Below are 85842 nucleotides of genomic sequence, written 5' to 3'. Positions count from 1 at the left end.
ACATGCCGTCTCCAAACACCCCGGGCGGATGGTGCGACGCTCCTGTTTTCCCATCGCACCAATGGCAGATTTCCCCATGTAGTTGCAGGGTCACCTCCGCCAGTTTGCTGTAACGAGGCCGAAGCGAGTTCACTTGCGTTAAGGCCTGCACTCTGTCTCGGCCTTTCGGCCTTCTTCCGGCTCGCTTGGCGTCTCGGGTCACCCCTGCTCGCCGAGCCTGGACTTCGTGGTGAACAGGCAATTACCACGGTGGGAACTTTGCATCCCACTGGAATCGCCAGGACTTCGCCTGGCGCACAACTACTCAGCTTGAGAGGGAAAAAGGTGGCTTTTCAAAAACTTGTGGCAAGCATGACCTGGATTCTCGCCTTCGCGGGACTGACTTGTTTTTCCAATGCCCTCTCCGAGTCAGTCATACCCGCGAAGGCGGGTATCCAGTCCGTTTTTACTCGGGTGAGCTGAATAGTTACTGCAAATTTTCCATTTGCCATTGGATGCAACTTCCTCACATGCATTTTGCTTCGTGCTGTGTTGCCTGCAAGTTCCTCAATAATGTAAATGCTCGGCAGTCATACGTGAGGATTTTGAACGTTTGGCAACAACTCCGGCCGTCGTGAATTTCAACGACCCGTCAGCACCACTTCCACCGCATGTTCTTGGCCGTCGTCCACAAGCGCCAAGATCATTTCCGGTTGCACCACCCCGTCCACCGTAACGGTCGCCGCTGCGTCCTCGTCTCCCTGTTGCTGCCTGATCCTGATGCGGTACATGGTTTCCCGAAAGCGGTAGCGGATCGTGAAGGCGTCCCACTGGGGGGACAGGCATGGTTTGAAAGACAATTTGTTGGTTTCCAACCTCAAACCCAGCAGGGATTCCATGATCAGGCGGTACATCCAGGAGGCCGATCCCGTGTACCACGTCCATCCTCCCCGGCCTGTGTGCGGCTCGACGCCGTACACGTCCGCCGCGACCACGTAGGGCTCGACCTTGTATTTTTTCATCTGTTGCGTGGTGTTTCCGTGGTTGACGGGGTTGATCATGGCGAACAGTTCCCAGGCGCGGCGTTTGTCGCCCAGTTCGGCAAAAGCCATGGTCGTCCAGATCGCGGCGTGGGTGTACTGTCCGCCGTTTTCTCGCACGCCGGGCACATAGCCCTTGATATACCCCGGATTCAATGCGGACTTATCGAACGGCGGATCCAAAAGCTGGATCAGGTCGGCATCCCGGCGCACCAGATATTTGTCCACGGCTTTCATGGCTGCCCGCGAACGCTTTTCGTCGCCAACGCCGGACAGAACCGACCAGCTTTGGGCTATCGAGTCGATCCGGCATTCCGGACTTTCAGCGGAGCCGATGGGGGTGCCGTCGTCGAAATACGCCCGGAGGTACCAGGCGCCGTCCCAGCCATGCTCCTCGATGCTTCGGCCAAGCCGCGCGACCTCGTTGCGGCATTTCCTGCTGAAGTCCAGGTCGCCGCGCAGCCGGGCGATCTCGGCGAACCGGTTCAGAACCTCGCACAGGAAAAACGCCAGCCATACGCTTTCGCCCTTGCCTTCGTGGCCGACCATATTCATGCCGTCGTTCCAGTCGCCGGATCCGATCAGGGGCAGGCCGTGCTCGCCGAACCTGAGTCCTCTCTGGATCGCGCGCACGCAATGCTCGTACAGGCTGGCCGTTTCCTCGGACCTGACCGGAAGATCGTAGTAGGATTCCTCGGCGTGCCCCAACTGGCGGCCATTGATGAAGTGGATCGTTTCGTCCAGGATCCCGGTATCGCCGGTGCTTTGGACATAGCGGCACGCGGCCAGGGGCAGCCAGAGAAAGTCGTCGGAACATTTGGTCCGCACCCCTCTGCCGGTTGGCGGGTGCCACCAGTGCTGAACGTCGCCTTCGGGAAACTGGCGTCCGGCACAGCGCAGCAGATGCGCACGCACCAGGCCCGGCTCGGCATGGATCAGGGCCATGGAGTCCTGCAACTGGTCACGGAAGCCGAAGGCGCCTCCGGACTGGTAGTAGCCGCTGCGGCCCCACAGCCGACAGGCGATGGTCTGGTACAGAAGCCAGCCATTGGCCAGGAGATCCACGGACTTGTCGGGGGTTTCCACCTGGACCGCGCCCAGGGTGTGATTCCAGTATCGCCATACGCCTTCCAGCGCTTTTCGGGCCGCGGTGGAATCACGATAGCGTTTGGCGAGACGTGCGGCGTGGCCGTCATCTTGCCCGGCGCCGAGGGTGAACACGATCTCCCGGTCTTCACCGTCGTCCAGATCAAAAACGACATGCATGGCCGCGCAGGGATCTAGCGCGGCTCCGACCCGGCCGGAGAGACGGGACCGGGTCATGGCCGCGGGGCGGGCCAGGGTTCCATTGCGACCGATAAACTCGGTACGGTCCGCGCTGACCGTCCTGGTGGCATGGTCCACGTTAAAAAAGGCCACCCGCCTGCTGAATTCGGAGTTGTACGGGTTGTTCGCCAGAATCGCGCCGCTTTCAGGGTCGATCTCGGTGCTCACGTGCATCCCGGTCTTGGGACGCACATCGCCCAGCACCCACTCGATGAATCCGCTTATCGAGAGCCGTCGCGGACGGCCGCACCGGTTGCGCACCTTGAGCACCGTGAACTTGACCGGCGCGTCCATGGCCACGAACACCCAGACCTCTGAAATGATGCCGCGCTCCGCGTGTTCGAACACCGTGTATCCGAAGCCGTGCCGGGTAACGTAGGGCGAAGCGCCTTTGGCGGGATGCGGCATGGGAGACCAGAAATGGCCGCGATCCTCGTCGCGCAGGTAAAAGGCTTCTCCGCTGGCATCCGTCACCGGATCATTGTGCCACGGGGTCAGTCGGAATTCGTGGGCGTTCTCGCTCCAGGTGTAGGTTGGGCCGTTTTCCGAGACAATGGCCCCGAAATCCGGATTGGCCAGCACGTTGACCCACGGCGCCGGCGTGATCTGCTCGCGACTGGTTGAAATGACGTATTCATGACCATCCGGGGTAAATCCTCCGATTCCATTGAAAAACAGGAGGTCTTCGCGGGGCTGGGCCGGGATGGTGGGCGGCAGGGGGCGAAAAAGACGGGTCGGCGCCAGGGCTGGAATATTCGGGAGATCACGACCGACGCGGTTGAGTTGATCTTCGAGCGTTCCCTGGCTGTCGCGAATGACGACCCGGGCCAGGGCCTGGAAGATGATCCGGTCTTCCTCCGAAATCTGATCAGCATTGCGAACGAACACCTCGCCCGGGCGATCAGCCCGCCTGCCATGCACTCCGGCGGCGATAAACCCCATGATCTGGTCGTGCAGAACCTGCCGATAACCGGCATGGTCTTCATTGATGATCACCATGTCCACGGCCAGCCCTTTGAGACGCCAATAGGCATGGGCCTGAACCAACTGGCGGGCCAGCTCGATGTTTTCCCGACCTTCGATCCACAGCAGGACAATGGGCAGATCGCCGGAAATGGAGTAGCCCCAGAGGCTGGATTGTCCCCGCAGATTTTTCATGATCAGGCCGGGATCGGCACGCAGCCCGGAATTGGCGTAAAGAACCGAGGCCGCGAGCCGCCCGTAGAGCTGCGCATCGGCTTCCGTGGCGTTGATCTGTTGCAAAAGGACCTGACTATGGGTCCAGGCCAGCTCAAAAACCCGGTCCACCAGATACCGGTCCCGGTATTTGCCCACCAGACCCGCGCAGACATCGCGGGTCTTCGCCGCGCCGGTGATGATGTTCACGGTTGCCGATGCTTCCGGCTCCAGGGTGATTTGGCAGCGAATGGCCACGATGGGATCCAGGACCGGACCTTCGCCGCCGGAAAGGGGCGACCGGCTTTGCATGGCTTCGGGAGCGGCCGGAGTGTTCCCGCGACCGACAAACCGCAAGCGGTCGGTCTCATAGGATATCTCGCCCATGTCCGCGTCGTGGACGGCCATGGTGTGAAACATCCACGGCGGCTGCTCGTCGGCAAAGCGGGGCCGCCGGGTCGCCATGATCGCACGCTGGGGCCTGATGATCTCGGTCTGGACGAAGAGATTGCTGAAGGCCGGATGCGCCGCGTCGGACGCCGGCGATGCCAGGACGACTTCCGCGTAGCTGGTCACCTCGATGGACCTGCGGGTCTTGGATCGATTGGTAATGGTGATCCGGCGCAGCTCGGCATCATCCTCGGGGGAAACGGCGATCTCCGTATGGGTGTCGATATCCTCGTCCCGGCGGCGGAACTCGACCCGGCCTTCGGAGAAGATGGCTTCGTAGCGATCGGACGTCTTGAGCGTCGGCTGGTGCGCCGTGGACCAGAAGACGCCGCTGGAAATGTCCCGGATATAGCAGAAGGCCCCCCAATTGTCGCAGGTGCCGTCTTCACGCCACCGGGTCACGGCCAGATCTTTCCAGCGGCTGTACCCGCCGCCGGCATTGGTGACCATGACATGATACGTGCCGTTGGACAGGAGCTGTACCTCGGGGATGGGCGTATTCGGAGTCGTGGAGATGCGCAGCGGCTTCTCCTTCAAGGCGGTGGACGTCTTCCGGGACTCGGAAAGGGCCGAGATCTGCGAGTGGTATGCCGTGGCCTTGGGCAGCCGCTCCTGAAGCAGCAGCACGGTGGCCTGGAACATGGGATTCGCCTCGAACCGTTGCTGCATGGGTTGGTCCAGCAGCAGATGCGTCAGGGCGAGCAGGCTCATGCCCTGATGGTGGGCCATGTAGGACTGAACCACGACCTTCGCCCGCCCGCGAGGCAGATGACTTGGAGTGTAGTCAATGGCCTCGTAGAAGCCGTACCTGCCTTGAAAACCACGAGACGACAACTCCTCGAGATTGCGGCAGGCTGCCTCGGGCGCCACCATGAGCGCCAGGGCCGAAGCATAGGGAGCGATGACCAGATCTTCGGCCAGACCGCGTTGCAGACCGAGACCGGGCACTCCGAAGGCTTTGTACTGGTAGTTGAGCTGACTGTCGGTCATGTTGTAGCCGGATTCCGAAATTCCCCAGGGCACTCCATGTTGCTTGCCGTAGTCGATCTGCCTGGCCACGGCCGCCTTGCAGCTTTGATCAAGGATTGTCTGATCATAGGTGGGCATCAGCAGCAGCGGCATCAGATATTCAAACATGGAGCCGCTCCAGGACAGAAGAACCGACTCCCCGCCGGCAATGGTCAGCAATCGCCCCAGGGCGAACCAGCTTTCCTGGGGAAGCTGACCCTGGGCAATGGCGACGAAACTGCTCAGCCGCGCTTCCGAAGCCAGCAGGTCGTAGAAGCTGCCATCCCTGCGCCCTTCGCTGACGTTGTAGCCGATGGCCAGGAGACGGCGCGTGCTGTTGTACAGGAAGGCGAATTCCATGTTCCGGGCAAGTTCTCGGCAATGGTGCGCAAGATCTTCCAAGCGGACGATTCTTTTTCTTGCGCTGAGGCTGGATTCGATGATCAGCCATTTGAGTTTGTCGAGCTGCTGTCTTTGCTCCGTTGTCTTGCTGCCTTGGCGCAACTCCTCGATCAGGGGCAGCATGTCGTTGTCGAGGCAGGCCAGCCGGCGCAGCGTTGGGATATCCTGGAATGAGGGGATTTGACCGATATTTTCCCCGGAAAGCGACGGCTCGGCCCAGGGCGTCAGCGCGTTCAGTTCATCGAACGCATCCCGACACTGTTGCTCAAGGGAACGCGCCCACCACGCGGCGTCGCTTTCAGGGTCGGCTTCGAAGCTCTGGACTATTGCCTTGGCGGATGTGGCCAGTCGATCGAGGGATTCCTTCAGGGTCCAAAGGTCTGCGTCCGTCGGGCTCTTGTCCGGCGGGGAAGGGCGGATGGACTCCAGGTCTTTCATGAACCGCGTCAGCTCCGCGGGCATGCTTTCACTCGAGACGTCCATGAGAACCATGGCCGTATCGGCAATTCCGTCGAACAGTCGTTCTCCCGTGAGTTTTTCGTCTGGAAGCGCGAGCAACCCTTCGCGCAAGGTCAGCAGGCTTGCTGCCAGGTTTCCGCTGTCCACCGACGAAACGTACATGGGCAGGAGCGGCTTGCGGGTTCGGGTGTCGTACCAGTTGTAGAAATGGCCGCGGTGCCGTGCCAGCCCATCCATTGAATCCAGGGCGTTCTCCGTGCGGTCCATGAAGCGCCCGATGGTGATGTAGCCGAAGTCGCGGGCCGCCAGATTCGAAAGCAGCGCAAACCCCATGTTGGTGGGCGACGTGCGGTGGGCCACCACCTCGCGGGGTGCTTCCTGAAAATTGTCCGGGGGCAGCCAGTTGTCTTCAGGGCCGACGAATTGTTCGAAAAAGGCCCACGTCTTACGGGAAAGTTTGCGCAGGAAGACCAACTGATCATCGGACAGCCGGGCTCTCCGGGGCCGGATGGGCAGACTGATCCACCAGGCGATCAGGGGCGAGGCAAACCAGAGGATCAACACCGGCAAGGCTGCCGGCAGGACCATTGACCGGGCTTGAACCAGATATCCGGTCACGATCATGGCCGTGACCGGAGCGATCCACATCTCGCGAAACGACGCGCCAAGCGCCGACAGCCCTGAAGTTGTTCCTGGCGCTGTTCCTGGCGCGGGTCGTCCCGCGCCCCGGGAGAGGCCCGGCGGGTTCCATTCCAGAAGCCCCCGGCCGGTCACGTTCATCCGCCACAGGGTTCGCAGGATGGCGGCGGTGTTGGTCGCGGCCTCGTACGGCAGGCAGAGCAGCGTGAACGTGGACTGGGCAAGGCATCTCCCGATGGCCTGTGCCGCGCTTGAAAGGTGATGGCTGATCAGGGCGTGTCCGGTGGTATTGAAGAAACCCATCAGGCAGTTGATCAGGGCCGGAACCAGCACGATGCCGATGACCACCGCGGTCCAGAACCAGGGCGAGGACAAGACGGTCCAGCCGAGCAGGAGCAGCAGGGTCAGCACCATGGGCACGAGGCTGCGCCGGAGATTGTCGAAGATCTTCCAGCGGGACAAGAGCGAGAGCGCATTCTTCGTGAATTTGGTCTTCGGGCCGGGGACGCCTGGAAAAAGCCAGCGCAGAATCTGCCAGTCCCCGCGAATCCAGCGTACGCGGCGGCTCACGTCCTCGGCGTAGCGCCCCGGATACTCTTCGAAGAGCTGCACGTCGCTGATCAGCCCGGACCGGGCATGGCACCCTTCGATAAGATCGTGGCTGAGGATCAGATTTTCGGGAAAACGATCCTTGAGCACCTGTTCGAAGGCGTCGACGTCGTAAATGCCCTTGCCGATGTACGAACCTTCGCCGAAGAGGTCTTGGTAGAGGTCCGAAACGACCCCGGTGTAGGGATCGATGCCGGCGTCATTCCCGTGCATGCGGGCATAGCGCGACCTGTTGGTTCCCGGCAGGCTGACCGCCACCCGGGGCTGCAGGATGCCGTACCCGGACACGATGCGCCCCTTGTTCGCGTCGTATCGGGCACGGTTCAAGGGATGGGCCATCGCGCCCACGAGCTGCCATGCGGTATCCCGCGGCAGTTCCGTGTCCGTGTCCAGGGTGATGACGTACTTCACGTCCCGCAACATTTCGAGATTGCCGACGATCAGCGCGAAACCGCCCCCGGAATCGGCACTAATACCAGCATCGACGCCACTATCAGGACTGCCCCCAAGACCACGATTGAGACTGCCTCCAAGACTGCCGCGGAGCAGGGCATTCAGCGCCGCGAGCTTGCCCCGCTTCCGTTCATGGCCCATCCAGAGCCGCTCCCGTGGATTCCACTGTCGGGGACGATGAAAAAGAAAGAATGCGTCAGCACTTTCTTTGTACTTCTCGTTCAACCCTTCGATTCCCTGCCGGGCCAGCAGCACCAGCGGAGCATCCCCGGCGACGTTCTCCTCGTCCGCGTCCGGGAGGTCGGTCAGCAGGCCAAAGCGCAGGTTTTCCTCCCGTCCGGCCAGAAATCGGACTTCCAGGGCACGTATCAGCTCCGTGACATGCTCCGGACTGGAAAGCATTGCCGGGACAACGACCAATGTGGAAAAATCGGGAGGAATCCCTCTGGAAAAATCCATGCGGGGCAGTGCATGCGGTTTGGCAAGACGGGTTGCGACAAGGTTGACCAAAGCCATGGCCGGCTGGCTGACCGCCAGCAGGAAGATGGCGGCCGCGAACAAAAACAGCACGCCGTCCAACCCGTCCGCATGTGTCTTTGCCAGCAAACCCGCGGTAAAGATCCCCGTGAGGAGAAGAATCGAGCCGAGATACAAGAGCAGGGGAAAACGGCGCGCAATTCCGCGCAGCTTGTCCAGGGCCGTTGATCCGGCACGGACCCGGGCTTCAAGTTGGGCCCGCCCGGCATCGATGAGGTAGAAGCCGACATGACCCATCCGACTGTCGCCATCCGCATCGGCGGCGCCTTGCCTTGCCAGTTCGATGGCTGTTCGGGCCACGTCCACTTCGGTGAGTGCGCTTTTCCGGGCGATCTTCTCCACGACGTGCCGGTATTGATCACGGGTGTTGAAATGCATTTGGCTGTGAATTCCGGCCGGATCTTCTTGCAGGATGTGCTCAACGGCGCTCAGGGTTTCCACGAATCGGCGCCAGTCGATGACGCTCAGAACGCGCAGACCCGCGATGCTGCTGCTGATGGAAAGCTGATCAGCGGCCTGTTGTTGATTCTCGGACTGGACCATCTGATCGATGGTCAGGCGGGATTCCGAGAGTTGCTGCTCAAGCCAGGCCAGGGGCAGTGCGAGTGCTGCTCCCTGCCCCTGAAGACGCCGAACCAGTTCCGCGACAAAGGAACTGGTCATGGGCGGTGTTGCCCTGGCCATGTCGGCAACCGCGAGGATCAGGTGTTTCCGGTTATTTTGCGCTGTCTCGATAATCGTATCGGCCCATTGCCCGGCCAGTTCACGGTGGACCCGGTTCACGGCGATTCGAGCTGCAATCCGTCGCAGATTCTCGATCAGGGCCAGGCGCAACATGATCGGAATGGCCCACAATTCTCCCAATTGCAAGGGCGTCACCGTCTGGTAGGCGGAAACGAAACCGCTCAGGCTCTCCAGTTCCACACGGCCGTCGCCGTGAGCGATGGTCTCCAGGGCAATGTCGTACACCCGGGGAAGCCCCCTGGACGGACCGTTCTTCAGGCGGGGAAGCTTTTTGGCGTAGCCCTTGGGCAACAGCTTCCTCGCCACAAGAATCTGTTCTTCGATCAGATAGAAGTTGTCCAGCAGCCATTCCCCTGCCGGAATAATCACGCGGTTGGCCTGCACGACCTCGGTCAACAGATCGCGAACCTCGAAAAGGACTTTCTCGTTCTTGGCAAGCCTGGCCAGCAGTCGTTCCGGGGCATGCCCTCGGTCCAGGGCATGCAACCCCGCGAGGATTTTGCCGTGCTCCTCCATCTGAGAGGTGCTGAACAGCTCGGCACGCAACGGCGCTTCGTCGCCTTCGTTCTTTTGGAAACGGGCATCCCCGCGCAAACGCCCCCAGAGTTGCGCTGATTTATCAATAATTGTCGCCGCGGAGAGTGCCATGGCAAAAGCATCCTTTGAGTAGAAACCATCAAAACCGAACAGGGGCGGTTCGCGAACCGCCCCTGTGAAAGCAGGCTGTGCTCCTTGTAACAAAGGTTGCTCGCCGGACTTCGGATCGTCGATACAAGAATATCCGTCTTGTTGGCGCTGCGTCTGTAGGGGAAGGGCTTGCTGTTTACGAGAAGAAGTCCCGGGAGTCGGGAATATCTCCCGGGGTTGATATTGAGGAGGGTGTTTGATGGATTTGAATTGAAGGGAGAGCTGGGGGAGGATGTTCTCTTATGGCGTAAAGTCCTGTGGTAGTCGAGAAATAACGGGGCTCAATCCTTCCACTGGTCCACATCGATCAGCCCGATCCTGACCGCGTAGCGAATCAGGTCCATGGGACGCCGGAGTTCGAGCTTGCGCATGATGTTGGTACGGTGGTTCTCCACTGTTTTCGGGCTGATGCAAAGCCGGTTCGCAATTTCCTTGGCCGTTTGACCTTCCGCCAGCAGTCGCAAGATCTTCTGCTCGCGTGGCGTCAGGCTCGCGTAGTCGTCGTCGACCGACCGTACACCAGGGGTATTTACAATTCCCAGGACCACTTCCCGGGAAACCGAACTGTCCAGAAAAAACGTGCCGGTGGCCACGGCTTCGAGCGCTTTCAGCAATCCGTCGCCAGCGGATTCCTTGACCATGTATCCCAGGGCTCCGGCCTGGAAGGCTTCGGTGATGTAGTCCATGCCGGAATGCATGCTGACCACCAGGACCCGCGTGTCGGGCAGGGTGCTTTTCAGGCCCCGGACCAGATCGATGCCGTTCTGCCCACCGGACAGGGATATGTCCACCAGGGCAAGATCAGGCCGCAACGCCTTGGCCCGCCAAAGCCCCTCCTCCGCGTCCCCGGCCTCCCCCGCCACCTCGAATGCCGGGCTTCGAGCGATTATCGCCTTCAGACCTTCCCTGTAGAGCGGGTGGTCATCGACGATCAACACTGTTTTTTTCTGTGTCATGCCGGTTCCTGATTCTACGTTTGCTTTCAAAATGACATTATGGCCTTTTGTCGCAAATCCGCGGCGTCTCTGGAGCGGCTATTCCGGTGTCATAAGTTGCCTCCGTCTTATCAGGCGGCAATGCTTCCTTTGCACCGGGATCCGTTTCTTCCCGGGTATGTTGCCCGGTGACGTCCACAGAGGCGCAGGTGATCCCGACCATTGAGCCACTGGAATCGCGCAGTGGTTCAATGGTCAGGTCTTGCTCAAAGGTTTTGCCGGCAATGGTGCTCCGGATTGTTTGCCGCAGGCCTTTTCCGCTGTTCATGACTCGTTGCTTGAGGGTCGTCAGTTCGGCGGCCTCCTGTTCGGGCAGAAGGTCGACATCGGTTTTGCCGATGATCTGTTCAGAGGAATACCCGAGAGCAAGGGGGTACATCCAGGTATACCGCAGGTCCATGTCCTGGTTGGAGAGCGTCATGGAAGAAGCGCTGAGCGCGACCCGCAGCCGCTCCTCGTTCACCAGCATCGTCTCGCGGAGCTGTCGCGTGGCCGTGATGTCCACAAAGGTCAGCACCGCGCCTTCGATGGCGTTGTTCAAGGTCCGGTAGGGCTGAATGCGCAGGGCATACCATCGATCTTCTTTTGTCCGCACCTCCACCTCTTTCGGGGCCAGAGTGTCCAGCACGGCCTGGGTGTCGTATATCAGCGCGTCGTAACCGGACAAGTTGGAGAGGATGTGGGCCAAGGGCCGGCCGACGTCGCTCAGAATCAGATTTATGATCCTGGTGGCGGTGGGGGTGAAGCGCAGGATGCGCAACTGGAGGTCCACAAAGATGGTGGCGATGCCCGTGCCGGCCAGCAGATTGTTCATGTCGTTGTTGGCCCGGGACAATTCGGCCATCTTGGACTGCAGTTCGGCGTTGATCGTGGTCAGCTCCTCGTTGATCGACTGCAGCTCCTCCTTGGAGGTTTCCATCTCTTCGTTGGTGGATTGCAGCTCCTCGTTCACGGACTGCATTTCCTCGCTGAAGGACTTCAGCTCTTCATTGGATGTCTCCAGTTCCTCGTTGGCGGCCTGAAGATATTCCTCCTTGGCCCGCAAATCCTCCTTCAGCGCCGCGATGCGGGCGTCGGCATCCATACTGTCCGACTTTGATCTCGGTTTGCCGTCCTGCCCGGTGGGTACTGTTGCCGGATCACAGTGCTCCGGTTCCTGGACATTCTCCAGGATGACCAGGCACAGGGGGGGCTCGGACCAGGCGGCAGGGGCGGCGGCCATGGGACGGACGATCAGGTTGACGGTGATGAAGTCGCCGTTGGTTTTGATCCGCAGTCCCGGACGACGCACGCTTGCCCTGGTCTGTAAAACTTTGTGCAGGGTGATCGTCAGGTCGTGGCGCAGCCCCTCCCGGGCCATCTGCAAGATGTTGGGATGCTTGACCTCCCCGGGGGGCTGTTCCAGGTACATGCCCATGCGTCCATGCAGGTAGAGAATGTCCCCCTGGGCATTGATCAGTGCCCCCGCCTGGACAACCTCTCGCAGCAAGGCCTGTTCGGTCATCTCGCGCACCGACGGTTTTTTGGCGGCGCTCGTTCTTTCGGCAACCTGTGGAAGTGCGACGTGATTGGCCATCATGGACGACGGGAACCGCCCAAAGTCCGCATGCTGGGCCCCTGAAGGGTCGATCTTGCGCTGGTAGAGCTTTTGCTTGCGCTCCAGCACGGCAAAGAAATCCAATAAACCTGCGTTCTCGGAAGTCCCCTGGAAGAGGAAGCCTCCCGGATTCAAGGCGAAGTGAAAGAGCTGGATGATTTTGCTTTGCAGCTCGGCGTTCATGTAGATCAGCAGGTTGCGGCAACTGATCAGGTCGAGCTTGGAAAAAGGCGGGTCCTTGATCACGTTATGCTCGGAAAAAACCACCATGTCGCGAATCGTCTTTTTGATGCGAAAGATGCCGTTGTCCGGCTCGAACGTGAAAAAACGCTCCAGCCGTTCCGGCGAAACATCCGTGGCGATGGAGGCCGGATAGATGCCGGCCCGGGCCGTGGCAATAGCCTGGCTGTCAATGTCCGTGGCAAAGATCTGCAACTGAAAGTTCTGGGGGACGACCGCCTGGTGCTCAGCGAGAAGGATGGCCAGGGAATAGGCCTCCTCGCCGGAGGAGCAGCCCACGGACCAGACCCGGATCACGGCGTTGGCCGGCTTGTCGGCAAAGAGCTTGGGCACGACCTGCTTCTCCAGGGCCTTGAATGCCTCAGGATCACGGAAGAAACTGGTCACCCCGATGAGCAGGTCGCGGAACAGGCTTTTTACCTCTTCCGGCGTTTGCTGCATGAATCGGACGTATCCACTTATGGTTTCGATCTGATGAACGGCCATGCGCCGCTCGATGCGCCGCAATACAGTGGATGGCTTGTACTGGGAAAAGTCGTGCCCGGTCTGGTTGCGCAGCAGGACAAAGATTTTTTTCAACTCATTCTCGGACTTGGTCGAGGGAGCGGCCCGGCGCTTGGGTGGCCTGCCGAAGGCATGGGTCACGTAGGCGATAAGCTGGGCCGGCATCTCCGCCGGAGGCAGCTCGAAATCCACCAACCCCGTGGCCAAGGCGCTGCGCGGCATGCCGTCGTATTCGGTGGAGGCCGGGTTCTGGGCCATGGCCATGCCACCCTCGCCCTTGATATCCCGCACGCCAAGGGTACCGTCGCTGCCCGTGCCGGAAAGCACGATGCCGATGGCCCGTTCGCGCTGGTCCTGGGCCAGGGAGCGGAAGAAGAAGTCGATGGGCAGGCGATGGCCGCGCGGGGCGTTGGGTTCCAGCAACTGGAGGGTGCTGTTCAGGAAGGCCATGTCCCGGTTCGGGGGGATGATGTAGATGCAGTTGGGACGGACCTGCATTCCGTCCTCAACCTCGAAGACCTTCATCCTGGTGTAGCGCCGGATCAGTTCCGTGAGCATGCTCTTGTGGTCCGGGGCCAGATGCTGGACCAGGACAAAAGCCATGTTGGGGTCGGTATCCTCAGGCATGCCGGAGAAGAAGGCCTCGAAGGCGGCCAGGCCTCCAGCCGAAGCCCCGATGCCTACGATGGGGAAGCCCGCGGCCGGGTCTGCAGCGGGTTGCGGCGCTTCAGCAGAACTTGAAGCCGCCAACTCTTGGCTGGCGGACTTGATCGGCTTGGCCTTGTTTTTTTTGCTCGGAGACATCGTGTTCCTTGGCTGAGAGTTCATTAAGAGTTATTAATGTTCTATCGCTCTCAGAATCCGGCAGTCAAGGGATAAGATGGAAGATTGAAGAGCTGATCCGCCAGCACGGGTTTCAGCTCTCCGGAAGCCATGTCCTTTTGAGCATCCCTGTCCTGTGGGGGGATCGCATATGAAATTTGTGGTACGATTAAATTGGAGCCACTCCCAGGGATATTTCGAAGAACAAAACACCTGGAATAGAAACAATCCTGAAGGTCACAAAGTGCTGGGCTTGTAGCTGCATACGAAAACGTGCATACTTCATCATGCCCAACAAAGCGCTCCAACCACGCTTATATTAGGTGCGGTTGAGCTCAGGCATTCGCTCCCCCCCACATCCAGAGGAGAATATCATGGAACTATCAGCCGTACTGACCCCCGCTCCCGAAGGTGGTTATGTGGCCGTGAACCCGGAAACCGGCACGACAACGCAAGGTGAAACCGTTGAGGAAGCACTGAATAATCTTCGAGAGGCAACAGAGCTTTACCTCGAAGAGTTTCCACTTTCCGTGAGCGGACGTTCCCTGTTGACGACATTCCAGGTATCAGCTCATGCCTAAACTGCCTAATGATAGCAAGAGGAACTCCATGTCGAAATCATCAGTATTTGCAGAAATTCCAGATTTTTATCGGATCATACCCTTGAAACAGCTTCGTCGCACGCCCGGAGTTTTTTTCGACAACGTGCCCATGGAGTTTCTGCCGCGCATCGATGCCATTGACCGGGTCATCCATGCCCAAAGCGCGGTTTCTCCGGGACCGGTGGGCGATGTGGCCCGCCCCTGGTACATGCATCCTTCCCAGGACGACAACTTGATCGTGCTTCATGGTACCCGCCATGTGGACATCTATCTGCGGGATCACGGCATGCACAGCTTTACCGTCACCTCCAGCCGGATTCTTCACCAGGATGGCAGTGTTCTTTTTGACGGTCCGGCCATGCTTGTCTGGCCGCGGTTAGTCTTTCATCGGATTACCAGCGGAGATGAAGGCTCGGCCTCCCTGAACTTTGCCGTCCACTACGAGGGGCTGGACATGCGCACCAACTTCAACATCTATGATCTGGACCTGCAAACCGGACAGTCGCGAATTGTCCGCGAAGGCTTCCAAGACCAGAAAGCGGGATCGTGAAGTATTGAGCCGCTTGGCGCGAACAAGAAGAGCCAAGCGCAAAGCTGACAGCCGCGGAAAACTCTGGGTGATGGTGGGGAGTGGCTTTGCGCTGAGACGCCATTTCTGCTGATGACCACGAGTAAAACCACTTCCTTTTCCACGATCCGAACTCTCTTCCCGGTGCCAAGAGCCAATCGTGGCACTCTTCCAGGACGTATTCTGATTATCCGCGAAGCGGGCTTGGTTTTGCCTGTTGCTCCATATCCCGCCGTGATTTAACCTCAATTCCATGACTCTTCTGACCTGGATCGGGATTCTTGCCTGTCTGACGCAATCCGCCATGCTTTCCGGCCTGAATTTGGCCTTTTTTTCGGTGAGCAAGCTGCACCTGGAGATGGAGGCTTTCCGGAACAACCCCCATGCCCGACGGATTCTGGCTCTGCGCCGGGATTCCAACCTCCTGCTGGTGACCATCCTGTGGGCCAACGTGGGAGTGAACGTGCTTCTGGCTCTGCTCTCCAACTCCGTGCTCGCCGGGGTGGCTGCATTCCTGTTCTCCACGGTGCTGATCACCATCTGCGGAGAAATCATGCCCCAGGCGTATTTTTCGCGAAACGCCCTGAAGATGGGTTCCTTGCTGGCACCGGTGATTCGGCTGTACCAGATCGTCCTGTATCCCGTGGCCAAACCCACGGCATTGATCCTGGACAGGTGGCTGGGGCCGGAGGGCATCGGCTTTTTTCGGGAACAGGACCTGCGGGAACTGATCAAGATGCACATGAACTCCGCTTCCACGGAGATCGACAAGGTTGAAGGCAAGGGCAGTTTGAACTTCCTGGCCCTGGACGATCTGCCCGTGGCCGCCGAAGGGGAGGTGGTGGACCCGCGCAGCATCCTGACCATGAAGTTCGAGGGCGAGATGCCGGTTTTTCCGCGGATCAAGCCTTCCAGGTCCGATCCCTTCCTGAAACTGCTTCAGAGTTCGAAAAAGACCTGGGTCATCCTTGTGGATCTGGAAGGCGAACCCCGGCTGGCTGTGGATGCGAGCGGTTTCCTGCGGGAAGCCTTTTTCAATCCGCGCCAGTTCAATCCCCTGGTCCACTGCCATCGGCCCATCATCGTGCGCGACCCCATGACCAGCCTGGGTTCGGTCATCCCCAGGCTGAAGGTTCATGCCGAACGTCCGGACGACGACGTGGTGGACAGGGACATCATTCTCTATTGGGGGGAGGAAAAGCACGTCATCACCGGTTCGGACATCCTGGGCAGGCTGCTGCGCGGCATCGTCCGCAGGGAGGAAGCGGTGGTTTCGGACCGGACGACGTCAGCCAAGGAGGAAAGCCGATGAACGCCACACCTGAGATTCCCGAAACAAAGCCCCGAGTCCAGATCAATCCGCCGGTCTTTTTCGGTGCGGCAGGGTTGATCCTGTTCTTTGTCGTCTTCGCCATGATTGCTCCGGAACGGGCCGGGACGGTGTTCGGCAGCGTGCAAGGGTGGATCGTTCATGCCGCGGGCTGGTTCTACGTGCTCTCCGTTGCCGTCTTTCTGATCTTCGTGGTCCTTCTGGCCCTGTCCGGCTACGGACGGATCAAGCTCGGCCCGGATCACAGCGAACCGGGGTACAGCTATCTTTCATGGTTCGCCATGCTTTTTTCAGCGGGCATGGGCATCGGCCTGATGTTTTTCGGCGTTGCCGAGCCGGTGATGCATTACATGACGCCTCCAGTGGGGGAGCCGGCAACCGTGGCGGCGGCCCGGGAGGCCATGAAGATCACCTTCTTCCACTGGGGCGTTCATGCCTGGGCCATCTATGCGGTGATCGCCATTTCCCTGGCCTATTTCTCCTATCGCCACGACCTGCCCCTGACCATCCGTTCCGCGTTCTATCCTTTGATCGGCGAGCGCATCCATGGTCCCATCGGTCATGCCGTGGACATCTTCGCCATCCTGGGCACCATGTTCGGCGTGGCCACGTCCCTGGGATTCGGCGCCATGCAGGTCAATTCCGGCCTGGAATACCTGTTCGGCGTTCCCAATACCATCGGCGTGCAGATCGCCCTGATCACGGGAATAACCATTATCGCCACCGTATCCGTGGTCCTTGGACTGGACGGCGGCATTCGCCGGATTTCGGAATTGAACATGATTCTGGCCGTGGGCCTGCTGGCGTTCGTCCTGATCACCGGCCCCACGGTCTATCTGCTTCAGGCCCTGACCCAGAACATCGGGGCCTATGCCTCGGACATCGTCTCCAAGACGTTCAACATGTACGCCTACGAACCCACGGGCTGGATCGGCGGCTGGACCCTGTTCTACTGGGGATGGTGGATCGCCTGGGCGCCGTTCGTGGGCATGTTCATCGCCCGGGTCTCCCGGGGCCGGACCATCCGGGAATTCGTGCTGGGCGTACTGCTGGTGCCGGTGGGGTTCACTTTCATGTGGATGACGTTTTTCGGAAACACGGCCCTGCACATGATCATGGTCCAGGGCATCACCGAACTGGGCACAGCCGTGGCCGCAGACACGACCATGGCCCTGTTCGAGTTTTTCGAGCACCTGCCGCTGTCCACCCTGATGTCCCTGATCGCAACGATCCTGGTGGTCACGTTCTTCGTGACCTCGTCGGACTCCGGTTCCCTGGTCATCGACATGCTCGCCTCGGGCGGGGAAGAGGACGCTCCGGTCTGGCAGCGCATCTTCTGGGCACTGAGCGAAGGCCTTGTGGCCGCGGCCTTGCTGCTGGCAGGCGGACTGGGCGCGTTGCAGACCGCTTCCATTGCCGGCGCCCTGCCGTTCACGGCGATCATGCTCTTGATGTGCTGGGGATTGTTGCGGGCCTTGCGTCTTGAGGGAGCCAAACGGACCAGCCTGCGCAGCGCCGTGCTGATGCCCCAGGTCGGCGGCAAGCCCATATCCTGGCAGAAGCGTCTGGCCGCGTTGCTGCACAATCCCACCAAGAACGAGGTTCTGGAATTCATTCATAATACGGCCAAGCCGGCGCTTCTGGAGGTTGCGGACGAATTTCTGCGACGCAATATCACGGTCCGGGCGGAGGAGGGCGAGGACGGCCGAGTCTGGCTGGAGGTGCTCCATGGAGCCGAGATCGATTTCTTCTACTCCGTTCGGCCTCGAATCTACAGCCCGCCGGCGTTCGCCATGCGCGACACCAGGAAACGCCGCGACGAGCAGCTGCGATTCTATCGGGCGGAAGTGCACCTCAGCGAGGGCGGGCAGGACTACGACCTGATGGGCTGGACCAAGGACCAGATCATCACGGATGTGGTGGACCAGTACGAGAAGCACCTGCATTTTCTGCATACGGTGCGGTAGGGAAAGGGTTCGATCAGTTGGGAGACGGATTTTGCCTCGCCTTATCCACCAGGGCCCGGAACAGGCGCTGGTGGCGGCGGTGGTGGGGCAGGTATTCCGGATGCCACTGGACCCCGATCACAAAGTCCTTGTCGGTCAGTTCAACGGCCTGAACCACGCCGTTGGCTTCCGAAGCGACCACGCGCACGGCGGCGCCAAGTCGGTCGATGGCCTGGTCGTGCAGGGCGTTGACGCGGCAAACGGCGCATTTCAGGATCAGGGCCAGACGGGAGCCGTCTGCCACCTGAACGGTTTTGCGCGGCAGCAGGCTGCGGATGTTCGGCGTTTCCTGGTAGAATCCCGCCAGATGCTGATGCAGGCTCCCGCCCGCTGTCACGTTGATCAGTTGCGCTCCCCGACAGATGCCCAGCACCGGCAGGTTCCGGTCCAGGGCCTTTCGGAGCAGGTTCTGCTCCAGTTCATCACGCTCCGTGTTCAAACCAGGATTGCGGGTGGTTAGGAGCCGGCGGGCCAGGAACATGAGCGGGAAGGCCAATACGGCCAGAGCGCGGCGAAACCAGCCCCGTTCGCCCACGGCCATTTCCTCCGTGGGCGGCAGGAGTTCCTCGCCATACAGATCCGGGGCCACGTCAGCGCCTCCACCGATAATCAGACCGTCCAGCCGGTCGATGGACGCGGGCCGTTGCGGCGTGATCCGCACGCTGTGCCCGCCGGCTCGAAACACTGCCAAGCGGGTGAACCACCAGGCGGCCAGGCCGCCATGATCCGGGCCGGTAATGCCGATCAGGGGGCGGGTTTTGTTCATTTTTTTATCCATTTCCTCACTTTGTCCGCCCAGTCATCGATCCTTGCCGCAACCACCTCCAGGGGATTTTCAAGATATGCCCGGCTGTGTTCGCGCAGTCGCTCCTTGTCCGCGGCCAGATGCTCCACCAGAACCCAGTCGTTCCAGGGCTGGGCCAGGGACCAGTCCGGCTCGTCGATCCGGCAGTTGGGCAGGCGATAGTGGAACGTAGGACGGGGTTTGATCAGGTGGGTTTCCACATCCGCGGCCATGACCTGGTCACGGTTGAGGTGGGCGAACAGCGGAAGCATGTCCAGCGGTCGGTTGCGCGTGGCGTTGTGCCGCAGGTAGTCCCGGATCAGTTCCGTCATGTCCGGGTTGTAGTTCTCCGCCAGAATGGCGCGCACGTAGTCTCCGGGGAAAGCGCGAATGAAGGGCAGAATCTTGCGCGAGATGTCGATTCGTTCTTGCGTGGACCCACTTTCATACAGCAGAACAAAGGCCCGCAGAATGTCCAGCAGATAACCGGCCTTCAGTTCGGCCGCCTCCACGTTGAACTGCACGGCAAAGGCATAGACCAATGCCGCGCGCGTGCCCTTGGCTCCGGCCTGATGCAGGCAAAGCCGCAGGTTGTCCATTTCCTCCAGAGCCGCGATGCGAACAGGGGGAGCGATCACTTCGCTGGGAACAACGGTTCCGGCCAGCCTGACGAGGAGATCGTCGATGCGGTGTTGGGTTTGAGGGTCGTCCTGATCGATGCCGATCAGGGCCAGGTAGCGCCGGTACTCGTGGTCCTTGAGCAGGCTGGCGTCGAGCTCCACGCGAAATGACCCGTGCCGTGCATTCTCGATGTCGATCTCGAACGAACTTCTAGAGATCGCCGTACCACCGAAGACGTCCGTTACGGCCCGGGCGATTTCCGAGAGCTGCAGTCCGCCCATCTCCATTTCCACGCCGACGTGGCGGTAGTCGCCATGGAAGGCGTGCATTTGGTGGGGCATGATGAATCGGGACATATACTGTTCGTTCAGCGCGACTAACGTCACTGTTATGTTTGAAGCAATATTGCGCCATCAAACTGTTTGTGGCTCTGTGTGCCAACATGCCATACAAATTGACTTATTTTTGTCGGCAGGTCAAGATGACGGTATTGTGGCATCGGTGATGGACGATGCTGAACAAGATGTTTGGTTCAACTTGGCATATTTGTCAGTACTCGAAATCGCAATCGAAATCGAAATCGGAATCGCATAGTTTCATGATTTATTGTTTTTCGATTGCGATTTCGATTCCGATTACGATTACGATTTCGAGTATGAACTGGATACGTTGTAAATCGAACGCAATTTAGAATTAACTGCTTGAAAGGAGTAATGGCGTGCTGGATAAGCGGGATGAGTATATTCGAATGTTGAAGGCGAAACTCGATGAGTGGAATATCGACATCGACAGGCTGACGGCCAAGGCCAGACTGGTCAAGGAGGAAAAGGAGATCGAATACGCCGATCAGATCAAGATGTTGCGCACCAAGCGCAAGGAGGTGGAGGAAAAGATCGCCGCGCTGCAAAAGGCCGGTGAACCGGCATGGGCGGAATTCAGGAAAGGAATCGATACCTCCTGGGAAGCTTTGAAGAAAGGCTATAGCGAGGCCATGTCCGGGAAGCGCAAAGAGTAGAAGCGAGGATCACGTTTGGGGCATCGAAACCGAATGATGGACTCCATATTTCAGAATGGCAAGACGCTGGTTTAATCAATCAACCCCTTGAATGGGCAAAGGAGTGATAGCTGATGAAGAAACGAATAGTCCCAACCAATGTGGAAGCGGACAGCGGGCCGGAGGGCGACTGGATGGACCTGGAGACAGCGGCGGAGGTGGAAATCAGCTCCGAGGATCCGAATCATCCTATCGAGCACGCCCTTTTGCCGGGAAATCCATCCGGATGGCGCGCGGGCCAACCGGGTGAACAGACCATCCGGATCATGTTTGCCGAACCCCGGACCATACGCCGGATCTGGATCCATTTCGAGGAGGCCCAGGTGGAGCGCACCCACGAATTCGTGCTGCGCTGGTCCCCGGACAACGGGCAAACCTACAAGGACATCGTCCGCCAGCAGTGGAACTTCAGTCCCAGCGGCATGCACTATGAAACCGAGAACATTTATATCGATCTCAACGGCGTGACCACCCTGGAACTGAACATCAAGCCGGACATCAGCGACGGCGATGCAATTGCCTCCCTGGCCCAGATGCGCGTGGGATGACCATGATCGTCCCAGCCTGATCAACGCTCGAACCGCACTTCTTATCGAAATCGCAATCGCAATCGAAACAGAGGTGCTACGGGCAGAAGTGGATGAAACGGCATTATTCGATATAAGTTGTGATATATGTTGACTTGGCAGCAACACCTGAATTGATAATTGATTTCGATTTCGATTTCGATTTCGATTTCGATTTCGATTTCGATTGCGATGTTTGATAGTTTGAACCTTGCAAAGAGGGGTTAATATGGGATTGCGACGAATTTTGTGTGGGACATTGTTTTTATGGGTTGCCTTGGGATTGGCCTTGGTTGCTCCAACCGCCTGGGCCGATGCCGGGCCGGATGAGGCGTCGTTCGAGGATGTGCGCCGAGAGATGCGGGAGTTGGGAGATGTATTGAGAAAATATGGCTCGGAACAGCGGGACAAGGCCGTGCAGCAGGCCCAACCCGCCCTGGAGTCATTGGACCGGCGTATGGAAGCCCTGGAGAATACCATTGAAGAAAACTGGGACGAGATGAGCGAATCGGCCCGGGAGCGCTCCCGGCAGGCCATGCGGGAGTTGCGTCGGCAACGGGTTGTCCTGGCTGAGAAGTACGGAAGCCTGAAGCAATCATCCGAAGGCGCCTGGGAACAGATGCGCAAGGGGTTCATGGATGCCTATCACGTAATGAACGAGACCTGGGTGAATACAGTGCGCGAATTCCGCAAGGAGACCGACGACTGATCCAGGAGGCGGCAGATCCATTACTGGTCAAGCGCGGCTAAATAATTATTTTCATTTTAACGTCGGAACAAGGTTCCGGCAAAGCCGAAAAGGAAGAAGCATGAATGAGAAAAGAGAAGCGTATGTTCAGGGATTGAAAGCCAAAATTGATGTCTGGAATGCCGAGATCGACAAGCTGGAGGCCCAGGCAGACCTGGTCAAGGCTGAAGCAAAACTGGAATATCATCGCCGACTGGAGGAATTGCGCACCAAACGCAATGAAGTTGAAGACAAGATCGCGGCATTGCAGGAAGCGGGAGAATCCTCCTGGGAGGGATTGAAACAGGGACTTGAGCAATCCTGGGAGACCTGGTCCGAGAGTTTTTCAAAGGCCAAGGCCGCATTCTCCCAAGGTTACAAGGAAGGAAAGCAGAAGCCGGAGTAACGGACAAAAATGACGGGAGCGAATAGCTGATGCCGAGTTTTTACCTGGGGGTTGCCTGTTTTCTGCTCGCAACCATGCTTGTCGGACTGGTCCGGGTTTTCCGCGGTCCGGAACAGGAGGACCGGGTGGTGGCGGTGCAACTCTTCGGCACCACGGGCGTGGCCATCCTGCTGCTCCTGGCCGCGGCCTTCGATGTTCCGGCCATTCGCAACGCCGCCCTGGTCTTCGCCTTGCTGGCCGTGCTGGCCGTGGTGGCTTTCGTGCGCGGCGATATCGACAACGGCGACGTCGAAAAGGACGATCGGCGCACTGCACGCGGAGACTAGAACATGGCCTCAACCGTTCTGCAGATACTTTCCGGCGGCCTGTGCGTGGCCGGGGCCTTCTTTTTTCTGGCCGGCACCGTGGGCTTGCTGCGGTTTCCGGATTCCCTGAGCCGGATTCACGCCCTGACCAAGGCGGACAACCTGGGTCTGGGCCTGATTGCCCTGGCCCTGGTGCTCACCGGCGACTCGCTCAGCGAATCCCTGAAAATCATATTGATTTGGCTGTTGGCCCTGGCGGCCAGTTCGAGCATCTGCTTTCTGATCGGACAGAGCATCATGCGCAAGAAAAGGGAAGGGCGGACATGACCTTGATGCTGATTTTCGACGTGCTCCTGGTGGGGGCCCTGCTGATGGTCAGTCGGCGGCTTCTGCTGGCGTCGGATCTGTTTCAGGCCACGGTGCTGTTCGTTTCCTTCGGTCTTTTTCTTTCCCTGGCCTGGATTCGCCTGCAGGCCCCGGACATCGCCCTGGCCGAGGCCGCGGTGGGCGCCGGTTTGGCCGGGGTGCTTCTCTTCGGGACGTTCAAGGGGATCGAGCCGAACCGACATCGCGACAGTCAACGCCATGACAATCACAATCATGGCGATATGGACGATAACCGGAACCAGTTCCGACCGGGAGAACATGATCTGTTCTCTGAACAATCCCAGGCCTTGCCGTGCCGCCTGGATCAGGATGCGTCATGTCCGGGTCGAATGCACTATCTCCTTGCCGCGGGCTTTGTCGGCCTGCTGACCTTGCTGCTGGTCCTGACGGTGGTGCAGTTGCCCGCGGATAAGAGCGGCCTGACCGATTGGGCGGCGCAGGCCATGCAAGACAGCGGGGTGGAGCATCCGGTGACCGCGGTGCTGCTCAATTTTCGGCTGTACGACACCTGGCTGGAACTGGGCGTGCTGATCCTGGCCCTGGTTGCGGTGCTGGCCGTGTACGGCCGCCGGGAGTTGCGCATGCAGGCCCGGGCGACCTCCAATCCCGTGCTGCGCTGGCTGGTCAGCCTGCTGACGCCGATTGTCCTGCTCGTTTCGGTCCAGCTGCTGTGGTTGGGCGAGCATTCGCCGGGAGGAGCATTCCAGGCCGGGGTTGTCCTGGCCGCCGGGCTCGTCCTGCTCCGGCTGACCGGATTGCCTTCCGTGAACACGCTTTCCCGCGGAGCCTTGCTGTCCTTCGTGATTGTCGGATTCAGCGCGGTGCTGCTCCTGGCCGCCGCGACCAGCTTCGCGCCCCGGCTTCAGCCCCTGGAGTTCCCGATACAATGGGCCAAACCGCTCATTCTTGTCCTGGAATCCGCGGCCACGGTTTCCATCGGCGTGACCCTGGCGTCCCTGGTGGTTCACGTCTTGTCCGGGGGCAGGGACAAACGCAACGCAGAAAGCCGTGACGAGGCCGCAATGCAATAGATTTCGGCTGGAGAGCAAATGGCGGCGGACTCGGTCGATGGCGGGAAGCGTACTTGCTCAAGAATTCGTGGCAAGCATGACCTGGATTCCCGCCTTCGCGGGAATGACTTGGGAATGGCACACTGTATCTAGCTTGTCATTCCCGCGAAGGCGGGAATCCAGATGGGAGTTACTGAACCAAACACAGGAATCCGGCATGCAATGACCACGTTTCTCCTTTACTCCGTCGTTGCCGTCCTCCTGGTGGGAATGGGGCTGTACGGATTGATCGTCCGGCGGCATCTGTTGCGCCAGATCATGGCCCTGAACGTCATTGCCGGCGGCGTGTTTCTGCTGTTGATCAGCACGGCCTATCGCAACCAGGGGAAGTTCGCCGACCCCGTGCCGCAGGCCATGGTGCTCACGGGAATCGTCGTGGCCATCAGCGCCACCGGCCTCGCCCTGGCCCTGGTGCGGCGGATCCATCGCCCCGAGGATGACGCACCGTCAGGGCGCTCCGACCGGGACGGGGACGAGCCATGACGCACCTGGTCTGGGCGATCTGGACTCCTTTTCTCGGGGCGATGGTTTGCCTGCTGCTTCGGGGGCGGGCCGTCGCCTGGGCGGGTTTGGCGGCTTCCCTGGCCGTGTTCGGCGTGTGCATCAACCTGGTGATGAGTGTCTGGGAACACGGATTCGTCCGGGTTGAACTGGGAGGATGGGCCGCGCCCCTGGGCATCGGGTTGTATCTGGACGGCATCGGAGCGTTGTTCATGCTCCTCACGGCCATGGTCGGAGTGCTGGTCGGGGTGTATGCAATGAGCTTCTTCGGTCATGACTCTCCGGATCACCCTGACCGACGTCATGGTCAGGGACGGATGCGGCCGTACTTCTGGCCGATATGGCTGCTGCTCTGGGGAGGGCTGAACGGTCTCTATCTCAGTTCCGACATCTTCAACGCCTATGTTCTGCTGGAGATTGTCGGCATCGCGGCCGTGGGGCTGACCGTGCTTTCCGGCACCAGGGCTTCGCTGACGGCCGGATTGCGTTACCTGCTGGCCACCATGTTCGCCTCCCTGATGTACCTGCTGGGCGTGGCTCTGCTGTATGCCCAGATCGGCCGCCTCGATTTCTTTCTCCTCGCCGAGACCATGACACCTTCCTTGCCCGTACTTGCGGCATTCGGGCTGATGACCTTCGGTCTGCTGATCAAGGGGGCGTTGCTGCCCTTTCACTTCTGGCTGCCTCCGGCTCATTCCAGCGCACCGGCACCGGTAAGCGCCATTTTGTCGGCAATGGTGACCAAGGCAGCTTTTTTTTTGCTCCTGCGGATCTGGTTCGTGATTTTTCCGGAGATTCTCGTTCCTGCCACCGGCCAGTTGATCGGCCTGATGGGAGCCGTGGCCGTGCTTTGGGGATCCCTGCAGGCCGTGCGCCAGACGAGCTTGAAAATGCTCATCGCCTATTCCACGGTGGGGCAACTGGGATATCTGTTCTTGCTTTTCGCTCTCATCCCGGGGGGGACCCACGGAAGCGAGGCCTGGGCTTCCATAGCCTGGACCGGCATGATGTTTCACGTCTTTTCCCACGGTCTGGCCAAGGCGGCCCTGTTCCTGGCCGCGGGCTGCCTGGTGCTGGCCATGGGCACGGACGATCTGCGGGCCATGCGTGATATTGCCGGTCGATTGCCGGTGATCACCTTTACCTTGGCCGTGGCCGGGGTCAGTCTGATGGGGTTGCCGCCCAGCGCCGGCTTCGTGGCCAAGTGGATGCTTCTCAAGGCTTCCCTGGCCAGCGGGCAATGGTGGTGGGTCGTGGTCATCGCCCTGGGCGGACTGCTCACCGCGTCCTACGTCTTCAAGATTCTGTCCTTCACCTTCGTTCCCTCCACGAGCCGCCCCATGGATCTCAAGCCCGTGCCCATGGTCATGACCCTGGTCGCCCTGACCCTGGCCGTGCTCTGCGCCTTGTTCGGCTTTCGGGCGGAGGAGGTGATCGCCATGCTGCCTCAGGGTGTTGATATGGCCTTTCCGGATATTCCTGGAGGGCGTCCATGACCATGACCTCCTGGCTGCCGTTGATCGTTCTGTGCAGCTCCCTGTTCACCGGGTTGATCATTTTCCTGCTGCCGGGGGAACGTTCTGGGTGGCGCACGACCCTGAACATGGCCGGCGCCACGGTGAAGGTCGTGGCGGTCTTCGTGATGGCCTGGGGGGTGCTGGTCCATGAAGAAGTGTACGAAGTTCGCTTCACCATGGGATTGGATTTCGATTTTTTGCTTCAGGTGGATCTGCTGTCCCTGGCCTTTGTCTCCCTGTCCAGCAATCTCTGGTTCCTGACCACCCTCTATGCCGTGGGCTATCTGGAAGGCTCGCGCAACCGGAGCCGCTTCTTCGGCTTTTTCAGCCTTTGCGTGACCGCCTCCACCGGGGTGGCCCTGGCCGGCAACCTGATCACTTTTTTCATTTTCTACGAATTCCTGACCCTGGTCACCTATCCCCTGGTGGTCCACCAGGGCACGCCCCAGGCTCTGGCAGCGGGAAGAACCTATCTCTGGTACGCCATGAGCGCCGGTGCCCTGCTGTTCATCGGCGTGGTCTGGTTGCAGCTGCTTGCCGGTCCCCTGGATTTCGTTTCCGGCGGCACATTGTCGGCCATGGAGCATATCGGCCCATGGCACCTGCGGGTCATTTTCGTGCTGCTGATCATCGGCTTGGCGGTGAAAACCGCCTTTGTTCCGCTGCACGGCTGGCTGCCCGAGGCCATGGTCGCGCCCGCGCCGGTGAGCGCGCTGCTCCATGCCGTGGCCGTGGTCAAGGCAGGCGCTTTCGGGGTGCTCCGCGTGGTCCAGGACGTGTACGGCAAGGATTTCGCGGCCCAATTGCAGGTGCTCGACCCCTTGGCCATGGTGGTGGCGGCCACGATTATTTTCGGGTCCGTGCGGGCCCTGATGCAGAACGACCTCAAACGGCGGCTGGCCTATTCCACGGTCAGCCAGGTTTCCTACATCGCCCTGGGAGCGGTGGTGGCGGGGCCGCTGGCCACGGTGGGCGGACTCGCCCATCTCGTGCACCAGGGAATCATGAAGATCACCCTGTTCTTCTGCGCCGGCATCTTTAAAGAATCCCGGGGCATCAGCCGGATCGACCAGATGAACGGTCTGGGCCGGACCATGCCCCTGACCATGGCCATGTTCACCATCGCCAGCCTGGGAATGATCGGCGTGCCGCCCATGGCCGGCTTTGTCAGCAAGTGGTACCTGGCACAGGGCGGGATTCAGGCCGGCCAGGACTGGGTAGTCCTGATTCTGGTGGTCAGCAGCCTGCTCAATGCCGCCTATTTTCTGCCCATCCTGCATCGGGCCTGGTTTGTCGCCCCGGATACGGATGAAGGCACGGACGGTGATGTGAAAACGGTTCGAGATCCTGCCCGGAAACCGTGGGCCGGCATGGAAGCGCCCTGGCTGCTCCTTGTCCCGACCCTGATCACGGCCCTGATGTCTCTTGGAGCTGGGGTTTTTGCCGGTTGGGAATGGAGCCCTCTGGGCGTGGCGCAGCAAATTGTCGTCGGCAGGGGGGACCAGCCGTGATCTGGCTCGTTGCGGTGCTTTTTCCGTTGGTCCTGGCTCTCTTGCTCGGCATTGCACCCATTCGCGGGATGATTGCCCGCCATGGGGTGTGGATCGCTCCTTTGCCCGCGCTGGCATTGGCGTTCTGGGGCGGCGGCATGGACCCCGGCTTTTTACCGGCCTTGTTTCTGGGAACGTCCCTGCATTTTGGTCCGTACGGACAGGTGTTTCTGCTCCTCGCCGCTCTGCTCTGGACGGCGGCCGGAGTCTTTGCCGGATCCTCAGCCGGGAGCGGCTCGCAACAAGTCCGCTTCGCGTTGTTTTTCCTGCTGACTCTGTGCGGCAATCTGGGGTTGACCGTGGCCCAGGACCTGGCTTCCTTTTATGTTTTCTTTGCCTTAATGAGCTTTGCCGCCTATGGACTGATCATTCATGACCGGACTCCCACGGCCCTGTATGCCGGACGGGTCTATCTGACCATGGCCGTAATCGGTGAAGTGATTCTGGCCTCGGGATTATATTATGCCGGAGTTGCCGGACAGAGCCTTCTTTTCGGCGATATTTCCGCGAATCTGGCAGCCCATGATCACGCAGGGCTGATTTTTACCTTGGTCTTCATCGGCTTCGGCATCAAGGCCGGGATCATCGGGCTGCACATCTGGCTGCCCCTGGCCCATCCCGCAGCGCCCACCGCGGCCAGTGCCGTGCTCAGCGGGGTGATGATCAAGGCCGGACTGCTGGGCTGGATGCAGTTCTTTCCCCTTGGCGCGGGGTTGAGTCATTGGGGCATGACCCTGGCATTGCTGGGCCTGATCGCGGCGGTGTACGGCGTGGCGTCCGGATTGACCCGGCATGATCCGAAAACCATTCTGGCCTATTCCAGCGTGAGCCAGATGGGGCTGATGACCATGGCTTTCGGCTTTGCCTTGTTGCCCGGCGCTTCCGAAGCCGAGTCGTTGATTTCCGGGTTGCTGCTCTTTGTCCTGGTCCATGGGCTGGCCAAGGCCTCGCTTTTTCTGGGGGTCGGCGTGGCCAAGTCCACCGCCCGAAGCTCACGGCAGGCGCCCGTGGTCCTGGCGGGCTTGACGCTGGCCGGGCTTATTCTGGCGGGGCTGCCGTTTACCGGCGGGTCCCTGGTCAAGCAGTCCCTGAAGGAGGGCGTGGGCTATCTGCCGCAAGCCTGGAGCGGGTATTTTACGGCCATGCTTTTCGTGACCGCGGTGGGAACGATGCTCCTGCTGGCGGTTCTGGTCTGGCGGGTTCGGGAAACCATGGCCCAAGGCGGAAAATCCGCTGGAATCGGGATGCTGGGTTCATGGGGGGCCGTGGCCGTGTTGCTGTTGATCGCGGCGCCTCTTCTGAACACGGCATTTCCGGAGGGCCCGGCCGCATTCACGGTAAGCTGGTTGAGCATCTGGGATGGTATATGGCCCATCGCGCTGGGCATGACGGCCGCGGCGGCATTCGTGCGCTTGAACAAGGGCGGCGTGGAAAGGCGTGGGCTGGACGATCTGGTCCTGGCCGCGACGGACAGCGCCCTGGTTCGTGTGCTCCGGGCATGGCGGGCCGGTCCGCTGTGCGATCCCTCCTGCGGTTCGATCAACCTGGTGACCTGGTCGGACCGACTGCTGCAGAGCCAGTGGATGCGCACGATCCCGGACATGCTGGAACGACGGCTTCTGTACTGGCATACGGTGGGCCTGCTTTTTGTGGCCTTGCTGCTGGGCTTTACGGTGCTGGCATGGTGGGGGATGATGTGACTTTGCCGCATGGAAGGAATGAGAAACGTTCCCGGTTCATGGACCCTCGGACCTTGCTTTTCAGGGTCGCCGTCTTTGGTCTGCTCTGGTGGGTGCTCACCCAGGGCGGTTCGCCGCTTTCCGGATTGGGGATCATTGCTATTTTGTCGGCTTCGGTTCTGAGTCTGCGCATGATTCCTCCGGGCGCATGGAACTGGCGTTTCAGCGCCCTGATTCGTTTCGGGCCGTATTTTTTACATCAATCCCTTCTGGGCGGCCTGGATGTGGCCTACAGAGCCCTGCGGCCGCGGATGGACCTGAAGCCTGTGGTGATTACTCATATCTTGAGACTGGAATCGGAACCGGCTCGGGTTTTCTTTGTGTGGGTGGTCAGTCTGTTGCCCGGTACGGCTGGCGTTGACCTGCAATACGACACGGTGAGCGTGCATGTTCTGGATGAAAGCATCGCGGATGCGCAGAAGCTGCGAGAGCTTGAGGATCGTATCGACGATCTGTTTGGAAACGGGGATGAATAACCTTGGAAGTAACAATCAGGAGGGTGTTCCATGAAGACGAAAATTGTGGTCACTGTCGGTCCGGCCATCGACAGCGAAGATATGTTGCGCAAGATGGTCGAGCAGGGGGTGCGGATTTTCCGGCTCAATTCCTCCCATGGGGACCGGGCCTATTTTGAAAAGGTGATCGGTCGGCTCAAGGCGCTGGAAGCGGAACTGGATCTCTCGTTAAGCCTGATGCAGGACCTTTCCGGCCCCAAGATCCGGATCGGCGAAATCCCGGAGGCGCCCTGGGATGTCTACAAGGACGACCAATTGATCATGGGGCTTCCCGGAAGGAAAAATGATTATGAGTCCAGTCTGAAAGAAGAAAATGCGCGCTGGATCGATTTGGACCATCCGGAGATGCTGGAGGTGCTCGCGGCCGGAGATACCGTAACCCTCAGCGACGGCGGGTTGCAATTTCACGTGACGGAGAAGATCGATGCCCATGCCGTGCGGCTCAAGGCGCACAATTCCGGTTTGCTTGCGTCGAAGAAAGGCGTGGCCTTTCCCGGCAAGGTCAGCCCGCTGCCCGCTTTCACTCCGAAGGACCGTCAGGACCTGGCCTATGGACTGGAACTGGGCGTAAATGTCGTAGCCCTGTCATTCGTGCAGAATGCCCAGGACGTTGAATCTCTGATCAACGAAATGGAACGCCTCGGACACCGGGTGCCGGTGATCGCCAAGTTGGAGCGCCTGAACGCCGTGGAGAACCTGCAGGAAATCCTCAAGCTGGCGGACGGGATCATGGTCGCCAGGGGCGATTTGGGGCTGGAATGTCCCCTGGCTTCTCTGCCCGGGCTGCAGAAAGAGATCATTAAGGCCTGCAATCAGGCGGGAAAACCGGTGATCGTGGCCACCCAGATGCTGTTGTCCATGGTGGAGAATCCCGTGCCGACCCGGGCCGAGATCACGGACGTGGCCAATGCCATCCTGGATGGAACGGATTGCGTGATGCTGTCCGAAGAATCGGCCATTGGTAATTATCCCTTGGCAACAGTGCAGCAGATGATCCAGATAGGAAACGAAGCGGAGAAATTTGCCGCCCGGCACAATCCGGGGCCGATTGCTCCCAGGGATCAGAGCGATCCGGCCTGGTTTCTGGCCTATGCCGCCTGTCTGTTGGCGGAGAAGGCCAACGTCCGGGCTCTGGTGGCCCACAGCATGTCCGGAGCCACCATCCGCCATCTCAGTGCCTGCCGGCCCGAGCAGCCCTTGTATGCCCTGAGCACAGACCCCCTGGTCCGTCAGTTTCTGAACTTTTCCAAAGGAGTGCTGCCGTACCCGGTCAAGGAACAGCTTTCGGATCACCTGGACAGGACGGAATATTTCGTGGACAGCTGCCGGGAATTCGCCACCGGCGAGGCTGTGGTGATCACCGCGGGACAGCCCAAACCCCGTCAGGAGCGCACGGCCACCAATCTGGTGAAGATTTACGTGAAGTAGGATCGTGAGAAGCGGGCGAAGCATGAATGCTTCGCCCGCGATGGCTTTGATGCGGATGGTGGAAGAATCAGGCCGTTTCCTCCACGTCCTTGACGATGGCCAGTTCCTCGGCGGAAAAGATCTTGTCGATGTTCAGGATGATGATGAATTGCTCCCCGTTCTTACCCATGCCCTCGATGAATTCGGTCTTGATGCGGGTGCCCAGGCGGGGGGCCGGTTCTATCTGATCCGGTTCCAGGTCGAAGACTTCCTGGACCGAGTCGGCCAGAGCGCCCAGGATGGTGTTTTCGCCGTCCACATCCACTTCCACGATGATGATGCAGGTATTCACGGTCTCTTCGGTTCTGGTCATGCCGAACTTGAGCCGCATGTCCACCACGGGCACGGCTCGGCCCCGGACATTAATTACCCCCCGCAGAAAATCCGGCGTGCGCGGGACCCGCGTGATGTCCGTGTATTCCAGAACCTCCCGGACCTTGGCGATGTCCATGGCATAGAGTTCCTTGTCCAGGGTGAAGGTCAGGTACTGGTTCAACGTCGTACTGAATTTTTCATTCATGTTGCCTCTCCGGCTTTAGGGTGCAGCGGTAGCGGTTTTCAACGATCCCGGAATGTGCGGGGGCGGTTCACGCCGTCTCCGACGCGAAGGTTGGCGTGAACCGCCCCCGAATTCCGTTTGTGCGAGAAGGTCCCTGAACTTCTAGAACTTCTCGAATTCGTCGTCTTCCTTGCCCATATCCAAGGCAAATCCCTGGGACTTGGCCGGTTTTGCGGGCTTGGCCGCAATCGCCGCACGTGAGCCGGCGAGCATGTTTCCGGTCCTGCGCGGTTTCTGGATGCGGCGGGAGGCAACCCCGGAATCGCCGCCCATCTTGAAGAAAGCCATGGTGGCCTGGAGTTCCTCGGCCTGGCTGGAAAGTTCCTCGGACGTGGAGGCCATTTCCTCGGCGGCCGAGGCGTTCTGCTGGATGACCTGATCCAGTTGCTGGATGGCCTTGTTGATCTGCTCCACGCCGATGCTCTGCTCCCGGCTGGCGGCGTTGATTTCCTGGATCAGTTCGGCCGTTCGCTGGATGTCCGGCACGATCTTGACCAGCATCTCTCCGGCCTGCTCCGCCACCTCTACGCTGGATGCGGACAGCTCGCTGATTTCCGAGGCCGCGGAACCGCTGCGCTCAGCCAGCTTGCGCACTTCTGCGGCCACCACGGCAAAGCCCTTGCCCGCGTCCCCGGCCCGAGCCGCCTCGATGGCCGCGTTTAGGGCCAGGAGATTGGTCTGGCGGGCGATTTCCTCGATAATGGAAATCTTTTCGGCGATCTGTTTCATGGCCGTCACGGTCTGGGACACGGCCTTGCCGCCTTCCTGAGCATCCTGGGCCGCCTTCAGGGCGATCTTTTCCGTCTGGGCTGCGTTGTCCGCGTTCTGGCGAATGTTGGCTGTCATCTGCTCCATGCTGGAAGAAACTTCCTCCACGGCCGCGGCCTGCTCCGTGGCGCCCTGGGACATCTGTTCCGCGGAGGCGGACAACTCCTCGCTGCCGGAGGCCACATTTTCCGAGGCCGATTTCACCTCGCCGACGATCTGACGCAGTTTTGTCTGCATTTCCTGCATGGCCTTACCCAGAACGCCGATCTCGTCCTTCTGATCAACTTCCAAATGCGCGTCCAGTTCACCCGCGGAAAGGTCTTCGGAGAAGCGTACGCCCCTGGAAACCGGGTTAGTGATGGCCCGGGTCAAGATGATGCCCAGAGCCAGTGCCAGGATGACTCCGATGATAATGCCGGCGATGGCCACGACCTGGGCCTGGGCCGCATCAGTCTGGGCAGCGGATACAGACTCTTCGGTGGAGCGTTCGTTTAACTCCAGGACCTGGGTCAGCAGCCTGAGGGCTTCCGCTTGCCGCTCCCGCACTTCGACCATGGCCGTCTGGGTCATGTTGTCAAAAATGGATTCCGCTTCCTGGGCGATGGCGATCAGCTCGTAGAAGCGGGCAAATGTTTCGTCGGCCATGGGTATGGTCTCATTGGCCAGGATTTGGTTGGCGGTCTCGATGTCGCCTGCGCGGATCGTTTGCTTGATGTTCCCGATGGAGCTGTGAAACGGGTTGTGCGTTGCGGGCATGCGCCGCAGGATTTCCAGCAGACGGGGGTTTTCGGTGCGGAAGTTGGCCAGCCAGCGGCCGAAGTTGCAGGCTGTGGGATCGTCCCCGCCGTCGAACTGCACCCCGCGGGTGATCAGCGCATTCACATTACTTATTAAGGCATAGTGGTCACCGCGAAACTGCTGCAGGTTCGCCCGCAGGTTGGCCGGATTGCTGATGCCGGTGCGTTGCAACTCCCTGGCCATTTCGACGAAGCGGTCGTTGACTGTCCGCCAGGCATCCAGTGCAGTCGTTGTCTGGCGCCACAAGGCCGTTTCCTCGGCCGTGGCTGGGAGCGCTTCGAATTCCTCGCGTAGTTTCGCGATGTCGCCGCGCTGGCGGATCAGGATGTCGAACTGCCGCTGCATATCCGCCGGGGCCAATCCCGGCACCAGCAGTGTGCGCTGGGCCACGCGCAGGGATTCATATTCCTTTTCGATGTTCATTAGGGTCTGGATGCTGGGTAACTGGACCGTGCCCACCTCCTCGATATGACCCGTCAGATTCTTCGCGCCCCACCATCCGAAAGCGCCCACGATAAAAACGATCAATGCCACTATGGCAAATCCGCCGACAAGTTTAACCCCGAGCCGAATGTTCTTCATTGCTTCCTCCCCTCATGCTTACATTGGTTGGCTGTTGTTCGTTCGTTATATCAGTGTCGGGTGCGAAAATGATCCGCACTTGACAGAAGGCAATTGGCAAAAAACGGGAGACCGGAAAACCAGGATCAGTATTTGCACCTCAACGTTGGTTCTTTTTTCCGAATTACTGCATTCGAAATATTCCAGAGAATTCGATAATCAATGCAGATTAATATTACATATCAGTTGAAGTGCATCCTTGGAGCGGCAAGTATGCGTCAATAATGCTGTCAGGTGTTGATATGGTTGACATATACGTAGTCTTCGATTTCGGCAATAGAATGTAAAACGTTCTTGATGCCGTCCGCGGCGAGTGTCGCTTTGCGTTTCCGGGCCATTTGTTCCAGCGTCGCGGCATCTCGAAGCAAGCGGGGCAGATGCAGCATTGCTGCGATTCCTTTAATTTTGTGGGCAACGCAGGACAGCTCCTCAAAATTGATATTATTGAACTCGTTTTGTAACGCGATACGAAAGTTGGGAGCTTCCGTGTGGATGAATCGATGCAGCAGCTCATACCAAAGCGCCGCATCTCCGTCACATTGGCTGATGCCGAGAACCTCGTTCACCATGGGTAGAGCGGATGGATTCGGCGTGGGTTTCGCCGTGGCAGATCCTGGCTCAAGATTGTATTCGAAGTTCGCCTCGGCTTCGGATCTGGTTACGACGTCCTCGAGTATTTGAAAAAAGGAGTCCCGGTTCAGTGGTTTGATCACCACCGCATCCATTCCCGCGTCTATGCAAGTCTGGTGATCTTCGGCCATGGCATGCGCCGTCAGGGCGATTATGGGAATGCGTCTCCGGAAACTGTTTCCCGCTGCCGAACTTTCCAGACGCCGTATGCGCCGGGTTGTCTCCACTCCATCCAGAACCGGCATTCGAACGTCCATCAAAATCACGTCAAAGGGAGTTTGCACCGGTGCTTCAGCCATCAAATCCAACGCTTCCATTCCATTGCTCGCGGTTTGCACGAAATGGCCGGCCTTTTCCAGGATGTAACGCATGAAAATTTGCACGGTTTCCGTGTCTTCCACCAGCAGAATGCGCAGCGGGGGCAGTCCGGCTGCGCCGTTGTCCGTTTTCCTGGGGCCGGACTTCCGCTCCGGGCGTTCCATCTTCGAGGTCGACGCCTTGAGGGAATCTTCAGCAACGGAGAAGGGCAGTTGAATTGTGAAGGTGCATCCGGCTGCGGGATTGTTGGCGACTTGGATTGTTCCGCCCATCATTTCAGCCAGGTTCTTGCTGATGGGCATTCCAAGGCCCGTTCCCTTGTGTCCCTTGGCCCGGGTGGACCCGGCCTGGGCAAAGGCGTCGAAAATGCGCGGCAGGAACTCCGGATCAATTCCTGGTCCGGTATCCGACACCTGAAGGCGCAACATGGGCCGATCGCCGGTTGGTTCGTCAACCTCGACTTCAACACTCAGGGCTCCCTGTTCCGTGAACTTGACCGCATTGCTGACAAGGTTGCGCAGGATCTGGGACAGTCGCAATTCGTCGGCCTGTATCCAAACAGGTACTGTATCGGCAATTCGCGATTCCAGCTTTAGCCCTTTTTTCCGGACCTCCAGTTCGTAGATGTCCAGGCAGGAACGGATGAGCTGTCTGATGTCCACGGGGACGATGCTCAGCTCCAGTTTGCCCGCCTCGACTTTGGAGAGGTCAAGAATGTCGTTGATGATGCCGACCAGGGAATGGGCTGCGTCCATGACCATGCGCATGTGGTCGCGGGAGCGGTCGTCGGCGCTGTCCATGAGCATCTCCAGCGTGCCCATGATCCCGGACAGCGGGGTGCGGATTTCATGGCTCATGTGGGCCAGAAAATCACTCTTGGCCTTGTTGGCCGCTTCCGCGGCCTGCTTGGCGGCGGCGAATTCGGCCTGGGCCAGCTTGACCTCCGTCACATCCCTTGCGGCGGCATGAATCAATCCGTTTGCCAGGCAGGCCCGCCATTCCAGCCATCGAACCCCACCGTCCCTGGTCTGGATTCGGTTCACAAAGTTTGTGAGCTTGATGTCCGCCAGCAGATCCCGCATGGCCAGACTGGTCGCCGTCCGGTCTTCGGGATGGACGAAATCGAGCAATCGCCTTCCGGTGATTTCCTTGAGCGGATAACCAAGAACCAGTTCCCACTCCGGGTTCAGCAACTGGAAATAGCCTTCTGTGGAGACAATACAGAGCAGGTCCATGGCAGTGCTGAAAAACGTATCCAGTTCGGAAATCTTTTCGCGCAGGCCTTGCTCGCGTTGCATGATTTCCGTCATATCTCTGAGGGTGCCGATGAAAACCGTCTTTCCGTGCTCATGGCCGCCTGGGGAGCCCTGGACCAGAACATATCCGCGTTCCTCGTCCTGCCGGACGACTTCAAGCTCCAGCTCAAACGGGGCATGAATGGCCATGCTTTTCCGGATGGTCTCGCGCAGGCGGTCCCATTCCCGTGCGGAAAAGGCCGCCTGAAACCGCAGGACTGGAACGGTTCGGACCCCGAGGGGGGGCGTCGGTGAAACTCGGGGTTCCGGTTCGGATTCCGGAGCCGGGTCCAGATCCAGAATCTGGTGAAACAGGTCGCAGGCCTTGATCTCCGTATTGTAGCCGTCCCATTCCCAGATCCCGAGTCGGGAAACGCGTTGTGCCTCACGAATGACGGCAGCCGAACGGGCGGTGATGCGAAGTTCCTGTTCCACCTTTTTGTGCTGGTCGAGTTCCTTGCGGTATTCCTCGATGGCCAGGGACAGTTCCAGGTTCCTGTCCCGAACATGTTCCTCCAGTTGGAGTTTGTTCTGAAGCAGGGCATTTTCCAGAACGTGCCATTCTGTAATGTCCAGAATGCAGGCGCAGATCTCCCGGTGCGAAGACGTCCGGGGCTGCAGGTCGTCGACACGGAGCAGGGCCTGCCGAATCCCGCCCTGCCGGCGGCGGAACCGGAAGAAAAGATCCTGTGCCGGGAGGCCTTGCAGGATTTCATCGAATCGTTCCATGAAAAGGCCCCGGTCCTCCGGAAGGACATGGCCGCTGAAGCGGCGCAGGGTTGGTTTGACCGAGTAGGGAGTATAGCCCATGAGAATGAAGAGAGAGTTCGACCAGGTGAATTTCTGTTCAGGAAGGTCGATTTTCCAGAAACCCGTCCATGCCAGAAGATTCCTGCGGTTGGGCCGGGATGGCTTGGTGTCCGGATGGGCGGGGTTGAGGAGGTCGTCTCCAGCCGGGAAAAGGAAAAAGTTCACCGGAGCGATTTGCAGGACGTCGCACAAGGTGGAGAGCAGGGAAAACGACGGCGAAACCTGCCCCAGTTCGATCCGGCTGACGTGTTGCGTGGACACGCCGATGCTTCGGGCGAGTTCGGCCTGGCTGAGGTTCGCCATGGAGCGTATAAACCGCAAGCGGGTTCCGAAATTCGGGATGAGTATAAGTCACCTGCCGGTTAAGATCATAAATAATTTCATGTGATCTATTTTGAAGAACATGTAAATCATCTTTAAGGTTGAATTAAATAGTATTCCAAGTTTTTTTAATATGTTATGGTGTATATTTTTTTGCCATGGCGGAAGGATACTTTTTTTTGCTATACTTTCGGGTACGTACGCACTCAGAAAAAAGTTGATCGCAGGTCAGCAACAGTCAGGCCCGATTGAATTTTGGAGACAACATCAACATCAACGCGCTCCGGGCATCGCATGAGAGTGGCATAGGGTGACGTTCGAGGTCTGACAATGTGAGGGATGCAGCCTAAAACCGACGTGAGGAGACGGGAATGCTGATGATGGAGGTGTGCGCGATGGGGCGGATGTCACGGCAGGCTTCATGGCTGTTCGAACAAAGCCGAATCTTATCGGGGCAGGGAGGTTGAGATGTTCCTGGTTGAGTTTTCCCTGTTCCTGAACTTGAGCGGCTGGGTCATCCGGTTGGTCATGATTCCCGTGGTGGCCATGCGACAAAAGAATTCGGCAACCTGCCTGGCATGGCTGGCCGTTATTTTCGTGATGCCCTGGCTGGGCCTCATCACATATCTGCTTCTGGGGGAGCAGAGCATCGGTTTTTTGCGGGTGCGGCGTCGCATGAAGCGGCATAAGGCCTTTGACAACATCCACCGGCTCCATGCCAGTCTGCCGGAATTCGACAACGTCCGGGTTCGCCAGGATTACGAAATTCTGCTCCAACAGGCCGAACACCATGGGGGCATGCCCCTGCTGGGCGGCAACAAGGTCATGCTGTTGGCGGACATCGATGACGTGGTGCGGCGTCTGGTCCAGGACATCGATCAGGCCAAACATCATGTTCACCTGCTTTTCTATATTTTTCGCGACGACGCCATGGGCAGGATTGTCGGCGACGCTCTGGTTCGGGCCGCCGGCCGGGGAGTGCGCTGCCGCGTTCTGGCGGACATGGTCGGATCCCGAGGGATGTTCAGCGGTCTTGGGGCGATACTCCAACTGCACGGCGTGCAGGTGGTGGCCGGCTTGTCCGCCAACCCGCTCAGGATGCGCCTGGCGCGACTGGATATCCGTAATCATCGCAAGCTGGCGGTGATCGACGGAAGCATTGCCTATACCGGTTCCCAAAATATCGTGGAACCGGTTTTCGGGCACCGCAAGGCCGGAGCCTGGCACGACGTGATGGTACGCATCGAGGGACCCAGCGCTCGGCAATTGCAGGCCGTATTTCTGGAGGATTGGTATCTGGAAACCGGGGAAGCCCTGGATTGCATGACGCTCTATCCCGCCGCAACGCAAGAAGGAGAGGTGGCTTTGCAGGTCGTGCCTACGGGACCGGACAAGCCCACCGAAGGATTTCAGGATTTGCTGATCCTGGCTATCAATTTCGCGCAACGCAAGGTGGTGATCACTTCACCGTATTTCATCCCCAACGAAGGCCTGCTCACGGCAATGCGACTGGCGGTGAGCAGAGGGGTCGAGGTGGATCTGATCCTGCCCCAGCGCAGCGACCATCCCCTGGTGGACTTGGCCAGTTATCACTATTGCGGCATCCTGATGGAACACGGCGCAAACGTGTACCTGTTTCATGAGGGCATGCTCCATGCCAAACTGCTGCGCGTGGACGACACCATGGCCATGATCGGTTCGGCAAATTTCGACATTCGTTCCTTCTATCTGAATCTGGAAGTCGTTCTGTTTCTCTTTGATCAGGAATTTCTTTATACCGTGCGCCAACTGCAAAGCGATTACCGCTCCCGTTCGCACAAGGTCGATCCGGCAACCTGGGCCCGCAGGCCGTTTCACCGCAGGCTCCTGGAGGCCATTGCCAAGGTCTTCAGTCCGCTTCTGTAGTTTGGAGTAAACCCTTTTCATCAGTTGTCTTCAACATTAACAGACCGAATGTGATCCGGTTGCATTCGTCCCGGGAGTTGATTTGCCGTGAACATCTTGCGCAGGCTTTATGATTGGGTCTTGAGTTGGGCCGCCACTCCTTATGGAACGGCGGCCCTTTTCGTGCTCGCGTTTTTTGAATCCTCTTTTTTTCCCATACCGCCGGATCCGCTGCTGATAGCCCTCATACTCGGAGCAAGGGAAAATGCCTTCCGTTTTGCCGCGGTCTGTTCCATTGCTTCGGTCTCCGGCGCGCTTCTCGGCTACGGCATCGGCTACTTTTCCTGGTGGACCATCAGTGGCGAGTTTACTGCTCTGGCCCAGTTTTTTTTCGACACAGTGCCGGGCTTCACCGTGGACAAATTCAACATGGTTCAGGGGCTGTTCGAGCAATGGAATTTCTGGATCGTCTTCACGGCCGGTTTCACGCCGTTGCCGTTCAAGGTCTTTACCATTGCCGGGGGGGCTTTCGACATTTCCCTTGTCCCCTTCATTCTGGCCTCTCTGGTCGGCCGTTCAGCCCGCTTCTTTCTCGTGGCTTGGCTGATCTGGAAATTCGGAGCGCAGATCACCTTGTTCATCGACAAGTACTTCAATCTGCTCGCGATCGTCTTCGCCTTGCTGCTGGTGGGCGGATTCGTTTTGTTGAAAATGGTGTAGGTACCGAGCAATGAAAGCCCTCGGCTGCGGGGTGACCCGGAACAACTGTCTGTGAGCGAGATGCACAGTGGAAAAGATTCAAAGTTATATCAATGACAATGATCGGCTGGCACGACATCTCGGGATAGAGATCGTTGCCGTCGGCCTCGGCACGGCCACCGCTCGAATGGAACTGGCCGAGGAGCACACGAACAGTCTGGGCATGGCCCATGGCGCGACCTTGTTTGCCCTTGCGGATCTGGCCTTTGCCGCGGCGTCCAATTCCCACGGCAGCGTGGCGGTGGGCGTGCAGGCCGGGATTCATTTTCACCATTCCGTCTCCTCCGGGACTCTTACGGCCACGGCGAAAGAAGTTTCCCGGAGCCGGAGATTGGCCAGCTATCTTGTCGAGGTGCGCGATGCATCGGACAATCTGGTGGCCACGTTCCAAGCCATGGCCTATCGCAAAAAGGAAGTACTCTCTTGCTGAACCAGGGAAAGGGCGGAATTGCCGCAACGCCTCCCAAGCCGTCGCTCCCCTTCGATCCCAAGGCGTCACCCACCAGGACCATCTGGCTGCTTGCCTGGCCCCAGGTGCTGATGATGCTTTTCCATTTCCTGATCGGCTTCGTGGACGTCTGGGTAGCGGGCAGAATCAGCCGGGACGTGCAGGCCAGCATGGGCATGGTCAGCCAGTCCTTTTTCATCTTCCTCGTGGTGGCCATTGCCGTGGGCAACGGCAGCGTGGCGGCCATCAGTCAGTCCTACGGCGCCGGACTGATGCACCGGGTCCAGCGCTACGTCGGGTTGAGTCTGCAGGCCGCGGCAGTATTCGGGGTCTTGCTGCTGGTTTTCGGATACGGTTTCCAGGGCGCCCTGATCCGGATCCTGCAGACTCCGGAAAGCCTGCTGCCTATAATGACGTACCTGCTCAGCGTCTATCTCCTGGTGCTGCCGGCCTACTACCTGTTCATCATCGGCAACTCGATCCTGCGAGCCCAGCAACTCGTCCTGTATCCGCTGTACGGCATGATGATCGTGGCAGGGTTGAATACCTTCGGGGACTTTGCTCTGGGCCTGGGCATGTTCGGCTTTCCCGATCTGGGGTACAAAGGGCTGGCCTGGAGCACCTTTGGTTCGGTGCTCGCGGGAGGCCTGTTCAACGTCTGGATTCTCCGGCGCAGGGGGCTGCTGGTCCGCCGCAGCTTCGCCCCATGGAAATGGATCCGCTGCGCCTCGCCGTACCTGTTCAAAGTGGCCTGGCCTGCCGGCCTGATGCAGTTGGTCTGGCATTCGGCATATATCGCCTTGTTCTCCATTACCGCCAGCCTGCCTGTGGGCAGCGTGGTCGCCCTGGCCGGGATGAGCGCCGGGATGCGCGTGGAGTCGTTGATGTTCCTGCCCGGCTTTGCCTTTAATTTCACGGCAAGTATTCTGGTGGGCCATTACCTCGGCGCCAAGAAGCCGGAAGAGGCCAAACAGATGGGCTACCGGATTCTCGGGCAGGGATTGCTGGTCATTTGCATCCTGACCGTGGTTCTCTGGCAGTTTCTTGAACCCATCGCCGCCTTTGTCGCCCCGGATCCGGAAGTGCGGGACGAGGCGGTCAACTACCTGCGGTACAACCTCGCGGCCATGCCGTTTCTGCTGGTCTCCATGATCCTGGGCGGCGCGCTGACCGGCGCCGGAGCGACCATATACCAGGGTTTGGTCATGGGCGGCACGGCCTGGTTGGTCCGCATTCCCCTGGCCTTTATCCTGGGGCATCTGATCTTCATTCATGCCACCGGCATCTGGCTGGCCATGTTCCTGTCCATGGCCGTGCAGGCCCTGTGCGTGGCCTACGTCTATCAATTCTGGGACTGGCAGCGATTTGCCCTGCGCAAGAAGCGAATTGCTCCGGCTGCGTGAGCGGGGTTGCCTGTTCGGAGCTTTCTTCGACCCTAGAACACCGAATTCAATGGCTGGTAATGCCTGCCTGGATGATTGAATCGCAGTCGAGATGGAATTCTTTGTCGAGATTGGGAGACCGAATTCGAAAGAATCGATTGCGATTTCGGTTGCGATAATAGAGGTGGGTGATTTTGCGTTGGGGGGATGTGGCAGCCAGGGTGTTCTTTTCGAATTTCTTCTTTTCTCTTGAGGTCGAATTTATGAAATCTTCGGTATTTCTTTTTTCCTCAGATATCCCGGAACTGCTTGCCGGCAGTGATCCTCAGACCATGGCTGCAGCGCATCCGGTGTGGAAGCAGACCATGGAGCGTTGGGGGCCGTGGCGGAAGAGCGAATTGTCCGGGGCGCAGATGGCAGATGAGCATTTGGTCCTTCGGAGCTGGACCGGGGAGCGGGATGGTCCGGGTCAGGTTTTTTTGGTTCGATCCTGTTCCTCGGCTTTGGATCTGGCCTGGAAGCTGATGCAATGGGACGTTTTGGCGCAATGGGACGCGGTGATTGCCGTGGAGCAGTGGTCAGGTCGGGGACAGGTTCGACGGCCCTGGCAGTCTTTGCCCGGAAATCTGCATCTGGTCTGGAGGGCGCCGACCCTGCCCAAGCCCTGGGACGGACTGACTTCGTTGGTGCCGGCATGGCTTGCGGCGCGGTCGCTGGGGCGCTTTGGGTTCGATGTGCGCCTGAAATGGCCCAACGACCTGGTCTTGGAAGATCGGAAAATCGGTGGAATCCTGGCCGAACAGCGGGGTGAGACGGTGGTTGTCGGCCTGGGGCTGAATCTGGCGGCAGTACCCGAGCAGAAGGTCCTCCGGGAGAACGCGGCCATGGAAGCGGGTTCCCTGGACGGTCGAATCAGCCCGGCCATGTGCTGGGAACAGCTTGTATCCGAGAGCCGATCTTGGTATCAAAACGTCCTACCGGAACTCCGACCGGATGATTTTGTTCACTTGTTTTCCGACATGCTCATCTGGAAGAACCGGGAAATTTCCATTCTCGACCATGCTCATGATCCGGACGCTCTTCATGGCAGATTGCTCGGCATCACTCCGGACGGCAGTCTGCTCGTGTCCTGTCCGGAGGGAGTTCGCCGGATTGCATCCGGTGAAGTGCGTTTGGTCTCATGATGAGGGCGGGCAAAATTTAAAAATGGTCTGGAAAGATGCAAAATTCATTGCCTGCAATGATTCTCGCGTACATGCGCTATAATCGCGGAGCCATGCCTTGTGCAGTCCGCAAAACCATGAACAGGATTTACTGATGGCAACAAAATCATTTGAACAGGTGGCCAAGGAAATCAAAGGGAAGCCCATTCTGGTCGCGAACCGGGGAATTCCAGCACGACGGATTGTCCGTTCCATTCAGGAAGTTTTTCAGGCCATACCGATAATGACGGCGACGGATGTGGACAAGACTGCCCCATTTACCGCCGGAGCCCGAGAATTGTTGCTGTTGGGCGATAATCCAAGAGCGTATCTGGATATTGATCTGATCATCCGCAAGGCCAAGGCTCGCGGCGTCATCGGCATTCATCCGGGGTGGGGGTTTGCTTCCGAAAACCAGGATTTTCCGGAGAAATGCGCCCAGGCCGGGATAACGTTTATCGGCCCACCCCCCGAAGCCATGCACCTTCTGGGCAACAAGGTGGAAGTTCGCCACCTGGCCAAGAAGCTGGGAATTCCCGTCGTCCCTGGTTCGGATGGCGCGGTGAGCGTGGCCGAGGCCAGGGATATCGCTTACTCCCTCGGATTTCCGATCATGCTCAAGGCCGAAGGCGGCGGAGGCGGGCGCGGAATTTACGAAGTGTATAAGCCCGAGCAGTTGGAACGCGCCTTTTCCAAGGCGTCGGCCCTGGCCGAGGCCTCCTTCGGCAACCCCCGTCTGTATGTGGAGAAGTTGTTGACCTCGGTGCGCCATATCGAGATCCAGGTCGTCGCCGACCAATACGGCAACTCTCATGCCCTGGACGAGCGGGATTGCACAGTCCAGCGCAATCACCAAAAGCTTGTTGAGATTACGCCCTCGCCCTGGGCGAAGATGACCCCGGAGCTTCGGGAACGCTTGAAGAAGTACGCCTGCGAGCTGTCCACCAGTGTCGGATACTATTCCCTGGCCACCGTGGAATTCTTGCTGGACGAGAATGCCACGCCGTACCTGATCGAAGTGAACACGCGCCTGCAGGTGGAGCACGGGATCACCGAATGCCGTTACGGAATCGACCTTGTGGAAGAACAGATCGCCATTGCCTTCGGCTCCAAGCTGCGTTTTTCCAAGGAATCCACCAAGCCCTTCAACCATGCCATGCAGGTCCGCATCAACTGCGAAGATCCGCAACAGAATTTTTCCCCCAACTCCGGGACCATCACCAGGTACATTTCCCCCGGCAGCCAGGGGATCCGGGTGGATTCCTGCGTTTCCGTGGGCTACGAGTTCCCGGCCCAATACGACTCCGCGGCCTCGCTGCTCATCGCCTACGGGCGGGACTGGGAGAAGATTTTGGGCATCATGAGTCGGGCTCTGCGGGAGTACATCGTCGGCGGGGTCAAGACGACCATTCCCTTCCATCGCCAGATCATGCTTCACCCGGAATTTCGTTCAGGTGATTACGATACCAAATTCATTGCCCGAACTCCGGAACTGATGCAGTACGTAGACAAGGAGCCTCAGGCCCTGCGCCTGGCCCGCCTGGCTGCGGAGATCTCCGCTCATGGGTACAATCCATATGTCCAGCTGGGCGACTATCGGGGTCGGGAAGACAAGCGCCTCGGCCGGTTCGAGCCGGTGCTGCCGGAGATCGACTTTGCCGCCAACGTTTCCCCCTATCCGCGCGGAGACCGTCTGGCCACTCTGGACTATATTCGGGACTCCGGAACGGTCCATTTTATGGACACCACCACCAGGGATCTGACCCAATCCAACAGCGGCAACCGCTTCCGGCTGGCCGAGGATCGGTTGATCGGTCCATATCTTGACAACTGCGGCTTTTTCGCCCTGGAAAACGGCGGCGGCGCCCACTACCACGTGGCCATGCTGGCGAACATGACCTATCCTTTCACCGAAGCGCAGGAGTGGAACCAGTTCGCTCCCAAGACCATGAAGCTGATCCTGATCCGCTCCACCAACGTTCTGGGGTACAAGCCGCAGCCCAAAAACATGATGCGTCTGACCGGTGAAATGATCTGCGAGCACTATCATGTGATCCGCTGCTTCGACTTCCTGAACCACATTGAAAACATGCGTCCCTTCGCGGAAGTGGTGATGGGCTCACGAGAACATATATTTGAACCGGCAATCTCCCTGTCCTGGGCCCAGGGCTTCGATGTTCCGCATTATCTCGGCGTGGTGGACGAAATCCTGAACATGATCGCGAATGTCTCCGGCATGGACCCTTCCAAGGCCTCCAGGCATTTCATTCTCGGCCTCAAGGACATGGCCGGGGTCTGCCCGCCGCGGTTCATGCGCGAACTGGTCGGCGCGATCCGGTCCAGGTATCCCGATCTGGTTGTCCACTATCATCGCCACTACACCGACGGACTGTTCGTTCCATCCGTGGGCGCCGCGGCCCAGGCCGGCGCGCATATTGTTGATACCGGGATCGGCGCTGCCGTGCGCTGGTACGGGCAGGGCGAAGTGCTTTCCACCGCAGCCTATCTCGAGGATGAACTGGGTCTGAAGACAAATCTGAACAAGGAAATGATCCGCACCAGCGGTTTCGTGCTCAAGCAGATCATGCCCTACTACGATCGTTATACGGCGCCTTATTTCCAGGGGATCGACCACGACGTCGTGGAACACGGGATGCCCGGCGGCGCGACCTCTTCTTCCCAGGAAGGGGCCTTGAAGCAGGGGTATATCCAACTTCTGCCGTACATGTTGCGTTTTCTGGCCGGTACACGGAAAATCGTGCGCTATCATGACGTGACGCCGGGTTCCCAGATTACCTGGAATACTGCCTTTCTGGCGGTTACCGGAGCGTTCAAGCAGGGAGGCGAGCGGGCCGTACGCCGGATGCTGACAATCCTGGACACTGTGACCACCACTGCCGAGGCCGATCTGACCCCGGAGATGCGCAAGGCCCGGCTGGAACTGTATGTTCACAGCAACGACGCCTTCCGAAACCTGCTGTTGGGCAAATTTGGCCGTCTGCCGCTGGGATTTCCCGCGGATTGGGTCTACGAGTCCGCCTTTGGCGCGGATTACCGCAAGGCGCTGGCCCAGCGCGTGGACAGCTCGCCGCTTGATTCCCTCGCCGACATCGACCTGGATGCCGAAGTCCTGAGCCTGACCGAACTTCTCAAGCGGGAACCGGCACCAGAAGAGATCATCAACTACCTGAACCATCCCGGCGATGCTTTGAAAACCATCGAATTCCGGCAACGATTCGGCGATCCGAACCAGTTGCCGCTGGATGTCTGGTTTGAGGGACTGCAACCCGGTCAGGAACTCCAGTTCCTGGACAGCGATGGAAAGCCGCGGAACATGGTCATTTTGGATATCTCCAAGCCCGACGATCAGGGCGTGAGCTTGGTGCGCTACATTTTGGATTCCGAGTTCATGAGCCATCAGGTCAAGGTTGCCGAAGCATCCGGCAAGACCCGGGAAGGCATGGAAATGGCCACGCCCGGCAATCCCTTCCATATCGGATCTCCATGCAACGGCGATCTCTGGGTGATGCATGTCAAACCCGGCGACGTGGTGCAGCAAGGCGAAGAATTGTTCAATATTTCCGTGATGAAGCAAGAAAAATCCATCCTTTCGCCGCTCCATGCCCAGGTCAAGCGCGTTCTCAAATTCGCCAATTTCACCGAGGACCGGAAAATGGTGCCGGTGCGCGAAGGTGAGTTGCTGATCGAACTGTCCGAACTGCCGCGGCTTTGCCCGGGATGTTCATTTCCTATGCCTTTGGAGGATGTTAATTTTTGTCCCTCATGCGGTCTTCAGCACGGACAGGAAGGATGACGGCGATTGACTTCGGTTTATTCTAAACGGTAATGGTATAATCGGATTTGCATGGTGAACTCTCCGGGAGTTCCCCGAAAAAACGACTTGTGAACCCGTTTTCTTGTCCAAGGAAGAGAAATCGCCGACCTAAGCCGGAACGTGTTGTCAAGGAGGATCAATAATGGCCAAAGCAGAGAAGGAAAAACCCAAGCCCAAGAAGGAAAACCCGGACGTTGCCGATGTAGAGGTGAAGTCCGCCCAGGCTGCAAAAGTGGATATCGGGGCAATAGAAAAAAAACTCATACTCACCGGTGAAGACATCGTCAGCCTTGGCGAACCCGCGGAACTGCTGGTGGGGGGGAAAAACTACAATACCGCCCTGATCAGCCAGGTCGAAAATATCCGGGCTCCCCAGTTTCGGGCCATATCTTCCATTGTTTTTCACCGTCTGCTGGATGAAACCAAGGTCAACGCCGCCTTGATCCGGACTAGCGTGGACAAGGAGTACGACCGGATCAACTGGAATGATGCCGAGATCAACAAGGATCCGGAGTTTCTGCGCCATTTCGTGCGCCGGCTCGCGAAAAAGATTCAAACGACGCAACAGGGCACGCAAAACCTGGTCAAGCTGCGTTCCTTCATCAACAACATCGTGGAAGGGTTTGCGGTATCCCCGGAAATGATCGATCAGCTGCGCAAACGCTCCGTCCTGGTGCAGGTGGCAATTTTATGCGTGGAAATGCCTCGGGACCTGGATGATGCGATTCGTCAATCCTACCGGGATATTTGCAAGGAAGCCGGTCTTGAGAATGTTCCCGTTGCCGTCCGATCCTCCGCGGCAGGCGAGGACAGCCGAAAGAAAGCCTTTGCCGGTCTGCAGGACACCTACCTGAACATTGTCGGCGAGCAGGCCGTGGTGGACGCCTATCAGTGGGACTGCGCCTCGGCCTACAACCTGCGCAGCATGACCTATCGCCGGGAGGCCATTCTGGACATGGTGGCCCTGGCTGAGCGAACCGGGGATGAAAGCATCGTCGAAAACGCCAAGAAAGAATGGGCCATTGAAAATACCTCGCTGTCCGTCTGCATCATGCGGATGATTAATCCTGTCATCTCCGGAACGGCCTTTAGCGCGGACACCTCCACCGGATGCCGCGGTACGGACAATAAGGACCTCGTTTCCATCGACGCCAGTTATGGTCTTGGTGAAGCCGTGGTCAGCGGTATGGTCACCCCGGACAAGTTTTACGTTTTTCAACGTGATGACGGGGAAGAGGTCGTTTTGCGGTTCATGGGTTTCAAAACCAAGAAAATCATCTACGCTGAAAAGGGCGCGGGTACCGTGACCATCGATGTCGCGCCGGAGGAGGTCTACCGCTGGTCCCTTTCCCTGGCCCAGGCTGAGGAACTGGCTCGGGGAGTTCGCAGCATCAGCAAGAGCTACGGCGGCATGATCATGGACACGGAATTCTGCATCGACCAGTGGGACCGTCTCTGGTTCGTGCAGGCCCGTCCCGAGACACGCTGGAACGATGAGCTGGAGAAACATCCGCACACGATCTTCATGCGCCGTTTGGAGGTCGATCCCGATGCGTTGAAGAGCGCCGAACTTCTTGTGGAAGGCAACGGCGCCTCCCGGGGGGCCGGGCAGGGAATCGTCCGATTCCTCCGTTCAGCCCTGGAACTGAACAAGATCACCAAGGGCGACATCCTGGCGGCGGATCGCACCGACCCGGACATGGTTCCCGGAATGCGCATCGCTTCCGCCATTCTTGCCGATGCCGGCGGCGACACAAGCCATGCGGCCATCACTTCCCGTGAACTTGGCATTCCCGCCGTAATTGGCATCCAGCGCCTGGAGACGTTGCAGGGCATGGACGGGCAGGAAGTCACCGTCGACGGCTCCAGAGGCCGGGCCTACCGGGGGCTGCTGCCGCTGATTGAGGTGGGCGGCGAGATCGACGTCAGCGCTCTTCCGGCCACCAAGACCAAGATCGGCCTGATTCTCGCCGATGTCACCCAGGCCCTGTTTCTCTCCCGCCTGCGGAACATGCCGGATTTCGAGGTTGGACTGTTGCGGGCCGAGTTCATGTTGGGCAGCGTCGGCGTCCACCCCCTGGCCTTGGAGGCGTACGACAACGGTCAACTCCAGTCTCTTGTGGACAACAAACTGCGCGAGCTGAACAATGAACTGACGAAGTTGGTGCGCGAACAATTGGTCACGGGAACCATTTCATTTGACTTGAAGCTGCGGCAGTACGTGGGCATTGTCACCGGCCTGAGCAAGGAAATTGATGCGCTTACTGAAAAGGGCGGCGACAAGGGGACGGACCAGGTTCTGGCCATCCACCGGCAGTTGCGGGACCTGGACGTCAAGCTGAACGATCACCTGGAGCTGGCTTCCCACAAGCTGGAGACGCTGAAAACCTCGCCCGATCTGCGCGAGCATGTGATCACCATCATGGGTTTTTCCGAAATCCTGGAAATGGCCAACGGTCAGGAAGAGGAAAAGCTCAAGCAGCGCCAGGAAATCGAAGACCGCATCCGCGGCATCGTCGAGCGAATCAAGGACGAGCCCATTGTCGTGGACATCATGAACCGCATCAATGCAATGAGGACGGAAGTGGCCATGCGTTCCGGCCTGGAGCGGGAACGGGAAGAAGTGCGCACCCTCCCTGAACGGATCAAAGAACTGATCCGGTCCAAGGGTTATCGTTCAGGAAAGGAACATTACGTTCAGACCCTGGCCCAGGGACTGGCGCTCTTTTCCATGGCTTTTTACGGCAAGGAAATCATCTACAGAACCACGGACTACAAGACCAACGAATACCGCAACCTGGTAGGCGGGCTGCTTTTCGAGGCATACGAAGACAATCCCATGATTGGATTCCGGGGTGTTTCCCGCAATATCCATGACTGGGAAGTCGACTCCTTCAAACTGGCCAGGGGCATATTCGGCGGCAAGAACCTGAACCTGATGTTTCCCTTCGTGCGCACCCTCGAAGAAGCCCGCAGCATGCGCCGCTATCTGGAAGGGGTGCACAACCTCAAATCCGGCGATGACGGGATGAAGATCATCCTGATGTCCGAGATTCCGAGCAATGCCATCCTGACCAAGCAGTTCATCCAGGAATTCGACGGATTCTCCATCGGCTCCAACGACATGACCCAGCTGGTGCTGGGCACGGACCGGGACAATCCGCGGCTGCGTCACATTTATGATGAAGAAGACCCGGCCGTGGTCTGGGCCATTCTGAGCACCATCTTTACAGGCCAGAAGTTCGGGAAGAAAGTTGGCTTTTGCGGTCAGGGGGTTTCCAACAGCAAGATCATCCGTGGCCTGGTCTGCATAGCCGGGATTGTTTCCGCCTCGGTTGTCCCGGATACCTATGCCCAAACCAAGAAGGACGTCGCGGAACTCGAGGCTGAGAGCATTCCCGTTGAAAAGCTCGGTGCATGGCTGAAAGAGCAGCACCTGGAGTGTCTGCGCAAGATCATGGCCGAGAACAAGTATGACCACATCCTGAAAAAGAACCGAACAGCCGGGGATTTGATGGATTGGTTCGAGGGCGAGATGGCCCGTCTTCATGAACAGTTGCAGGACCATCTCGGCAAGCCTCGTGAGGAATTCTATCGCCAGGAAATCGATCAATTCCGGCGGCTTTTCCATAAGCCGGTCATCTATGCCAACTGGGATTGGGAGGAAACCGTTTTTGACGCCCTCAAACATTCCGGTTTCCAATCCTATGAAGAACAGGCTATCGCTTTGCAGAAACAGCGCGAAGTCTACAACATGTAGTCTGTCCGAACAGTTCCGGACATCTTGCTTAAAGGCCCTGTCAGCAGGGCCTTTTTTAATGAGCATGTCCCGGAATGACGGGTCATTGAGTTGAAAATTACTTGATAAACAACAAGCTGTTGTCTTGTACCTATTCAACAAATTTTGATTCAAGTACGGAACCAGCTGAGTTGTGCGAGTTCTTTTTGAATCGATAAAGATCGTCAAATCAATTGACACGCCAGTTTATTCGTTGTTAAAGATTCCGTTTTTCCTTGCTCTGGCCATGTGGTCAGGGCCGAATCGACCGCAAGGAGGATACGATAATGCGGCACTATGAAACACTGATGCTCTTCAGTCCGGAAATGACGGGAGAGAGCCGCCAGGAAATTCTTGCCAACATGACCGCGATTGTGGAGCGGGATAATGGAAAGATTCTGGTGGAGGACGATTGGGGGATGCGGACCTTGGCCTACCCGGTGAACAAGCACACCAGGGGCCACTACGTACGCCTGGAGTTTTTGGCTCCCGGCACGGTGGTCGCTGAAATGGAGCGCAACCTGCGCATCACGGACGGAGTGTACAAATTTCTTTCCGTGAAGCTGGCCGATACCTACCAGGAACCAAAGGAGAGCTGATCATGGCATTTCGTAAATTCACCCCCCGGAAGAAATTCTGCCGCTTTTGCGCTGCCAAGGATCTGAAGATGGACTACAAGCGTCCGGATCTGCTCCGGGACTTCGTCAACGAACGGGGGAAGATCATTGCCCGACGCGTCACCGGAACCTGCGCAAAGCATCAGCGGGAACTGACCACGGAAATCAAACGCGCCCGCCAGATGGCCTTGCTGTTTTACACAGCCACGCACAGCGTGGATGCCATGAAAAGGATCAGCTAGGGAAGGGAGATTATAATGGAAGTCATATTGCGCACCAATTTGGATAATCTGGGCAGTCTCGGCCAGATTGTCAACGTCAAGCCGGGATACGGACGGAATTATCTGATCCCGCAAGGCCTGGCCATGCTGGCCACTCCCGGCAACAAGAAGCGCTTTGAACAGGAGCGCAGGAAACTGCAGGAAAAAGCCGACGCGATCCGCTTCTCCGCCCAGGAACTTGCGGACAAGATCAGTGCGGTGTCCCTGCGCATCCCCGTGCGCGTGGGCGAGGGCGACCGGCTTTACGGTTCGGTCACCTCCGCGAACATCGCCGACCTGATCAAGAAAGACCATGGCCTGGATGTAGACAAGAAGAACATCCTGCTGGATGACTCGTTGCGCGCCCTGGGCGAGTACAGCATCGAGGTTCGGGTTCACCAGGACATCCGGGCTCAGCTTCAGGTTGCCGTTGTCAGCCACGATGCCTTCAACGGAAACCAGTCTTCCCCTGAACCTGTTACCGACACCATCGACGAGAACGCAGCGACAGCAGAAGAAGCACGTTCAGAGGAGTAGTCGATAGCGGGAAACACCTTTGGCTCGATCACAGAAACAATCGCATCCCACCGGATCGGGGGCAAACCTTTCCGGAAAAACCCCCCCCCAGAACCTGGAAGCCGAACAGGCGGTTCTGGGGGGGCTTTTTTTAAGTCCCGGTCTTATCGATACGCTGCTTGATATTGTTGGGGAAGATGATTTTTACTCTCCGGCTCATCGCAGTATTTTTCAAGCCTGTCTGAGCCTTTATCAGCGCAGCGTTCCCATTGATCTGGTTACCCTTGCGGATAACCTGCAAAACTCCGGTCTTTTGGAACAAGTTGGCGGTCCGGTTTATCTGGCTTCGCTGACCGAATCCCTTGTAGCCACATCTCATGCCGAATCCTATGCCCGAATTGTCCGGGACAAGGCGATTCTGCGCCGGTTGATCCAGGCCGCCTCGGACATTGTGGTTTCCTGCCATGATGGCGTCCAGGAGGTGGACAAGGTACTTGATGAATCGGAAGCCGCCATCTTTGCCATTTCCGAAGCAAAAATTAAAAGTGTTTTTTCCACCACCAAGGAATTGGTCAGTCAGGTTTTTGAAAATCTGGAAAAACGGGTAGAGCGACAGGAACTGGTCACCGGAGTACCGACAGGATACCACAAGCTTGATGAGATGACCGCGGGGCTGCAGCCCTCGGATTTGATCATTATCGCTGCTCGTCCCAGCATGGGGAAGACGGCTTTTGCCCTGAACATCGCCATGCGTGCCGCGGTGCTGCATGATGTGCCCACGGCCATTTTCTCCTTGGAAATGTCTAAAGAGCAACTGATGATGCGGATGCTGTGTTCCTGGGGAAAGGTGGATTTGGCTCGGTTTCGGCGAGGTTTTCTTAATGACGAGGATTGGGCGCGTCTCTATCACGCCGCTGATTCTTTATCCCAGGCACCCATGTTTATCGATGATACTCCGGCCTTAAGTACCTTGGACTTGCGGACTCGTTGTCGGAGGCTGAAGTCGGAGAAAAAACTGGGACTTGTGATGGTCGATTATTTGCAATTAATGCGCGCCAGTCGCCGAATTGATTCCCGAGAACAGGAAATTTCCGAAATTTCAAGAACTTTGAAAGGCTTGGCCAAGGAGCTTGACCTGCCCATGGTCGCCTTGGCGCAGCTGAACCGCAAGCTTGAGGATCGCAGTAATCGGCGGCCCATGCTTTCCGATCTTCGCGAATCCGGCGCGATAGAACAGGATGCGGACGTTATCGCCTTTATCTACAGGGACGAGGTATATAACAAGCAGGAAGGCAATCCCAAAAAAGGCATTGCGGAGATCATCATCGGAAAACAGCGCAATGGCCCGACTGGAGAGGTTGAACTTGCCTTTCTTGATACTTATACCGCGTTTGAGAATTTGGTCGATATCCCTCCGCCCTCGGAAAGTTTAAAGCCTGCTTCGTAGTTGCTCTGACTTGTGGATGCTGAATTCCGAGCAAATCTTCCTTCGCAAGCGATAAGCAAGGGCGAATAACGCCATGCTCCGAACTGCTGAAATTTTTCAGCATCATGATCCATTCAACTGATCCAATTGACGACGTCCGCGATCCAACGGGATCAGTTCAGCGGCATGTATCGTCCAATCCCAAAGGAGGCCTTTGTGTTTTTTGATCCCTTGGAAGGGCTTGCACGGCAGGACCTGGAAAATCTGCAAGGTGTTCGATTGCGTCATGTGGTCTCGCAATCCGCCAATTCGCCGCTGTATGCCCGGATATTCGAGGAACACGGTCTCCAGGCGGATCAGGTGCAAGGTCTGGATGATCTGCCCCGGCTGCCGTTCACCGGCAAGGAAGATCTGCGGGCCAGCTACCCCGGCGGCATGCTCTGCCGGCCCATGGAGGAAATGGTCCGCCTGCACGCCTCATCCGGAACAACCGGAGCAGCGACGGTGGTCTTCCATACGGCCAACGACATCCAGACGTGGGCCGATCTGGTGGCGCGTTGCTTCCACATGGTCGGCGTAAGGCCCCACGATGTTTTTCAGAACATGAGTGGATACGGTCTGTTTACCGGCGGTCTGGGCATCCATTACGGGGCCGAACGTCTGGGGTGCCTGACAATCCCGGCTGGAGCGGGCAACAGCAAGCGGCAAATCAAATTGCTGCGGGACTTCCGGGTCACGGTCATTCACATCATTCCTTCCTATGCCTTGCACCTGGCCACGGTTTTTGATTCCCTGGGCGTCAACCTGGAGGATCTGCACCTGAAGACCGCCCTGATCGGCGCGGAACCGCATAGTGAGCAAATCCGGAAGCGGATCGAGGAATTGTACGGCGTGAAAGCCTACAACTCTTACGGTCTCTCGGAGATGAACGGCCCCGGCGTGGCCTTCGAGTGCCCGGAACAAAACGGCATGCACATCTGGGAAGACGCGTTTCTGGCTGAAATAATTGATCCAGTGACCCTTGAACCCGTGCCCGAGGGGGAAGTCGGGGAATTGGTCCTGACGACCCTGACGCGTGAAGGCATGCCCATCCTGCGCTACCGAACCAGGGATCTGACCAGGTTTATTCCCGGCGAATGCCCTTGCGGAAGAACGCATCGCCGGATCGACCGGATTCTCGGCCGCAGCGACGACATGATCATTATCAAGGGCGTCAACATCTTTCCGATGCAGGTGGAGCGCGTGCTGATGGCCATTCCAGAAGTGGGGCAGAACTACCTGATCGTTCTCGAACGGCAGGGATATCTGGACCAGTTCAAGGTTCAGGTGGAAGTGAAGAGTGAATTTTTCGTGGAAGACATGCGGGTTTTGAAAAAGCTGCAGGATAGAATCACCGGCATGCTGCGCGATGAGCTGTTGATTACCCCCAAGGTGGAACTGGTCGAGGCGCGGAGCCTGCCCTGTTCCGACGGCAAGGCGCAGCGGGTCTGCGATTTGCGGGGACAGTAGCCGGCAGGCCTCGAGGAACCAATGGAATTGTTTCTGGCCGGACTTTTTCTGGCTTTTCTGGGAGGCCTGCTCCTGTTGCACCTGGTGGGCCTTCCGGCAAACTGGTTGATTCTGGGCGCTCTTGGCCTATGGTTGTGGTCCCATCCGGAACTGACCGTTGGATGGTCCTTTCTTGCTCTGCTGTTGGCGTTGTGCGTCCTGGGAGAAATCGTTGAATTCCTGGCCCAGCTCTGGGGAGGTAAACGCTTCGGCGGGAGCCGCCGGGGAGCATGGGCTGCTGTTATCGGCGCCATTCTCGGCGGTTTTTTCGGCGCCGCATTCCTCTTCGGCTTCGGCGCCATTCCCGGTTCCTTCCTGGGTGCCTTTGTCGGCAGCTTTTTGGTGGAACTGGGGCAGGGCTATTCCTACCCGGCAGCCTATCGTGCGGCCTGGGGCGCCCTGTTGAACAAGGTGTTCGGCACGGTGGTTAAGATCGGGCTTGGCATGGCCATGATCGTCCTGAGCTTTGTCCATGTCTGGCCCCGATAATTGAGGAAAGGCTGAAGCTTTTGGTCCGGACTCCGGTCTAGCCGCTGACCGGCTCGGGCTGACAGGTGGGGCAGTAGCAGGTTGTGCGGCCGGCCACTTTCGTGGTCCGTAGCGACTCGGCACAGCGCAGGCAGGGTTGATCTTTGCGGCCGTAAACCTGGAAGGCGTTCTGGAACGTTCCGACGAGTCCGGCGGCGGTGCGATAGTCTCGGATGGAACTGCCGCCGGCGGTGATAGCTTCCCGGAGCACGTTTTGCAGGGCGTGGTAAAGGCTCGTGATTCGTGGTCTGCTCAGCGCCGAGGCGGGCGTTGCCGGATGGATGGCGGCGCGAAACAAACTTTCGTCCGCATAGATATTGCCGATTCCGGCAACGACTTCCTGGTTGAGCAGCAACGCCTTGATCCTTCCTCTTCTTCCTTCCACTCGCCCCAAAAACTCTTCCTCTCCCACGCTGAGCGGCTCCGGCCCCATCCGGCTGTAGAAAGGCCAAGCGTTCAATTCCTGTTCTGTGTAGTGGCGGAAGGTTCCGAATTTTCGCTGATCCTGGAAATACAGCGCACTCTGGTTGTCCAGATTGATGAGCAAGTGGACATGTGCCCCGGGTGGTTCGCCCGCGGGAGACATGCCCAGCCTCCCGGTCATGCGCAGATGAAAGGCAATACGCTCGGTGGGGGAGAGATCCAGGAAGAGCAGTTTGCCACGTCGCGAGACGCCCTGAATCTGTTGTCCGATCAACTTTTCGATCAGGCTGTTTGGCCCTTGCGGATTGAGGTGGGGAGCCAAGTGCGGGATGCCGGTTATGGTGCGATGGGTCAACAGGGGCCGCAGGCCTTGGGCGATGGTTTCGACTTCGGGAAGTTCGGGCATGGGGCGGCTATGGAAAAATTACTTCCAGGAGCAGTTGCGTTCCGTTGCGCGCAATTTCAAGGTGAAGCGGTTCCCTGGCGCCGACAGCATGCATTCCGGCCTGGTGCAGGACTTCCATGGTGGTGACTGGTTTGTCGTTGGCCGTGATCAGGACATCTCCGGGCTGCAGGCCGGCCTGTTCAGCCAGGGATCCTGGGAGAACACTGGAAAGCACGGCCTGGTCGTCGATCCAGGCAATGACCATGCCCAGGCGGCGCGGCTGTTCCGGGCAGAAGTAGAACAGATCGCCGGAATCCGGATCAGGTCCCGGTCCGCCTCTCCAGGGAACAAGCGTGAGGATTCGAGAGTCGGGCTCCAGCACTCGCAGCCGATGCGGGATGCCGTAACCGTGTTCTACATGCCCGGAGCCCGCCAGAATGACCACGGTGCGCTCCAGAGTGTTCTTCCAGTGGGCCGCGCTGAAGGCCATCTGCGTGTCCCACAGGGATTGGACAAGCATGAACCGTTCCAGTTCGAATCCGGCCTCCGCGGTACGTTCGGGCATTAGTTCGACGTGCAGGGAGAACTCTTCTTCGAGCAATGCTTTCTGTCGCGGCGGCGGAGGGATGACCACATGAGGCAGCAGGCCCCGTTCATCCGGGAGAATGCTTTCCATGCCGTCTGTTCTGACCCGGTGGAGCAGCTCCTTGGGAACGTTCAGCCCCAGAACGGGAATGGTCAGTTCCCTGGCTCGGGCCAGAATCGGACTGTACAGTGAGAAACTGTAACCCCAATACTCACGCCATCCCAAATTTTCCTCCAGTTCCTCCAGATCAATAACGCCCCTGTTGAAATCGTCCAGGATGTCCTGGGCAGACCAGGGAACCATCTCCAGTCCCAAGGCAAGATCCTGATTTGATGTGGAAAGAGCGAGCAAGGCGTCGTTCTGGAATCGGTGGTCGCAGGAATTGATGTGGGATTCACCGATCAGGATAAAGTCGTGGTCAGGAACCAGGCGGGCGAGGTCATCCTTGGCCAGATGTCGACCATCGGCCAGAAAGAGGGTGCCGGGCGTGCCGGGAAGCGTCGTCTCCGGGGGCTGGGCTATCGGGGGATGAAGACGGGCGCAGCCGGCACTCAGCACCATCAGGAGCAGAATGCACGGCAACGCCCGAAAAGGGATCAATCCCACTTACGTTTGTCCTCGATGGGACGAATCTGGGCGGGCAGCGAACCGGGAGCCACGACCTTCAGTTCGGGACGCAGGCCGATTCTTTCCCGAAAGGTGTGGAAGAGTTCGTTTTCCCGCTTGAACTGACTGGCCTCGATAAACAGGACGATTTCATCGATGCCGCCGGGATTGGTGACCTCGATCTGCCAGCGCTTGATCTCTTCGAAAGAGGCCATGACCTGTTCCACCTGGTGCGGATAGACGAACATGCCCTTGATGCGGGCCGTTGTATCCACGCGACCGACGATATTGCCCAGTCTCGGTGAACTGCGGCCGCAGGGGCAGGGCGCTCTGTCGATATAGGAGAGGTCGCCGGTGGAAAGGCGGATCAAGGGATAGGTCTTGTTGAACGCCGTGACGACGATCTCACCGACTTCGCCGTCCTTGAGCGGAATGCCCGTATCCGGATGGCAGATTTCCGCGAAGACGCGATTGGAAACGTGCAGTCCGTTTTTGTGAAAACACTCGTAGCCGATGGAGCCGACATCCGCGGTTCCATAGCCTTGACGCATGATGATATCGAACTTTTTCTCCAGGGTGTTGCGCAGTTTTTCCGGAAACTTCTCGCCAGTGACGAACGCCACTTCAAGATAGAGATCCTTGCGCAGGTTCAGGCCCGCCTCTTCGCCTTTCTGGGCCAAGTGCATGAGGTAGCTCGGCGTTCCGATGAAGCCGGTCACCCGCAGTTTTTGCATGATGTCCAGTTGGGTGTTTGTGTTGCCCGGACCCGCCGGAATCACGGCGCAGCCAAGATTGCGCAGCGGTTCTTCAAACATCAGGCCGGCCGGAGTAAGGTGGTAGTTAAAGGTGATCATGTTCACGTCGCCGGGACGAAATCCCGTGGCGTAAAACCCTTCAGTCCAACCCCAGTAGTCGTCAACTCTGTCTTCGGGATCGAAAATCGGACCGGGGGAAAGGAAGATGCGCCGCAATTCCCCAAGATCCTTGGTCAGCAGACCGCCCAGGCGCGGCCCCATGGTTTGCAGAAATATAAGTTCCTTCTTTTTGATGATCGGGATGTGCTTCAGGTCGTTCAGCACCTTGAACTTGTCGGGACTGAACTGGGCCCGGTCAAACCGCTTCTTGACGTCCTCGGAATACCTGTAGGCATAGGTCAGCAGATCTTTCAGGTGAATCTGATAGTATTGCCTGCGCTCACTTTCATCCAGTACCTCCCGGCGACTATAGATGCCTTCGGTACGGTCTTTTCGGGTCATAATTGCTTCCTCTTTTCCATGTTCACGAAGTTCCAGCCTTAACTTATAAACAGGATTATTTAGCAATGCGTAAAAGAAAAAGCAAGTGTTTCATCATGAACAATCAGGTCGGATTTGTTCTCACGGCTGATAACCCTGTCTTGGCCGGATCGAAACTCTACCAACGTTGGGTGAGAAGCGGTCTGCTTTTATTAGGAATAGAGTTCAAATATTCATCGCCGACCTTGTTCAACGGGACGACACGATCGTCTATAAGCAGAGCCTGAGCCGACATGGCTGCCAGATCCAGGTTGGGTGCTTGATGATACTGGTTCATCTTGTTCAGCATGGTGTAGACCCCTCGGTCACGGTCCATGACCAGAAGCCCTTCCGGAAAGAAGAACGTCTCCTCAAGCAGCGGCCCGAGGGTCCGAAACATGGTTTCGTTGATCATGACAAAGTCTTCGCACCATAGTTCCTGCCGTATTCCGGGTATGGTTTCATTGGCCACGAAGGTGACGGGTTTCTGCCGGAGGGGCGCGTACACATCGGTTGTTTTGGCGTCTCCAAGGATGATTTCACCAATCTCCAGGGTGCAGCACATCCTGGCCGTGCGTTTTTGAACGTACGGATCACGCTCGATGCCCACCAGGTTCACCTTGCGGAAATTGTTGCGCTTTGCCTGGACAAAGGCGGCCAGGAGCAAAATTCCGCTGCCGGTACCAATGTCCAGGCCAGTGTATTGTTGCCGATCGATACTGTCGGGGAAATGCATGCCGGCAATGGCGGCAAATATGCTTGCCGTCTTGGGCAGGTCGGCCAGCATGCACAGAGCAAATGAGTGCTGCACCAGCCATTGTCGCAATCGCCTTTGCTCCAGAAGTGATTTGCATCCCCGCCTGCGATGGGCGAACTGATCGAAGACCATCGTGATGTCTTTCAGTGAGAGGATGCGGCGGTATGAACCGGAATGGACATATGCATGGAAGTACTTGACCAGGATGTTCATGACCAGTTCCGTGGATATCGGCCTGGTTCTGTCGGTGATGCAGTGGATATCCTCCAGAAGGGATGTATCGCGGTACAAATCCGAGAAAATGATATCTTCCTGGGGCAGGGGGGCCTGGAGCAGCTCCAGGGCATGTTGAGCAAGTTGGGACATGCTTCCTCCGTAGGTGATGGTCCGGATGACGGAAAGTTCGGCGGCAAAAAATGCCGCCAAACCTGGAAGAAGCAGGATGGATGCCAGAGGGTGGCAGTCTTCCGGCGGGGCGAAGCTATTCAGCTGAAGTCCGGCCAGGATTCGATGTAACCCCTGGCTTTGGTCAGACATGCGTAAGGTAAAAAAGACAAACCGGATCGCTATCTGGCTGCAGCAAATATTTGCTTAATGGTACTCGGCGGGAAGGATGTGAGGCGACATGGGGCTGCGATTATGAAGCCAACCACCGCGGATGACGAACCGTATGTCGGCGCAGGCCGAGGGCCTCAATCCGTCGCGTGATCCTTGATGATGCCTTTGGCCGCCAGAAGTCCGGTGGCCGCGGCGGAGACGATGTTGCCGGCCACTCCGGGTCCGTCGCCGGCCACGAACATCCCGGGCAAGGAGGTGCGCAGGTCCTGGTCGGTCTCCATTTGAGTGGCGAAGAACTTGATTTCCGGCGCATAGAGCAGGGTTTCGTCGTTGGCGACGCCGGGAACCACGCAGTTCAGCTTTTCCAGGCCTTCGACAAGATTGGTCAGGATGCGTTCCGGCAGAGCCATGGCGATGTCGCCGCAGGTGACGTTGGCCAGGGTGGGGCGAATGAAGCCTTTGGAAATGCGGTTCCAGGTGCTGCGCCGTCCACGCTTGAGATCGCCGAAGCGTTGCAGGATCGGCTTGCCGCCGCCGATCAGGCTGGCCAGTTTGCCGATGGCTTCGCCGTAGGCCTGGTTGTCCGTCACCGGCTCGGTCAGAACCACCTTGGAGAGGAAGGCGAAGTTGCAGTTTTCGGATTTGCGGTCCAGATAGGCATGACCGTTGACGCAGACGAAATTCTGATAGTTCTCCAGGGAAACATAGCCGCCGCGGTTGGTGCAGAATGTCCTGGTCTGGTCGTCGTATTTCCTGGTCTGGATGAAAAAGGTGGGATCATAGATGATGCTGGTCAGGTCGTGCATGATGTCGTTATGCACTTCCACGCGCACACCGACCTCGATGCCGCGCTGGGTGAGGTTGATGCCGTGGGCCTGGGCGATCCGTCCGGCCCAGTCCGCGCCGACCCGACCCGGCGCCAGCACAACGTATCGGCAATGCAGGACGTTCTTGTCGGTGACCACGCCGCTGACCCTGCCTTGGTCCACAAGGACTTCGCGCACGTCCTCGTTGGTCCGGATGATTACGCCTTTGTTCTGGACATGATTGGCCAAGGCCGCGATATGGTCCGGAAGCTTATCGCTGCCCAGGTGTTTCTGACGAATTAGAAGCAGGTCGATACCGGCCTTTTTCGCCTGCTTGCGGATTTCCCGGGCCCGGTCCATGTCCGTTGGGTACACGGGTCCGTCCATACCGAACTGCGTGAAAACCGTCTCGGTTTCCCGGATCAAATCGCGGGCCTGATCCGGGGTGAGAAACTGAGTCAAGTCGGTCTTGCCCAGGATATGGATGAAATTCAGCTTGCCGTCAGAGAACAAGCCTGCCCCGCCGATGCCCGATAAAATGTTGCAGGGCTTGCAATGATGGCATGTGGGACTCTGGTTCTGACCGATGGGACAGGTGCGGCGCAACGGGGAGCGCCCCTTGTCCACGAGCATGATCTTGAGGTCCGTGTGTTCCGCAAGGTGAAAGGCGGCAAACAGACCCGCGGGTCCCCCTCCGACGATGATCACGTCGGCATGGTTGGTTTGATTGGAAGTCGACAAAAGATGCTCCGGTAAAGGGTTGTGTTAGCTGCCGTTGAAACGGGCGAGAATGATGGAGTCCAGGTCCCGTTTGGGAACATGGTGCACTCCCTTGTCGTCGCGCCAGTATTTTATGCTTCCGTCTTCGCCAAGTTGCTCCAGGACGATTTTTTCCTTGGGACGGCCTATGGCTAAAACCAGCAGAATTTCAAACCCTTCGGGAACGGCCAGAATTTCGGCCAGCTCCTTTTTTTTAATTGAACCGATCATGCATCCGCCAAGCCCTGTTTCCGTGGCTCCCAAAAGAATTGTCTGGGCGGCGACACCCATGTCCCAGGCAGCGGTTTTGGAATGCCGTTCATCTCCGAGTACAATGATGTATCCGGAAGGACGCTCTCCCTCGGAGGGGCCGTTCCAGTCCTGGAGATAGGCCGCCCAGGCCAGTTGGGGGAAGATTTGGGCGTTCATCTGTGGATCGACGCTGATCATGTACCGCAGTGGTTGCAGGTTGGCCGCGGATGCGGTCAGTCGTGCCATGTCCACCAGGTCTTCCAGAATGGACAGTGAGAGCTGGTGGTTTTCGTAAAAACGGCGGAAGCTGCGGGTTCTGGAAACAAGTTCGCGCAAAGTCATCTATTGAAACTCCTTCGTAAAGAACTTCCTCATCAGGAACTTCTCCGTCAAAATGCTAAGACATTCGATCTTCTGCAAAATACAACACTGCAACTCCACAGCATATGCTGTAAGGCTTTGCGCCGGCACTTGGATTCTCGTCTTCGCCCACTGCCCAAGCAGGTTGGATTCACGGAGACGCAAGGCGAGATCAAGGCAAGACGATGCGTATATCACGGCTTGTTCCGCAGGAAAAGAGAAAATTTTGAAGAAGGTTCTGTTACGAAACAGAGCCGGGCGTGGTTTCCAGCTCGAAGGCAGCGGCCATCAGGGTACGGGTATACGGGTGCCTGGGATTTTGGACGATTTGCCCGGTCGGGCCATGCTCCACCACCTTTCCATGGTGCATGACCAGGATTTCATGGCTAAGGGCCCGGACGACACGCAGGTCATGGCTGATGAACAAGTAGGCGGTATTATGCTTTTGCTGCAGGTCCCGCAGCAGATCCACCATCTGGGCCTGGACGGACATGTCCAGGGCGGATGTCGGTTCATCCAGGACCAGCACGGCCGGCTTGAGGATCATGGCTCTGGCCACGGCAATGCGCTGGCGCTGACCGCCGGAAAATTCATGCGGATAGCGATGCCGACTTTCGGGATCAAGGCCGACTTCCTGGAGCGCCTGGGCGATCATGGCATCCCGTTCTTCGGCGGTGTGGCCCATCCGGTGTACGGTCAATCCTTCTCCGATGATCTGGGCAATGGACATGCGCGGATTGAGGCTGCCGAAGGGATCCTGGAAGACGATCTGGATGTTTCGGCGCAGTGGGCGCAGGGCCTGGGAACGGATCGCCTCGATGTTCCGGCCCTGAAAGATGATCCGCCCGGTACTGGCCGTCAAACGAAGCAATGCCAAACCAAGGGTGGTTTTGCCGGAACCGGATTCCCCCACGACGCCAAGGGTTCTTCCAGGGTACAGCTGTACATCCACCCCGTCCACGGCCTTGACGTGTCCGACGGTGCGTTTGAGCAGGCCTTTTTTCACCGGAAACCAGACCTTGATCTCCTGGCCGGACATCACGGGATCCCCGGAAGGCGGACCCGTTTCCACGCCGCCGCGCGGTTCGGCCGCCAGCAGCCGACGGGTATACGGGTGTTCGGGACGTTGAAAAATCTTGTCCACATCGCCGGACTCCACGATGCGCCCGTGCTGCATGACGCAGACATCGTCGGCATTCTTGCGCACAATGTTCAGGTCGTGGGTGATCAGAAGCATGGCCATGCCCAGGCGTTTCTGGAGGTCCTTAAGCAGGGCGAGAACCTGGGCCTGGATGGTGACGTCCAGCGCGGTGGTGGGTTCGTCGGCAATCAGCAGGTCCGGAGCGTTGGCCAGGGCCATGGCGATCATCACCCGCTGACATTGCCCTCCGGAAAGCTGATGCGGCCATTTGGAGAGCTTCTGCACCGGGTCGTCCAGGCCCACCAGTTCGAGCAGTTCCAGGGTGCGTTGCCGGGCTGCCGGGGGCGCCAGTTTGACGTGCAGACGCAGCATCTCGGAAATCTGCTTTTCCACTGTATGCAGAGGATTGAGCGAACTCAGGGGTTCCTGGAAGATCATCCCGATCCGACCGCCGCGAATCTGGCGCAGGATTTTCTCGGAAGCCCCGATCAGTTCCCGGCCGTCCAACAAGATCGAGCCGCCGGGATGGAAGGCTTGGGGGTAGGGCAACAACTGCACAACGGAAAGGGCGGTCACGGATTTACCGGAGCCGGATTCTCCCACGATTGCCAGGGTCCGCCCTTTTTCCAAGGTGAAGTCGACCTTCCGGACAGCCTGAATAATCGTCCCCGAACCTTGAAAGGAAACGGAAAGATCACGTACTTGGAGCAGGGCAGGAGAGGGCATGGTGATGGATTTCAGCTCAAGTTGAATGTGTCATGCCGTTTTCTTGCGCGGATCAAACGCATCCCTGGCCGCCTCCCCGATGAAGATCAGCAGGCTGAGCATCACGGCCAGAACAAAAAAGGCCGTTATGCCCAGCCACGGGGCGTGAAGGTTGGCCTTGCCCTGGGCCAGCAGTTCACCCAGAGAGGCCGAGCCGGGAGGAAGGCCGAAGCCGAGAAAATCCAGGGAGGTCAGAGTGGTGATGGATCCGTTGAGAATGAACGGCAGAAACGTCAGGGTGGCCACCATGGCATTGGGCAGGATGTGCCGGAACATGATGGTCAGATCGCCCACGCCCAAAGCGCGTGCGGCTCGGACATAGTCGAAGTTGCGCGTGCGCAGGAATTCCGCGCGGACCACGCCTACCAGCGCCATCCAGGAAAAAAGCAGCATGATCAGCAGCAGCCACCAGAAACTGGGTTCGATCAAGGCCGAGAGAATGATGATCAGGTACAGAAGCGGCAAGCCGGACCAGATTTCCATGAAGCGCTGCAAAAGCAGATCGGTCCAGCCGCCGAAGTAGCCCTGAACCGCGCCGGCGGCAATGCCGATGACGGTGCTGGCCAAGGTCAGAATTAGTCCGAACAGCACGGATATCCGGAAACCGTAGATCACGCGGGCCATGACGTCGCGGCCCTGGTCGTCGGTGCCGAGCAGGTTCTCCCATGTCGGCGGGGAAGGGGCCGGAACGTCCAGAGTCAGGTTGACGGTTTGGTGGCTGTATGGAATCAGGGGCCAGATCATCCAGCCTTTTTCTTGAATCAGATCCACCACGTACGGGTCACGGTAATGGGCTTCCGTGGGAAAATCTCCGCCGAATGCGGTTTCCGGATACACTGTGAGGATAGGAAAAAACCATTCGCTGTCGTACCGGATCAGCAGCGGTTTTTCGTTGGCAATGAATTCCGCGCCCAGGGTCACGAAAAAGAGCACCAGAAAAATCCACAACGACCAATAGCCTCGTCGATTTTTTCGGAAATTTGCCCAGCGGCGTTGATTCAGCGGATTCAGACGCAGGAATGCCATGTCGATGTCACTGATTGGGGATTCTGGAGGTGAGGTTGAAATTCATGTTTCCAGATAAGTATTGCCGCGCGGTTTTCAAGCGTTGCTCCAGCCATTTCACAAAGCATGGGGATTTTTCGCTTTCTGGCACGAACCGGACCGTCATGTCCATACTCCACCACTGTACCGGAGTGTCCGGACCAAGAAGTTCCCGGATCTTGACCGCATCCTTGGCCGTGCAGACGACATGTCCGACTCCCGCGGAACCAGCCTTGCGTACAATATCCTCTATTTCCCGCCGGGAAAAGGCGTGATGATCGGCGAATGCGTCGTGACGCCTGGGAGCGGCGCCGAGCAGGGTCGAGGCGGTATGATCCACCAGGGCCGGATTCGCCACGCCGCTGACCAGCATGTAGGAGCTGCCGTGCTTTTCCGGCAAACGGTCAACCTGTTCGGCCGTCTGGAGGTTGGTCAGTCCGCCGGGGCTGGGGGCGAAAAAAAATATTGGTTTATCGAAGGGGCTCAACCGGGTGGCGATCAAATCGCGCAGAGCGGTGGGAACCTCGTCCAGGCCGACAAGTTTGATCAGGAATGCATCGGCCCGGGCAAGGGCTTTCGCTCCTTCACGCCAGGGGCCGCCGGGGACGACCCGGTTCCAGTCCCGATCAAGATCCTGGGGCAAAAGCAGGGCCAGATTGATATCCCTTATGACGGGCAGATGCTGGAATCCGTCGTCCAGGAGAAAGAGGTCCGGGCGCCACTGTTGCCACGCCCAGTTCCCGGAGCGGATGCGTTTGGGGTCTATGACGATATGCGCATCGAGATTGGCTCGGGCCAGGAGCAGTGGTTCGTCTCCGGCCTCCGCGGCGCTGGAATCCGGACGAACAAGAAAAGGCAGAGCCGGAGGACGGGCGCGATAACCCCGGGTCAGGACAACACAGTTCATCCCGCTTTGGGATGCCCAGTTCAGCAACCAGTGGCAGACCGGCGTCTTGCCCGTGCCGCCCCAGCGGATATTTCCCACGCTGATACAGGGAGATGGAGGTCGCCAGCGTTGAAGGAGTCCCCTGCCGTAGGCTTTGGAACGCCAGGACATGAGTCCCGAGTAGATGGATGACGGAAGGGAAAGAACAGACATGGATCAATGGATGTCGCAATGGTCAACGTGAGTGCGTGCCGTGGTTCCATTGCCGACTTCGGACCATCGAACCATTGCGAACCACGAGTTGAAAAACATGACTCGGGACAATGGTTCGATGTTGAAGTCAGGTTCAGACAAAGAGGGTGTCGAAAACGAAAAGAGGAAACCGTGCAGAGGAAAGGGAACGGTTGCGTCTAGCCGCTACATTCCCATGATGTTGTAGCCCGCGTCCACGTAGATGGTCTCCCCGGTGATGCAGGTGGAGAACTCGGAGCCCAGAAACAAGGCGAGCCCCGCGGCGTCTTCCTGAGTTACGTTGCGTTTCAAGGGCGCACGTTCTTCGACATGCTTGAAGATCTGCTTCATTCCGGAAATGCCGGAGGAAGCCAAGGTCTTCAGGGGGCCGGCGCTGATCGCGTTGACCCGAACGCCTCTGGCGCCCATGTCCACGGAGAGATAGCGTACGCTGGCTTCCAGAGCCGCCTTGGCCACGCCCATGACGTTGTAATTCGGAATGACCTTCTCGGCCCCATAGTAGCTGAGAGCCATCACGGAACCACCCTCGGACATCTGCGGTTCAAAGGCTTTGCATAGGGCCACCAGGGAGTAGCAGGACACGTCCAGGGCCAGAGCGAAGCCGGCGCGAGACGTTTCCACGTACCGTCCAGCCAAGTCTTCACGGTTGGCAAAAGCAACGGAGTGCACCAGGATGTCGACGCCTTCCCACTTCTGGGCGACCAGTTCGGCGGCCTTGGTGATTTCGTCGTCCTTGGTCACATCGCAGGGGAAAATGAATTCTCCCCCCAATTCCTGACTTATCGGTTCAACACGTTTCTGAATGGCGTCATTGACGTAGTTGAAGGCAACAGCAGCGCCATTGTCCTTGAAGATCTTGGCGATGGCGTAGGCAATGCTGCGATCGTTGGCAACTCCGAAGATCAAGGCTTTTTTTCCAGCTAAGAGCATGCAGGTCTCCTTATAATTAACGCAAGTGTCTTCCGAGCCGAAGGTCAGGGAAGCGTCAGTTTTTTTCCGGTAAGCATGGCGTAGGCGTCCACGTAGCGATTCTTGGTCTGTTCGACGACGTCAGAGGGAAGGTTGGGAGCGGGCGCCTTCTTGTTCCAACCGCTTTGCGTCAACCAGTCGCGCAGGTACTGCTTGTCGAAGCTGGGCTGGGGCTTGCCGGGCTGATAGCCGTCCTGGGGCCAGAAGCGGGAAGAATCCGGCGTGAGCACCTCGTCGATGAGCAGCAGCTCATCACCGACCAGGCCGAATTCAAACTTGGTGTCCGCGATGATGATTCCGAGACCTTTGGCATATTCCCGGGCCTGGGAATAGATTTCCAGAGAAATGCGCTCCACCTCGGCAAAACGGTCATCGCCGATCATTTCCGCGGCTTTGGTCACGGAGATGTTCTCATCGTGCTGGCCCACATCGGCCTTGGTGGACGGCGTGAACAGCGGTGGAATCAATTCCTGGGAATCCTGAAGGTTCGGGGGCAAACGGTGGCCGCAGACCATGCCCGTGTTCTGATAATCCTTCCAGCCCGAGCCGGTGATATACCCGCGTACAATGCACTCCACGGGCAGGGGAGCCGCTTTGCGGACCAGTACGGCCCGACCCTCGACTTGTTCCGCATAGGGGTGCAGGGAGGAGGGAAAATCAGCAATATCCGATGCCAGGAGGTGGTTGGCCACGACATTCCGCATTTTTTCCATCCAGAACAGGGTGATCTGGTTCAAGACCACGCCCTTGAATGGAATGGGATCGGGCAGGACAACGTCAAAGGCGGACATTCGATCCGTGGTGATGATCAGCAGGGTGTCCGACGAGACTTCATAAATATCGCGAACCTTGCCGCGGGACAGCAGTTTGAGATCAGGAATGGAGGATTGAATCAGGATTTGCATGTTCGGCTACCATTTTTAAGGGTTCAAGTTAGGGAATCCAAAGGTGCGTTCGCTGCTTGATAGGGTGCTATATCGCAAATGCCCGCAATGCGGAAGTCTTTCATCCGGCGGAATGCATCGATTGCGTATCGAGATCAGCCGGTAGAGCGCGGTAACCTCTCCAGAACGGAGCGGGCATGGGCATCCAGGCCTTCCAGAGTCGCCAGGCGGGCGATGTCCTTGGCGTGGGTGGATATGTATTCGCAGGAAGTGGCGATAATGTTCGATTTCTTGATGAAGTTGTCCACGGAGAGACCGGAGGCGAAGCGGGCCGTGCCCAGAGTAGGCAGGACATGGTTGGGACCGGCAAAGTAGTCGCCCACGGGTTCGGGACAGTGATGACCCATGAATATGGCCCCGGCATTACGGATGCGTCCAAGCAGCTGCCAGGGATCGGCAACGCAGAGTTCCAGGTGTTCGGGGGCGAGCAGATTGACGAGTTCCGCTCCGGTTTCCATGCTTGGCGCTTGGATCAGAGCTCCCCAGTCTTGAAGGGATTGCCTGGCGGTCTCCGCACGGGGCAGCTTTTCCAACTGGTCTTCCAAGGCAGTCTTGACCCGGGCAAGCAGTCCGGAGCTGGGGCTGATCAGGATGGATGCGGCCAGGGGATCGTGTTCGGCCTGGGACAGCATGTCCGCGGCAAGCCATTCAGGGTTCGCCGTATCATCAGCCAGAATCGCGATTTCGCTTGGTCCGGCGATCATATCGATGCCCACATGTCCCACCAGCAGGCGTTTGGCCGTGGTGACGTAGATGTTGCCGGGACCGGCAATGACGTCCACCGGCGGAACGGTTTCCGTTCCATGAGCCAGAGCGGCAATGGCCCAGGCACTGCCAAGACGATAGATTTCCGAAATGTTCAGCAATGCGGCCGTGGCCAACAGGTAGTCGTCCAGAGTGCCGTCGGCCCTGGGCGGGGAAACCACGGCCACGGCATCAACTCCGGCAACCAGGGCAGGAACCGCGTTCATGATCATGCTGGAGATGAGCGGCGTTGTTCCTCCCTGCCCCCCGGGAACGTAGAGCCCTACGCGTTCAACGGGACGAACCATCTGACCGAGGATCGTTCCGTCGGGCCGTGTCTGAAACCAGGAACGCTGTTTTTGCTGTTCGTGAAATTCACGGACGTTTCGGATAGTGGTTTCCAGGATGGCTCTGTCAGTTGCTGGGATTGCCCCCAGGGCCCTGGACAAGTTGTCCGTGGGGATGGCGATCAGCTCTTTCTGGAATTCAGGGCAGTCAAAGCGCCGAGTATAATCAACCAGAACCGCATCGCCCTGATCCCGGACCTGGTCCAGGATGTCGCGGACGCGCTGTTCCATGGCAATGTCCGTGCTCCAGCGGCCTTTGAGCCGGTCGTTCAGGGCTTTCCAGTCGGATTTGGACGTGTATTGCAATTCACGGCAAGGCAAGATGTTCTCCTTAAACGATGCTTCCTCTAATGGTTCAGGAAATAATTGATTGGTTAAAATGGTCGGCTGGATGGGAATAATGACTATTCAGCATATTCTTAAAGTGCACAGGATTGGTCCGGCTTGCCTTGATTTTGCTGTCACGCATGTTTTGACTGAGCCGGGATTCGTTCATCAAGCCATTGCCAAGCACTTGAAGCTCCAAATGCTGTTTATTCACGCAATGGTTTGATGTTGCGAAGCCGGCGAAGGAGTCTGCGAGGCCGCAAAATCAAGGCAAGCCGGACCTCAGCTGAGCAGTTGCAAAAAAACAAACGGGCTTCTTTTACGAAGCCCGTTTGGGAAGGTCAATCCATGGATGATGATGCAACAATCATCTTCACCATAACGACCAGGCCGCCACGAGAACCGTCAGCAGAAGCGTGACCATGATTGGGGTGCTGAGGGGCGGCCGATCCACATCGGCGTCAAAATCCCGGCTGGGAGCGCGGAACTTCCGCAAGACCTGGACAGGATCTGATGAGAGATAGGAAACATAGTCGGCAAAACGAAAACCCATACGTTCGCTGGCGTCAAAGAAGGCGTTGACCCAGCCGACAAATACACGCCGAAAGTACGGGGCGGCTTTGCGGTAAAACCAGTCCACGTCGAGGGAAATATAATCCTTCGGCGTCATCTTGTGGCGGACGTACCAGAAACCGAGAAAGGTGAAGATCAGGATCTGGGTTGATTCCACCAGCAAGGGGAATGTGAAAGGTTTGAAGATCATGTCATACGGAAGTTCCTGGTACAGCAGTCCGGGGAAGATTCCGTAAACGATGCATAGCAGGGAAGTCGCGGCCATGGCGGCTATCATCCCGGTGGGTACCGGCTTAAGTTCCTTATGGTGCACTTTCTCTTCGTGATACCACGTATAGTACGGCAGCTTGATGCCCACGGAGAGGAAGGTGCCCACGGAGGCCAGAATCAGCAGGAATTTCGCGACGTAGTAATAGCTTTCACCAGCTGATGTGATGATGATGGTCTTGGTCACGAAGCCCATGAACAGCGGCGCACCGGAGATGGACAGCGCTCCGACCATGTAAAAGATCAGCACCCAGCGCATCCGGGAAGCTAAGGCCCCGAGTTCGCTGAGCTTGCTGGTTCCTGTGGCGTAAAGCACGGCCCCGGCGCCCATGAACATCAGCGACTTGTAGAGGATGTTGCTGAAGGCGAAGGCAGCCGCGCCGTTGATGGCCAGCTCAGTCCCGATGCCGACAGCCGCAACCATGAATCCCACCTGGCTGATGATGTGATAGGAAAGAATTTCCCGGATGTCGTTGGCCAGGAACGCGTAGGACACGCCATACAGGGCCATGGCGACTCCAATATAAATAAGAAGAGGCCAGCCGGGAAAAAGGATTGCCAGGACATAGACAGCGGTTTTGGTGGTGAAGGCGCTGAGAATGACGGTTCCGGTGATGGTTGCCTTGGGATAGCTGTCCGGAAGCCAGGCGTGCAGCGGCACCGCGGCGGCATTGATCAGGACGCCGATCAGGATCAGCCAGGACGCGAAGGATTCGCCGGGCGTGAAGGTCGTCAGGAGCAGCGAACCCGTGGTCTGGGCATGGATGACGATGCCGGCAAGCAAAAAGCTGCCACCCAGAAGGTGGTAGAGCAGATAGCGCATCCCGGCTCGTTGCGCGGCATCAGAGCGGCGTGCCCAGATCAGATAGGTGGAACCGGCGGCCATGACTTCCCAGCAGACAAGCAGGGTAAAAAAGTCGCCGCAGAACGTCACTCCGAGGGCGCCGCCGGAATACAGCAGTGCCGCCGCCTGTTGCCCCGTATCGCGCATGTGCAGCGCATAGACGCCGCACAGAAATGCGATCAGGGCAAAGATGATCCCGAAAACGCGACTGATCTGGGTAACCTCGAGCACCACCAGTTCATAGGTGGCGAAAGGCATGGTGACCACGGTTCCCAGGGGAATCGTGAGCACGAGAATCAGGGCGGCCAGGGGAAAAGCCAGGAAAGCGGCGGGCCGGATATTTTTCGGCAAGAGCGGCAACAGGACCAGCCCCAGCCACATGACGAGAACCGGAGGCAGTTCAATGGGCATTTGTTTTTACATCCTGTTCTTTCGTGATGCTGTCATCATAATAATCGGGTTTCTTGGAAATAAATTTTTTCGCAAGAAACTTCGCTCCATGCATGAGGATCAGACTCCCGACGAAACCGTATACGGCAAAGAAGCCGGGAATCGCTTCCCACCAATAATTGTGCTCAAGGTATTGCCCGACAAGGGTCAGCAATGTCAGGACAATGATGACTATCCAGTGCCATCTCTTCATGGCCAGACTCCTGAAGCAATCAAGGTTGACGGCAGGTGGAACACGCTTTGGGTTATGCTGGTGGCCAGGTCGAAAAAGTTGAAGATGAAATTGGGCTGCAGCCCCAGCAGGATGGACAGTGTCGCGACGATGCAGATGGGCACGACCATGAACGGTGACGCCTCCCCGTATTTTTCCAGCTCCTTGCCGCCCTTTCTGAAGAACGCCCGCTGGACGATGGGGAAGAAGTAGGCGGCATTGAGCAGACCGCTGAGCAGGAAGATACCAAGAATGATCATCTGATCGGCTTCCATGGCCCCGCGGCAGAGAAACCATTTGCTCACGAAGGCGTTGATGGGCGGTAGCCCGGAAAGACCCATGGCGCCGATGGTGAACGCGGCCATGGTCCAGGGCATGACCTTGCCGATGCCGTCAAGCTCGGAGATTTCCGTCTTGTGCAGGTTTACATAGATTGCCCCGGCACAGAAAAAGAGACAGATCTTGGTGGTGGCGTGGTTGGCAAGGTGCAGCAGACCGCCGGTGAAGCCGTCCGGGGTGAGCAGGGCGACTCCCAAAACGATATACGACAGGTGGCCGACCGTGGAGTAGGCCAGCCGACGCTTGAGATTGTTCTGGTTCAGGGCGATCAGGGAGGCCAGGATAACCGTGGCTCCCGCGAAGGTCGCCAGGATCAGGTTCAGCCCGAAGACGTGCATCACTTCAGGTCCGAAAACAAAGCCCACAACCCGGATCACTCCGAAGACGCCGGCCTTGACCACGGCAACGGCATGGAGCAGCGCGGAAACCGGCGTCGGCGCGACCATGGCCGCGGGAAGCCAGCTCTGCAGGGGCATGATGCCGGCCTTGACGCCGACTCCGGCGATGAACAGGATGAAAATGACCTTGATCATGGTCGGATCAAGGGTGATGCCGGTGAAAATGCCGCCCGGCTGAAAGTCGAGGGTACCGGCGATGGAGTAGGTCAACCCGATGGCCGCGATGAGCACGACCCCCGCGGACATGGCGTAGAGCAGATACTGCCTGCCCGACCGCAGTGCTTCCTTGTCTTCCTTGTGAACGACCAAGGGATAGGTTGCCAGGGACAGAATTTCGTAGAAGATCAAAAACGTTAAGAGGTTTGCGGAGAAGGCGATGCCGATCGTCGCGGACAGGCAGACCGCGAAACTGGCGAAGTACCGGGTTTGCTTCTTCTCATTGGCGCCGCGCATGTAGCCGATGGAGTAGAACGAGGTCAAAATCCACAGACCCGAGGCGACCACGGCGAAGAACATGCCCACGGAGTCGGCGCGCAACTGCAGGGCAAGTCCGGGTGAAATCTCCACAATGGTGAATTCGGCCACCTGCCCGGAGAAGACGCCGGGCAAGAGGGACAAGACCAGTGGAAACTTGATGAACGCCGCGAGCAACGTCCAGAATTCCCGCATGTTCGGCTTGTTTGAGCTGGCGTAGATCAGCGGAACAGCGGCCAGGGAAACCAGCACCGCCAAAAAGGGAACCGAGGATGTATAGGTGACGATATCGTACATTGCGGAATTCCCTTACAGCCAGCCGGGGATCATGGGCACGATGAGATTGGTCACAATCCAGGCGTTGGCAAAGCCAAGTACCAGGAGTCCGACGGCCAGAATGATTGTTGGAATGAGCATGGATGCAGGCGCTTCATTGCGGGCAATGACGAGCGTGCTGTAGTCAACACCTTCAGGTTCTTGCGGTTTCAGGTACATGCGTTCCATGACGCGGAAGAAGTAGGCCACGTTGAGCACGGTACTGACCAGCAGGGCCGTGAGGAATATCCAGTGGGACTGTTCAATGGCGCCCAGAGCCAGATACCACTTCCCGAAGAAGCCGGCCGTAGGCGGCAGGCCGATCATGGAGATGGCGGCCAGGGTGAAAGCCGCGGAAGTCCAGGGCATGGATTTGCGCAGGCCGTTGGTCATCTGGGGGATGAGGCTGTGTCCGAGGCGCAGTCGCATGTTGCCGCTGATAAAAAAGAGACAGCATTTCATCACGGCATGGTTCAGTGCGTGCAGAATCGCGCCGATGAATCCCAGGGGCGAGGCAAGAGAGATGCCCACGGCGATGTAGCCGACCTGGGCCACGCTGCTGTAGGCCAGCATTCGTTTCAGTTCCGACTGGCAGATGGCCATGATCGAGCCCCAGATGATGCCCGCCGCTCCCAGGTAACCGATGATCTGCAGGAGATTAAACAGTTCGGTGCGCAGGTGGTCCGGGTCGACTACAAAGAACAGGACTCGGAACAACACATAGGCGGAAACCTTCGTGCCGATGGGAGCGATCAGGGCCGTAGCCGTGGTGGAGGCGTGGGTGTATGCGTCGGGCAGCCAGGCATGCATCGGGAACAGGGCCATCTTCAGGGCCGTGCCCAGAACGATGAGCACCAGACCGACGATCACCGCCGGGGAATCGTGAACCAGGGGCATCAGTTGGGCAATGTCCGCCATGTTCAGGGTGCCGGTGCTGATGAAAATCAGTGCCACTCCCAGCAGATAGAAAGTCGCCCCCACGGTGCCCATGACCAGATACCGGAAGGCCGAGACAACGGCGCGTTTGTCGCCGATGGCGACCAGGGCGTATCCGGCCAGGGCGGCGATCTCCAAATAGACATAGAGGTTGAAGAGGTCGCCGGTCATGACCATGCCTGCCAGGCCGCCCAGAAGGAGCATGGACAGACTGTAAAAGGCAATCTCTTTCTGCGGGATCTCGTATTCCACGCTGCGCTTGCCGAAGACCATCACGATGAAGGTGATGCCGCAGAGCAGGGTGCAGATGAAGGCGGAGAGCGGGTCCAAAACGAACTCGATCCCGATGGGCGGCATCCATCCGGCGATATGATAGCTGATCCGACCCTGGGCCAGTGTGGCCTGCATGCCGATCACGGAGAAATACAAGGCCAGTGCCGATCCCAGGACCGCGGTCAGGTGCGCGGCGGCGCGGTTCACGGCGCCCACCAGAGGGATGAGCATCGCCGCGAACAGAAAGGTCATCGGGATGAGGATGGGAGCTTGTGAGCTGATCATTTCATCCGCTCCAGGAGAGTCGGTTCGTCAAGGGTCTTGTACTCCCGATAGATGCCGATGAGTAAGGCCAGGGCCACGCCCAGGGTGACAACGGCCACGACGATGGCCGTGAGCATCAGGGTATGCGGCAGCGGATTGAGGTACATTTCCGGGTTCTCCACGCCGTAGCGAGGATCCAGAACAGTAACGCCCGCCCCTTCCTTGTACGCGCCGACGATCCAGAACAGGATCGTGGTGGCCGCGACGATGGACATTCCCAGGACTTTTTTCATGAGGTTCTGTTTGACCATCATTCCGTAGAGGCCGATGGTGAATGCCGTGGCCAGAAAGATGTAGGCGTAATAGCCTTGGATGAATTCGAGCATGCTCAGCATCCCAGCAGGTCGTCGTAAATCGCGACCAGCGTTGTCATGACGGTTATGGTTACGCCCACCTCGACCAGCAGGATGCCGTAGTAGCGGAGGTAGACCGGATCAAGCCACGGCATGGGCAGATAGTGATAATCCAGGAAATTGCCGCCGAAGAAAATGGACACCAGCCCGATTCCCGCAAAGATCAACGCCCCCAGGGCGCTGAGTCGCAGGGTGACCCAGGACGGCATGATCGGCTGGGACAGGGCTGAGCCCAGGCTTAGACGCAGCAGCAGGATTGCCGCGGCCAGGAGCACGCCGCCTTGAAAGCCCCCGCCTGGACTGTAGTGGCCGTGGAAAAAGACGTAGAGACCGATCAACAAAATGACCGGAGAGATGCCGCGACTGGCCAGATGGATGATGGGGCTCTCCGTGCGCGCCATCATTGCGGTTTCCTTGCTGCACAGCTGCTTGTTGCTGGTACTCATGGCTTTCTTCTCCCGACGTTCAGGATGAAAAAGCAGGCAAGGCCGCCGGCAAAGACGACGATAACCTCGCCCAGGGTATCAAAGGCTCGGTAGTCGGCGAGGATGACCGTGACCATGTTCGGTGTCTTGGTGTCCTTGTAGGCGTGCTGGATGAAGTAGGTTCCAGCCACGGGTGTTCCAGCTGGGTTGACATGCTGGTGAACCGGTGAGGTGACGTCGCCCCGGGGGGGCAGACTCGTTACCGCGACGATTAAAATGCCCAGAAAGGCCAGAAGGACGAAATATTGTAGTGTTTTCAATCTCGACTCTTCCTTGATGTCATGAGGATGGCGACAATGCTGAATACGCCTACGGCGCCGGCGCCGACCACGGCTTCGGTGAAGGCTACGTCGATGGCCCCCAGGGAAACCATGATCGCCGCGGTGAGAAAACTGAAGATGGTCAAGATGACCGCCGCGGCCAGAAGGTTGCGAACCGACAGGCCAACAACTGCAGCAACAATCAGGATCACGAAAAGGAGAAATTCAATCATCCAATGCATGGTTCAGCCTTAGTCTTTGCGGTTACCGTACCAGGGTTTCATGCCGTAGAGCAGCGCGCGACGAGCCAGGGCATGGGTCGCTACAGGGCTTGTGAATGCCACGAAGATGATGATCAGCAGCAATTTGGCCGCGGTCAGGGTGAAGCCCTCAAAAACGGCCAAGCCGGTCAGGAACATCAAAATGCCCAAAGTATCCACTTTTCCGGCGGCATGGGCCCGGGTAAAAAAGTCCGGCAGGCGGTTGATGCCGATGCTGCCCACGAGCATGAAAAACGTTCCGCCCAGAACGAGAATAACGGCCAGTGCATCCTGAAGAAAGCTCATTTCGCGGCCCTCGTGCTGGAACGAAAATATTTGGCCATGGCGATCACGCCGACGAAATTCAGGATGGCGTAACCAAGGGAAATGTCGATGAACATGTCCAGGCGGTCGAACATCAGGCCGAAAAGCAGGATCAAGGTCAGGATCTTGGCCCCGACAGCCGTGGCGCCCAGCAGGCGGTCAAATACAGTGGGGCCTTTGTACACCCTGTAAAACGGGATCAGCAGGGCAATGCACAGCACCATGGCAATGGTTATGAAAAAGGTCTGCATCTATTTCCCTCGTCCAGAAGTGATCAATTCAATATCGCAGCACATGTCTTCGGCCTGACACTCCTGCATGTACAGGCGGGCGACCCTTCTTTCCATGTCTCCGCTGACCAGGTCTTCCTCGGTGTCCCGGGTCAGAGCGTGGACCGTGAACAGATTGTCTTCAATGTCCAGGGTAAAAGTGCCCGGGGTCAGCGTAATGGAGTTGCCGAGAATAACCCTGGCGATGACGTTCGGTTGCTTGGACGTGAAGCGGACGATCATCGGTTCGATGGGCATTTTGGGATGGAGAACCACGTAGGCCACATAGACCCCGGACTTGATGATCTGCCAGACCAGCCAGAAAAGATAGGCGATCAGTCTGGGGATGATGATCCGTGTTGATCCGCATGATTTGTTGTCGGTAAGAGGGATGTCGTGCAGCCTGCTGGACATCCACATCACAAAGGCTATGGAAATGAATCCCCAAAACAGGTAGATGGGGTCGGTCCTGCCGCTGAGGATGAGCCAAACCGCCGTGAGCAGCAGGGCCTGAATGATCAACCCGCGATATCGGAACCAAGAAGAGGTTTTTGCTTGCATTGTATTCCAATCTCCGAACCAAAAAGACTCGGTTTTTATGTTGAAAGATAACTTTGCACATTTTGGAACAAGCTGGGACGCTAATATTTCGATTTATTTGCTCTGTCAAGATTTTTTCCCTAGAAATTGGCTTGGTTCAAGGATTGCTTGTGACAAGAATAACAAGGCGTGACGCCGTGCGTCTTCCTCGCCATCTCCTCAATAATGTACCGGACATTTCTCGTGCGTAGCTTGTTGTTTCAAAATGTATCGCCGCGGCCAAAGCTGCCCGTTCAGCCGTGGCATAACGACTAACAATAAAGATATCATGACGTTGCTATTTGTTTCAAACGCCTATCCCGAGGCTCCGGGCGTCTATCTGTTCAAGGACGGCAAACAGCGGATCATCTATGTGGGCAAAGCCAAGAACATCCGCAAGCGCCTGGGATCCTATTTCCGTCCTCCGAAGCTGCTTCCCCTGAAGACCAGGGCCATGATGTCCAAGGCGGCCGGGGTAGACATCCTGTGCACGACCACTGAAAAGGAGGCCCTGCTCCTGGAATCCAGTCTGATCAAGAAGCATCACCCTCGCTACAACATCTGCCTGCGGGACGACAAGCAGTATGTCTTGTTCAAGCTGGACGCCAAGGCTGATTTCCCGCGTCTGACCCTGACCAGAAGAGTGCTCAAGGACGGTGCGCTGTACTTCGGGCCCTTCATCTCATCCCATGGGGCCCGTCAGACCCTCAAGGCCGTCCATCGCCTGTTCCGACTGCGCCGATGCAAGGACACGGTGTTCAGGAACCGGATCCGGCCCTGTCTGTTCCATCATATCGGTCAGTGCCTCGGTCCGTGCGTTTTGGATGTTTCCAAGACCTCCTATGCGGATATGGTTCGGCAGGTGCGCATGTTTCTCGGGGGGCAATCCAGAGAATTGATTGCCGGCCTGAAAGAGCTGATGCAGGAGCATTCCGATCGCATGGAATATGAGAAGGCCGCGGAGTTTCGGGACCTTCTCAAGGGAGTCAACCAAACCCTGGAACGGCAGGCCGTCGTATTCCATGATGAACTGGACCGGGATGTGATCGGGCTGGTGAGGAACAGCCAGGGCACCGGGCTGAGCGTGCTGTTCATCCGCCAGGGCCGTCTTCTGGACAGCAAGAGTTATTTCTGGCCGATCGTGGAAGGGGATGCGGTTCTGGAATCCACGGGGGGCGAGGATAATGCGCCCGCCGAGGAGGAGCCGGATGTTTTGACCGAACTTCTGGAGAGCTTTTTGGTGCAGTTCTATGGGCCGGAACAGTACATCCCGAGACGGATCATTCTGCCGGTATCCCTGGATTCGGACTCAACCGCCGAGGTTCTGACGGAGCGGCGCGGGGCAGCTGTTCGATTGACGCCGGCCCGGGGCGACGCGGAAAAGCGGCTGGTGGAAATGGCCCGGGCCAATGCCATGGAAGCCATGAAGCAGCGTGAACCGGACATGGGAAACCTCTTGGCCGAACAGTTGCTGCTTCCGGCACGGGCCGGGAGAGTCGAAGCCGTGGATGTTTCCCATCTCGGTGGTCAGGGGGTGCGGGTGGGAATGGTGGTTTTCGAAGACGGCGGCCCGCGCAAGGATGCTTACCGGATTCATGCAATTCCCGAGCTGGAAGGCACGCACGACGATTATCTCGCTCTGGCGCATTGGGCCAAGCGGCGTGTCGCCGCGGGTCCGCCCTGGCCGGATTTGTTGCTGGTGGACGGCGGACGCGGCCAGCTCAGCGCGGTCATGCGCGCCCTTGCCGAAGCCGGAGTGGAGCCGGCCTGGCCCGTGGCTTCCATTGCCAAGGCCGGTCGGAGCGGGGGCGAGTTGGAGGATCGAGTCTTCCGCCCGGGAAGGAAAAATCCGCTGCCGCTCAAGCCCGGCGGCAAGGCCCTGCTTTTCCTGCAGCACCTTCGGGACAGCGTGCACCGTTTTACCATTTCCCGGCAACGTCAATCCCGCAAGAAGGCGGCTCTGGAGAGCCGTCTGACGAGTATTCCGGGAATAGGGGCAAAGACGTCCCGGATTCTCTGGAATCACTTTCCGGATATCGACGCAATGCGGAAGGCATCACTTGAAGAACTTGCGGCCCTGCCCGGCCTGGGGCCGGACAAGGCCGGAAAGGTGTACAGAGGATTGCGGTCGGAAGGCGGCGGCTCATAGTTCCAAAACCGGGTAACGGTTTTGGACAGCTGCCTTTTCATTTGCCGCTCCCGGCAAATGAAAAAAAACTTTCTGTCTTCCTTGGAGACCTTGGCGTCTTGAGCGAAGCGGGCGGTTCAAACATCTTCTGTTTGGGTTGGGGCAAAGCCCGCGGTAGGTACTGTCTCAATACTCACATATGTGACGGCAATCCTACTCCTCAATCCTGGCCGCGAAGTCCAGATTCTGCTTGCCCATGATCAGCGTCTGACCCGGCTTCATGCTGTTCAGCCGGACCTGGGCCGCATAAATGCCCAATTGCTCGGCAAAGGCGTCGCTGTTCTGCTCCAGAACCGGGAACGATCCCCAGTGCATGGGTACGACTTCCTTGCATTGCAGCATGGCGCAGGCCATGGCCGCCTGTCTGGGATCCATGGTGAACACGCCGCCGATGGGCAGCAGGGCCAGATCGATGGAATACAGCCGGCCGTAGATTTCCATGGTGGAAAAGATGCCCGTATCCCCGGCATGGTACAGACAGGTTCCGTCTTCCAGTTTCAGAATGTAGCCCACGGCCAGCCCGCTTTCCGAGGAGTGCTGGGCCTGAACCATGGTCGCCTGGAGGTTGTGGAAGCGCACGGTGCCGCCGATGTTCATGCCGACGCCGTTGACCACCTGGTCCTCGGGAAGCCCCAGTGATTTCAGCCTGGCCACGGTTTCCACGATCCCCAATAGATGCGCCCCGGTCTTTTTGCAGATCTCCACGGCCTGTCCCACATGATCCCCGTGATCGTGGGTGACCAGCACCAGATCCACCTTGTCCAGGGCGTCATGGGTGGTTCGAGAGGACGGGTTGCCCTCGAACCAAGGATCGATCAACACGCTCAGGCTCGGCGTGACAATCTGAAAAGCGGCATGTCCATGCCAGATCATTCGATGTTCCATTACGAGCCTCCTGTTGACGTCGAGGTGAAGATCAGAGGGCACTGCGCGGTTTTACATATCCTAAGGTATATGGCTGTTACTGAAATACCGTTTTTGAATTTGGTAGTGCAGGCATCTTGCCTGCACGGACAGGCAGGATGCCTATCCTACCATTGAGACATGCCTCTTGCCCAGTATTGCAGAGCAAAAAGCACGGGTGGGGCAAAAACGGTACATCAGCATCCGCCAACGCCCTAAGTCGGCAATTCGTTCAAAAACGCAGGTGCAGGAACCAAAAAGTTCAATCGCAGGATGATTTTCATATGCGAGAATTGGAAATTTCTCAATGTACCTGAGTGTGGAAACTTGAGAGGCGGGTTTGTACCCGAACCCCGATCCTCATCGCCGGGTTCTGTTTTTCCCGGCGATGGCCCCTTCTCCTGTTTCATTCGCTTGCGCCCTTCCAGGTAATACCAGCGCAGCGCCTCTCGACGGACCGCGAAACGATCAGGAGCCAATACGATTGCGTATTCCGGGCCAAATTGACCACGCATTCCGGTTGGATGACTCGTTACAGGGTCGGACCGAACCAACTCTTTGATTAAATGAAGCAAATTGCTAAAATATGCTTGTCTTTTCTCCTTAGAATGCCAATTTTGCCTTCAAAAATGCCATTCTAAGATTCCCTCTGCTGAGAACTGAATTCACTGCCAATGCCAAGAGCCAATCGATACTTTATTCCAGGTCATGTCTGGCACATTACCCATCGGTGTCATAAGCGGGAGTTTCTCCTCAAATTTTACCGTGACAGGCAAAATTGGATCAAATGGCTTTTTGAGGCCAGGAAGCGATACCAGCTTCAGATCCTCAACTACACCGTCACCTCAAATCAAGAAATCGGTGTCAGGTCTTGGATTTTAATTTTCCTTCAGGTAAGGCGTTCGCATGGCCAGACCGCTACGGATTGAGTTTCCCGGGCGCCCTCTATCATGTGACTGCTCGGGGGAATGCTCGATTAGAGATCTTTTTGGGGGGAAACGACCGGTTGGGTCTGACAAGGGGTCATATAATCAGCGGAATTAATGGGTGCGCGATAGAAAATATATATGCGCATATCTCATTATTTTAAAAAGATATTTGCAGATTCAATCCCAATTACACAGTAATATATTCCCATGTGCACGACATCAAAATCCCATGTTTTAGTTGACTGCCTCCCGATTACACGGTATTTTTTAGACCATGGATAATACTCAAGTTCTCTACCCTCGCCTTCTTGAGACACGCATCGCCGAGGCAATGGCTGATACACCCGTTGTTTTAGTAGTCGGTCCTCGCCAAGCCGGCAAAACCACGCTTGTGCGGCAGATAGCAGCCCAAGAGATGCGCTACCTCACTCTGGACGATGAACTTACATTGTTGGCAGCAAAAGAGGATCCCGTGGGCTTGATCAGAAGTCTCGATCGTGCTGTGATTGATGAAATCCAGCGAGCCCCTCAATTGTTGCTCGCTATAAAAAAAACAGTCGATGAGGATCGACGCCCCGGCCGTTTTCTTTTGACGGGGTCCGCCAATTTGATGGCTCTGCCGATGGTGGCCGACTCGCTTGCCGGGCGGATGGAAACGTTGACTCTGCTGCCGCTGTCGCAAAGCGAAATTCACGGTAGCAACGCAAATTGGGTCGACAGCGCTTTTACCGGTCATCTCTTAACCGCGACACAACCGTTTCTTGGCAATGACTTGATCGAGACTGTTTTGCGGGGAGGCTATCCCGAGGCTGTATTCCGATCTTCAACCCGACGCAGGGCGGAATGGAGCAGACAATACATCAACTCCATTATCCAACGTGATGTGCGTGATGTGGCGGATGTCGGAAAACTTGATCATCTTCCCAGATTTTTGCGGGCGCTGGCACAAGTTTCCGGACAGATGTGTAACTATTCCCAGCTTGGAGGGCAAGTCGGGCTGGATCACAAGACCGCTGCCCGTTACATTGGCGTGTTCGAACAGATGTATTTGCTGAGGCGCATTGAAGTCTGGGCGCAAAATAGACTGAAACGCATCGTTAAAGCACCTAAAATACAGTTTGTCGATTCCGGTCTTTTATCTACGCTGGCGAATGTTACGCCCACACTTGCACAAAAGAATCGTAATTGCTTTGGAAATGCTCTGGAGTGTTTTGTCTACGGTGAATTGCGCAAGCACATGGCTACGGCGGAGAGCGATTGTCAGCTTCTTTACTACCGCGATCACGACCAATACGAGGTCGATTTCATCATTGAGAATGCAGCAGGAAACCTGGTTGGAGTAGAGGTGAAAGCTTCTGCGACAGTGACGGTTGGCGACCTCAGAGGTCTGAAACGACTATCGAGTGTCGCTGGAGAACAGCTCAAGATGTGCGTAATTCTTTATGATGGTTCGGAGACCCTGCCCCTTGGAGACGGCTTTTGGGCGGCTCCGCTGTCATCTTTGTGGGGCCGGTGAACATCGAGTTCGTTGGTTACGGGGTCGGACCGAGTCCCGGCGGGGGTTACGGGGTCGGACCGAGTCAACCATTTGATTATATGAAGCAAATAGTTCAAATATGCTTGTTTTTTCTTTTTAGAATGCCAATTTTGCCTTCAAAAATGCCATTCTAAGATTCCCTCTGCTGAGAACTGAATTCACTGCCAATGCCAAGAGCCAATCGATACTTTGTTCCAGGTCATGTCTGGCACATTACCCATCGGTGTCATAAGCGGGAGTTTCTCCTCAAATTTTCCCGTGACAGGCAAAATTGGATCAAATGGCTTTTTGAGGCCTGGAAGCGATACCAGCTTCAGATCCTCAACTACACCGTCACCTCAAATCACATTCACCTCTTGGTTTTCAGCGAGGAAGACGTCACGGCCCTGCCCAGATCAATCCAGTTGGTTGCCGGCAGAACCGCCCAAGAGTACAACCAGCGCAAAAATCGCAAGGGTGCGTTTTGGGAAGACCGCTACCATGCCACAGCCGTGGATACGGATAAGCATCTGCTCAAATGCATGCTGTACATTGATCTGAACATGGTCCGGGCGGGGGTTGTGGAACATCCTCGACAATGGCCTTTCACCGGATATCACGAAATCACTTCACCACCCGAGAGGTACCGACTCATCAACCGTGAAAAACTGCTCGAATTCCTGGAGGGTACGGATGAAGCCACTCTGGTCCGTGATTATGCATCCTGGGTCGATGATGCACTTGGTTGCGGCGAAAGACGGGAGCCGGACTGGACAAACAGCATTGCCGTTGGGACCAGGGCATTTGTGGAGAGGATTCAGGCAAAGCTGGGATTCAAGGCGGTTGGGAGGAAAATCATTGGGAACGACAAAAGCCCTGGATCGGTGCTTCGTGAGACACCAGACTCTTACAATGCCCATTTTGGGGACGAAATTGGGGTTCTAAGGCAAAATAACAGTCTATTATTATGGAACGTATTATCTCAAAATTCAACAGATTAACTCGGTCCGACCCAAACACCCCGAAAACACCCGAACGCGTAACGATCAGGAGCCAGATACGATTGCTTCCACTCCAAATGTCGTTTAAAGACTTCAATATCTGGTATGTTATCGGTTCCCGAAGCCAGTAATGGAATTTGACGATGGCTTCCCGATAGGCGATAGGCGTGATAACGTTCCGGTGGGGCACTGGTTTTCAAGACCTTCTCCCAGTCGTCAAAAGTTATCACGGTTTCATCCATCATTTCCTCCGAGGTTGGCTTTATGCCCCGCACTTGCGGTGATTATACGGCTGCCGCATAAAGCTAACTTCAGCATAAAGCATAAAGCTGACCTCGGAGTCAAGAATGATTTGACAGGCGCTACTCAATATACTGAAATAACATGACAAATTTGGGTCATTTTTTTAAAGGTGCTTGCAGAATCAGCAGGTGTTAAGGCTAAGTTTTTGGGGGGCGGATTTTGGCGAGTTCCGTATAATAACACTGTTAGAAATATACAAAGGGGGCTCTGTGAGTAAGTATCATATTGCGCTATCTTTTGCTGGTGAAGACAGAGATTACGTCGATCGTGTCGCGACCCACCTACGCGAAAATGGTGTTGAGGTTTTTTACGATAAGTTCGAAGAGACGAAGCTTTGGGGGAAAGATCTTTATACATATTTAACGGATATATATCAAAACCGTGCACTATATACCGTCATGTTCGTATCTGAAGCCTACAAAGAAAAGTTGTGGACTAATCACGAACGCCAAAGCGCGCAGGCTCGTGCTTTTAGCGAGAGTCAAGAATATTGTCAGACGACAGGATAAATTGACCCCCTAGCGCCACCAAGAATTGACCCCCCTCCCGATGTGGAGAAGCCATGCAAGACATGAGATATGCGGTTCCCGCTTCTGATTCTGACCAGACGAGGGACCTCATGCAAACACCTGATGATGTTTCAGCCATGCTGCGACTGCACGAGCTTGGCTGGGGGGCCAAGCGCATCGCCCGTGAACTGGGCATAAGCAAGAACACCGTCAAGCACTATCTGCGCCAGGGCGGCTGGGCGGCCTACCGCACGCCGTCCCGCAGCAAACTTCTGGATGGCATTGAGCCGTGGCTGGAGCAGTGCTTTCATCAACATGGGGGCAATGCCGATGTGGTTAGGCAGGAACTGCTTCGCCAGCATGGCCTTCGCGTGTCGCTGCGTACTGTGGAGCGGGCAGTGCAACCTTTTCGACAGCAGCTCATGGCGGCGGCCAAGGCGACCTTGCGCTTCGAGACCCCGCCGGGCCGGCAACTGCAGATTGATTTTGGTACCAGCCGGGTAATGATCGGCGATGAGTTGGTGCGGGTGTATCTGTTCGTCGCCACCCTGGGCTACTCGCGTCGTCCATTCGTCGCAGCCTTTGCCCATGAACGGCAGTCCGCTTGGCTGGCCGGCATGGAGGGTGCCTTTGCCCACTTCGGCGGCATCCCCGCCCAAGTGCTGCTGGATAATCCCAAGGCGCTGGTA

Annotated in this window: 70 protein-coding genes; 37 read left to right on the top strand and 33 right to left on the bottom strand. The window is 57.7% G+C overall.

The window, feature by feature from the left end:
- Positions 1-620 precede the first annotated feature (620 nt).
- From BLP93_RS15325 to BLP93_RS15315, 3 genes are all read right to left on the bottom strand, one after another.
- Positions 621-9470: a glycoside hydrolase family 94 protein gene (locus BLP93_RS15325; protein ID WP_092123584.1), complete on the bottom strand. Its 8850-nt coding sequence runs from the start codon at positions 9468-9470 to the stop codon at positions 621-623.
- A 320-nt stretch (positions 9471-9790) separates the two neighbouring features.
- Positions 9791-10465: a response regulator gene (locus BLP93_RS15320; protein WP_092123582.1), complete on the bottom strand. Its 675-nt coding sequence runs from the start codon at positions 10463-10465 to the stop codon at positions 9791-9793.
- A 37-nt stretch (positions 10466-10502) separates the two neighbouring features.
- Positions 10503-13649, bottom strand: coding sequence for a chemotaxis protein CheB (locus BLP93_RS15315; protein ID WP_092123580.1), 3147 nt, complete (start codon positions 13647-13649; stop codon positions 10503-10505).
- Positions 13650-14041: 392 nt separating this feature from the next.
- Here BLP93_RS15315 and BLP93_RS15310 point away from each other — a divergent pair, with 392 nt between their 5' ends.
- The 4 genes from BLP93_RS15310 (at position 14042) to BLP93_RS15295 (ending at position 18134) form a co-directional block, all read left to right on the top strand.
- Positions 14042-14248, top strand: coding sequence for a HicB family protein (locus BLP93_RS15310; protein WP_092123578.1), 207 nt, complete (start codon positions 14042-14044; stop codon positions 14246-14248).
- Positions 14249-14330: 82 nt separating this feature from the next.
- On the top strand, positions 14331-14819 hold the full coding sequence (locus BLP93_RS15305; protein ID WP_244148785.1) for a hypothetical protein: 489 nt from the start codon (positions 14331-14333) through the stop codon (positions 14817-14819).
- A gap of 271 nt (positions 14820-15090) precedes the next feature.
- Positions 15091-16149 carry a DUF21 domain-containing protein gene (locus BLP93_RS15300; RefSeq protein ID WP_092123574.1) on the top strand — a complete coding sequence of 353 codons (1059 nt, stop codon included), beginning with the start codon at positions 15091-15093 and terminating at the stop codon, positions 16147-16149.
- On the top strand, positions 16146-18134 hold the full coding sequence (locus tag BLP93_RS15295) for a BCCT family transporter (RefSeq protein WP_092123572.1): 1989 nt from the start codon (positions 16146-16148) through the stop codon (positions 18132-18134). The genes BLP93_RS15300 and BLP93_RS15295 overlap by 4 nt, the downstream gene beginning before the upstream one ends.
- 13 nt (positions 18135-18147) lie before the next feature.
- Here the strand turns inward: BLP93_RS15295 and BLP93_RS15290 are convergent, their stop codons facing one another.
- Both BLP93_RS15290 and BLP93_RS15285 read right to left on the bottom strand, forming a co-directional pair.
- Positions 18148-18939, bottom strand: a complete 792-nt coding sequence (locus BLP93_RS15290) for a gamma-glutamyl-gamma-aminobutyrate hydrolase family protein (protein ID WP_092123570.1) — start codon at positions 18937-18939, stop codon at positions 18148-18150.
- Complete coding sequence (locus tag BLP93_RS15285) at positions 18936-19934, bottom strand: amidoligase family protein (protein ID WP_092123568.1); 999 nt, start codon at positions 19932-19934, stop codon at positions 18936-18938. Before BLP93_RS15285 ends, BLP93_RS15290 begins: the two co-directional genes overlap by 4 nt.
- 34 nt (positions 19935-19968) lie before the next feature.
- Here BLP93_RS15285 and BLP93_RS16780 point away from each other — a divergent pair, with 34 nt between their 5' ends.
- The 14 genes from BLP93_RS16780 to pyk all read left to right on the top strand — a co-directional run bounded on the left by BLP93_RS16780 (position 19969) and on the right by pyk (position 31343).
- Positions 19969-20172: a hypothetical protein gene (locus BLP93_RS16780; RefSeq protein ID WP_139163030.1), complete on the top strand. Its 204-nt coding sequence runs from the start codon at positions 19969-19971 to the stop codon at positions 20170-20172.
- A 124-nt stretch (positions 20173-20296) separates the two neighbouring features.
- Positions 20297-20593 (top strand): sll1863 family stress response protein, encoded by a 297-nt coding sequence (locus BLP93_RS15280; protein WP_092123567.1) that lies wholly within the window; start codon positions 20297-20299, stop codon positions 20591-20593.
- A gap of 113 nt (positions 20594-20706) precedes the next feature.
- Positions 20707-21180 carry a discoidin domain-containing protein gene (locus tag BLP93_RS15275; protein WP_092123565.1) on the top strand — a complete coding sequence of 158 codons (474 nt, stop codon included), beginning with the start codon at positions 20707-20709 and terminating at the stop codon, positions 21178-21180.
- 247 nt (positions 21181-21427) lie between these two features.
- The gene (locus tag BLP93_RS15270; RefSeq protein ID WP_092123563.1) at positions 21428-21907 is read left to right on the top strand and encodes a sll1863 family stress response protein; all 480 of its coding nucleotides are present in this window, start codon (positions 21428-21430) and stop codon (positions 21905-21907) included.
- Positions 21908-22007: 100 nt separating this feature from the next.
- On the top strand, positions 22008-22331 hold the full coding sequence (locus tag BLP93_RS15265) for a sll1863 family stress response protein (protein WP_092123561.1): 324 nt from the start codon (positions 22008-22010) through the stop codon (positions 22329-22331).
- A 29-nt stretch (positions 22332-22360) separates the two neighbouring features.
- Complete coding sequence (locus tag BLP93_RS15260; RefSeq protein ID WP_092123559.1) at positions 22361-22657, top strand: MrpF/PhaF family protein; 297 nt, start codon at positions 22361-22363, stop codon at positions 22655-22657.
- A 3-nt stretch (positions 22658-22660) separates the two neighbouring features.
- Complete coding sequence (locus BLP93_RS15255) at positions 22661-22963, top strand: cation:proton antiporter (RefSeq protein WP_092123557.1); 303 nt, start codon at positions 22661-22663, stop codon at positions 22961-22963.
- Positions 22960-24054 (top strand): hydrogenase subunit MbhD domain-containing protein, encoded by a 1095-nt coding sequence (locus BLP93_RS15250; RefSeq protein ID WP_092123555.1) that lies wholly within the window; start codon positions 22960-22962, stop codon positions 24052-24054. The genes BLP93_RS15255 and BLP93_RS15250 overlap by 4 nt, the downstream gene beginning before the upstream one ends.
- A 201-nt stretch (positions 24055-24255) precedes the next feature.
- Entirely contained in the window at positions 24256-24576 is a 321-nt protein-coding gene (locus BLP93_RS15245) for a sodium:proton antiporter (protein ID WP_092123553.1), read from the top strand.
- Positions 24573-26090 (top strand): complex I subunit 5 family protein, encoded by a 1518-nt coding sequence (locus tag BLP93_RS15240; RefSeq protein ID WP_092123551.1) that lies wholly within the window; start codon positions 24573-24575, stop codon positions 26088-26090. The genes BLP93_RS15245 and BLP93_RS15240 overlap by 4 nt, the downstream gene beginning before the upstream one ends.
- A complete protein-coding gene (locus BLP93_RS15235; protein WP_092123549.1) occupies positions 26087-27622 on the top strand; it encodes a complex I subunit 5 family protein in 1536 nt (511 codons plus the stop codon). Before BLP93_RS15240 ends, BLP93_RS15235 begins: the two co-directional genes overlap by 4 nt.
- Entirely contained in the window at positions 27619-29361 is a 1743-nt protein-coding gene (locus tag BLP93_RS15230; protein WP_161946366.1) for a complex I subunit 5 family protein, read from the top strand. The genes BLP93_RS15235 and BLP93_RS15230 overlap by 4 nt, the downstream gene beginning before the upstream one ends.
- A 38-nt stretch (positions 29362-29399) precedes the next feature.
- Positions 29400-29876, top strand: a complete 477-nt coding sequence (locus tag BLP93_RS17060; protein ID WP_161946365.1) for a Na+/H+ antiporter subunit E — start codon at positions 29400-29402, stop codon at positions 29874-29876.
- Between the two features lie 30 nt (positions 29877-29906).
- Positions 29907-31343 (top strand): pyruvate kinase, encoded by a 1437-nt coding sequence (gene pyk, locus BLP93_RS15220; RefSeq protein WP_092123545.1) that lies wholly within the window; start codon positions 29907-29909, stop codon positions 31341-31343.
- Between the two features lie 67 nt (positions 31344-31410).
- Here the strand turns inward: pyk and BLP93_RS15215 are convergent, their stop codons facing one another.
- The 3 genes from BLP93_RS15215 to BLP93_RS15205 all read right to left on the bottom strand — a co-directional run bounded on the left by BLP93_RS15215 (position 31411) and on the right by BLP93_RS15205 (position 37502).
- A complete protein-coding gene (locus tag BLP93_RS15215) occupies positions 31411-31902 on the bottom strand; it encodes a chemotaxis protein CheW (RefSeq protein WP_092123543.1) in 492 nt (163 codons plus the stop codon).
- Between the two features lie 141 nt (positions 31903-32043).
- Positions 32044-34089 (bottom strand): methyl-accepting chemotaxis protein, encoded by a 2046-nt coding sequence (locus tag BLP93_RS15210; protein WP_092123541.1) that lies wholly within the window; start codon positions 34087-34089, stop codon positions 32044-32046.
- A 269-nt stretch (positions 34090-34358) separates the two neighbouring features.
- Positions 34359-37502, bottom strand: a complete 3144-nt coding sequence (locus tag BLP93_RS15205) for an ATP-binding protein (protein WP_161946364.1) — start codon at positions 37500-37502, stop codon at positions 34359-34361.
- A 468-nt stretch (positions 37503-37970) separates the two neighbouring features.
- Here BLP93_RS15205 and cls point away from each other — a divergent pair, with 468 nt between their 5' ends.
- The 13 genes from cls (at position 37971) to BLP93_RS15140 (ending at position 55646) form a co-directional block, all read left to right on the top strand.
- Complete coding sequence (cls, locus tag BLP93_RS15200) at positions 37971-39407, top strand: cardiolipin synthase (RefSeq protein WP_092123537.1); 1437 nt, start codon at positions 37971-37973, stop codon at positions 39405-39407.
- Between the two features lie 87 nt (positions 39408-39494).
- A complete protein-coding gene (locus BLP93_RS15195) occupies positions 39495-40106 on the top strand; it encodes a YqaA family protein (RefSeq protein ID WP_092123535.1) in 612 nt (203 codons plus the stop codon).
- Between the two features lie 67 nt (positions 40107-40173).
- Positions 40174-40575: a PaaI family thioesterase gene (locus tag BLP93_RS15190; protein ID WP_092123533.1), complete on the top strand. Its 402-nt coding sequence runs from the start codon at positions 40174-40176 to the stop codon at positions 40573-40575.
- Positions 40569-41996 carry an MATE family efflux transporter gene (locus tag BLP93_RS15185; RefSeq protein ID WP_244148784.1) on the top strand — a complete coding sequence of 476 codons (1428 nt, stop codon included), beginning with the start codon at positions 40569-40571 and terminating at the stop codon, positions 41994-41996. Before BLP93_RS15190 ends, BLP93_RS15185 begins: the two co-directional genes overlap by 7 nt.
- 242 nt (positions 41997-42238) lie before the next feature.
- Positions 42239-43159 (top strand): biotin--[acetyl-CoA-carboxylase] ligase, encoded by a 921-nt coding sequence (locus BLP93_RS15180; RefSeq protein ID WP_139163028.1) that lies wholly within the window; start codon positions 42239-42241, stop codon positions 43157-43159.
- Between the two features lie 133 nt (positions 43160-43292).
- A complete protein-coding gene (locus BLP93_RS15175; RefSeq protein ID WP_092123529.1) occupies positions 43293-46991 on the top strand; it encodes a pyruvate carboxylase in 3699 nt (1232 codons plus the stop codon).
- Positions 46992-47154: 163 nt separating this feature from the next.
- Complete coding sequence (locus BLP93_RS15170; RefSeq protein ID WP_092123527.1) at positions 47155-50772, top strand: PEP/pyruvate-binding domain-containing protein; 3618 nt, start codon at positions 47155-47157, stop codon at positions 50770-50772.
- A gap of 305 nt (positions 50773-51077) precedes the next feature.
- Positions 51078-51389 (top strand): 30S ribosomal protein S6, encoded by a 312-nt coding sequence (gene rpsF, locus BLP93_RS15165; protein WP_092123525.1) that lies wholly within the window; start codon positions 51078-51080, stop codon positions 51387-51389.
- A gap of 2 nt (positions 51390-51391) precedes the next feature.
- A complete protein-coding gene (gene rpsR / locus BLP93_RS15160) occupies positions 51392-51649 on the top strand; it encodes a 30S ribosomal protein S18 (protein ID WP_092123523.1) in 258 nt (85 codons plus the stop codon).
- A gap of 15 nt (positions 51650-51664) precedes the next feature.
- Positions 51665-52204, top strand: a complete 540-nt coding sequence (gene rplI, locus BLP93_RS15155; RefSeq protein ID WP_092123521.1) for a 50S ribosomal protein L9 — start codon at positions 51665-51667, stop codon at positions 52202-52204.
- A gap of 19 nt (positions 52205-52223) precedes the next feature.
- Positions 52224-53630 (top strand): replicative DNA helicase, encoded by a 1407-nt coding sequence (gene dnaB / locus BLP93_RS15150; RefSeq protein WP_092123519.1) that lies wholly within the window; start codon positions 52224-52226, stop codon positions 53628-53630.
- Between the two features lie 195 nt (positions 53631-53825).
- Positions 53826-55118 carry a phenylacetate--CoA ligase family protein gene (locus tag BLP93_RS15145; RefSeq protein WP_244148783.1) on the top strand — a complete coding sequence of 431 codons (1293 nt, stop codon included), beginning with the start codon at positions 53826-53828 and terminating at the stop codon, positions 55116-55118.
- 21 nt (positions 55119-55139) lie between these two features.
- Positions 55140-55646: a DUF456 domain-containing protein gene (locus BLP93_RS15140; protein WP_092123517.1), complete on the top strand. Its 507-nt coding sequence runs from the start codon at positions 55140-55142 to the stop codon at positions 55644-55646.
- 37 nt (positions 55647-55683) lie between these two features.
- Here the strand turns inward: BLP93_RS15140 and mutM are convergent, their stop codons facing one another.
- From mutM to hisD, 12 genes are all read right to left on the bottom strand, one after another.
- Positions 55684-56514, bottom strand: coding sequence for a bifunctional DNA-formamidopyrimidine glycosylase/DNA-(apurinic or apyrimidinic site) lyase (mutM, locus tag BLP93_RS15135; RefSeq protein ID WP_092123515.1), 831 nt, complete (start codon positions 56512-56514; stop codon positions 55684-55686).
- 7 nt (positions 56515-56521) lie between these two features.
- Positions 56522-57685: a ChaN family lipoprotein gene (locus BLP93_RS15130; protein ID WP_092123513.1), complete on the bottom strand. Its 1164-nt coding sequence runs from the start codon at positions 57683-57685 to the stop codon at positions 56522-56524.
- Positions 57676-58941 carry a phenylacetate--CoA ligase family protein gene (locus BLP93_RS15125; protein WP_092123511.1) on the bottom strand — a complete coding sequence of 422 codons (1266 nt, stop codon included), beginning with the start codon at positions 58939-58941 and terminating at the stop codon, positions 57676-57678. The genes BLP93_RS15130 and BLP93_RS15125 overlap by 10 nt, the downstream gene beginning before the upstream one ends.
- Positions 58942-59098: 157 nt before the next feature.
- Positions 59099-60253 carry an SAM-dependent methyltransferase gene (locus tag BLP93_RS15120; RefSeq protein WP_092123509.1) on the bottom strand — a complete coding sequence of 385 codons (1155 nt, stop codon included), beginning with the start codon at positions 60251-60253 and terminating at the stop codon, positions 59099-59101.
- A 155-nt stretch (positions 60254-60408) separates the two neighbouring features.
- Complete coding sequence (locus BLP93_RS15115) at positions 60409-61821, bottom strand: NAD(P)/FAD-dependent oxidoreductase (RefSeq protein ID WP_092123507.1); 1413 nt, start codon at positions 61819-61821, stop codon at positions 60409-60411.
- 24 nt (positions 61822-61845) lie between these two features.
- Positions 61846-62433, bottom strand: a complete 588-nt coding sequence (locus BLP93_RS15110) for a nitroreductase family protein (protein WP_092123505.1) — start codon at positions 62431-62433, stop codon at positions 61846-61848.
- Positions 62434-62692: 259 nt separating this feature from the next.
- The gene (locus tag BLP93_RS15100; protein ID WP_092123501.1) at positions 62693-64318 is read right to left on the bottom strand and encodes an ABC transporter ATP-binding protein; all 1626 of its coding nucleotides are present in this window, start codon (positions 64316-64318) and stop codon (positions 62693-62695) included.
- A gap of 30 nt (positions 64319-64348) precedes the next feature.
- On the bottom strand, positions 64349-65383 hold the full coding sequence (locus BLP93_RS15095; protein WP_092123499.1) for an ABC transporter permease: 1035 nt from the start codon (positions 65381-65383) through the stop codon (positions 64349-64351).
- 7 nt (positions 65384-65390) lie between these two features.
- Entirely contained in the window at positions 65391-66500 is a 1110-nt protein-coding gene (lpxK, locus tag BLP93_RS15090; protein WP_092123497.1) for a tetraacyldisaccharide 4'-kinase, read from the bottom strand.
- 204 nt (positions 66501-66704) lie between these two features.
- Positions 66705-67469: an enoyl-ACP reductase FabI gene (locus BLP93_RS15085; protein WP_092123495.1), complete on the bottom strand. Its 765-nt coding sequence runs from the start codon at positions 67467-67469 to the stop codon at positions 66705-66707.
- Positions 67470-67513: 44 nt separating this feature from the next.
- Positions 67514-68413, bottom strand: coding sequence for a phosphoribosylaminoimidazolesuccinocarboxamide synthase (locus tag BLP93_RS15080; RefSeq protein ID WP_092123494.1), 900 nt, complete (start codon positions 68411-68413; stop codon positions 67514-67516).
- A 134-nt stretch (positions 68414-68547) separates the two neighbouring features.
- Positions 68548-69864 (bottom strand): histidinol dehydrogenase, encoded by a 1317-nt coding sequence (gene hisD, locus BLP93_RS15075; protein ID WP_092123492.1) that lies wholly within the window; start codon positions 69862-69864, stop codon positions 68548-68550.
- A gap of 79 nt (positions 69865-69943) precedes the next feature.
- Here hisD and BLP93_RS16945 point away from each other — a divergent pair, with 79 nt between their 5' ends.
- Positions 69944-70096, top strand: a complete 153-nt coding sequence (locus tag BLP93_RS16945) for a hypothetical protein (RefSeq protein ID WP_153304290.1) — start codon at positions 69944-69946, stop codon at positions 70094-70096.
- A gap of 147 nt (positions 70097-70243) precedes the next feature.
- On the opposite strand, the gene BLP93_RS15065 is transcribed toward BLP93_RS16945, so the two are convergent.
- From BLP93_RS15065 to BLP93_RS15015, 11 genes are read right to left on the bottom strand one after another with little or no spacing between them, the layout of a single operon-like run.
- Entirely contained in the window at positions 70244-71965 is a 1722-nt protein-coding gene (locus BLP93_RS15065) for a Na(+)/H(+) antiporter subunit D (protein ID WP_244148782.1), read from the bottom strand.
- The gene (locus tag BLP93_RS15060; RefSeq protein ID WP_092123488.1) at positions 71955-72197 is read right to left on the bottom strand and encodes a hypothetical protein; all 243 of its coding nucleotides are present in this window, start codon (positions 72195-72197) and stop codon (positions 71955-71957) included. Before BLP93_RS15060 ends, BLP93_RS15065 begins: the two co-directional genes overlap by 11 nt.
- Positions 72194-73723 (bottom strand): monovalent cation/H+ antiporter subunit D family protein, encoded by a 1530-nt coding sequence (locus BLP93_RS15055; RefSeq protein ID WP_092123486.1) that lies wholly within the window; start codon positions 73721-73723, stop codon positions 72194-72196. Before BLP93_RS15055 ends, BLP93_RS15060 begins: the two co-directional genes overlap by 4 nt.
- A 12-nt stretch (positions 73724-73735) precedes the next feature.
- Positions 73736-75235, bottom strand: a complete 1500-nt coding sequence (locus BLP93_RS15050) for a complex I subunit 5 family protein (protein ID WP_092123484.1) — start codon at positions 75233-75235, stop codon at positions 73736-73738.
- Positions 75232-75600 (bottom strand): cation:proton antiporter subunit C, encoded by a 369-nt coding sequence (locus BLP93_RS15045; RefSeq protein ID WP_167353028.1) that lies wholly within the window; start codon positions 75598-75600, stop codon positions 75232-75234. The genes BLP93_RS15050 and BLP93_RS15045 overlap by 4 nt, the downstream gene beginning before the upstream one ends.
- Before the next feature lie 2 nt (positions 75601-75602).
- The gene (locus BLP93_RS15040) at positions 75603-76073 is read right to left on the bottom strand and encodes an MnhB domain-containing protein (protein WP_244148781.1); all 471 of its coding nucleotides are present in this window, start codon (positions 76071-76073) and stop codon (positions 75603-75605) included.
- The gene (gene mbhE, locus BLP93_RS15035; RefSeq protein ID WP_092123482.1) at positions 76070-76372 is read right to left on the bottom strand and encodes a hydrogen gas-evolving membrane-bound hydrogenase subunit E; all 303 of its coding nucleotides are present in this window, start codon (positions 76370-76372) and stop codon (positions 76070-76072) included. The genes BLP93_RS15040 and mbhE overlap by 4 nt, the downstream gene beginning before the upstream one ends.
- Entirely contained in the window at positions 76369-76614 is a 246-nt protein-coding gene (locus BLP93_RS15030; RefSeq protein ID WP_031385805.1) for a hydrogenase subunit MbhD domain-containing protein, read from the bottom strand. Before BLP93_RS15030 ends, mbhE begins: the two co-directional genes overlap by 4 nt.
- A 9-nt stretch (positions 76615-76623) precedes the next feature.
- Positions 76624-76938 carry a monovalent cation/H(+) antiporter subunit G gene (gene mnhG, locus BLP93_RS15025; protein WP_092123480.1) on the bottom strand — a complete coding sequence of 105 codons (315 nt, stop codon included), beginning with the start codon at positions 76936-76938 and terminating at the stop codon, positions 76624-76626.
- Positions 76935-77207 carry an MrpF/PhaF family protein gene (locus BLP93_RS15020; protein WP_092123477.1) on the bottom strand — a complete coding sequence of 91 codons (273 nt, stop codon included), beginning with the start codon at positions 77205-77207 and terminating at the stop codon, positions 76935-76937. Before BLP93_RS15020 ends, mnhG begins: the two co-directional genes overlap by 4 nt.
- A complete protein-coding gene (locus BLP93_RS15015) occupies positions 77208-77786 on the bottom strand; it encodes a Na+/H+ antiporter subunit E (RefSeq protein WP_092123475.1) in 579 nt (192 codons plus the stop codon). It lies immediately after the preceding gene.
- 307 nt (positions 77787-78093) lie between these two features.
- Between BLP93_RS15015 and uvrC the strand changes: the two genes are divergently transcribed.
- Complete coding sequence (gene uvrC, locus BLP93_RS15010) at positions 78094-79953, top strand: excinuclease ABC subunit UvrC (RefSeq protein ID WP_092123473.1); 1860 nt, start codon at positions 78094-78096, stop codon at positions 79951-79953.
- A 192-nt stretch (positions 79954-80145) separates the two neighbouring features.
- On the opposite strand, the gene BLP93_RS15005 is transcribed toward uvrC, so the two are convergent.
- Both BLP93_RS15005 and BLP93_RS16775 read right to left on the bottom strand, forming a co-directional pair.
- Positions 80146-80877, bottom strand: coding sequence for a metal-dependent hydrolase (locus BLP93_RS15005; protein ID WP_092123471.1), 732 nt, complete (start codon positions 80875-80877; stop codon positions 80146-80148).
- Between the two features lie 233 nt (positions 80878-81110).
- On the bottom strand, positions 81111-81410 hold the full coding sequence (locus BLP93_RS16775; protein ID WP_139163027.1) for a hypothetical protein: 300 nt from the start codon (positions 81408-81410) through the stop codon (positions 81111-81113).
- A 745-nt stretch (positions 81411-82155) separates the two neighbouring features.
- On the opposite strand from BLP93_RS16775, the gene BLP93_RS14995 reads away from it, so the two are divergent.
- The 4 genes from BLP93_RS14995 to istA all read left to right on the top strand — a co-directional run.
- Entirely contained in the window at positions 82156-83340 is a 1185-nt protein-coding gene (locus tag BLP93_RS14995; RefSeq protein WP_208596666.1) for an ATP-binding protein, read from the top strand.
- A 188-nt stretch (positions 83341-83528) separates the two neighbouring features.
- Complete coding sequence (locus tag BLP93_RS14990) at positions 83529-84341, top strand: transposase (RefSeq protein ID WP_092123467.1); 813 nt, start codon at positions 83529-83531, stop codon at positions 84339-84341.
- 512 nt (positions 84342-84853) lie between these two features.
- Positions 84854-85153, top strand: a complete 300-nt coding sequence (locus BLP93_RS14985) for a TIR domain-containing protein (RefSeq protein WP_092123586.1) — start codon at positions 84854-84856, stop codon at positions 85151-85153.
- Positions 85154-85263: 110 nt separating this feature from the next.
- Positions 85264-85842 (top strand): IS21 family transposase (istA, locus tag BLP93_RS14980; protein WP_161946363.1); only part of this gene is annotated, 579 nt, incomplete at its 3' end.

Origin of the sequence: Desulfonatronum thiosulfatophilum (genome assembly GCF_900104215.1) — a bacterium.
Taxonomy (GTDB): Bacteria; Desulfobacterota; Desulfovibrionia; order Desulfovibrionales; family Desulfonatronaceae; genus Desulfonatronum; species Desulfonatronum thiosulfatophilum.
This window is presented reverse-complemented; position numbering and strand designations above follow the sequence as displayed.

Excerpts from the sequence above, each read along its gene's own strand:
- BLP93_RS15325 (WP_092123584.1), bottom strand. The coding sequence starts at position 9,470 with ATGGCACTCTCCGCGGCGACAATTATTGATAAATCAGCGCAACTCTGG.
- BLP93_RS15320 (WP_092123582.1), bottom strand. The coding sequence starts at position 10,465 with ATGACACAGAAAAAAACAGTGTTGATCGTCGATGACCACCCGCTCTAC.
- BLP93_RS15315 (WP_092123580.1), bottom strand. The coding sequence starts at position 13,649 with ATGTCTCCGAGCAAAAAAAACAAGGCCAAGCCGATCAAGTCCGCCAGC.
- BLP93_RS15310 (WP_092123578.1), top strand. The coding sequence starts at position 14,042 with ATGGAACTATCAGCCGTACTGACCCCCGCTCCCGAAGGTGGTTATGTG.
- BLP93_RS15300 (WP_092123574.1), top strand. The coding sequence starts at position 15,091 with ATGACTCTTCTGACCTGGATCGGGATTCTTGCCTGTCTGACGCAATCC.
- BLP93_RS15295 (WP_092123572.1), top strand. The coding sequence starts at position 16,146 with ATGAACGCCACACCTGAGATTCCCGAAACAAAGCCCCGAGTCCAGATC.
- BLP93_RS15290 (WP_092123570.1), bottom strand. The coding sequence starts at position 18,939 with ATGAACAAAACCCGCCCCCTGATCGGCATTACCGGCCCGGATCATGGC.
- BLP93_RS15285 (WP_092123568.1), bottom strand. The coding sequence starts at position 19,934 with ATGTCCCGATTCATCATGCCCCACCAAATGCACGCCTTCCATGGCGAC.
- BLP93_RS16780 (WP_139163030.1), top strand. The coding sequence starts at position 19,969 with ATGTTTGAAGCAATATTGCGCCATCAAACTGTTTGTGGCTCTGTGTGC.
- BLP93_RS15275 (WP_092123565.1), top strand. The coding sequence starts at position 20,707 with ATGAAGAAACGAATAGTCCCAACCAATGTGGAAGCGGACAGCGGGCCG.
- BLP93_RS15270 (WP_092123563.1), top strand. The coding sequence starts at position 21,428 with ATGGGATTGCGACGAATTTTGTGTGGGACATTGTTTTTATGGGTTGCC.
- BLP93_RS15265 (WP_092123561.1), top strand. The coding sequence starts at position 22,008 with ATGAATGAGAAAAGAGAAGCGTATGTTCAGGGATTGAAAGCCAAAATT.
- BLP93_RS15260 (WP_092123559.1), top strand. The coding sequence starts at position 22,361 with ATGCCGAGTTTTTACCTGGGGGTTGCCTGTTTTCTGCTCGCAACCATG.
- BLP93_RS15255 (WP_092123557.1), top strand. The coding sequence starts at position 22,661 with ATGGCCTCAACCGTTCTGCAGATACTTTCCGGCGGCCTGTGCGTGGCC.
- BLP93_RS15250 (WP_092123555.1), top strand. The coding sequence starts at position 22,960 with ATGACCTTGATGCTGATTTTCGACGTGCTCCTGGTGGGGGCCCTGCTG.
- BLP93_RS15245 (WP_092123553.1), top strand. The coding sequence starts at position 24,256 with ATGACCACGTTTCTCCTTTACTCCGTCGTTGCCGTCCTCCTGGTGGGA.
- BLP93_RS15240 (WP_092123551.1), top strand. The coding sequence starts at position 24,573 with ATGACGCACCTGGTCTGGGCGATCTGGACTCCTTTTCTCGGGGCGATG.
- BLP93_RS15235 (WP_092123549.1), top strand. The coding sequence starts at position 26,087 with ATGACCATGACCTCCTGGCTGCCGTTGATCGTTCTGTGCAGCTCCCTG.
- BLP93_RS17060 (WP_161946365.1), top strand. The coding sequence starts at position 29,400 with ATGGACCCTCGGACCTTGCTTTTCAGGGTCGCCGTCTTTGGTCTGCTC.
- pyk (WP_092123545.1), top strand. The coding sequence starts at position 29,907 with ATGAAGACGAAAATTGTGGTCACTGTCGGTCCGGCCATCGACAGCGAA.
- BLP93_RS15215 (WP_092123543.1), bottom strand. The coding sequence starts at position 31,902 with ATGAATGAAAAATTCAGTACGACGTTGAACCAGTACCTGACCTTCACC.
- BLP93_RS15210 (WP_092123541.1), bottom strand. The coding sequence starts at position 34,089 with ATGAAGAACATTCGGCTCGGGGTTAAACTTGTCGGCGGATTTGCCATA.
- cls (WP_092123537.1), top strand. The coding sequence starts at position 37,971 with ATGTTCCTGGTTGAGTTTTCCCTGTTCCTGAACTTGAGCGGCTGGGTC.
- BLP93_RS15180 (WP_139163028.1), top strand. The coding sequence starts at position 42,239 with ATGAAATCTTCGGTATTTCTTTTTTCCTCAGATATCCCGGAACTGCTT.
- BLP93_RS15175 (WP_092123529.1), top strand. The coding sequence starts at position 43,293 with ATGGCAACAAAATCATTTGAACAGGTGGCCAAGGAAATCAAAGGGAAG.
- BLP93_RS15170 (WP_092123527.1), top strand. The coding sequence starts at position 47,155 with ATGGCCAAAGCAGAGAAGGAAAAACCCAAGCCCAAGAAGGAAAACCCG.
- rpsF (WP_092123525.1), top strand. The coding sequence starts at position 51,078 with ATGCGGCACTATGAAACACTGATGCTCTTCAGTCCGGAAATGACGGGA.
- rpsR (WP_092123523.1), top strand. The coding sequence starts at position 51,392 with ATGGCATTTCGTAAATTCACCCCCCGGAAGAAATTCTGCCGCTTTTGC.
- rplI (WP_092123521.1), top strand. The coding sequence starts at position 51,665 with ATGGAAGTCATATTGCGCACCAATTTGGATAATCTGGGCAGTCTCGGC.
- BLP93_RS15140 (WP_092123517.1), top strand. The coding sequence starts at position 55,140 with ATGGAATTGTTTCTGGCCGGACTTTTTCTGGCTTTTCTGGGAGGCCTG.
- mutM (WP_092123515.1), bottom strand. The coding sequence starts at position 56,514 with ATGCCCGAACTTCCCGAAGTCGAAACCATCGCCCAAGGCCTGCGGCCC.
- BLP93_RS15125 (WP_092123511.1), bottom strand. The coding sequence starts at position 58,941 with ATGACCCGAAAAGACCGTACCGAAGGCATCTATAGTCGCCGGGAGGTA.
- BLP93_RS15120 (WP_092123509.1), bottom strand. The coding sequence starts at position 60,253 with ATGTCTGACCAAAGCCAGGGGTTACATCGAATCCTGGCCGGACTTCAG.
- BLP93_RS15110 (WP_092123505.1), bottom strand. The coding sequence starts at position 62,433 with ATGACTTTGCGCGAACTTGTTTCCAGAACCCGCAGCTTCCGCCGTTTT.
- BLP93_RS15100 (WP_092123501.1), bottom strand. The coding sequence starts at position 64,318 with ATGCCCTCTCCTGCCCTGCTCCAAGTACGTGATCTTTCCGTTTCCTTT.
- BLP93_RS15095 (WP_092123499.1), bottom strand. The coding sequence starts at position 65,383 with ATGGCATTCCTGCGTCTGAATCCGCTGAATCAACGCCGCTGGGCAAAT.
- lpxK (WP_092123497.1), bottom strand. The coding sequence starts at position 66,500 with ATGTCTGTTCTTTCCCTTCCGTCATCCATCTACTCGGGACTCATGTCC.
- BLP93_RS15085 (WP_092123495.1), bottom strand. The coding sequence starts at position 67,469 with ATGCTCTTAGCTGGAAAAAAAGCCTTGATCTTCGGAGTTGCCAACGAT.
- BLP93_RS15080 (WP_092123494.1), bottom strand. The coding sequence starts at position 68,413 with ATGCAAATCCTGATTCAATCCTCCATTCCTGATCTCAAACTGCTGTCC.
- BLP93_RS16945 (WP_153304290.1), top strand. The coding sequence starts at position 69,944 with ATGACTATTCAGCATATTCTTAAAGTGCACAGGATTGGTCCGGCTTGC.
- BLP93_RS15065 (WP_244148782.1), bottom strand. The coding sequence starts at position 71,965 with ATGCCCATTGAACTGCCTCCGGTTCTCGTCATGTGGCTGGGGCTGGTC.
- BLP93_RS15060 (WP_092123488.1), bottom strand. The coding sequence starts at position 72,197 with ATGAAGAGATGGCACTGGATAGTCATCATTGTCCTGACATTGCTGACC.
- BLP93_RS15055 (WP_092123486.1), bottom strand. The coding sequence starts at position 73,723 with ATGTACGATATCGTCACCTATACATCCTCGGTTCCCTTTTTGGCGGTG.
- BLP93_RS15050 (WP_092123484.1), bottom strand. The coding sequence starts at position 75,235 with ATGATCAGCTCACAAGCTCCCATCCTCATCCCGATGACCTTTCTGTTC.
- BLP93_RS15045 (WP_167353028.1), bottom strand. The coding sequence starts at position 75,600 with ATGCTCGAATTCATCCAAGGCTATTACGCCTACATCTTTCTGGCCACG.
- BLP93_RS15040 (WP_244148781.1), bottom strand. The coding sequence starts at position 76,073 with ATGAGTACCAGCAACAAGCAGCTGTGCAGCAAGGAAACCGCAATGATG.
- BLP93_RS15030 (WP_031385805.1), bottom strand. The coding sequence starts at position 76,614 with ATGCATTGGATGATTGAATTTCTCCTTTTCGTGATCCTGATTGTTGCT.
- mnhG (WP_092123480.1), bottom strand. The coding sequence starts at position 76,938 with ATGAGCTTTCTTCAGGATGCACTGGCCGTTATTCTCGTTCTGGGCGGA.
- BLP93_RS15020 (WP_092123477.1), bottom strand. The coding sequence starts at position 77,207 with ATGCAGACCTTTTTCATAACCATTGCCATGGTGCTGTGCATTGCCCTG.
- BLP93_RS15015 (WP_092123475.1), bottom strand. The coding sequence starts at position 77,786 with ATGCAAGCAAAAACCTCTTCTTGGTTCCGATATCGCGGGTTGATCATT.
- uvrC (WP_092123473.1), top strand. The coding sequence starts at position 78,094 with ATGACGTTGCTATTTGTTTCAAACGCCTATCCCGAGGCTCCGGGCGTC.
- BLP93_RS15005 (WP_092123471.1), bottom strand. The coding sequence starts at position 80,877 with ATGGAACATCGAATGATCTGGCATGGACATGCCGCTTTTCAGATTGTC.
- BLP93_RS16775 (WP_139163027.1), bottom strand. The coding sequence starts at position 81,410 with ATGCGTGGTCAATTTGGCCCGGAATACGCAATCGTATTGGCTCCTGAT.
- BLP93_RS14995 (WP_208596666.1), top strand. The coding sequence starts at position 82,156 with ATGGCTGATACACCCGTTGTTTTAGTAGTCGGTCCTCGCCAAGCCGGC.
- BLP93_RS14990 (WP_092123467.1), top strand. The coding sequence starts at position 83,529 with ATGCCAAGAGCCAATCGATACTTTGTTCCAGGTCATGTCTGGCACATT.